Origin of the sequence: Streptomyces boninensis (genome assembly GCF_048572725.1) — a bacterium.
In the GTDB taxonomy this organism is placed as follows: Bacteria; Actinomycetota; Actinomycetes; order Streptomycetales; family Streptomycetaceae; genus Streptomyces; species Streptomyces boninensis.
The window spans coordinates 1,916,263-2,029,431 of record NZ_CP183837.1 but is presented as its reverse complement, the minus strand read 5'-3'; the positions used below and the strand labels follow the sequence as shown (position 1 = coordinate 2,029,431).

Here is a 113,169-nt window from a genome sequence, read left to right as displayed (position 1 = left end):
GGCGGTTGAGGGTGCGGGCGGCGCCGGCGGCGACGGTGGTGGCGAGGATCCAGCCGGCGGAGGTCAGGATGAACGCGAACCACTGATAGCCGCCCTCGGCCGCATAGGCGCTGTCCTGGCCGAAGCTGACCAGGGGGAGCAGCAGGTCGAGGGTGTAGTAGACGGGGTTGAAGTCCGGGGCCTTGTGCGGCTCCAGCGGGGGCGGCTGGGCGATGGCGAAGACGGTCACGCCGAGGACGAGGAGGCCGATGAGCCAGGCGAGGGCGCGGGCCGGGTTGTACCCGTAACCGACGGTCGAGTCCTGGAGCAGGCCCCAGGCGCGGGCCGGTCGGGGGAGCTGGCGGCGGCGGGCGCGCTGCTTGGCGAGGAGGATGCGGCGGGCCTCGTCCTCGTGGCCGAGGCGGCGGTACGTGGCGGCGAGCTGTTCGTACGGCTGCGGGTGGTACGTGTCGTCGGTGGCGTCGCGGTCGAGCCAGGGGATGCGTTCGGCGGCGGTGAGCGGGGTCTCCAACTGGTCGTAGACGGCGCCGTCGAGGCGGATGCTCGTGGGCCAGGCGGCGGGGTCGTCGCGGAGGACGCCGAGCGCGACGTGGCGCAGGTCGATCTCGCCGGGCGGGGCCGTGGTGATGCGCAGGTCCAGCTCGCGGGCGTGGAGGTGGCGCAGGGAGAGGGCGGTGTCCGGGCCGGTGAGGCGGGCGCCGTTGAGGATGACGCGGCTGGGGGTCTCGGCGCCGGCCAGCCGGATCTCGCCGTCGGCGGTGAAGCGGTGGTCCAGCACGATGTCGGCGCCGATGTGGGCGCCGGGAGCGTCCAGGGTGCGGCCGCCGGGGTTGGTCAGGTGCGCCGCGCGGAGGAAGAGGGTGCCGGTCACGTCGGCGCCGCGGAGGCTGAGGGCACCCTCGGCGTGGAGGCGGTAGGCGGTCAGGTCGACGCCGACATGGATGCGCACGGCATCGAGGGCCGTGCGGCCGCTCGCCTGCGGGAGGCCGTCGGCGTGGTCGGGGGCGTGGATGCCGCCGGTGCCGAGCAGGCGGGTCTCGCGGAGCTGGACGCTGCCGCCGATATGGGCGCTGCGCAGAGAGACGCTGCCGTGTACGGTCATGCCGCGCAGCAGCAGGTCGTTCTCGACCTGCATGCGGTCGGCGTGCAGCGCGTCGCCGTCGGTGGCGGTCAGGTGCGCCTGGTTGAGGATCAGGGCGCCGGAGATCCGGGCGCCGACGAGCCGCACCTCGCCCAGCGAACGGCAGCCCGTCAGCCGCAGGTTGCTGTCGACCTGCGCATGCGAGGCCAGCAGCCCCGCCAGCCGCGAGCCGGAGAAACTCAGCTGCCGGGTGCGGGCCCCGTACATGCTCACCCGCTCGTCGAACCAGCACCCCTTGAGCCGCAGATTGTGCTCGAATTCGGTGTTGTCGAGATCCAGCTGCCCCGTGATCCGCGCCCCGATGATGCTGATCCCTGCCGCCCGGCCCGGCTCGGGCTCGCGGGCGCCGAGCAGCAGCGCGGATATCACCTCGGCGCGGATGGTGCGCTCGCGTCCCCAGCCGGCACCGGCGGCTGCTGGGCCGTCGGTGGTGGGGTCGTCCGCGGTGGGGTCGTCCGCGGCCGGGTCGCCGCTGCGCAGATCGACATCACTCGCCGTCCCGAACGCCTCCCACAACCGCCGCTCAGGCCCCGTAAGTTCCTCGGGCAGCACGCCCCCACCCTCCCCCTGGCTGTTCGTATGCCTCGTGGCGGAAACTAAATCAGATCATCGAAGTCGAAAGGCCGTCGAGTCCAAGCCACCGACCAGCGCGTCGGAGAGATGGTTTTCGGCTATCTCTTCGGGTAGCGTCAACGGCCAGCGTTTGCCGCCGATCGTCGGCCGACCGGGGGCGGGCAAACTGTGACCTCGAAGTGCCGGTTCGACTCCGGCCCGTGCCTCTCCCATGGCGCGGTTGCGTAATGGCAGCGCACGAGGGCACCAGCACGACCCGCTTCCCTGATGCAGGCCGACGTGCGCATTTGGGCGGCAACATGGGGCTCGGAGGCCTACCGCCTCCGGGTCCCGCTCAGGTACCCGGGCGGTGGGTGCCGGCGTCGTCCTCGCCGGCATCCTTGCCCGGGTACTCGTCGTCCAGCGGGTGGTACGGCGGCACGTCCGGGCCGGGCTGATAGTGCGCGCCCTGGCGTATGCGGCGGCGGACCACCGCGATGTCCACGGCGGCCGCGGCCGCCAGGACGCCGCAGGCCGTGGCCCAGCCGGGGCGGTCGGTCAGGGCGAAGGCGATGGTGCCGCCCAGCGTCCACAGCAGGCCCCACAGGGCCAGCCAGAAGCGCATCCGCAGCGGGCTGCGGGCATGCGCGGGCTCATCGCCGCTGCGCGTCAGATGTGGCCTTTTCGGCCTGGTCGTCGGCATGGCAATGCATCTCCTCCCTCCAGCATGCGCCTTTACGGGACGGATACGCGACTGCTCAGCGAGCGCTCGGCAAAACCTCTCAGCGAGCGATCGAAAGCAGCCAGCCGGCTATGCCGTACTCCCCGCGGGCGGCGGCCTCGCGCATGCCCTGCGCATCCGCCTCCGCCTCGGATTCATCCGGGTCGGCGGCGGCGAGGCCGAGCCGCAGCTCGGCCGTCTCGAGCTCATCGACAACGTCGTGGTAGTCCATGCCGGGAAAGCTACAGCGCCCCACTGACAATCGGCCCTGACCTGCGCATATCTGCCCGCAGCAGAGTTCCCGGCCCGGTCGGTGCGGGCTGCGTACGGTGGGGTGCATGGCGATGACGGAGACGCAGACGATCACCGGCACGGCGGCGGGGGTGCCGTACACGGCGCTGCCGCCCGCGGGCGGCCCGCACGGCAGCACCGGCCACGCAGGCACCCCTCCCACCCCCGCCCCCCTCATCGTGACCTGGCACATGCTCGACGCCCCTCGCACCGACGCCGCCTTCGCGGCCGCACTGCCCATGGCCGCCGTCCCCGCCTGGCGGGTGCACCTCGGCATGCCCATGTGCGGCGCGCGGATGGTCGACGGCCGCCTCGACGCCGTCCTCGAGCTCATCCACCAGGACCCCTTGATGGCCTATCTGGCCCCGTTCCTCCGCCAGGCCGCCGACGAATTCCCCGCCGCGCTGACCGCCCTGCGCGAGCAACTGCCGGTCGACGACGGGCCGATCGGCATCCTGGGCGCCTCGCTCGGCGGCGGCGTGGCGCTGGAGGTGCTGGACCGGGGGCAGATCCCGGTACGGGCGGCCGCGCTGGTCAATCCGGCGGTACGGATCAGGTCCGCCGTCGAACTGATCGAGGACAGCTCGGGCCGGACCTACCCGTGGACCCCGGAGTCCCGTAAGACCGCCGATGACCTGGACTTCGTCGCCCGGGCTCAGGAAGGAGTGGCAGCGCAGCCGCCGTTGCTGCTGGTCAGCGGTGAGCTCGACCATCCGGGGCTGCGGACGGACGCGGCGGCGCTGGTCGATGAGCTGCGCGCCCAGTACGCGCACCCGGACGACGTCGAGCTGGCGACCGTACCCGACCTCGCGCACGCGCTGGCCGACGAGCCCGGCCTCGAGCCGGCCCTCCAACGACCCGTAACCAAGGCGGTCGACGGCCTGCTGACGCAATGGTTCACGCACCGGCTAAGCACCACTAGGCAGCCCTAAGGGCCCAGACACCAGCACCTTAGGCGCCGACCCCCACCCCCGACCTCCGAACTAAGGCGCCCGCCTCCCAGAGATGAGGCAGTCGCCCGATGTGGCGCACCCCCCTGGCAGAGGAGATTAGAAGCACGCCAAGGGAAGAGCACAACACCACACAGGGAGACACCAAAATGTTCGAGTACGAGATGCACCAGGCCCGCGCCAACGACCTGCACCGCAAGGCCGCCGCCGAGCGCCGCTCCGCGCAGGCCGCCCGCCGCGCCCGCTCCGAGCGTCGCTTCGCCCTCGCCGGCCGCCGCGCCGCAGGCGAGCGCCGGCACTGGGCGAAGGCCGCCTGAGCCGGTCACGGGCCCGCGCCCGCCGCGCTTGACCAAGCCGGTAGCGTACGGCCCGTGACCGAATCGATCAGCCCGCAGCACCGCGACGATGCCGCCGATGACGCGAATCCGGGCCGCTACGGCCCGGGCGCGACGGTGGAGATACAGCCGAAGCGCGTAGGCCCGGTCCGTACCTCCTACGCCCCCGACTACGACGGCGATCCGGACCCCGGTGAGATCGTCTGGACCTGGGTTCCGTACGAGGAGAACGACGGCCGCGGCAAGGACCGCCCCGTTCTCGTCGTCGCCCGCGAACCGGCCGGCACGCTGCTGGCCGTCCAGCTCTCCAGCAAGCGCCACGACGACGACCGCGAGTGGGTCGCCCTCGGCTCAGGCCCCTGGGACCGCTCAGGCCGCGACTCCTGGGTCGACCTCGACCGAGTCCTCCGCGTCCACCCCGCCGGCATGCGCCGCGAGGCCTGCGCCCTGGACTGCCAGCGCTTCCACCGCGTGGAACACCGCCTTCGGCTGCGCTACGGCTGGAGCTGATCCGCCGGCCAGGACACCGCGAGCTACGCCGGCACCACGGCCGTCACCGTGATCTCCACGAGCTGCCCGGGATACCCGAGCACCGACACCCCCAGCAGCGTCGAGGTATGCGGCCCCCCGCTCAGCCCGGAGTCCCGCACCACCTCCCAGACCCGCGTCAGCGCGGCGGACTCCGTGCCCACGACGTAAACGCTGCTGGCCACGACGTGCTCCAGGCCGCTGCCGATCGCGGCCAGCGCCTCCGCCACGTTCGCGATGACCTGCCGCGCCTGCGCCTCGGGGTCGCCCTCGCCGACCAGCTTCCCTTCCGGATCGAGCGGCACGCCGCCCGCCAAGAAGGCGAGGCGCTCGCCCGCCTCCACGATGGCGGTGTGGGAGTAGCCGGGCGGCGGGAAGAGGGCGGGGACTGTGGTGAATGCCGGCATTAAGTGCGCTCCGGGTGTGGATGGGATGGGGGCAGGGGCGCGGTTTGCGCGGTCGCGCCATTGCGGCGATCTTTGCTGGCGCGCCCCTGCCGGCGCATCCGGTTTTCCCGGGGTCAGGCGTTCTGTGCCTCCTCGTACAGCTTCTGCGCGTCCGCCCCGAAGTACGGGCCGAACATCATCGTCGGGAGGAAGTTGTACTTGAAGCTGTTCACCGACGACTGCAGCCCCGTGCCCGCAACCTCGTCGAACTTGGTGAACCAGGGACCGCCGCTCGACCCGCCCGTCATATCGCAGTTGAGGCCGTGGTCCTGGGAGAGCAGGAAGTCCTTGCTCGTGCGGCCGCTGCAGTAGATGAGCTTCTCGCCGTCGTACGGGGACGCGGCCGGGAAGCCGAAGGCGTACATGTCGACGTTGTAGCCGGTGTTGAAGGCCACGCCCTGCGCGCCGGTGACGTCCGTGAGCTGCTTGCCGTCCAGCGGGTTCACGACCGCCGCGCCGACGTCGTAGTTCAAGTCCTCGCTCGCCGACCACTGCGGCGTGGAGAGCGTCTTGGCGGCCGTCCACTTGCCGAGCGGCGCCTGGCCGTCGTGGTAACCGGGGACGAAGACCCAGTCCTTGTGCCAGGCGCCCTCCATCTTCACGCAGTGGCCCGCGGTGAGGACCGTGGACTTGTTGGCGCTGGTCACGGCATTGCCGGAGCAGGAGGCCGTGCGGCCCTGGTAGGTGAAGAAGACGCGGCCCGAGGTCTGCACCACCTTGCCGTCACCCGTCCATGGTCCGCCGCCCTCGGGCAGCGCCTTGGGGGAGGTGGGCGGGATCAGCTTCTTGGCGCTCTCACGGACCTTGGCACCCAGGTCCGCGGCATCGGCCGGGAGCAGATCGAGCGGCTGGGCGGAGCGCATGCGCTCCGGTGACCAGAAGGACGAGAGGGATTTCGAGTTGTTCGTCGCCTGGTGCGACGCATCGTGCGACCAGGGCGATGGCGCCGCGCCCGCCGGGGCTGCGGAGGCCACCGCCCCGCCTATGAGCGCGCCGACCGCCGCCAGCGAAGCGGCTATCCGGCCGGTACGGGCACGCCGGCGCACCGGCTGCCCGTGTGGGTTGTCGTTCACGCGGACTCCTTCTGCCCTTACGGGTGGGGACGTGTGCAGAGGTGTTGCGTGCCTAGGTGCATGCCTGCCGAGGTACGCCAGGTGCCCGGGCAAAGTGGTTCTGCCCACTGTGAGTTGTCGTGCACGCGTAGAGTGCCACTAATGAGACTGGCTGTCAGGAGGGCGCTGCACGCTCGGACTTACGAGCCGCGCCGCCCCCGTTCGGCGGCCGTCCGCCCACCGTCGTCACCGCCAGCGCCCCCGCCCGGCAGCCCGCTTTCGCGGCCTCCTCCGGCCTCGCGCCGGCCGTGCAGGCCGCCAGGTAACCGCCGTTGAAGGCATCGCCCGCGCCCGTCGAGTCCAGCGCGCTCGCCCGCGGCGCCCGGACCCGTACAGGAGGAGGCCCGAAAGCCACCACCGCCCCCGCCCCGCCCAGCGTCACCACCGCCGTCCCATGCGCGGCGGCCAGCGCGGATGCCGCCTCCGCCGGGTCGTCCAGCCCAGTCAGCAGCGTCGCCTCCGCCGCATTCGGCAGCAGCACGTCCGCGTCGCGGATTGCCGCCGCGAAGGCCCGTACGCCCAACTCCTCGATGAAGCCGGTCGAAGCCGGGTCCACGCTCACCGGCACGCCGCGCTCATGTGCGGCCGCCGTGGCCAGGGCCGCCAGGGCGCGGCCGTTCGGGCTGAAGTAGAGGTAGCCGGAAAGGTGGACGCGGGTCACGTCCCGCAGGAGCTCGGCCGACCAGTCGTCCGGGCCCGCGCGGAAGGCGGCGCCGCTGTCCGTCAGGAAGGAGCGCTCCGCCGCCGGATCCGAGCCGTCCACCAGCGCGATCACCGTCCCGGTCGGCGCCTCGGGATCCACCACCACGTGCGGCTCCACCCCGGCGCGCCGCAGCTCCGCCCGGTGCCAGTCCGCGGCGTCCGCGCCCGCCCGTGTCAGCAGGCGCACCCGCGCGCCGCAATGCGCCGCCCAGGCAGCGCAGTTCGCGCCCGCCCCGCCCGGCAGCAGCGCGATCCGGGCCGCCGTGTCGGTGCCGCGGGCGAGCGGCTTGTCGTGCCGGGCCACGACGTCGGTGATGACGTCGCCGACGACCAGCAGCACCCCGTCACGCCCTCGCGCAGTGCGCCGCCGCGATCTCCCCCGCGAGCCGCACATTTCCCCGTACCGCCGCCAGATTCGCCTCCAGCGACGCGCCCGCCGTGTGCTCCGTCAGATACGCCAGCAGATACGGCGTCACCGCCTGCCCCGTCACGCCCTCGCGCTCCGCCGCCGCCAGGGCGCCGGCCAGCACCCGGTCGTGGAGCGCGGGGTCGAGCTGCTCGGCCTCCGCCACGGGATTGGCCACGATCAGCGCCGATGGCGGCCCGTCGAGCGCGTCCTGCGCGTCGATCACCGCGGCCGCCTCCGCCGGCGTCGACACCGTCCAGTCCACCGGCTCGCCGGACGTACGCAGATAGAAGCCGGGGAATTCCGCCGTCCCGTACCCGACCACCGCCACCCCCAGCGTCTCCAGACGCTGCAGTGTCGCCGGTACGTCCAGGATCGACTTCACGCCCGCGCACACCACCGCGATCCGGGTCCGCGCCAGCAGCCCCAGGTCGGCCGACTCGTCCTGCACCGACACCCAGTCCCGGTGCACGCCGCCGAGCCCGCCGGTCGCGAAGACCCGGATGCCCGCGCGGGCCGCGAGGAACGCCGTCGCCGACACCGTCGTCGCCCCGCTCGCGCCCAGCGCCGCCGCCGGGGCGAGGTCGCGGGTGCCGAGCTTGCGGATGCCGTCGTCGTACGCGACCCGGTCGAGCTCCGCCTTCGTCAGGCCGACGCGCGGCTCACCGTCGAGTACGGCGATGGTGGCGGGGACCGCGTCCGCCGCGCGGACCAGCGATTCGAGCTCGGCCGCGACCTCCGCATTGCGCGGGCGCGGCAGGCCGTGGGCGATGATCGTCGACTCCAGGGCGACCACGGGCGTGCCGCCCGCGAGCGCCTCGCGCACCTCGTCCGTAAGCCTCAAGTGTCCACCCTCTACGTGTCGTACGGCCCGTTCTACGTGTCGTACAGCCCGTCCCACGGCTCATGAAAGCCGAGCCCGTCCGGGTAGAACTCTGCCCAGTCCGGCTCGTCGCCATCATGCTTCTCGGTCACCAGGCCGAAGCGGATGCCGTCCACCACGACCTCGAAGGGCCGGATGGCGATGTCGCCGAACTCCAGCCCCGCCAGGGAGTCGAGCTGGTCCTCCAGCCGCTTGTCGAGCGCGCCGTCCGCGGGCAGCCCGGGACCCGGCGTCCAGATGTCGGAGTCGAGGTGCGCGCCGTCGGCGGCGAAGCGGTGCAGGACCACGTACCAGCGGCGATGTTCGTGCCAGTCGGGGCCCATGGTGTAGTCGGGCGGATAGGCCGCCGTGATCGAGGCGAAGAACTGGCCGCCGGCGAACCGGCCGATGTTCTCCGTGCGGTAGCCCGGTTCGTAACGTATCGGGATGACCTCGGGAATGGGCATGGGCCCGACCCTAAGGGGTGAGCGCGGTACGGGATCAAGGGGCCCGGTCGGCGGGCCCGTCCGGCAGCAGCGCCAGGTACTCCGGCGGCACCGCCGCCACCAGCCACACGCCATTGGCGCTGGTACGGAACGCGTGCCCGGCCGCCTGCATCCGCCCCGCCGCCACCGTCAGCACGACCGGCTTCCCGCGCCGCCCGCCGACCTTACGGGCCGTCGCCACGTCGGCGGACAGGTGGACGTCGTGCCGCGCCATGGGGCGCAGGCCATCCTTCATGATCAGCCCCACCACCCGCGACACGGTGCCGTGGTACAGGACTTCGGGCGGCTCCGCCGGCTCGTATCCCAGGTCCACGGCGATGCTGTGGCCCTGGCTGGCGCGGATGCGGGCGCCGGTGGCGTCGAAGGCGAAGCGGCGCTTGTCGTTACGGGTGACGACCTCGTCGAGCTCGGCGCGGGTGACGCGGCGGCCGCGCGCGGCCAGTCCGGCGAGGAGGGCGTCGACGTCGGCCCAGCCGGCCTCGTCGAGGGTGACGCCGAAGCGTTCCGGCTCGTGGCGCAGGCAGAGGGAGAGGGTCTTCGAGACGCGTATCAGGCGCCGGTTGTCCATTTCTCCTGGGGTGTTGTGGGTGTTTTCGGTATTCATTTGCCCTTGAGGGTACGGGCCGGTCGGCCGCGCATGCGCGCGAATTTCGGTGCGGGCGCCTACGGTCGGCGTATGACGCGTCCCGATCTGCCGCTGCTGATGCTCGACGTGGACGGGCCGCTCAACCCGTGGGCGGCGCCCGAGTGTCCGCCCGGCTACCAGACCTACCTCGTCACCGGCCTCCAGGTCGGCGACCTGCACGTGTGGCTCAACACCGGGCACGGGGAGCGGCTGCAGCGGCTGCCGTACCACCTGGTGTGGGCCACGACGTGGATGCATGAGGCGAATGTCGTGATCGGCGGCCGCGCGCTCGGGCTGCCGACGCTCGATGTGATCGAGTGGACCGGGATGCATCTGCCGGATCCGGACGGCCTGTACTGGAAGACGCGGCAGATCGCGGCGTGGGCGGGCGGGCGGCCGTTTGCGTGGGTGGACGACGAGATCGGGGATGCGGACCGGGAGTGGGTGGCCGAGCATTACGACGGGCCGGCGCTGCTGCACTGGGTCGATCCGCGGGTGGGGCTGGTGGAGGCGGACTTCGTGGCGCTGGAGGAGTGGGCGGGCGGGCTCATGGAGGGACCAGGCGGACCTATGGAGGGCCCCGACGGGCTGATGGAGGGACGAGCTTGATCTTCGTGGAGGTGCCGCTCACCGCGGCCGTACGGGCGGCGACCGGGGTCGCCGGGACCGCGGAACGGCTGTACGGCGGCGAGGAGTCCGCGGCCTGGCGGGTCGGCGATCGCGTGGTGCGGATCGGGGCGTACGAGAAGGACATCGCCGAGGCCGAGTGGTGCCACGCGGTCGCCGCGGCGGCGCGGGACGGAGGGTGCGCGGAGGCGGTGGTGCCGCTGCCGCTGCCGGGGCGGGCGGACGGGGCCACCGTGGCGCTGGTGGAGGGGCGGGCCGTATCGCTTTGGCCCTTTGTCGATGGTGTGTGGGCGGGGGAGGACCCGGAGACCGCGGGCGCCGCGGCGCGGCTGCTCGCCCGGCTGCACCGGGCGCTGGCGGAGGTGCGGCTGCCGCCGCGGCCGCGACCCTCGTTCCTGGAGACCGGGCTGCTCGGTGAGGTGGCGTACGAGGATCCGCGGCTGCACGATCCGCAGCTGGACGCCTGGCTGGCGGACTTCTCGGCGCGGGCCCGGGTGCGGCATCCGCTGCACGGCGACTTCTACCACGGCAATCTGCTCGCCGACCGGGAGGATCCGCGGCGGCTGATCGCCGTGCTGGACTGGGACGAGGCCTTTGTCGCGCCGCCGGAGGTGGAAGTGGGCAGCGCGGCGCTGGAGTTCGCGGACGAATTCGGCGGCGACTTCAAGGAGGCGCGGTTCTTCGCCGACACGTATCTGGAGGCGGGTGGCACCGCCCGGGCGATGGACGACGAGGAGCTGGCGCAGCTCATGCGGCACCGGCTGCGGCGCGAGGGCGCGTACTTCGCGCAGGCGGTGGCGCGCGGCGTGCAGCACGACGAGGAGGACCTCGACTACCACCGGCGGCGGATGGAGGCGTTCTCCCGGCTGCGGCCGTAAGTCCTGCTAGGGCCCTAGGCGTCGGCCAGCTCCAGCAGCTTCAGCACCGTGTTCCAGTTCCGGGCGGTGGCGGTGAAGGGGACCTTCTTGTTGGCGAAGTTGGCGGCGAGCTTGGAGCGGCCGAGGCCGCCGGGGCACCACATGTAGACCACGCGGTCGGCGATCTTGTACTGGTCGGGCGCGTACTTCTTCGGGTCGTCCGTAACGAACCAGACGTCCTTCGGCCGCGCCGACAGGAAGACCGCGACGAACTTCGCGGGCTCGTCCGGCCCTTCCGGCAGCGGATTCCCCTCGATCACGGCCGCGATCTCGTCGCGGGTGCGGACGATGACCGGGATGGTCAGCCCGAACTCCTCCTGGATCGCCGAGGCGACGGCCACCTCCGTCTTCTCCGTGGCCGTGCCCGGGTCGTCGAAGACGACATTGCCGCTGGCCACGTACGTGACGACGTTGCCGTAACCGCGCTCGGTCAGCACCTCGCGGAGGCGCGCCATGGGAATCTTGTTCTTACCGCTGACATTGATCCCCCGCAGCAGCGCGATCTGCTTGCTCACGCACGTGCCCTTCCTGGAGTGACGGATTCCGCTCTTCGGCGAGCGGCATCCTGTCAGAACAAGGGCTCCGGCAGCACCCCCTCGATGGCCAGCAGCCGCCGCTTGGTCTCCAGGCCGCCGCCGAAACCGCCCAGGCCGCCGCCGCTCTCCACTACCCGGTGGCAGGCCACCACGATCGGCAGCGGGTTCGAGCCCATGGCGCGGCCGACGGCCTGCGCGGCGCCCGGCTCGCCGACCCGGTCGGCGAGGAACTGATAGCCGACCACCGTGCCGTACGGAACCTGGGCGGCCAGCTCGTGCAGCACCTGCCGGTTGAAGCCGCGGGACAGGCTCCAGTCCAGCGGCAGCTCGAAGCTCCGCAGGTCACCCGCGAAATAGGCGTCCAGCTGGGCCTCGGCCGCGGCTATGTGCGCCGCGCCCGGGCCCGGGCCCGGGTCCGCCGGCTCGCCGCCGAGCCGCTCGCGCAGCCCGGCCTCCATCACCGCGGCCGCCTCCGGCTGCGCATGAAAGCCGATCTTGACCAAGCCGTCGGCCGTGGCGGCGAGGAGCAGCGGGCCGATCGGGGTGTCCCGCACGCTGAGGGTGAAGTCGCGCTTGTCCATGTTCCGGAGCGTACGTCGGACCACTGACAGCGCTTACAGCGCTGTCCGTATTGATCGTGGTCCGTCACATACCGATTAGGTATCGGCGGACTTAAGGACGGCCTAATTCGCGAGCGCCGCACAGACGTGTCATTACCATCTAGTTGCCTCGCGCAACCTCCACGTACCCCCCACAAGATCCTCACACAGGAGTCTTCATTGTCCGGTCCTGCTGTGCCTGTTGATGGCTTTTCGTACGGCTTGCTCACACCTGTCGCCGCCTTCCTCATGGCGGCGCTGGGGAGCGCCCTCGGTCTGCGCTGCACCCTGCGTGCGGTGAGCGTCGAGTCGCGCCGGGCCGGCTGGCTCGCGCTGGGCGCGGTGGCCATCGGCACCGGAATCTTCACGATGCACTTCATCGCGATGATGGGCTTCACCGCCCAGGACGTACGAATCAACTACGACATACCAGTCACCCTCGCCAGCCTCCTGGTGGCGATCGTCGTGACCGGCCTCGGCGTCTTCCTCGTCGGCTACCGCGGCCGCACCCCGCTCGCGCTCACCGGCGGCGGCGTGATCACCGGCATCGGCGTCGCCTGCATGCACTACATGGGCATGGCGGGCATGCGGATGTCGAACGGCACCCAGGAGTACGACCCCGGCGTGGTCACGCTCTCCGTGCTCATCGCCGTGGTCGCCGCCACCGCGGCGCTGTGGCTGTCGATGACGGTGAAGAAGTTCGGGGTGGCGGTCGGCGCCGCGCTGATCATGGGCGTCGCGGTCTCCGGCATGCACTACACGGGCATGGAGGCGCTGAGCGTGCACGCCAGCTCGGTGGCGGGCGGCGGCGGGAAGTCGCCGGCGGAGATCCTGGCCCCGATCCTGATCGGCCCCGTGCTGCTGCTGGTCTTCGTCGGCCTCTTCGTGGGCATGGACCCGCTGGAGCGGGAGTGGCGGCACAGCTCGGACGGCGAGGGGCCGCGGGGGACGCCGGATCCCCCGGACGCCGGGGCGTCCGGGGCATCCACGATGTTCGAGCCGCGCCGCTAGGGGGCTGCCCCGCGGCGCAGCCGCCGTCCGGAACGGCTCAGCCGTTCTCCACCTCGAAGTCCGCGTCCGCGAGCGCCTTAGCGATCTCGTCCGGCTTGTTGGTGATGATCCCGTCCGCGCCCCACTCGGCGAGCTGCACGGCCCGCGCCGGGTCGTCGACGGTCCAGGTGTAGTTCTCCAGCTGCCGGCCGTGCGGGCCCTTAAGTGCGTGCACGGCCTTGTAGTAGTCGGCCGACACCGTCGTGTGGTTCGAGTTGATCTGGTCCGCGAAGGCCGCGTACGACGGCAGCTCGGCGACCGGCGGGGTGCCGAGGAAGCCCGTCTTGATGTCAGGCCGCAGCGCGTGCACCGTACGGATGCTGTCCGCGCTGAAGCTCTGGATGACGAGCTTCTTGGCCACATGCCTACGGTCGAGCCAGCCGAGCTTGCGCAGCTCCCTCAGCGTCTGCAGCTCGATGCCCGGGTACAGCTCCGGCTTCTTGATCTCGAAGACCAGCCGCTGGTGGTTGCGCTCCACCCGGTTCATGTACTGCTCCAGGTTCGGCACCTTCAGCCCAGCCCACTTCTCGCCCTTCCAGCTGCCGGCGTCGAGCGTGGAGATCTCCTTCCAGGTGAAGTCCGCGACCTTCCACGGGGCCCGGTCGGGGAACTTCTGCTCCACGTCGGTGGTGCGGGCGAGGGTGTCGTCGTGCATGATCACCAGCTCGCCGTCCTTGGCGCGCTGGACGTCGTTCTCCACCCAGTCGATGCCCATGTCCCGGGCTTCGTCGATGGCCGCCAGGGTGTTCTCCGGGACCGTGGCCGAGGCGCCGCGGTGGGCGACGGTTATCGGGCCCCTGGGGTGGGTGTCGTCAGACTCCGCGGACGCCGCGGGAGCGACGGTCGCGGTGAGTGCGGAGAGGGCCAGCGCTGCGCCTGCCGGCCGCAGGAACGTGCTGTAGTGCATCCGGTCTCCTCGGGTGGGAGTTGCCTGGTGTGATCGCGGACGCGCAGAGCGTGGCACCTACAAGCAACCTGCGATAGGGCAGGGGATGGCCAGAGTGTGAACGGGGCTATCGGCCAGGTGAACCGGGGTTACGGGACGGTAGAAGCGCTGGTCACGGGCCGTTTTTTGGCTGGTATCGACCTTGCGTGCGAGCCGCTCCGGGACCGGTTGTCAGTGCCGGGTCGTACGGTAGGTCTCATGCGGCCCGTATCCGACATCGAACGCACCGTGGCGCCCTTCGAGGTCGTCAGTCCCTACCAGCCCAGCGGCGACCAGCCGACCGCCATCGACGAGCTCGAGCGTCGTATCAAGGCCGGCGAAAAGGACGTCGTGCTGCTCGGCGCGACCGGCACCGGCAAGTCGGCGACCACGGCCTGGATGATCGAGCGGCTGCAGCGGCCCACCCTGGTCATGGCGCCGAACAAGACCCTGGCCGCCCAGCTGGCCAATGAATTCCGCGAGCTCCTGCCCAACAACGCGGTGGAGTACTTCGTCTCCTACTACGACTACTACCAGCCCGAGGCCTACGTCCCCCAGACGGATACGTACATCGAGAAGGACTCCTCGATCAATGAGGAGGTCGAGCGGCTGCGCCACTCCGCGACGAACTCCCTCCTCACCCGCCGCGACGTCGTCGTGGTCGCCTCCGTCTCGTGCATCTACGGCCTGGGCACCCCGCAGGAGTACGTGGACCGGATGGTCCCCCTCAAGGTCGGCGAGGAGATCGACCGCGACCAGCTGCTGCGCCGCTTCGTCGACATCCAGTACGCGCGCAATGACCAGGCCTTCCAGCGGGGCACCTTCCGGGTCCGCGGCGACACCATCGAGATCTTCCCGGTGTACGAGGAGCTCGCCGTCCGGATCGAGATGTTCGGCGACGAGATCGAGGCGCTGTCGACGCTGCATCCGCTGACCGGCGAGGTCATCAGCGAGGACGAGCACCTGTATGTCTTCCCCGCCTCGCACTACATCGCGGGTCCCGAGCGCATGGCCAAGGCGATCAAGGGGATCGAGAGCGAGCTCACCGAGCAGCTCGCCGCCATGGAGAAGCAGGGCAAGCTGCTGGAAGCCCAGCGGCTGCGCATGCGCACCACGTACGACCTGGAGATGCTCCAGCAGATCGGCACCTGCTCCGGCGTCGAGAACTATTCGCTGCACATGGACGACCGCGAGGCCGGCTCCCCGCCGCACACCCTGCTCGACTATTTCCCGGACGACTTCCTCCTCGTCCTGGACGAATCGCATGTCACCGTGCCCCAGATCGGCGCGATGTACGAGGGCGACGCCGCCCGCAAGCGCACCCTTGTCGACCACGGCTTCCGGCTCCCCTCCGCGCTCGACAACAGGCCGCTGAAGTGGGAGGAGTTCCTGGAGCGCACCGACCAGACCGTCTATCTGTCGGCCACCCCCGGCAAGTACGAGCTCTCCCGCGGCGACGGCGTCGTGGAGCAGATCATCCGCCCGACAGGCCTGGTCGACCCGGAGGTCGTCGTCAAGCCGACCGAGGGCCAGATCGACGACCTGGTGCACGAGATCCGCACCCGCGCCGAGAAGGACGAGCGCGTCCTGGTCACCACCCTCACCAAGAAGATGGCCGAGGACCTCACGGACTATTTCGTGGAGCTCGGCATCCAGGTCCGCTATCTGCACAGCGACGTCGACACCCTGCGGCGGGTGGAGCTGCTGCGGGAGCTGCGCAGTGGCGAGTTCGACGTGCTGGTCGGCATCAACCTGCTGCGGGAGGGCCTCGACCTCCCCGAGGTCTCCCTGGTGTCGATCCTCGACGCCGACAAGGAGGGCTTCCTCCGCTCCGGCACCTCGCTGATCCAGACGATCGGCCGCGCCGCCCGTAACGTCTCGGGCGAGGTGCACATGTACGCCGACAAGGTCACCCCGGCGATGGCCAAGGCCATCGACGAGACCAACCGGCGCCGCGACAAGCAGCTGGCGTACAACAAGGAAAACGGCATCGACCCACAGCCGCTCCGTAAGAAGATCAACGACATCGTGTCGCAGATCGCCCGCGAGGAGATCGACACCGAGCAGCTGCTCGGCAGCGGCTACCGGGACGCGGAGGCGGCCGGCACCCGCAATAAGCCGGCCCCGGTGCCGGACCTGCGGCAGCAGTCGCCCGCGAAGGCGGGCGCGGGCAAGAAGGGCGGCAAGGGCAAGGGGCAGTCGCAGGCGCCCACGGAGACGCCCGCCGCCGATATGGCCAGGCAGATCGAGGAGATGACCGACCGGATGCGGGCCGCCGCCGCTGACCTGCAGTTCGAGGTGGCCGCGCGGCTGCGCGACGAGGTGTCGGAGATGAAGAAGGAGCTCCGGCAGATGAGGGAGGCGGGGCTGGCCTGACCCCGCCCGGGGGCGCGTTGTCTCAAGACCGCCACAAGTTTCCGGCCCGACTGGCGGCAGCCTGGCCGGGCGCGCATAGGGTGGCCTGCAGGGTTCGGCCGTGCCGGCAGCAACAACGGGGGCGGCCGCAGCAGCGGCATAAGGAGGGGAAGAGCGCGTGAGCGTCAACTTGTCCAAGGGACAGGCGATCAGCCTGCAGAAGTCCGACGGCGGCACGCTGACCGCGGTGCGGATGGGGCTCGGCTGGCAGGCGGCGCCGCGCCGCGGCCTCTTCGGCACCCGCACCCGTGAGGTCGACCTCGACGCCTCGGCGGTGCTCTTCGCCGACAAGCAGCCCGTCGACGTGGTCTTCTTCCGGCATCTGGTCAGCGACGACGGCTCCGTCCGGCACACCGGCGACAACCTTGTCGGCGGCGCGGGCCAAGGCGGCGACGACGAGTCGATCCTGGTGGACCTGCAGCGGATCCCGGTGCACATCGACCAGATCGTCTTCACGGTGAACTCCTTCACCGGCCAGACCTTCGCCGAGGTGCAGAACGCCTTCTGCCGCCTGGTCGACGAGACCAACGGCCAGGAGCTGGCCCGCTATACGCTCACCGGCGGCGGCCAGTACACCGCCCAGATCATGGCCAAGGTGCACCGCGTCGGCGCCGGCTGGTCCATGACCGCGGTCGGCACGCCCGCCCAAGGGCGCACCTTCCAGGACCTGATGCCATCCATCCTGCCGGTGCTGTAAGGCGCCGTACGCGATTGACCGGGGATTCACAAGGGGGCAGCGGATGACGGCCGAGCTGGTCCATGGGCAGAACCATCCGCTGCCCGCGACCCGCCTGGAGATCCGGATCACGGCGGACCGGCCCGTGGTGGCCGGCGCGACATTCGGCGACGGCGACGGCAAGGTACGGGGCACCGACTGGGTCGCGCACCCAGGCGCGCCCACGCTGCCCGGTCTGGAGGTGCCGCGGCAGGCGGCGGCGGAGCACCATCTCGCCGTCGACCTGGACGCGCTGCCGGAGGCCGTCGAGCGGGTGCATGTGCTGCTCGCCCTGCCCATGGGCGTCGGCGGCCCGGAGCGCTTCGGCGCCATCGCGCCGCCGCGCGCCGCGGTCACCGGGCTCGACGGCGCCGAGATCGCCACCTTCGCGGTGACGGGCCTGGACAGCGAGTCCGCGGTGACCACACTCGAGCTCTACCTCCGCAAGGGCGCCTGGAAGATCCGCGCCATCGGCCAGGGCTACGCGGGCGGCCTGGAGGCCATGCTCGCCGACCACGGCCTGCCGGCGGCACCGCAGCTGGCGGCGGAGATCAACGCGGCGGTGGCAGCGGGCATAGAGCGCTCCTTCGCGGCCCCGCCGAGCCCGGCGGCGGGCGGCACCGACGGCACGGGATGGCGGGCGGCTTCGGGCGTACGCGGCGCCGTCCAGGGCAGCGGCGGGGCAACGGATGCCGCTGCCGCGGGCCAGGGCCCCGGCGCCACGGCACCCGCCGCGGGCGGCCAGGACACCGGCGCGGACGGCGTCGCTTACAGCCATCCGCGGCGCAGCCGACCGCCTGGACCGGACGCGGGCGCCGGCACCGGCCCGGGAGCCGGTTCGGGGGACCCGACCATCCCCGGCACCGGCCCGGTGGACTACCAGCACCCGAGCCGCCCGGAGCCCGCCCCCGGCCCCGGCGGGCAGTTCGCCGGCGGCGCGTCAGGACCGGGCGCCCCCGCCGCCCCGCCACCGCCCGCCGCAGGCGCAGGCACCCGCGCCCCCACCCCCATCGCAGGCGACGCCGCCGGATGGTCCATGGAGGAGCGGCTCTACAACCAGGTGTGGGGCATGTTCGAGGACCTGGCGCGCACCGTCGCCGCCTACCGCTCCGCGGTGGACTTCGCCGAGTCGCGGATGGACCGCGAGCTGGAGAGTGTCCTCTCCGACCCGCGTACGCGCATGGGCCCGGCCGCCGACGCCGCCCGCGAAGCGGCCCGTAGCAAGCACGCCGACCTCGTCGGCACCGCCCGCGCCGCCCTGGAGCGCGACATCGCCCAGCTCGAGGCGGAAGCCGAGGTCGTCGAGCCCGCGCTGCCCCCGCCCTTCGCCGGCTGGGAGAGCCCCACCTGGCATGGCTACCAGGTCCCGGGCGAGCTCCCGCTCGCCGTCCGCCTCGGCGACCTGCGCCTCCCGGAGACCTCAGGGCTGCGCATCCCCATGCTGGTCCGCCTCCCGCTGGAGCGCGGCCTGTGGATCGACAGCGGCCGCAGCTCCCCGACCGAGGCCGACTTCATCGACGCCGCCCTCGCCGACCCGGCCCTCGCCGACCCCGGCGAGCTGCGCGCCCGCGCCGCCCGCACCGCGGTCGCGCACGCCGCCCGGCTGCTCGCCACGTACCCGCCGGGCGAGCTGTCCGTGCAGGTCATCGACGCGGCGGGCACCGCCGCCCCGGCGCTCACCCCGCTGCTGCACTCCGGCGTCCTGGCCGACCCGCCGCCCACCGGCGCGGCCGGCGTCCAGGCCACCCTCGACAAGCTCACCCAGCGCGTCGACCTGGTGCAGATGGCGGTACGGAGCGGCGCCGCCGACTCGCTGCCGCCGGACCTCGACGTCGCCGAGCAGCTGCTGATCGTGCACGACTTCCCGCACGGCTTCGACGACCGCGCCGTCACCCAATTGCGCTATCTCGCGGACGAGGGCCCGACCGTCGGCGTACACCTGCTGCTCGTCGCCGACCGCGAGGACACCCGCGGCTTCGGCCCGGTGCTCGACCCGCTGTTCCGGACCCTGCTGCGGCTCACGCCCGTACCCGACGATCACCTGGCGGACCCGTGGGTGGGGCATGCCTGGACGTACGAGCCCTCCGTGGTGCCCGCGGGCAGCCAGGTGCTGACGCAGGTGCTCGGGCAGGTCGCGGCGGCGCGGCGGCTGCAGGGGCGGTGAGCGGGGCGGCGCGCGCTCTCCGATAGCCCTCCGGTGGTGAGGCCTCCGCCGCGAGGCCACGCTTGATCCGTGGACGTATCGCTGCTCGCCTGGGTCCTGACCGTCGTCGCCCTCTGCGCGCTCATCGCCGTCGACTTCTTCGTCGGCCGCAAGCCGCACGAGGTCTCGATGAAGGAGGCCGGGACCTGGACGGTCATCTGGGTCATCCTGGCCGTGCTCTTCGGGCTCGGCATCTGGTGGCACTCCGGGTCCACACCGGCGGGCGAGTTCTTCGCGGGTTACATCACCGAGAAGTCGCTCAGCGTCGACAACCTCTTCATCTTCGTGCTGATCATGAAGAAGTTCTCGGTGCCGAAGCAGTACCAGTCCCGGGTCCTGATGGTCGGCGTGATCATCGCTCTGATCATGCGCGCGATCTTCATCGCGCTCGGCGCCGCGCTGATCAACTCCTTCGCCTGGATCTTCTACCTCTTCGGCATCTTCCTGATCTGGACCGCCTGGAAGCTGATCATGGAGGCCAGGGCCGAGGACCACAACGAGGAGTACGAGGAGAACCGGCTTCTCAAGGCGGTCGAGCGGCGCTTCCCCTCGACCAGCGACTATCACGGCACCAAGCTCTTCGTGTACGAGAACGGCCGCAGGCTCATGACCCCGATGCTGGTCGTGATGCTCGCCATCGGCTCCACCGACCTGCTCTTCGCGCTCGACTCGATCCCGGCGATCTTCGGCCTCACTCAGGACGCGTACATCGTCTTCACGGCGAACGCCTTCGCGCTGATGGGCCTGCGGCAGCTGTACTTCCTCATCGGCGGCCTGCTCGACCGCCTCGTCCACCTCTCGTACGGCCTGTCGATCATCCTCGGCTTCATCGGCGTCAAGCTGATCCTGCACGCCATCCACGAGACGACCGACCTGCACGTACCCGAAATCTCCACGCCGGTCTCGCTCGCCGTGATCTGCGGCGTGCTGATCATCACGACCCTGACCAGCCTGCGGGCCTCGCGGAAGGCCGATCAGGCCGACGTGTGACGACCCGTGTGACCCGGTCCACAACCAGGTCTTTTGACTCTCGCTTTACCTCCTCTTGGCCATTCTTGTACCGTTGATGGTTCATGCCTCTAGGAGGGGATCCGGTTTGGACGTCTCATTGACCTTGTGGGTGCTCACGGTCGTCGGACTGTGTGCGCTCATCGCGGTTGACTTCTTCATCGGCGGTCGTAAACCGCACGAGGTCTCGATCAAGGAAGCCGGCATCTGGACGATCGTCTGGGTCGTCCTTGCCGCGCTCTTCGGCCTGGGCCTCATGGTGTGGGGCGGCGGCCAGATCGGGGGCGAGTTCTTCGCCGGATACATCACCGAGAAGTCGCTCAGCGTCGACAACCTCTTTGTCTTCGTCCTGATCATGGCGAAGTTCGCGGTCCCGGCGATCTACCAGCAGCGCGTGCTGATGATCGGCGTGCTGATCGCGCTGGTGCTGCGGGCCGTCTTCATCGCCGCGGGCGCGGCCGCGATCAACACCTTCGCCTGGGTCTTCTTCATCTTCGGCGCCTTCCTCATCTACACCGCCTGGAAGCTCATCCAGGACGCGCGGGCCGACGAAGAGGACGAGGAGTGGGAGGAGGGCCGCGTGATGAAGTTCATCGAGAAGCGCGTCCCCTCCACCGACAAGTGGCACGGCACCAAGATGTTCGTGCACGAGAACGGCAAGCGGCTGGTCACGCCGATGCTGATCGTCATGCTGGCGATCGGCACCACGGACGTGCTCTTCGCGCTCGACTCGATCCCGGCGATCTTCGGCCTCACCCAGGACCCGTACGTCGTCTTCACGGCGAACGCGTTCGCGCTGATGGGTCTGCGGCAGCTGTACTTCCTCATCGGCGGCCTGCTGAAGAAGCTGGTCCACCTGTCGTACGGCCTGTCGATCATCCTCGGCTTCATCGGCGTGAAGCTGGTCCTGCACGCCCTGCACGAGACGACCGACCTGCACGTACCGGAGATCTCCATCCCGGTCTCGCTGGGCGTCATCTGCGGCGTGCTCGTCATTACGACCATCACCAGCCTGATGGCCTCGAAGAAGAAGGCGCAGGAGGAGGCCGCGTCGGCGGCGGACTCCGGGGCGGACGAGCCGGACTCCGCCGAGAAGGCGGACGTCCAGCGCTGACCCGCCACCTGCAGGTCGCCCGCTCCCGCCAACGGCGTCGGGGGCGGGCGGTCCGCGCAAGCCGGGGCGCTGTCAGACCCCGGCCATAGACTCGGCAAAATGAGCACACCAGCGGGCAGGCAGGACGTGGCGCACAGCGCCGTCGTCTTCCTGCCCGCACCCATGGGCGCCCCGCCCCGGGCCGGCCGCATCGCCCTCACCCCGGCCCCTGGCGGGCCCGCGCCGCCAGGGGCCGACACGGAGCTCACGGTCGTCCGCCCCCATGGCGCGGCGGTCTACAGCACCGCTGTCCCCGCCCGGCTGCTCACCCTCGCCGAAGCCCTCCCGCCGCTGGCCGCCGCGGGCCGCGACCTCAGGGCGCATCCGGCCGCCGCCTGCTGGGGCGCCGCCGCCCTGCACGCACTGCACCTGGCGGCGCGCGGGCGGCTGCTCCCCGGCCTCACCGAGGACGGCACCGACGCCTGGCGCGCGGGCCCGCTCGACGCCGAGGACCTGGCGCAGCTGCGCGCCATCGCCGCCGCCATGCCGTACGAGGCCCGGTCGGTGCCGCTCGAAGGGCGCTCCTCGCTGGAGCTCCCCGACGCCGAGGGCCTCGTCCGCGGCTTCCTGGACGCCGTCGCCGACACCCTGCCGCGCACCCCCGGCGCCCCGGCCGCCGCCGGCCATCCCGCCTATGCCACCGCCGAGCCGCAGGGCGTCCGGATCCCCGCCGCCGCGGGCTGGGTCGCCGAGGTGGCGGCCGGCGCCGACGCGGGCGTCAAGATCTCGCTGCGGCTGCACCTGTCGGCCCATGAGCTGTACGAGCCGGACGCCCGCCCCGCCGCCGTCGCCGTGCAGGTGCACAGCCTCGCCGACCCCACCCTGCTCACCGACGCCGTCGGCCTCTGGGACGGCTCCGCGGCCGCCGCCTTCGGCCCCCGCGCCCGCGTCGATACGGTCCTGGCGCTGCGCCGCGCCGCCCGCGTCTGGCCCCCGCTGGCGCGGCTCCTCGACCAGTCCGTACCGGACACGCTGGTGCTGGAGGACGACGAGCTGCAGGAGATCCTCGGCCCGGCCGCCCGCCGCCTGGAGGCCGCCGGCATCAAGCTGCACTGGCCGCGCACTCTGGTACGGGACCTGGTGGCCGACGCCGTCGTCCGCCCCGGGCCCGGCACGGCATCCAACGAGACCAGCTTCTTCGACGCCGAGCAGCTCCTGGAATTCCGCTGGCAGGTGTCGCTCGGCGGACTGCCGCTGACCGAGCAGGAGATGGACGAGCTGGCCGAGGCGCACCGGCCGATGGTGCGGCTGCGCGACCAATGGGTGGTCGTCGACCCGGAGCTGGTGCGCAAGGTCCGTAAACGCGCCCTCGGCTATCTCGACCCGGTGCAGGCCCTCGCGGTGGCGCTCACCGGCGAGGCAGAGGTGGACGGCGAGGCGGTGCCGGTACGGCCCACGGGCACGCTCGCCGAGATCCGTAAGGGGCTGGCGCAAGGAGATGCGCCCCTTACCCGGCAGCCGCCGGGACTCGCCGCCACCCTGCGCGAGTATCAACTCCGCGGCGTCGCCTGGCTCGACCGCATCACCCGCCTCGGCCTCGGCGGCTGCCTCGCCGACGACATGGGCCTCGGCAAGACCATCACCGTCATCGCCCTGCAGCTGCACCGCCGGCCCGCGGCGCCGGTCCTGGTGGTCTGCCCGGCCTCCCTGCTCGGCAATTGGCAGCGCGAGATCGAGCGCTTCGCCCCCGGCGTCCCCGTGCACCGCTATCACGGCAGCGGCCGCTCCCTGGACGGCGCGGCGGCCACCGGCGGCTTCGTCCTCACCACGTACGGCACGATGCGCACCAGCGCGCCCGAACTCAGCACGGTCCCCTGGGACCTAGTGGTCGCGGATGAGGCGCAGCACGTCAAGAACCCGTATTCCGCGGCGGCCAAGGCGCTGCGCACGATCCCGTCGACCGCGCGGGTGGCCCTCACCGGCACCCCGGTCGAGAACAACCTCTCCGAGCTCTGGGCCATCCTCGACTGGACCACCCCCGGCCTCCTCGGCGGCCTGAAGAACTTCCGCGCCCGGCACGCCCGCGCCATCGAGTCCGAGGGCGACGTGGAGGCGGCGGAGCGACTGGCGCGCCTGGTCCGCCCGTTCGTGCTGCGCCGCCGCAAGTCCGACCCCGGCATCGCCCCCGAGCTGCCCCCGAAGACCGAAACGGACCACCCGGTGGCCCTCACGCGCGAGCAGGCCGTCCTCTACGAGGCGGTCGTGCGCGAGGCGCTGGACGAGATCGCCTCCGCCGAGGGCACGATGGCCCGCCGCGGCCTGGTGATGAAGCTGCTCACCTCCCTCAAGCAGATCTGCAACCACCCGGCGCAGTACCTCCGCGAGCCCGACGGCCTGCTGGCCACCCGCTCGGGAAAGCTGCAGCTCCTCGACGAGCTGCTGGAGACGATCCTGGCGGAGGGCGGCGGGGTGCTGGTCTTCACGCAGTACGTCACCATGGCCCGGCTCCTGGAGCGCCACCTGGCGGCCCAGGGCATCCCCGCCCAACTCCTGCACGGCGGCACGCCGGTGCGCGAACGGGACACGATGGTCGAGCGCTTCCAGGACGGCGAGGTCCCGGTCTTCCTGCTGTCCCTGAAGGCAGGCGGCACGGGCCTCAACCTCACGCGGGCCGGCCATGTCATCCATTACGACCGCTGGTGGAACCCGGCGGTTGAGGAACAGGCCACGGACCGCGCGTACCGGATCGGGCAGACGCAGCCGGTACAGGTGCACCGGCTGATCACCGAGGGGACGGTGGAGGACCGCATTGATGAACTCCTCCTCACGAAGCGGTCGCTGGCGGACGCGATCCTCGGCGCCGAGGGCGGGGCGACGGCGCTGACGGAGCTGTCGGACGCGGATCTCGCGGAGCTGCTGGCGCTGCGAGCGGGGCATGAGGACGGGGAGGCCGACGTATGAGCCCTGACCGGCCCAAGGGGCCCAACCGGCCCGACCGTCCCAACCACCCAGACGCGCCCCCGCCCTGGGACCCGCTCAAGCCTCCGCTGCGCGTCCCGGGGGACGACCGGCGGCGCATCTTCCCGGCCTTCGCGCCGCGGAAGGGGAGCCGGGCGCCCTTCGCGGACACCTGGTGGGGCGAGGCCTGGCTGGCCGCGCTCGAGCAGACGTCGCTGGACTCCGGCCGCCTCACCCGCGGCCGCACGTACGCGCGCGGCGGCCACGTCCAGGAGGTCACGGTCACCCCAGGCCGCGTCGCCGCCCTCGTCCAGGGCAGCCGCCCGCGCCCGTACCGAGCGGAGGTCCGCCTCCGTACGCTCACCGACGCCCAGTGGGACCACTTCCTGGACTCGGCCGCGGCCGACCCCGCCCACCTCGCCGCCCTGCTCGACAAGGAACTGCCCCGCCCCCTGGCCGACTCGGCCGTCCGCCTCCTCCCGGCGGAAGGCGACCTGGCCCCGCACTGCTCCTGCCCCGACACCGGCCGCCCGTGCAAACACGCGGCCGCGCTCTGCTACCAGGCGGCGCGGCTGCTGGACGCGGACCCGTTCGTGCTGCTGCTGATGCGGGGGAGAGGCGAGTCGGAGCTGCTGGAACAGTTCCGCCGGCGCAATGCGGCGCGCGGCGCCGCGGAGTCCCGGAAGCGGCTGGCTGCGCCCACCCCGGCACGCGAGGCCGTCTTCCGCACGAACCGCCCGCCACTCCCGCCGCCGCTCCCGGTGCCCGAACACCCGGGCACCGGCCCGGCCTTGCCGGACCCGGAGGCGGGACTGCCGCTGGACGCCACGGCGGTGGAGCTGCTGGCGGGGGATGCGGCGTCCCGGGCGCATGCGGCGCTGGTACGGATGGCGGGGGCCGCTTCGGCGACGGGCGCGGGCGGCGCGGGCGGTGTCTCCGCGGCTGAGTCGGGCGGCCCCGCCAGCGCCGCACCGGGCCCCGATCCCATGCCGCACCTCACCGTCCACCAGGACGCCATCCGCCTCGCCGCCGCCCACCCCACCGCAGGGCTGACCTCCTCGACCCGCGCCCTGTACGCCCGCCTGGCCGCGGAGACCGGTCGCAGCCGTACGTCCCTGGCCCGCGCCGTAGCCGCCTGGCGCCAAGGCGGCCCCGAAGCCCTCCGCCTCCTCGACGAGCCCTGGAACCCCCCGGCCGGCCCCTTCGACCGCGCCCGCCCCGCCCTCGCCGCCGCCGATCTCCCTCGCCTCCGCCCCCACGCCAACCGCCTCACCGACGAACATCGCGGTGCCCAACTCCGGTTCGGCCGCGACGGCCGCTGGTACCCGTACAGCGCGGACCCCGGCACCCCCGCCTCGGCAGAGGAATCGTGGTGGCCGCAGGGCGAGCCGGACGCGGACCCGGTGGGGGCACTCACGGGCCTGCTCGCGGCTGGCGGGTAGGGGCGGCTAGTCCGCCGGGGCCGGGGCAGAGCCGGTCAGGCGGTCGCGGCCGCCTCCGACTCGGCCTTCCCCGCCCGCGCCGGCATCGTCTCCGGCAGAGCCGTGAAGCAGGCCAGGCTCAGCACGGCGATGCCCGTCAGGTATGCCGCCACCCGCCAGGGCGGGCCGTCGCCATTGCCTGCCAGGGCCGTTGCGACGATGGGGGTGAGGGCGCCGCCCAGGATGCCGCCCAGGTTGTAGCCGACTGAGGCGCCGGTGCAGCGGATGTGGGGGGCGTAGAGCTCGGGGAGATACGACGCCACCACCGAGAGCATGGTGATGAAGGCGAGCAGGGCCAGCAGGATGCCGGTGAACATCCACAGCGGGCGGCCGGTCTGCAGCATGGCCATGAGGGGGAACATCCACAGCATCGCCGCCACGGCGCCTGCCAGGCACAGCGGGCGGCGGCCGTAGCGGTCGCTGAGCAGGGCGGGGAGTGGGGTGATGGCGCCCTTGATCGCTGTCGCCGCCAGGATGCAGGTGAGCATGACCGTGCGGCTGACGCCCAGTTCCTTCGTCGCGTACGCCAGGGACCACGTCGTCACCGTGTAGAAGATCGCGTAGCCGATCGCCAGCCCGCCCGCGGTCAGCAGGACGAGGCGCCAGTGGTCGCGCAGCACCTCCGACAGCGGCGCGCGGGCACGCTCGCGCAGCGCGAGGAAGTCCGGGGATTCGGGGAGGGAGGTGCGCAGCAGCAGGCCGGCGACGGCCAGCAGCCCCGCCGCCCAGAACGGCACCCGCCAGCCCCACGACAGGAATTGCGCGTCCGTCAGCGCGGCGGAGAGCGCGAGCATCACACCGTTGCCGAGCAGAAAGCCCACCGACGGGCCCACCTGCGGGAAGCTCGACCACAGGCCCCGCCGCCCGGCGGGCGCGTGCTCCGCCGTCAGCAGCACCGCGCCGCCCCACTCGCCGCCGAGGCCGAGGCCCTGAAGGAAGCGCAGCACCAGGAGGAGGAGGGGCGCGGCGGCGCCGATCGAGGCGTACGTCGGCACGCAACCGACCAGAACCGTCGCGATCCCGGTCAACAACAGAGATGCGATGAGCACGGGACGGCGACCGTAACGGTCGCCGATGTGCCCGAAGAGGACAGAGCCGAGCGGTCGCGAAAGGAAACCGACGCCGAAGGTGCCGAAGGCGGCCAGTGTGCCGGCCATCGGCGAGAAGTCGGGGAAGTAGAGCGGGCCCAGGACCAGGGCGGCCGCGGTCCCGTAGACGAAGAAGTCGTAGAACTCGATCGCGGTCCCGGCCAGCGAAGCAGCCGCGAGCCGCGGCATTCCGATGTGCACGCCACGTCCAACGACGCCTGTATCCGCCGGGATACGTCCGGCGTAGGCAAATCCGTCCTTGCCGGGGGCAGGGGGTGGTGCTTGGTTGAGACACGGGGTGCGCCCCCGTGCGTGGGGCGCCGCCGCATGGGAGGGACGATGGAGTTCATCCAGATCATCGACTACGAGACGGACCAGCCCGAGCAGATGCAGGCCCTGGCGGATCAGTTCCGCAAGGAGCAGGAGGGCAAGCCCGGCGGCCCGGTGCGGATCACGGTCATGCAGGACCGCAGCAACCGCAAACGCCACCTCACTATCGCCGAGTTCGAGTCGTACGAAGAGGCGCAGCGCAACAACGACCGGCCCGAGGTGCAGAAGTTCGCCGAGCAGATGCAGAGCCTGTGCAGCAAGCCGCCGGTCTTCACCGACTGCGACCTCAGGCAGCAGTTCAGCAGGTGAGCTCTTTCAGTACGTGACCGTGATACGGCGCGCCGGGCCGTCCACGCGGATCCGGCCGCCGTACGGGATCACCAGCTGCGGGTCGGTGTGCCCTAAGTCCACGTCGAGGACGACGGGGATCGACGGGGCGTACGTCTCGACGGCCCGCAGCACGGCCGCGCGCTGGTCGTTCGCGTAACGAACCTTTTCCTCCGCACTATTAGGCGACTCGAAGCTCCATGACTTGGGGCGCCCCCACAGCAGCGCGGAGAAGCGCTGCAGCAGGCCGCGCTCGCCCATGGCGCGCAGGATCCAGAAGACATCGCCGGCGCTGGGCATGTCTTCCGAGGTCTCCAGGAAGAGCACGCAGCCGTCGTACACAGAAGGGTCCGCCGCGATCTCGCGGTCCGCCATCAGCAGCCAGGACAGAATCTCCAGATTGCCGCCCCAGCTCACACCTTCGGCCACCCGGTCGGCGTTCCGCCAGGTCCATCCGGACCCCGGCTCCATGGGCGGTTCGCCCGCGAAGGTGGCCGGCTCGTCCCAGGGATAGTCGACGTCCCGGTACGTGTCGGCCGGCCGCAATTCGTGCTCCGCGCGGCCGAAGAGCGCCGCCCGCAGCGACGCCTCGGTCAGCGGATGCATCGCGCCCGGACGCCCGAACTCCGTCATCACGGCGCCGCCGTGATACCCGACGATGCCAGTGCTCCACAGATAGGCGAGCAGATTGGTGTTGTCGCTCATGCCGAAGAACGGTTTCGGGTTGGCGCGGATCAGCTCGCGGTCGAGGTGCGGCAGCACGGTGATCTGGTCGTCGCCGCCGATGCTGGTGAGCACCGCTTTCACCGAGGGGTCGCCGAACGCCGCATTAAGATCGCGGGCCCGCTCCGCGGGCGCGGACATCTTGCGCGTCGTCGGGTACTCCACTACCTCGAGCCCGAAGTCCCGGCGCAGCCGGTCGAGTCCGAGTTCGTACGGGCGCGGGAACAGCTCGGGCAGGCCGGCGGAAGGGGAGACGACGGCGACGCGGTCGCCGGGGCGCGGCTTCGGGGGATAGCTCGGGGGATAGGCGGGCGGCATGCGCCGGAGCGTAGCCAGTGGGCCGGCTCCGCCGCATCCGATAAATCGCCGCCGGGCCCGGCTACCAGCCGCGCTTCCACCACGCCGAGAGCTGAGGACGCTCCGCGCCCAGCGTCGTGTCATTGCCATGGCCTGGGTAGACCCATGTCTCGTCCGACAGCTGCCCGAAGATCTTGGCTTCAAGTCCCTCCATGAGCGACTTGAACTCCTCCGGCTGTGTTGTCCGTCCAGGCCCCCCCGGGAAGAGGCAGTCGCCCGTGAAGACGTGCGCGTGGCCGTGCGGGTCGTCGTAGACCAGGGCGATCGAGCCCGGGGTGTGGCCGACCAGGTGGCGGGCGGTGAGCGAGACGCGGCCGACCGCGATCGTGTCGCCGTCGTCCACCGGGACGTCCGTCGCCACCGGGATGCCGGGGGCGTCCTCGCGGCCCGCGTACGTGCGCGCGCCGGTGGCGTCCACGACCTCGCGCAGCGCCTGCCAGTGGTCGCCGTGCTGGTGCGTGGTGACCACTGAGGCGATGCCGTCGTCGCCGATCAGGGTGAGCAGCGTGTGCGCCTCATTGGCGGCGTCGATGAGCAGCTGCTCGCCGGTGGCGCGGCAGCGGAGCAGATATGCGTTGTTGTCCATCGGGCCGACCGCGACCTTGGAGATCATGAGGTCCGCGAGCTCGTGGACCTGCGCGGGGCCGCCGACGGTGACCTTGCCTGAGTACGGCTGTTCTGACATGCCCGCAGTCTTTCAGAGCGGGGGGAGGACTGGGAGACCGGCGCCGCCCGCGTCCAGGCCCTCGCCCTTCGTACGGCCCGCGAGCCAGCCCATCAGGGCGGCGGGCTCGCCGGTCACCGCCACGGTCTCGCCTTCCTTGCCGCCGGTGGTCCAGGTCGACCCGTCCGCGGCGCTGATACGGATCGGGGGTACGGCCGCATTGCCGGCGAAGCGCGCCGCCAGGAAGTCGGTCTCGTGCCGGACGAAGTCCGCGGGTAGGTCGCCCAGCTCGTAACCGATGCCGAGGTCCACATGGTGCAGCTCGATCTCGACGAGGCGGCGGAAGGGGATGCGGGACTTGCTGTCGGTGACGCCGTTGCGCAGCTCGCAGCGGGCGGTCCAGTCCGGCACCGCCGCCGCGGTCTGCTCGAGGAGGGTGGCGGTGGTGCGCACGTCCGTGAGCTGCTCGTCGAGCGGGCGCGGGGCGCCGGCCTCGATGTCGGCGTCGCGGGCCTCGGCGGAGGCGTACATGGGGCGGCCGGAGAGGACGTTCACCAGCGCGTCGGCATTGCGGGCGAGGTGGGCCAGGATGTGGCCGCGGGTCCAGCCGGGGAGGCGGCTGGGGGCGGCGAGACCGGAGTCGTCGAGCCGGGCGGCCGCCTCCAGCAGGCGGTCGGTCGCCGCTCGCAGGCGCTGGAGATCGCGCTCCGCCGTCGCGCGGGCTGCTGTCTCGGTCATGGCTCTGACCTCCGGGAATGTTCGGCCGGGCGGGATTGTCAGTGGCAGAGGCTAGCGTGTGCCTCGACCCAAATGGAGTGGGACCGACGTCTCACCCGGGCCCCGGAAAGGCCCGGACACCGACAGCACGCTCCCCGTACGCTTGAGCGGCGGGACCGCCTATCGGCGGCTTCCTGCCCCTCCCTCACGAAAGGTGCCTGACGGCGTGGCCGACCGACTCATCGTCCGTGGCGCTCGCGAGCACAATCTCAAGAATGTGTCGCTCGACCTGCCCCGTGACTCCCTCATTGTCTTCACCGGGCTCTCCGGGTCGGGCAAGTCGTCGCTCGCTTTCGACACGATCTTCGCCGAAGGCCAGCGTCGTTACGTGGAGTCGCTGTCCAGCTACGCCCGGCAGTTCCTGGGGCAGATGGACAAGCCGGACGTGGACTTCATCGAGGGCCTCTCGCCGGCCGTCTCGATCGACCAGAAGTCCACCTCGCGCAACCCGCGCTCCACGGTGGGCACCATCACGGAGGTCTATGACTACCTCCGCCTGCTCTTCGCCCGTATCGGCAAGCCGCATTGCCCGGAGTGCGGCCGCCCCATCTCCCGCCAGTCGCCGCAGGCGATCGTCGACCGGGTGCTGGAGCTGCCGCCGGGCAGCAGGTTCCAGGTGCTGTCGCCGCTGGTGCGGGAGCGCAAGGGCGAGTTCGTGGACCTCTTCGGCGACCTGCAGACGAAGGGCTATAGCCGCGCGCGGGTCGACGGCGAGACCATCCAGCTCTCCGAGCCGCCGAAGCTGAAGAAGCAGGAGAAGCACACCATCGAGGTGGTCGTCGACCGCCTCACGGTCAAGGACAGCGCGAAGCGGCGCCTGACGGACTCCGTCGAGACCGCGCTCGGCCTCTCCGGTGGCATGGTCATCCTCGACTTCGTCGACCTGCCGGAGGACGACCCCGAGCGCGAGCGGATGTTCTCCGAGCACCTCTACTGCCCGTACGACGACCTGTCCTTCGAGGAGCTGGAGCCGCGCTCCTTCTCGTTCAACTCGCCCTTCGGCGCCTGCCCCGACTGCACCGGCATCGGCACCCGCATGGAGGTCGACCCGGAGCTGATCGTCCCCGACCCGGACAAGTCGCTGGACGAGGGCGCCATCCACCCGTGGTCGCATGGCCACACCAAGGACTATTTCGCCCGCATCATCGGCGCCCTCGCCGACGACCTCGGCTTCCGTACGGACATCCCCTGGGCCGGGCTGCCGCAGCGGGCGCAGAAGGCGCTGCTGAACGGCCACCGCACGAAGATCAACGTCCGGTACCGCAACCGCTATGGCCGCGAGCGCTCGTACACGACGGCTTTCGAGGGCGTAGTGCCCTTCGTGAAGCGGCGGCACAGCGAGGCGGAGAGCGACTCCAGCCGGGAGCGCTTCGAGGGCTATATGCGCGAAGTGCCCTGCCCCACCTGCGATGGCACCCGGCTGAAGCCGATCGTCCTGGCCGTCACCGTCCAGGAGAAGTCGATCGCCGAGGTCTCGGCGATGTCGATCAGCGACTGCGCCGACTTCCTGCGCGACATGGTGCTCAACGACCGCGAGAAGAAGATCGCCGAACGGGTGCTGAAGGAGGTCAATGAGCGACTGCGGTTCCTGGTCGACGTAGGCCTGGACTATCTCTCCCTGAACCGCGCGGCGGGCACCCTCTCCGGCGGCGAGGCCCAGCGCATCCGCCTCGCCACGCAGATCGGCTCCGGCCTGGTCGGCGTGCTGTACGTGCTGGACGAGCCGTCCATCGGCCTGCACCAGCGGGACAACCACCGGCTGATCGAGACCCTGGTCCGGCTCCGGGACATGGGCAATACGCTCATCGTCGTCGAGCACGACGAGGACACCATCAAGGTCGCCGACTGGGTGGTGGACATCGGCCCCGGCGCGGGGGAGCACGGCGGCGAGGTGGTCCACAGCGGGCCGCTGAAGCAGCTGCTGGGCACGAAGGAGTCGATCACCGGGCAGTACCTGGCGGGCAAGCGGGAGATCCCGACGCCGCTGGTGCGCCGGCCCATCGAACCCGACCGGCACCTCACGGTGCGCGGGGCGCGCGAGAACAACCTGCAGGACGTCGATGTGGCGTTCCCGCTGGGTGTGCTCACGGCGGTCACGGGCGTCTCGGGCTCGGGAAAGTCGACTCTGGTCAACGACATCCTGTACACGCATCTCGCGCGTGAGCTCAATGGCGCGCGGAGCGTGCCGGGGCGGCACACACGGGTGGACGGCGACGATCTGGTCGACAAGGTTGTGCATGTCGACCAGTCGCCCATCGGCCGTACGCCGCGGTCCAACCCGGCCACGTACACCGGGGTCTTCGACCATGTCAGGAAGCTCTTCGCGGAGACGACCGAGGCGAAGGTGCGGGGCTATCAGCAGGGCCGGTTCTCGTTCAACGTCAAGGGCGGGCGGTGTGAGAACTGCTCCGGTGACGGCACCATCAAGATCGAGATGAACTTCCTGCCGGACGTGTATGTCCCGTGCGAGGTGTGCCACGGCGCCCGGTACAACCGGGAGACGCTCGAGGTGCACTACAAGGGCAAGTCCATCGCCGAGGTGCTGGACATGCCGATCGAGGAGGCGCTCGACTTCTTCGAGGCGGTGCCGAAGATCGCCCGGCATCTGCGGACGCTCAATGAGGTCGGGCTCGGGTATGTACGGCTGGGGCAGCCGGCGCCGACGCTGTCGGGCGGTGAGGCGCAGCGGGTGAAGCTGTCGAGCGAGCTGCAGAAGCGCTCGACGGGGAGCACGGTGTATGTGCTCGACGAGCCGACGACGGGTCTGCACTTCGAGGACATCAACAAGCTCATCAACGTGCTGTCGGGGCTGGTCGACAAGGGCAACACGGTCATCGTGATCGAGCACAACCTTGATGTGATCAAGACCGCGGACTGGGTCGTGGACCTGGGCCCCGAGGGCGGCAGCGGCGGCGGTCTGGTGATCGCGGAGGGGACGCCGGAGGAGGTAGCCGGGGTGCCGGCGAGTCATACGGGGAAGTTCCTGCGGGAGTTGCTGGGGGATCGCGTCAGCGACGCGGATGCGGCTCCGCCGCGGAAGGCCGCCAAGAAGACGACGGCCAAGACGGTGGCTTCGCGGAAGACTCCGGCGAAGAAGACGGTGTCGGCCAGGTCGGCCGGGACGAAGAAGGCGGCCGCGCCGCGCAAGCGCGCTCCTAAGAAGAGTTGATCCGTTGGCGCCGGACGGGCTTTCAAGCCCGTCCGGCGCTTGAGGACGAGGCGCGAAGCGCCGACTGGCCGGGGCACAGCCCCGGCTGGAGCGCCGCGCTCACGACAGGTACTCGCGCAGTGAGTCCGACACCGACGGGCGGCGGAGCTTGGACATGGTCTTGGCCTCGATCTGGCGTATGCGTTCGCGCGTGACGCCGTATGTGCGGCCGATCTCCTCCAGGGACTTGGGCTCGCCGTCGGCCAGCCCGTAGCGCTGTGAGATCACGCCTGCCTCACGCTCCGTGAGTCCGTCCAGGATGTGGCGGAGCTGCGTGCGCAGCAGGCCGTGGTCGACGGCCTCGTACGCCGCGCCGCCCGCCGCGTCCGGCAGCACATCACCCAGCTCGCCGCCGCCGTCCTCGTCCAGCGGCAGGTGGAGTGACACCGGCTGCCGGGCGTAACGGCGGATGTCGGCGACCTTCGCCGGCGTCAGCTCCACCGCGGCGCCGAGCTCCTCGTCCGTCGGCTCGCGCCCGAGCTCCTGGAAGAGCGAACGCTGCGTGCGCACCACCTTGTTGATCTGCTGGTGCATGTGCGCGGGCACCCGGATCGTGCGCGACTGGTCGGCCAGCGCCCGCGTGATGCCCTGCTTGATCCACCAGATTCCGTACGTGGAGAACTTCAGGCCGCGGGTGTGGTCCCACTTCTCCACCGCGCGCATCAGGCCGAGGTTGCCCTCCTGGACGAGGTCCAGGAAGGGCAGCCCCAGGCCCGTATAGCGCTTGGCTACGGAGACGACGAGGCGGAGGTTCGCCCGCAGCATGTGCTCGCGGGCCCGCTCGCCGTCCGCGCCGCCGCCCGCGATGCGCTCGCCGAGCGCTGTCTCCTCGGCGGCGCTGAGCAGCGGGGTGCGGCCGATCTGCTTCAGGTAGTCCTTCACGGGATCGGATGCGGTGAGCGTCGAGGTCGGGGTCGCGGTCGGGGTTGTCCGTGGCATGGGCAGTCCTCTTTCTCGTGAGCTTTCGCTGTCAGTACGAGCCGTGACGCGCAAGTTCATGCGATGACCTCTCTGCGAGCTGCAGCTGCGATGGAAAACTTACGACGGACGTAAAGTTACGACAGGCGTTGCGAGTACGTCAAGGGAAAACTTAGGATCGTGGTAAATTTTCCTCCGGGCTACCGATCGAAGGGCAGAGACGCCATGGCCGACACCACCAAACCCGCCGAAATCACCACCCCGGGCCTCCGCGAGCAGAAGAAGCAGGAGACCCGGCAGCTCATCTCCGACCGCGCGACCGAGCTCTTCATCGAGCACGGCTTCGAGGAGACGAAGATCTCCGACATCGCCGACGCCGCCCGCGTGGCCAAGAAGACCGTCACCAACTACTTCGCGCGCAAGGAGGACATGGCCCTCGACCACGCCGACGAGTTCGCCCTCGGCCTGGGCCGCACCGTCGCCGACCGCGCCCCCGGCGAATCGGCCCTCGACGCGCTCCGCCGCGTCTTCCTGGCCGGCGTCGAGCAGCGCGATCCGATCATCGGCTTCACCGGCGCGCCCTTCGCCCGCATGATCGCCGCCAGCCCCACCCTCATCAACCGCCTACGCGAGCTGCACGAGCGCCGCGAGTACGAGCTCTGCGTGACCCTGGCCGCCGAGACCGGCGACGAGCCCGACGCGATCATCCCGCGCGTCGCGGCCGCCCAACTGGCCGCCGTACACCGCCTGCTCTTCCAGGACCTCATGCGGCTCAACATCGCCGGCCTGGACAACGACGCCATCGCCACCCAGGTAGGCCCGGACGCCAAGCGCGCCTTCGCCCTCCTGCAGCAGCCCCTCGGCGACTACGCCGTACGCGACTAGGGCCTCTCTGGAGCCTGGCTAGAGTGGCCGCCATGAGCGATCACCCCAGCACTAAGACCATGTCCCCGGTGCTGCTCGGCATGGACGACGCAGGCTGGTCGCCTGTCCCCGCGGGTGAGTCGGGAGCGAGCGTCTTCCGCAGCGCGGACGCCACTCGATACGCCAAGTGCGTGCCCGCCGCGAGCGCAGCCGACCTGAAGGCCGAGCGCGACCGGAGCGCCTGGCTGAGCGATCAGGGCGTCCCCGGCCCCCGAGTGCTCGACTGGCGGTCCACTGACGCCGGCGCCTGCCTGGTGACGAGCGCCGTCTCCGGCATTCCCGCCGATCAACTGCCCCCGGACGACCTCCGGGCCGCCTGGGAACACATCGCGGACGCCGTTCGCCGACTCCACGAGGCGCCGGCGTCCCAGTGCCCCTTCCGCTGGGGCCTGGACGCCATGATCACCATGGCCCACGACGTCGTGGCCCGCGACGCCGTCACCACCGCCTTCCTCCCCGTCGACCAGCAGCAGACACCCCCCGCAGAGCTGCTGGACCGCCTCACCCCCCAAATCCCCCACCGCCGGGCACAGGAAGCCGCCGACCTGGTCGTCTGCCACGGGGATCTCTGCCTGCCCAACATCATCCTCGACCCGCACACCCTGGACGTCGCAGGCTTCATCGACCTCGGCCGCCTCGGCCTGGCCGACCGCTACGCCGACCTGGCCCTGCTGCTCACCAACGCCCGCGAGACATGGCCGGACGAGCAGCAGGCCCAGGCCGCGGACACGGCCTTCGCCACGCGCTACGGCACCGCCCTCGACCACGACCGCCTGCGCTTCTACCTCCATCTCGACCCGCTCACCTGGGGCTGACCGACCACCCCCAACCAACCGGAGTTTCCCCGGAGTTTGCTCCCGCCCTCTGGTGTAGACCACTTTCCCTTGGCAAGCTGTGGCAGCCCAAGTTGCCCCGCATGTCCCGAGGAGAAGCTGTGTCGCCAGAGGCGGGAAGACGCAGAAGAATTACGGCACTTGCCACCGCGGCCGCGCTGATCTTCGGCCTACCCGCGCTGACGGCAGCACCCGCACAAGCCGCCGACCCGCCACCACCCACCACGTTCACCATCGCCGACGGCGACGGCATGGACCTCGGCTCCCGCACCCGCCCGGTCGCCCCCGGCGTCGAGCTGACCTCCTTCAACCGCCTCGAGTCGGACAAGTGGCTGCGCGCCAACGCCCTCTCCGTCGACCTCGGCGGCAGCGCCAAGGTCGACTACCTCGCCGGCAAGGTCTCCGACCGCAAAACCGTCGCCACCCTCGCCAAAGAGCACGACCCGGGCCCCGGCCGCCGTACCGTCGCCGCCCTCAACGCCGACTTCTTCGACATCAACGAAACCGGCGCCCCCCTGGGCAACGGCCTCCGCGACGGCAAGCCCGTCCAGTCCCCGGCCGCCGGCGCCGAAGACGCGGTCGCCATCGGCCCGCAGAGCGCCGGCCGCATCCTCAAGCTCTACTTCGACGGCACCCTCACCCTCCCCTCCGGGGCCCGCAAGCTCGACTCGTTCAACGCCGCCAACGTCCCCGCCGCCGGCATAGGCGCGTACACCTCCCAATGGGGCGCCGCCGACCGCACCCTCACCACCGACGGAGCTACGAAGACCACCGAAGTCGCCGTCAAGGACGGCAAGGTGACGTCCATATCGGACAAGCCCGGCAGCGGCGAGATACCCGAGGACACCACCGTCTACATAGGCCGCGACGCCGGCGCCGACGCCCTCGCCACCCTCCGCGAAGGCGACCCGGTCTCGATGGAGTACCACCCGCGCACCGACGACAACTCGGAGATACCCCGCACGGCGGTCGGCGGCCGCGGCATCCTCGTCCTCAACGGCGAGGCGCAGAACTGGGAAGGCAAGCCCAACAACGCCTCCGCCGCCCGCACCGCGGTCGGCTTCTCCAAGGACGGCCGCACCATGCACGTCCTGTCCGTAGACGGCCGCTCCGGCGATACGGGCGGCGTCACGCTCACGGAGCTTGCGCTCATGCTGAAGAAGCTGGGCGCCTACAACGCCCTCAACCTCGACGGCGGCGGCTCCGCCACCCTCCTCGCCCGCGAGCCGGGCAGCGACGACCCCCAGTTGGAGAACACCCCGTCGGACGGCTTCGAACGCGACGTTCCCAACGGCCTCGCCGTCACCGCCCCCGACGGCAGCGGCAAACTCAAGGACCTCTGGGTCGCACCGGCCGCCGACGCGAAGTCCGCCCCCACCGCGGACCAGGTTCCGACCGCTCATCCCGACCGCGTCTTTCCGGGTCTGACCCGGAAGCTCGCTGCTGCGGGGTACGACGAGAGCTATGGCCCTGCGGCCAGCCGTCCTGTGTGGTACTCGAGCCGGCCTGACGTCGGTACGGTCACCCGCGACGGCGTCTTCAAGGCCCGCCGCGGCGGCAGCGCCAAGGTCACCGCGCGCCAGGGTGCCGCCGACGGGAGCACGCAGCTCACCGTCCTCGATGATCTGGACCGGGTCCGGCCTACGAACGACCGTGTCGGGCTCAAGGACAACAAGTCCGACAACACGTTCGGTGTGCTTGGCTACGACGCGCATGGCGCGAGCGCGCCGATTGACCCGGCGGATGTACGGCTTGAGTACGACGCGTCGCTCTTCGATATCAAGCCGGATCCGGCTACTGGCAGCTTCAAGGTCACCGCGAAGACCGCGGATGAATTCGCGTCCGGGCAGGTGAAGGCCACCGTGGCTGGGAAGGCGACGCTCCTTGCGGTCACCGTGGGCCTGCACGAGAAGCCGGTGGCCACGTACGACGACGCGGCGCAGTGGAAGTTCACGGCGGCCCGCGCGACCGGCGCCGTGGCGCCGCTTCCCGAGGGCCACACGGGTACCGGCCTGACGATGACGTACGACTTCACCCAGTCCACGGCGACGCGCGCCGCGTACGCCAACCCGCCGGCGGAGATCTCGGTTCCCGGCCAGCCGCAGTCCTTCGGCCTCTGGATCAAGGGCGACGGCAAGGGTGCCTGGCCGAGCCTCCACCTCAAGGACGCCAGCGGTACGACGCAGGTGCTGCGCGGCCCGCACATTGACTGGGAGGGCTGGAAGCAGGTCATCTTCGAGGTCCCGAGGGGCATCTCGTACCCCCTGAAGGTGGTCCGCTTCTACATTGCCGAGACGGTCCCTGCTCACCAGTACAAGAGCGAGATCGCGATCGATGAGCTGACGGCGCAGACGCCTCCGGACGTGGACCTACCGCCCGCGCCCACGGTGAAGGACCCGCTGGTCGGCACCCAGGCGCAGGCCGACGCGCGTGACTGGCGCTTCGCGGTGATGTCCGACGCGCAGTTCGTCGCCCGCGAGCCGGACAGCGACATCGTGAAGCAAGCGCGCAGGACGTTGCGCGAGATCAAGGCGGCGAAGCCGGAGTTCTTGTTGATCAATGGCGACCTCGTGGACGAGGGCTCACCGGCGGATCTGACCTTTGCGCATAACCTCCTTAAGGAGGAGCTGGGTGACTCCGTGCCCTGGCGGTACGTGCCCGGGAATCACGAGGTGATGGGCGGCAAGATCGACAACTTCGTGAAGGAATTCGGGCCCGCGCAGCAGGTCTTCGACCACAAGGGCACGCGCTTCCTCACGCTGGACACGTCTTCCCTTACGCTCCGCGGCGGTGGTTACGCCCAGATCCAGCAGCTGCGCAAGCAGCTCGATGCGGCGAAGAGTGACCCGTCCGTGTCGTCGGTGACGGTGGTGGAGCATGTGCCGCCGCGCGATCCGACGCCGCAGAAGGGGAGCCAGCTGACGGATCGCAAGGAAGCGGATCTGCTGGAGAAGTGGCTGACGGACTTCCAGCGTTCGACGGGTAAGGGGGCGGCGTTCATCGGCGCCCACGTCGGCACGTTCGACGCGGCGCGCGTCGATGGGGTCCCGTACCTGATCAATGGCAACTCCGGGAAGAATCCGGCTACGCCGGCTGCCGAGGGCGGCTTCACGGGGTGGTCGCTGCTCGGGGCGGATCGGGTGTCGCCGGTGGAGCAGGTGCTGCATCGGTTGCGTCCGTGGCGCGGGGGGCCGGACTGGATTACGGCGCAAGTGCGGCCGCATGTGGATGGCTTGGCGCTCTCGGCGCCGGAAACGCTTGGCGTGGGGGCCAAGGCGGAGGCATCGGCGGCGGTGTCGCAGCAGATTGGGTCTGCGACCCGTGAGGTTCCGGTGGCTTGGCCGGTGAGTGCGGACTGGTCGGGGTCGCCGAATGTGTTCGTCGGGGCGCCGTCGCGGGCTCCGGCGACGGCGATCGCGGCGTACGAGCCGGCTACGGGTGAGCTGACCGGGCTCCGCGCTGGTGAGGGGCGTCTTGCGGTGACGGTGAATGGGGAGGTGGCGTCGCAGGCGGTCACCGTTCGGTGAGTTCGCGCCTGCGGCGCGGCATCCGAGCTTCGCTCGGAATCCTCAAGCGCCGGATGGGCTTGGGGTGGGTGGGCCGGGCCGAGTTCCGCGACACTACCGAAGAAAACCTCTGTGGTCGGCCAAGTACGTTCCGGGGTTTTCTTCGGCGGCGTCGCTCCACTCGGCCCTCCTCCCGGAGGGGGAGTTCGGCCTGGGTTTTGCCCTGGCTTCGCCTGGGTTGATCTCTCCCTACGGGAGGAGGGCCGAGTGGAGCGACGCCGCCGAAAAAACCCAGCACCGGGCGGTGGTGGACCACCGCGTTTTTTCGGTGGTGTCGTGGAACTCGGACCGGCCCACCCACGATCAAGCCGGTCCGGCGCTTGAGGACTCCGTGGCGAAGCCACAGGATGCTACGAACGCAACTCCGACGCGAACGGCGGCCGCGCCCCCGGGCGCGAACACGTCACCGCCGCGGCCCGCGCTGCGAAGCGCAGCAACTCGTCCCAGCCCTCCGCCCCCAACCCCCGCACACCCTCGCGCGACAGCGCACCCCGCTCGCCAAGCCCATGCAGCAGCGCCGCATTCACCGTGTCACCCGCGCCAATCGTGTCGACAACCTCCACCGCCACCCCGCCAACCTCATGCACTCCGCCAGGAGTCACGGCCGCCAGGCCATCGCCGCCGCGCGTCAAAACAACCACCTCAGGCCCGAAGGCCAGCCACTCCTTAGCCGCAGCAAGCACGGACCGGCCAGGCGCCAGCCACTCCGCATCGTCGACCGACAGCTTCAGCATCGCCACATCCGGCAGCCATGACCGGAACCGCTCCCGATACGCCTCCGCATCCGGGATCAGCCCATCCCGAATATTCGGGTCGAGCAGCGTAAACACCCCCCGCGCGGCCTCCCGCCGCAGCATCGCCTCATACGCACTAGCCCCGGGCTCAAGCACCATCGAACATGTCCCGACACACACCGCCTGTGTGTCGGCGGGCAGCGCCGAAGGCAGCGCGAAGAGCCGGTCGGCCGTGCCCTGCACGTAGAAGCTGTACGACGCCGAGCCGTCCGCCGCCAGGCCCGGCACGGTCAGCGTCGACGGCTCGTCGCCGCGCTGCAGCAGCGAGATGTCGACGCCCGCCTCGCGCAGCCCGGCGACCAGCGACTCGCCGAAGGTGTCCGTGGACACGCGTGAGCAGTACGCCACGGACGCGCCGAGCCGGCCGAGGGCCACCGCCGTGTTGTACGGGCCGCCGCCGCGGGCGGGGCGCAGCAGGGGCTGTCCGTCTGGGGCGACACCGCCGGGGACCAGGTCAATGAATGCTTCTCCGCCTACCACGATCACCCGCCCAGTATCGTCGTACGGGCCGGTGGCACCACCCCCACACGTAAACAGGAGCGCCTCACCCTCATGTCCCGCAGCCAGCAGCCGAACCCCGCCCGCCGCACCGTCCTCGGCACCGCCGCCGCGCTGGCCGGCACCGCCGCCCTGAGCGCCTGCGGGCAGGAGGACGGGTCGGCCGGGCAAGTGCAGGGCGAGGGCAGCGGCAAGGCTGCCGATCCCACCCCCACGGATCTTGGCCCCGAGTCCGCGGCCCCGGAGAAGGGCGCGAAGATCTTCAAGCAGCAGAAGGTCGTGCTCGTACGCGAGGCAGGTGGTGGCCTGAAGGGCTTCTCCGCCGTGTGTACGCACCAGGGGTGCACGATCACCAACGTCAAGGGCGAGGAACTGGTCTGCCCGTGTCACGGCAGCCGCTTTGACACCGCAAGTGGCAAGCCCACGCATGGCCCCGCCCAGGTGCCGCTGAAGGAGGTCCCGGTGAAGGTCGAGGGCGGAAAGATCATCGCTGGTTAAACCCGGCCGCAATGTCGGTGGCGCGTGTAAAGATGGCCACGTGCCGCAGCTGACAGCGTTCGATGCCCCGCTGGTCGGCCGGGAGGGAGAGCTCACCCGGCTCACCGGCCTGCTGGAGCGCGCCCGGGCCGGGGAGGCCAGGGCGCTGGTGATCGCGGGGGATGCGGGGGTCGGCAAGAGCCGGCTGCTCGGTGAGGCGGCGGACCGGGCCGCGGGCGAGGGGATGACGGTCTTCACCGGGCAGTGTGTCGATCTCGGTGATGTGGGGCTGCCGTATCTGCCGTTCACGGAGATTCTGCGTGCCCTGAGCGCCGACGGGCGCTTCGCGGAGGCGCTCGCCTCGCATCCGGCCGTGGACCGGCTGCTCGGGCAGGGGCCGGGGGCGGGGCCCGCGGACAGCGGTGCCGAGCGGATGTCGTTCTTCGAGGATCTTGCCGCGCTGCTTGCCGATCTGGGCGCCGTGGCGCCGCTGCTGCTGGTGATCGAGGATCTGCACTGGGCGGATCAGTCCACCCGTGACCTGCTTCGTTTCCTGCTCAGCCGCGCGGTGCTGCAGCGGCCTGCTGCGGGCGGTGCGCAGACCCATCGGCTGGCCATCTTCGCCACGTACCGGAGCGACGACCTGCACCGCCGCCATCCGCTGCGGCCGCTGCTCGCCGAGCTGGTCCGGCTGCCGGGCGTGGAGCGGCTGGAGCTGGCGCCGCTGTCCGATGATGCGGTGGGCCGGCTGGTCAAGGAGCTGCACGGGGGGCGGGGTGGATCGCTCGCTGCGGAGACGGTGCGCAGCATCGTGGAGCGGGCCGAGGGCAATGCGTTCTATGCGGAGGAGCTGCTGGCCGCGGCGGCGGATGGTGGTGCGCTGCCCAGCGGGCTCGCTGATGTGCTGCTGATCCGGCTGGAGCAGCTGTCCGGCACGTCGCAGCAGGTGCTGCGCACGGCGGCCGTTGCCGGGCGGAGGGTGAGTCATGAGTTGCTGCGCGAGGCTGCCGATCTGCCCGACAGTGAGTTGGAGCCTGCGCTGCGGGAGGCCATCGGGCATCAGCTGCTCGTCTCCGGCGAGCGTGATACGTACACCTTCCGGCACGCGCTCATCCGTGAGGCGGTCTACGAGGATCTGCTGCCGGGTGAACGGGTGCGGCTGCACGGTGTGTTCGCGAAGCTGCTGGAGGGGCGGGGGCGGCCGGGGCAGTATGCCGCCGAGCGGGCGCATCATGCGCAGGCCAGCCATGATCTGCCCGGCGCGCTGACCGCGTCTCTGGAGGCCGCCGATCATGCGCAGGCGGTCGGGGCGCCGGCCGAGGAGCTGCGGCATGTTGAGGCGGCGCTGGACCTGTTCCGGTCCGTGGAGCCCGCGTTGCGGCCCGAGGGGCTGCGGGAGGTGCCGCTGACGTTGCGCGCTTCCGGTGCGGCGGCGCGGGCGGGGGAGGCGCATCGGGCGGTGGGGCTGACGCGGGATGCGCTGGCCCGGCTGGGGTCCGACAGTGACGCCGAGTTGGCGGCGCGGGTGCGCTATACGCTGGCCGGCAATCTGATTCGTACGGACCATCTCAAGGACGCGTTTCGCTATAGCTCGGAGGCGCTCGCCCTCATCCCCGCCGACCCCCCGAACCGCACCTGGGTCTGGGCGGCGGCCACGCATGTGATGGCGGCGAACCAGGTCGGCGATCTGGAGACGGCCCAGCGCGTCGGCCGGCAGGCCCTCGAGGTGGCCGAGCAGCTCGGCGTCGCCGACGCCCAGGCCGACCTGATCATCTCCCTCGAGTTCCGTACGAAGTCCAACCGGCGCACCCCCGAGGGCCGGCGCGAGATCCAGCGGGCCTGCGACCTCGCCCGCAGCGCCGGAAACGCCGCGATTGAGCTGCGGGCGCTGTTCAACCTCGCCATCGGCAGTTACGAGGCGGGCGAGCTCGAGCAGTGCCTGCGCTGGCTCAATGAGGGCCGGGAGCGCGCCCGCAGCCTGGGCCTGATCTCCTCGCCGTACTCACTGGAGATGCGCTATCTGCACCTCCTCGTGCTCTACACCACGGGCCGCTGGGACGACTGCCTGGCGGCGGCCGACGCGGACACCGAGCGGCTGCCCGCCGCCGGCGGTTTCGTCGCGGGCCCCGCGCTGTGGGTGGCGGCGGCCCGCGGCGCGGAAGACGCCGTCGACCGGGCCCAGGTGCTGCTCAATGGCCCCTTCGACTGGATGGCCGCGCTGGTCGGCCATGTCGTCCTGATCGACCACGCCGCGCGGCACGAGGGCCCCGAGGAGACCATGGTCCGGCTCCGGGCCGGCGTGGCCGCGCTGGCCGAGGAGGGCGCCGCGGAGGCGGACCCCGACGCCACCGCCCGCCTCGCCGAGGAAGGCGAGACCGAATCGTCGGACGTCAATGTCAGGCTGGGCGCTCTCGCCCTCGCCGCGGTCGCCGATGCCGCCGCCGAGGCCCGGCTCACGGGTGACGAGGCCGCGGCCGCCCGGTGGACCGGGAAGGCGGCCGAGCTGGCCGAGATGGCCCGGAGGTCCGCGGAGCGCGGCGTGTTCAGCGAGGAGCCGCAGGGGCCGGAGGGGCAGGCCTGGCTGATACGGGCACAGGCCGAGCAGGCCCGTGCCGAGGGGGCGCCGGCGGCCGCGCTGTGGGAGCGGGCCGTCGCGGCGTTCGGCGGGCTCGGGGACGTATACGAGGAGGCCCGCTGCGAGCGGCGGCTGGCCGAGGCGCTGCTCGCCGAGGACCGGCGGGACGAGGCGGCCGAGGCCGCGTCCGCGGCCCGTACGACCGCGGCCGCGCTGCGCGCCGCGCCGCTGCTCGCCGACATCGACGCGCTGATCCGCCGCGGCCGCCTCGGCGGCGCCGGCGAGGCGGCCGCCGCCGAGCGCGAGGCCGTGCTCACCGCCCGGGAGCGCGATGTGCTGCAGCTGCTCGCCCGCGGCCGCACCAACCGGCAGATCGGCGAGGAGCTGTACATCAGCGGCAAGACCGCGAGCGTCCACGTCTCCAACATCCTTGCCAAGCTGGGCGCCGCGAGCCGCACGGAAGCGGTCTCCGTCGCCTATCGCGAAGGCATGATCGAGCGGGAGACGCAGGCCGGAAGCTGAGGCCGGATGGGCGCCCCACCGGCCCATCCGGGTTGTCCCCGCTGACCAGTAGGGTGGCTGCATGGCCGATCCCTCCACCTACCGTCCCAAGCCCGGGCAGATCCCCGACTCGCCTGGGGTGTACCGGTTCCGGGACGAGCACCGCCGGGTGATCTATGTCGGCAAGGCCAAGAGCCTCCGCCAGCGCCTGTCGTCCTACTTCCAGGACATCACCAATCTCCACCAGCGGACCCGCACGATGGTCACCACCGCCGCCTCCGTCGAGTGGACCGTGGTCTCCACGGAGGTCGAGGCGCTGCAGCTGGAGTATTCCTGGATCAAGGAGTACGACCCCCGTTTCAACGTCAAGTACCGCGACGACAAGAGCTATCCGTCGCTGGCCGTCACGATGAACGAGGAGTTCCCGCGGGTCCAGGTCATGCGCGGCCCCAAGCGGAAGGGCGTGCGCTATTTCGGCCCGTACGCCCATGCCTGGGCCATCCGCGAGACCGTCGACCTGATGCTCCGCGCCTTTCCCGTACGGACCTGCTCCAAGGGCGTCTTCAAGCGCTCGCAGCAGATCGGCCGCCCCTGCCTGCTCGGCTACATCGGCAAGTGCTCCGCCCCCTGCGTCGGCCGGGTCACGGAGGAAGAGCACCGCGAACTGGCCGAGGAATTCTGCGACTTCATGGCCGGGCGTACGGGCACGTACATCAAGCGCCTGGAGCGGCAGATGCAGGACGCCGCCGAGGAGATGGAGTACGAGAAGGCCGCCCGGCTGCGCGATGACATCGGTGCGCTGAAGAGCGCCCTGGAGAAGAACGCCGTCGTCCTCACCGACGCCACCGACGCCGACCTCATCGCCGTCGCCGAGGACGAGCTGGAGGCGGCGGTGCAGATCTTCCACGTGCGCGGCGGCCGGGTGCGCGGCCAGCGCGGCTGGGTCACCGACAAGGTCGAGGCGGTCGACACCGCGGGCCTCGTCGAGCACGCCCTGCAGCAGCTCTATGGCGAGGAGACCGGCGACGCCATCCCCAAGGAGGTCCTGGTCCCGGCCGTCCCCGAGCCGGCCGCGCCGATACGGGCCTGGCTCGAGGAGCGCCGCGGCGCCCGCGTCGACCTGCGCATCCCGCAGCGCGGCGACAAGCGCGCCCTGATGGAGACCGTGCAGCGCAACGCCCAGCAGGCCCTGGTGCTGCACAAGACCAAGCGCGCCTCCGACCTCACCACCCGCTCGCGCGCCCTGGAGGAGATCGCCGAGGCGCTGGAGCTGGACTCGGCGCCGCTGCGCATCGAGTGCTTCGACATCTCGCATCTGCAGGGCGACGACGTGGTGGCGTCCATGGTCGTCTTCGAGGACGGGCTGGCCCGGAAGAGCGAATACCGCCGCTTCGAGATCAAGTCCTTCGAGGGCCAGGACGACGTACGGGCCATGCACGAGGTGCTGACCCGCCGCTTCAAGCGCTACCTGGCCGCCGCGCAGCGCTCGGGGGAGTGGGTGGACGAGGACGGCGCCGACGCTCGTGACGCCGAGACCGGCCGCCCCAAGAAGTTCGCGTACCCGCCGCAGCTCGTCGTCGTGGACGGCGGGCAGCCGCAGGTCGCCGCCGCGCAGAAGGCGCTCGACGAGCTCGGCATCGACGACGTCGCCGTATGCGGCCTGGCCAAGCGCCTGGAGGAGGTCTGGGTGCCGGGGCAGGACGATCCGGTGGTGCTGCCGCGCACCTCCGAGGGGCTGTACATGCTCCAGCGGGTGCGCGACGAGGCGCACCGTTTCGCGATCCAGTACCAGCGCAAGAAGCGCGCCAAGAGCTTCCGCGCCGGGCCTCTCGACGAGGTGCAGGGCCTCGGCGAAGCCCGTAAGAAGGCGCTGCTCAAGCACTTCGGTTCACTGAAGCGGCTGCGGGCTGCGACCCTTGACCAGATCTGCGAGGTGCCCGGCATCGGCCGTAAGACCGCGGAGACGATCGCGGTGGCGCTGGCGCAGGCCGCGCCCGCGGGACCGGCGGTCAACACCGCCACCGGCGAGATCATTGAGGAAGACTGAGTCAAAAAGGACATCGGGGGCACCATGGGCGAGCAGCACGAAGAGCAGGACCAGCAAGGCAAGGGTGAAGATCAGGTGAGTACAGGCACGTCGATCGAGGCCGGCGAGGCAGCCGAGGCCGCCATCCCGGAGCTGGTGATCATCTCCGGCATGTCGGGGGCGGGCCGCTCCACGGCGGCGAAGTGCCTGGAGGACCTCGGCTGGTTCGTGGTGGACAATCTGCCGCCTGCCCTGATCCCCACGATGGTGGACCTCGGCGCCCGCTCGCAGGGCAATGTGGCCCGTATCGCGGTGGTGGTGGACGTCCGCGGCCGGCGCTTCTTCGACAATCTGAAGGAGTCCCTCGCCGACCTCAAGGCGAAGGCCGTCACCCGCAGAATCGTCTTCCTGGAGGCCTCCGACGAGGCCCTGGTCCGCCGCTTCGAGTCGGTCCGCCGCCCGCACCCACTGCAGGGCGACGGCCGCATCGTCGACGGCATCGCCGCCGAGCGGGACCTGCTGCGGGAGCTGCGCGGTGACGCGGACCTGGTGATCGACACGTCCAGCCTGAATGTGCACGAGCTGCGCGCCAAGATGGACGCCCAGTTCGCCGGCGAGGACGAGCCGGAGCTGCGCGCGACCGTCATGTCGTTCGGCTACAAGTACGGGCTTCCCGTCGACGCCGACCTGGTCGTCGACTGCCGCTTCCTGCCGAACCCGCACTGGGTGCCGGAGCTGCGCCCGTACACCGGGCTCAATGACGAGGTGTCGCAGTACGTCTTCAACCAGCCCGGCGCCAAGGAGTTCCTCGACCGGTACGCCGAGCTGCTCCGCCTCATCGCCACCGGCTACCGCCGCGAGGGCAAGCGCTATGTGACCGTCGCCGTCGGCTGCACCGGGGGCAAGCACCGCTCCGTCGCCATGTCCGAGAAGCTGGCCCGCCGCCTGGCCTCCGACGGCGTCGAGACCGTCGTCGTGCACCGCGACATGGGCCGCGAGTGACTCAAGGCCCTCGCATGACCCGTATCTCCGCCAAGATCCCGAACGGCCGGACGCTGCGGCTCCGCCGCCGCGGGACCGGCCGCTGGGGCGCGCAGCCCAAGGTCGTCGCCCTCGGCGGCGGCATGGGCCTGTCCGCGTCCCTCGCCGCGCTGCGCCGGATCACCGGCGACCTCACCGCCGTCGTCACGGTCGCCGACGACGGCGGCTCCAGCGGCCGGCTGCGCGACGAGCTCGGCGTGCTGCCGCCCGGCGACCTGCGCAAGGCCCTGGCCGCCCTGTGCGGCGACGACGACTGGGGCCAGACCTGGTCAGAGGTCATCCAGCACCGCTTCGTCTCCAAGGGCGACCTGCACGACCACGCGGTCGGCAATCTGCTGATCGTCGCCCTGTGGGAGCAGCTCGGCGACCACGTCCAGGCGCTCGACCTGGTCGGCAAGCTGCTCGGCGCGCAGGGGCGGGTGCTGCCGATGTCGGCCGTACCGCTGGAGCTGCAGGCGCTTGTGCGTGGACATGACCAGGAGAAGCCCGACGAGATCAGTACGGTCCGTGGCCAGGCGAACGTGGCCCTGACCCACGGCGAAGTCCAGCAGGTGCACCTGGATCCGCACGACCCGCCGGCCGTGCCGGAGGTGATCGAGGCCGTCATGGAGGCGGACTGGGTGGTGCTCGGCCCGGGCTCCTGGTTCTCGTCCGTGATCCCGCATCTGCTGGTCCCGGACCTGCTCGGCGCGCTCACCGAGACCCGGGCCCGTAAGGTCCTCTCGCTGAACCTGGCCCCCCAGCCCGGAGAAACGGAAGGATTTTCCCCGCAACGTCATTTGGATGTTTTGCGGCGACACGCCCCTAAACTCGCCTTCGACGTGGTGCTGGCCGACGAGGATGCAGTGCCGGACGGCGAGCGGCTGAAGAAGGCCGCCGAGGCACTCGGCGCCTCGGTCGAGCTGGCCGGGGTCGCGGCCCCCGACGGCAGCCCGAGGCATGACCCGGAGCTGCTGGCCGCAGCGTACGACCGGATTTTTCGGATGCATGGAAGGATCGGCCCATGGCGATGACGGCAGCGGTGAAGGATGAGATCTCCCGGCTCCCCGTCACCCGGACGTGCTGCCGGAAGTCGGAGGTCTCCTCGACGCTCCGGTTTGCCGGCGGCCTCCACCTGGTCAGCGGGCGGATCGTGATCGAGGCCGAGCTGGACCAGACGTTCGCCGCTCGCCGCCTGAAGAAGGACATCCTGGAGATCTTCGGGCACAGCTCGGAGCTCATCGTGATGGCCCCGGGCGGCCTGCGCCGCGGCAGCCGGTACGTGATCCGGGTGGTCGCGGGCGGCGACCAGCTGGCCCGGCAGACCGGCCTCGTCGACGGCCGCGGCCGCCCCATCCGCGGGCTGCCCCCGCAGGTCGTCTCCGGCGCCACCTGCGACGCCGAGGCCGCCTGGCGCGGCGCCTTCCTCGCCCACGGCTCGCTTACGGAACCGGGCCGCTCGTCGTCGCTCGAGGTCACGTGCCCGGGCCCGGAGGCCGCGCTCGCCCTGGTCGGCGCCGCCCGCCGGCTCGGCATCCCCGCCAAGGCCCGCGAGGTCCGCGGCGTCGACCGTGTCGTCGTACGGGACGGGGACGCCATCGGCGCCCTCCTCACCCGTCTGGGCGCACACGAGTCGGTGCTGGCCTGGGAGGAGCGCCGGATGCGCCGCGAGGTCCGGGCCACCGCCAACCGCCTCGCCAACTTCGACGACGCCAACCTGCGCCGCTCCGCCCGCGCCGCCGTGGCCGCGGGCGCCCGGGTGCAGCGGGCGCTGGAGATCCTCGCCGAGGACGTACCGGAGCACCTGGCGGCCGCCGGCCGGCTGCGCATGGACCACAAGCAGGCCTCCCTGGAGGAGCTCGGCGCCCTCGCCGACCCGCCGCTGACCAAGGACGCGGTCGCGGGCCGGATCCGCCGGCTGCTGGCCATGGCCGACAAGAAGGCTTCTGACCTGGGGATTCCTGGGACGGAGTCGAATCTGACGGAGGAAATGGTCGGCTGAGGCCCGACCGAGGCGCGGCTGAGCCCGGCCGCGCCGCACCCGCCGGCGGCTACTCGCTGGTAGCCCGTCCCCCGATTCCAGGTTGGCAGCCCATCAGCGGTAGGGTCGGGATTGGTCGGGGACATCCCATATACATCCGCGCCGGGCCGCGACGCCCCGGCGAACCCAACGAGGAGATCGGTTCGTGACGATCCGCGTAGGCATCAACGGCTTCGGCCGCATCGGCCGCAACTACTTCCGTGCGCTCAAGGAGCAGGGTGCGGACATCGAGGTCGTTGCCGTCAACGACCTGGGTGACACCGCGACCACCGCGCACCTGCTGAAGTACGACACGATCCTCGGCAAGTTCAAGGGCGAGGTGACCCACACCGCCGACACGATCACCGTCGACGGCCACACCATCAAGGTGCTGTCCGAGCGCGACCCGGCCCAGATCCCGTGGGGCGACCTGGGTGTCGACGTGGTGATCGAGTCGACCGGCATCTTCACCAAGAAGGCCGACGCCGAGAAGCACATCGCCGGCGGCGCCAAGAAGGTCCTCATCTCGGCTCCGGCCAAGGACGAGGACATCACCATCGTGATGGGCGTCAATCAGGACCAGTACGACCCGGCGAACCACCACGTCATCTCGAACGCCTCCTGCACCACCAACTGTGTGGCGCCGATGGCCAAGGTCCTCGACGAGAACTTCGGCATCGTCAAGGGCATGATGACGACCGTCCACGCGTACACGAACGACCAGCGCATCCTGGACTTCCCGCACAAGGACCTGCGCCGCGCCCGCGCCGCCGCGGAGAACATCATCCCGACCACGACCGGTGCCGCGAAGGCCACCGCCCTGGTCCTCCCGCAGCTCAAGGGCAAGCTCGACGGCATCGCGATGCGCGTCCCGGTCCCCACCGGCTCCGTGACCGACCTGGTCATCGAGCTGGACCGCGAGGTCACCGCGGAGGAGGTCAACGCCGCCTTCAAGAAGGCCGCGGACGGCCAGCTGCAGGGCATCCTCGAGTACACCGAGGACCCGATCGTCTCCTCCGACATCGTCAACACCCCGCCGTCCTGCACCTTCGACTCGCTGCTGACGATGGCCCAGGGCAAGCAGGTCAAGATCGTCGGCTGGTACGACAACGAGTGGGGCTACTCCAACCGCCTGGTGGACCTGACGACCTTCGTCGGCAACCAGCTCTGATCGCTGCGCGATCCCAGTGCCGGTGATGAGGCCCGCCGCTCCGGCGGCGGGCCTCTTCCTTCTGTGAAGCTGGAGTGCTCATGAAAACGATCCAGGATCTGCTCAGCGACGGCGTCGCGGGCAAGCGCGTGTTCGTACGCGCAGACCTCAATGTCCCGCTCGACGGCGACAAGATCACCGACGACGGCCGCGCCCGCGCCGTCACCCCGACGATCGCCGCGCTCGCCGACGCCGGCGCCCGCGTGATCGTCGCCTCCCACCTCGGCCGCCCGAAGGGCGCGCCCGACCCGCAGTTCTCCCTCGCCCCCGTCGCCAAGCGGCTGGGCGAGCTCCTCGGCCGGCCGGTGGCGTTCGCCACCGACACGGTCGGCGAGAGCGCGAAGGCCACCGTCGCCTCCCTCGGCGACGGCGAGGTCACGCTGCTCGAGAACCTGCGGTTCAACCCCGGCGAGACGAGCAAGGACGACGCCGAACGCGGCGCCTTCGCCGACCAGCTCGCCGAGCTGGCCGACGTCTACGTCGGGGACGGCTTCGGCGCCGTGCACCGTAAGCACGCCTCGGTGTACGACCTGCCGGCCCGCCTCCCGCACGCCGTCGGCTACCTCATCGAGAACGAGGTGACGGTCCTCAAGAAGCTGACGGAGGACGTCAAGCGCCCGTACGCGGTCGTCCTCGGCGGCGCCAAGGTCTCCGACAAGCTCGGCGTCATCGACCACCTGCTGGAGAAGGCCGACCGCATCCTCATCGGCGGCGGCATGGCGTACACCTTCCTCAAGGCCCAGGGCCACGAGGTCGGCAAGAGCCTGCTCCAGGAGGACCAGATCCCGACCGTCAAGGACTACCTGGACCGGGCGAAGGCGCGCGGCGTGGAGTTCGTGCTCCCGGTCGACGTCGTAGCCGCCCCGGAATTCCCGGACCTGAAGGCGCAGGCCCCGACGAACCCGACCACGGTGGCCGCGGACGCGATCCCGGCCGACCTGGAGGGCCTGGACATCGGCCCGGAGTCCGGCAAGCTCTTCGCCTCGAAGATCGCCGATGCGGCCACCGTCTTCTGGAACGGCCCCATGGGCGTCTTCGAGCACCCGGACTACGCTCAGGGCACTGCCGCGGTCGCGCAGGCGCTCATCGACTCCGATGCCTTTACGGTCGTCGGCGGCGGTGACTCCGCGGCAGCCGTCCGCATCCTGGGCTTCGACGAGACGAAGTTCGGCCACATCTCGACCGGCGGCGGCGCCAGCCTCGAATACCTCGAGGGCAAGACGCTCCCCGGCCTCGCCGCACTGGAGGACTGACCCCACCATGACTTCTCGTACGCCCATCATGGCGGGCAACTGGAAGATGAACCTCAACCACCTTGAGGCCATCGCACACGTCCAGAAGCTCGCCTTCGCCCTCGCCGACAAGGACTACGAGGCCGTAGAGGTCGTCGTCCTGCCGCCCTTCACCGACCTGCGGTCGGTGCAGACGCTGGTCGACGGCGACAAGCTGAAGATCAAGTACGGCGCCCAGGACGTGTCGGCGCACGACTCGGGCGCGTACACCGGCGAGATCGCCGGCCCGATGCTCTCGAAGCTGAAGTGCTCGTACGTGGTCATCGGCCACTCCGAGCGCCGCCAGTACCACGGCGAGGACGAGGCCGTCTGCAACGCCAAGGTGAAGGCCGCCTTCAAGCACGGCCTCGTCCCGATCCTGTGCGTGGGGGAGGGCCTGGACGTCCGCAAGGCGGGCGAGCAGGTCTCCCACACCCTCGCCCAGGTCGACGGCGCCCTGAAGGACATCCCGGCCGAGCAGGCCGAGACGATCGTCATCGCGTACGAGCCGGTGTGGGCGATCGGCACCGGCGAGGTCGCCACGCCGGAGGACGCGCAGGAGGTCTGCGGGGCGATTCGTGGCCGGCTGGCGGAGCTGTACAGCCAGGACCTCGCTGACGCGGTGCGGATCCAGTACGGCGGCTCGGTGAAGTCCGGGAATGTCGCCGCGATCATGGCGCAGCCGGATGTGGACGGGGCGCTGATCGGCGGGGCCGCGCTGGACGCCGACGAATTCGTCAAGATCGTCCGCTTCCGGGACCAGTAGGTCGGGTTCCTGTTCGGGTACTGGGGCCAGTAGGCAGTAGGCCCGCGGGCCCGGTACGTCGTACCCTGTCGGGGGCCGGTTTACGGAACGGCCCCCGTAAACTTTGATTCGAGCCGTCCGCCGTCCAGAGAGTTGGTCAGTCCGTGATCACCGCGTTTTCCATCGCCCTCATCGTCTTCAGCGGGCTGCTGATGCTGCTGGTGCTCATGCATAAGGGCAAGGGTGGCGGCCTCTCCGACATGTTCGGCGGCGGCATGCAGTCCTCGGTCGGCGGCTCTTCGGTCGCCGAGCGCAACCTCGACCGCATTACGGTCGTTGTCGGTCTGATCTGGTTCGCGATTATTGTCGTGCTCGGTCTGCTGATGAAGTTCGACTAGCGATACTGCGTCGCGCCGAACGGTACGTAGACTGAGGCGACTTCTCGAAGCAGCGAAGCACCGTCAGCAGGGAGTACGACCGTGGCAAGTGGCAACGCGATCCGGGGCAGCCGGGTCGGAGCGGGGCCGATGGGGGAGGCCGAGCGCGGCGAGTCCGCTCCGCGCCTGCGCATCTCCTTCTGGTGCTCGAATGGGCACGAGACCCGGCCCAGCTTCTCCAGCGACGCGCAGGTCCCGGAGACCTGGGACTGCCCCCGTTGCGGATTCCCGGCGGGCCAGGACCAGGACCACCCCCCGGACCCGCCGCGTACGGAGCCGTACAAGACGCACCTGGCGTATGTGCGCGAGCGCCGCAGCGACGAGGACGGCGAAGCGATCCTCGCGGAGGCGCTGGCAAAGCTCCGCGGCGAGATCTAATCCGCCCGGGGCCCCCGCCCCCGCCGCCCCCTTTCGCACCTTGGCCCGGCCTTTGCGCCGGGCCATGCGCATTTCGCGCGCGGGCGCCCGGGGCTGCGGGCGTCTGTGCCTCTGGGACGGTCCTCGGTCATGGGAAGGTCTCCCGGACCAGTTCAAGGCGTCGGTAGGCGTCGTCGAACCAGGCATCGACCAATGGGACGGTGACCGTCACCGTAGTCAGGGACATTGAGTGGTCTCTGATCGTGACCTGGCACCGGTCATCGTCCTCGTCGAGTGCGATGTACAGCCACGGACCGCGCTGCCCCTCGCGCCAGGCGATGTCCCCTCCCACGTCGAGGGTGTCCAGGGCCTGCTGCCACTGCCGCAGGTCGTCGGGGAAGATCCAGGTCTCGAGGGTGCCCCGGACGAAGGGCGTATCGACCAGGAACTCTCCGGCCAGGACATCGGCGTCGGTGGGACGCTCCTGCTCCTCCTTCCCGGTGATCCGGAGAATGACGCTGTTGCCATTGCCCTCCAGGCGGATCAGGTCGATCGGATCCTCAGCCATGGTTGCCCCTCCCAACTCGTGCATGCCGCCGAACACTAATCGTTGGCACGGGCTGCGGCGGGTGATCTGAGGGGGCCGGATAAGGCATCTGCCCGAGGTGGGCTGTCATAGCTCGCCGATAGCGTCCGCGCATGACATCCGACGTGGTCGACGAAGGGGCTGCCCGCGCAGCCGCGCTCGCCTGGCGGGGCGGGTTCGGGCGGCTCTTCGGGGCTGCCGTCCTGTCGCGCACCGGTGACGCCCTCCGGGGGGCCGCCATGCCGCTCCTCGCCGTCCAGCTCACCGACTCGCCCTTCCTCGTCTCCCTCGTGACCGCCTCCTTCTTCCTCCCCTGGCTCGTCTTCGGGCTCCTCGGCGGCGCCGTCGCCGATCGGGTCGATCAGCGCCGCGCCATGTGGGGTGTCGACGCCCTCCGTGGGCTGCTGATGGCGGCGTTCGCCGTCGCCGTGTGGCAGGGCGGGGCGACCATCTGGCTGCTCGCCGTCGTCGCCTTCGCGCTCACCTCGCTCCAGACCGTCTTCGACAATGCCGCCACCGCCCTGCTTCCCGCCGTCGTCGGCCGCGACCAGCTGGCCACCGCGAACGCCCGCCTGATGACCGGCCAGGAAGTCGCCATGCGGTTCATAGGCGCCCCCATCGTCCCCGTCCTGCTCGGGCTCGGCCTCGCCGCCCCGTACGCCGTCGACGCCGTCACCTTCCTCCTCGCCGCCGCCCTGGTCGCCACCGTCCCCGTGCCCGAGTCCGTACGGAAGCCGAAGCCGTCCGGGGCCTCCCTCCGGCGCGACATAGCCGAGGGGCTGCGCGTCGTGTGGCGGGACCACGTGCTGCGGAGCATCTGTCTCAGCAATGGGCTCTCCAGCATCGGCGTCGGCGCCCTCATCGCCACGCTCGTGCTGCATGTGACCGGCTGGCTGGGCGGGGGGAATGCGGCGTACGCGGCTGTGATCACCGCGTACGGCATCGGCTCCGTCGCCGGTGGCTTCGCCGCGGCGCGGATCACGGCCCGGCTAGGGCAGGTGCGAGTCCTCATCTACGGGGTCTGCGTCGAGGCCCTCGCCCTGCTCTGCCTCGGGCTGATACGGGAGCTCGCCGCCGCCGTCATCGCCCTCGCCGTCTTCGGCTTCCTCGGCATGGTCTGGAATGTCACCGAGGTGACGGCGATGCAGCAGCGCGCACCCGAAGGGATGACCGGCCGCGTCAGCGCCGCGTTCCGTACGCTCTCCGGTGGAGTGGCGCCGGCGGGCGCCCTCCTCGGCGGCGTCGTAGCCGAGTTGTGGGGGCTCAACGCCCCCGCCATCCTCGCCGCCGCCCTCCTGGCCGCCTGCGTGCTCACCCTCGTACCGGCGGCACGAACCGGGATGAATTAGGTTGGCCCCATGGCCGATACGAATGCACGCCCCAGGCTCGATCAGACCCCGCAGTGGCAGGCCCTCGCCAAGCACCGCGAGGAGTTCGGGGAGACTCATCTGCGCGAGCTCTTCGCCGCCGATCCCGAGCGCGCGGAACGCTATACCGTCCAGGTCGGCGACCTGTCGCTGGACTACTCGAAGCAGCTCGTCACCGACGACACGCTGCGGCTGCTGCGCGAGCTCGCCGCCGCGACCGGCGTCGCGGAGCTGCGGGACGCGATGTTCCGCGGCGACAAGATCAATATCACCGAGAACCGCGCCGTGCTGCACACCGCCCTGCGGGCGCCGCACGCCGAGGTGATCGACGTCGACGGCGAGAATGTCGTCGAGGGCGTGCACCAGGTGCTGACGAAGATGGCCACCTTCAGCGACCGGGTCAGGTCGGGGGAGTGGAAGGGGCACACCGGCAAGTCCATCAAGGCGGTCGTCAATATCGGCATTGGCGGGTCCGACCTCGGCCCGGCGATGGCGTACGAGGCGCTGCGGCCGTACACCGCACGCGATCTGACGTTCCGTTTCGTATCGAATGTCGACGGCGCCGACCTGCACGAGGCCGTACGGGACCTGGACCCCGAGACGACCCTCTTCATCATCGCCTCCAAGACCTTCACCACCATCGAGACGATTACGAACGCCACCGCGGCGAAGAAGTGGGTGCTCGACGGGCTCGGCGGCGCCGGCGACGAAGCCGTCGCCAAGCACTTTGTCGCCCTGTCGACCAATGGCGAGAAGGTCGCCGAGTTCGGTATCGACACGGCCAACATGTTCGAGTTCTGGGACTGGGTCGGCGGGCGGTATTCATACGACTCGGCCATCGGTCTCTCCCTGATGATCGCCATCGGGCCGGACCGCTTCCGCGAGATGCTCGCCGGATTCCGGCTGGTCGACGAGCACTTCAAGTCGGCGCCGCTGGAGGAGAACGCGCCGATGCTGCTGGGGCTGCTCGGCGTCTGGTACGGCGGCTTCTTCGACGCGCAGTCGCATGCGGTGCTGCCGTACAGCCACTACATGTCGAAATTCACCGCGTATCTGCAGCAGCTCGACATGGAGTCGAACGGCAAGTCCGTGGACCGGGAGGGGAATCCGGTGCACTGGCAGACGGGGCCGGTCGTCTGGGGGACGCCCGGCACGAATGGGCAGCATGCTTACTACCAGCTGCTGCACCAAGGTACGAAGATGATCCCCGCCGATCTCATCGGCTTTGCGCGGCCGATCGAGGAGCTGGGGGTGCTCAAGGACCAGCACGACCTCCTCATGGCGAATCTCTTCGCCCAGGGGCAGGCGCTGGCCTTCGGCAAGACGCGCGAGGAGGTCGAGGCCGAGGGGGTGGCGGCGGAGCAGGTGCCGCACCGCACCTTCCGCGGCAATCACCCGACCACCACCATCCTCGCCGCCGAGCTGACGCCTTCGGTGCTGGGGCAGTTGGTCGCGCTGTACGAGCACAAGGTCTTCGTGCAGGGTGCCATCTGGAACATCGACTCCTTCGACCAGTGGGGCGTCGAGCTGGGCAAGGTCCTCGCCAAGCGGGTCGAGCCCGCGCTGACGGAGGGGGCGGAGGTGCCGGGGCTCGATGCGTCGACCTCGGCGCTGGTCGCGCGGTATCGGGCGCTGCGGGGGCGCTAGGCGCTAGGCGCCAGGAGCTAGGCGCCAGGGGGCGTGGGGCGGCCTGCCCCATGCCCCCGTTCAGGTGGATCGCGCAGGTCAGGTGCCCTGTGCGGCACCCTTGCGGCCACATCCCGGCGGCAGCCTTGTCGCATGCCCACGACCCGGATGCCGCAACCCGGTGCCGACACCCCTGCCACACGGAACCGACGGCGTGAAGTCGCCCTGGGGCTCGCGCTGCTCGCCGCTGTCGTCGCCATCGACATGGCCATGGACAAGGACGTCACCATCTCGGCGGTCGTGGCCGTCATCCCCGCTTTGGTGGCCGTCAACGGCCGGGCCCGGTCCATCATCGGGGTGGGCGTGTTCGCCCTGGCGGTGGTGGTGCTGCTCGGCTGGTGGGACTACGACTCCGTCGAGCATGTGCTCTCGCACGTGGTCGCCGTCTTCGGCGCCACCGTCATCGGCATCGTCGTGCAGCGCCACCGGGTACGCCGCGAGCGGGTGCTCGCCGACGTACGGCAGGTGGCGGAGGCCACCCAGCGGGCGCTGCTCCGGCCGGTGCCGGCCTTCGTGCGGCCCGTCGAGATCGCGGCCCGGTACGTATCGGCCGCCGAGGAGGCGCTGATCGGCGGCGACCTTTATGACGTGCTCGGCACCCCGTGGGGCGTGCGGGCCATCATCGGGGACGTACGCGGCAAGGGGCTGCCCGCCGTCCGGGCCACCGCCACCACCCTCGGCATCTTCCGCGAGGCAGCCTTCGACGAGCCCCGGATGTGCCGCATCGCCGAGCGCATCGACCGGGCGTTGCAACGCGAGGGCGACGCCGAGGACTTCGTCACCGTCCTGCTGGTCGGCGTCGCCGCCGACGGGCGCTGCGAGCTGCTCAGTTACGGCCATCCGGCGCCGCTGCTGCGGGCTGCCGCAGGGGACGTACGCGAGGTGTGCATAGAGCACGATCCGCCGCTGGGACTCGGCGTCGTGGACGCCACCGGGCCGGACCGGCCCGCCGACGCGTGGCTCGCCCCCGGCGACGAGCTGCTGCTGGTCACGGACGGCATTCTGGAGGCGCGCGACGCCGCCGGGCACTTCTTCCCGCTCGCCGAGCGCTACGCCGGGCTGCCCGCCGGAGACCCGCCGCAGCTGGTGCTCGCCACCCTGTGGCAGCAGGTCCTCCGCCACACCGGCGGCCCGCCCGGCGACGACTCCGCGCTGGTCATCCTGCGTCGCGCCGGGGCGGAAGTCCCGGTCGATTCGTGACCAAAGCCACATTGCTCGCGGGCGGCTTTGAAAATATGTTTCAGGTGTGACCTCAATGATGACGGAAACCTTCAGCGGCCCGCTACCGGCCCGGATCCGGGCGCTCGCGCCCACCATGTCGCGTTCCCTGCAGCGCGTCGCCGAAGCCGTGGCGGAGGACCCCGCGGGGTGTGCGCTGCTGACCGTCACCGAGCTCGCCGAGCGTACCGGCACCAGCGAGGCCACCGTCGTCCGCACCGTCCGCGAGCTGGGTTACACCGGCTATCGCGCCTTCCGCCTCGCCCTGGCGGGCTATGCGGGCCAGCAGCAGGCCAGCGACTCGCCCGCCGTCACCGCGGACATCGCCGTCGGCGATCCGCTCACCGACGTGGTCGCCAAGCTCGCCGCCGACGAGCGGCAGACCCTCGCCGATACGGCCGCCGCGCTCGACATCTCGCAGCTCGACGCCGCCGTCACCGCCCTCGCCGGGGCCCGCCGTGTCGACATCTACGGCATCGGCGCCTCCGCCCTCGCAGGCCAGGACCTGGCGCAGAAGCTCCTCCGCATCGGCCTGGTCGCGCATGCCCACACCGACACCCACCTCGCCGTCACCACCGCCGTGCAGCTCAACCCCGACGACGTCGCCGTGGCCATCACCCACTCCGGCGCCACCGGCGAGGTCATCGAGTCGCTGCGGATCGCCGCCCGCCGCGGCGCCACCACGGTGGCCGTCACCAGCCGGCCCGGCAGCCCCGTCACGCACCACGCCGACCTCGTGCTCGCCACCACCGCGCCGCGCGAGAGCGAGCTGCGCCCCGCCGCGATGTCCAGCCGCACCAGCCAGCACTTCGTCGTCGACTGCCTGTTCACCGGCGTCGCGCAGCGCACCCACGACCGCGCGGCGCCCGCGCTGGCGGCCTCGTACGAGGCGCTGGTGCACCGGCGCGTACGACCCGAGGCCCACTGACCCTCGACCGCCCCCGACCCCCGCACAGCACCACCGGAAATGAGCCGCCGCACATGACCACCGCCACCCCGTCGGACTTTGACGACCTGCGCGCCCAGCTGGAGACGCTGACCACCGAGGCGTTCCGGCCCGAGCTCGCCGAGATCGACCAGCTGCCGACGCTGGAGATCGCCCGCCTGATGAACCGCGAGGACGCCACCGTCCCCGCCGCCGTCGAGAAGCAGCTGCCCAACATCGCGGCCGCCATCGACGGCGCCGCCGAGCGGATGGCCCGCGGCGGCCGGCTGATCTACCTCGGCGCCGGTACGGCCGGCCGGCTCGGCGTCCTCGACGCCAGCGAGTGCCCGCCCACCTTCAACACCACCCCCGAGCAGGTCGTCGGCAAGATCGCCGGTGGCCCCGCCGCCATGGTGACCGCCGTCGAGGGCGCGGAGGACAGCAAGGAGCTGGCCGCCGCAGACCTGGACGAGCTGGGCGTGGGCGCGGATGACGTCGTCGTCGGCATCTCCGCCTCGGGCCGCACCCCGTACGCGATCGGCGCCGTCGAGGAGGGCCGCCGCCGCGGCGCGCTCACCGTCGGCCTCTCCTGCAACGCCGGCTCCGAGCTCGCCGCGGCCGCTGACCACGGCATCGAGGTCGTCGTCGGCCCCGAGCTGCTGACCGGCTCCACGCGCCTCAAGGCCGGTACGGCCCAGAAGCTCGTGCTCAACATGATCTCGACCCTCACCATGATCCGGCTGGGCAAGACCTTCGGAAACCTGATGGTCGACGTCCGCGCCTCCAACGAGAAGCTGCGGGCCCGCTCCCGCCGCATCGTCGCCCTCGCCACCGGCGCCCCGGACGACGAGATCGAGGCCGCGCTCGCCGCGACCGGCGGCGAGGTCAAGAACGCCATCCTGTCCATCCTCGGCGGCGTCGACGGCGCCACCGCCGACCGACTCCTGACCGACAGCAACGGCCACCTTCGCGACGCCCTCCGCGCCGCCTAACCAGTACGTACGTCCCCGTACCACCAGCAAGAACAGGCACCGCCATGAGCACCAATGCAAACCGCGACATCGCCGTCGCGATCCTCCCCCTCGTGGGAGGCGCCGGCAATGTCACCTCTGTCGAGCACTGCATGACCCGGCTGCGGCTCGGTCTCCGTGACCGTTCGCTGGTCCAGGACGAGGCGCTCAAGGCGCTTCCCGACGTGATGGGAGTCGTCGAGGACGACACGTACCAGATCGTCCTCGGGCCGGGGAAGGTCGCCCGGGTGACCCCGGAGTTCCAGACCCTGGTCGACGAGCAGCGGCCCGCCGCCGAGGCGGCGCACGCCGTCACCGCCGACGAGCTGGCCGCGCAGGGCGCCGAGCTGCGGGCGGCGAACAAGGCGAAGAACGCGACCCCGTTCAAGCTCTTCCTGCGCCGCATCGCGAACATCTTCGTGCCGCTGATCCCGGCCCTGATCGGCTGCGGCATCATCGCGGGCCTCAACGGCCTGCTGACCAACCTCGGCTGGCTGCCGTCAGTGGTCCCGGCGCTGGCGGCGATGGCGTCGGGCTTCATGTCGCTGATCGCGGTCTTCGTCGGCATCAATACGGCCAAGGAGTTCGGCGGCACGCCGGTCCTGGGCGGTGCGGTGGCGGCCATCATCGTCTTCCCGGGCGTCGAGAACATCTCCGTCTTCGGCGAGAAGCTCGCTCCGGGGCAGGGCGGTGTGCTCGGCGCGCTGGCCGCCGCGGCGCTGGCGGCGTTCCTGGAAAAGCGCATCCGCCGCGTCGTGCCCGAGGCACTGGACGTGCTGGTCACGCCGACCCTCGTGGTGCTGCTGACCGGCCTGGTCACCATCTTCGGCCTGATGTTCGTGGCCGGCGAGGTCGCCACCGGCATCGGTCACGCCGCGAACTGGCTGCTGGACAACGGCGGCGCCTTCGCGGGCCTGCTGCTCGGCGGCTTCTTCCTGCCGCTGGTGATGATGGGCCTGCACCAGGCGCTGATCCCGATCCACACCACCCTGATCGAGCAGCAGGGCTTCACGGTGCTGCTGCCGATCCTGGCGATGGCGGGCGCGGGCCAGGTCGGCGCGGCGATCGCGGTCTACCTGAAGCTGAAGCGCAATGCGTCCATCCGCAAGACCATCCGCTCCGCCCTCCCGGCCGGGTTCCTGGGCGTCGGCGAGCCGCTGATCTACGGTGTCTCGCTGCCGCTGGGCCGCCCGTTCATCACGGCGTGCGCGGGTGGCGCGCTGGGCGGCGGGTTCGTCGGGATGTTCTCGATGATGGGCGACAAGGTCGGCTCGACGGCGATCGGCCCGTCCGGCTGGGCGCTCTTCCCGCTCCTCCAGGGCAACCACAGCCTGGGCGCCACGATCGCGATTTACGCGGGCGGGCTCCTGGTCGGGTACCTCGGCGGCTTCCTGATCACGTACTTCTTCGGCTTCAGCAAGGAGATGCTGGTGGAGCTGAACGCGGATCCGGATACGGCTCCCGAGGACGCCCCGGCGGCCGCTCCGGGGGACGCTCCGGCGGCGAAGGGGAAGACCGGCCCGGTCACCCCCGCGGAGACGCAGCCGGCGCTGCAGCACAGCTCCTGAAGACAGGAAATGCCCCCGCGGACTCGTGCGAGTCCGCGGGGGCATTTCTCGTGCTGCCTGCGCTACCTGGTGATCGTCTGGACTTCCTTCACGCTCCGGCGGGTCGTCCGGGTCGGCGGAGTCCGTCCAGGTCACGTCCCAGGTCAGGGAGGCCTGCAGCTGGTACTGCTCGTCCCGCGAGGACCTGCGGTACTTGATGTTGCAGCCGGCGTCCGCCGTGTCGAACTTGTAGCCGCCGCCCTTCTTCACCAGGTCGCACTCGCAGACGGCCGGGTCGGCGTACTTGGTGCCCGCCTCGATGCGCAGCTTCGACGGCGTGGCGATGGTGGTGGCCGCGATGTTGATGCCCTTGTTGTTGAGGGCGGCGGTCACCCAGACCCGGTCGAGCTCCTTCGCGAAGCCGGCCTGCGTTTCCAGGTTCACGACCTGGCGGTCGGCGTCCGGGCTGAGCTTGAGCGGCGGGGCCGGGAGCTTGGTCTTGTCGTACGCCAGCCCGGCCAGGATCTCCGGGTCGATGGCCGGCGTGTCCGGCGGCACCGGGTCCTGCTCGCCGATCCAGGTGTACGTGGGGAGGGCGCAGCCGTCGGTCACGTACTCCCCACGGTGCTCCAGCTTCCACCACAGGCCCTTGTCGCCCTTGTGGAATTTCTGCTCGAGAACGTTCGGCACCGCGCCGCGGGCCGCCGGGTCGGAGTGGAAGTTGTCGTAGACCCAGTCTTCCATTTCCTTCGGGTCGTTCCGCGGCTCGTACCAGCACTCCGGCGGTTCCCAGTTGCCGCCCAGCGGGGCCATCGTTGTGCCGCCGGAGCCCGGGTTGCTCTAGTTGTACTCCACCATCGAGCCGAGGTTGCCGTCCCCGCTGCTCGGAGTGCCCTGGCCTCTTCCGCTCCCGGCCCATGCCGCGGGAGCCGCTATCAGTGAGGCCGCCGTGAAGGCGATCACGACCCCCCCCATCGCTGCTTCTTCATCGCCGGCACGTCTTGGACTCCTCGCGGTCGACGTCCCGAATCATCTTCCAGGCGCCGTTCTTGTCCTTGCTCATCGTCGAGACGTGCTGGATGAAGTCGGACGGGCTCGGCTCCGTCTTGAGCACCTTGCCGGTGATGGTCTTGCCCTGCTTCTTGAACTTCGTGATCCCGGAGCTCCAGCCCACCAGCGCGTCGCCCTTGACGTACCGGTAGAGCAGCGGCAGTTCGGGATTGCCCTTGGCGAAGGCGAGCTGGATGGACTGGACCGCGTATCCGTGGTCGCGGAGCACCGCGGCGGCGGCCTTGTCGGTCGGAGTGGCGCTGTCGAGCTGAACCTTGACGTCGCGGGGGAAGTCGAATTCCGGCGCCTTCGGGTCCTGCTCGGCGCTCGGCGTCGCGGACGGTGACTTCTCGCCGTCACCGGCGCCTTTGATCTCGCCGGACTTGCCGCCCTCGTCGGACCCACCGCAGGCGGCCAGCAGCAATGCGGCGGCCAGCGCCGGGGCGGCGGTCTTTACGGCCTTCACCGAACTCATGGTGCGATCAGGAAGACCAGCCGCACCATGAGTAACAGCTACGCCATGAGTAACAGCTACGCCGACGCCGGCGGGTACAGCTGCGCCGGGAGGCCGGAGGCCGCCGCCCGGTCCAGGAGCCACAGGGTGCGGGAGCGGCCGTAGGCGCCCGCCGCCGGGGACTGGATCTCGCCCGCGCCGGACAGGGCGATCGTGACGGCCTTCGCCTTGTCCTCGCCCGCCGCCAGGAGCCAGACCTCCTTGGCCGCGCGGATCGCGGGGAGGGTCAGCGAGACCCGGGTCGGCGGGGGCTTCGGGGCGCCGTGGACGCCGACCACCGTGCGCTCGGTTTCCCGTACGCCCGGGTGCTCGGGGAACAGCGACGCCACGTGCGTGTCCGGGCCGACCCCCAGCAGCAGGACGTCGAAGGACGGGACCGGGCCGTGGTCCTCCGGGCGGGCGGCCGCGGCGAGTTCGGCCGCGTAGGCCGCCGCGGCGGCGTCCGCGTCATTGCCGTACGCGCCGCCCGACGCGGGCATTGCGTGCACCCGCGCCGGGTCGAGCGGGACCGCGTCCAGCAGGGCGTCGCGGGCCTGGGTGGCATTGCGGTCCGCGTCGCCCTCGGGGAGGAAGCGCTCGTCGCCCCACCAGAGGTCGAGCCGGTGCCAGTCCACCGCGTCGCGGGCGGGGGAGCCGGCGAGGGCTGCCAGGAGCCCATTGCCGTTCCGCCCGCCCGTGAGGACCACCGACGCGACGCCGCGGGCCGCCTGGGCGTCCACGATCTTCGTGATCAGCCGGGCGGCCGCGGCCTGCGCCATCAGGTCCTTGTCGCGATGGACCACGATCTGCGGTGCGATGGTCACTTGGCCGGGCCCTTGCCTGGTGCCTTCTTGGCGGCCTTCTTGGCAGCTGCCTTCTTGGCCGGAGCCGTCTTCTTGGCCGCGGCTTTCTTCACCGGAGCCGGAGCAGGCGCAGCAGCAGGTGCAGGTGCAGGTGCCGGTGGCGCGACCATCGTGGCCACCGCCCCATCCCCGCTCGTCTTCGGCACCGACCCCTGCGCCGCCAGCCGCTGCACCCCGAAGGACACCGCCTGCTCGTACGCCTCGTCCGGGTCCAGCCGCCGCAGCTCCTCCGCGATCAGCTCCGCCGTCGTGCGCCGCTGCAGCGCCACATGCCGGTCCGGCTGCCCGGGCACCGCCAGCTCCGCCAGGACGCCGTCCGAGCGGTCCAGGCAGATGACGCCGTCCTTGGTCATCAGCCGTACGGCCGTGATCCCGGGACCCGATGACACATCCCGCTCCACCGGCACCTCGAGCCGCTCCGCGAGCCACAGCGCCAGCAGCTCGGACGAGGGGTTGTACTCCTCGCCCTCCACCACCGCGCCGCTGATCGCCGAGTGCTTCTGGTCCAGCGCCGCGGCCAGCACGCTGCGCCACGGGGTGATCCGGGTCCAGGCGAGATCGGTGTCGCCCGGCGCGTACGTGTCCGCGCGGTGGTCGAGCGCACCCACCGGGTCCTCGGCGGCCGAGGCGTCGGTGATGCGGCGCGCGGCCAGCTGGCCGAGGAGGTCCTCGGACGGGTTGTCGGGGGCGTCCTCCGGCCACCAGACGACCACGGGGGCGTCCGGGAGCAGCAGCGGCAGCACCACGCTCTGCGCGTGGTTCGCCAGTTCGCCGTGCAGCCGCAGCAGGATCGTCTCGCCCGCTGCCGCCTCGCTGCCGACCCGCACCTCGGCGTCGAGCCGGGCGGTGGCCCGGTCGCGTGGGGTGCGGCCCGGCCGCTTGATGACGACGAGGATGCGGGACGGGTGCTCCTTGGAGGCCTGGCTCGCGGCCTTGAGGGCGTCGTAGTGATTGCCCTCGTCCGTCACGATGACCAGCGTGAGCACCATGCCGACGGCCGGCGAGCCGGCCGCCCTGCGGGCCTTGACCAGCGCCGAGTTGACCTTGCTCGACGTGGTGTCGGTGAGGTCGATGTTCATGGCCGCCGCCACACCCTTCCGTCTCGTGCGAGCATCTCGTCCGCGGCCTTCGGGCCCCAGGTGCCGGAGGTGTACGGCTCCGGCTTGGGCCCGGTCGCCCAGTAGTTCTCGATGGGGTCGAGGACGTCCCAGGAGAGCTCGACCTCCTTCGTCCGCGGGAAGAGGTTCGCGTCGCCGAGCAGCACGTCCAGGATGAGCCGCTCGTACGCCTCCGGGGACGACTCGGTGAAGGACTCGCCATAGGCGAAGTCCATCGTCACGTCCCGGACCTCCATGGAGGTGCCCGGCACCTTCGAGCCGAACCGCACCGTCACGCCCTCGTCCGGCTGCACCCGGATGACCAGCGCGTTCTGGCCCAGCTCCTGGGTGTCGGTGGTGTCGAAGGGCAGGTGCGGGGCGCGCTGGAAGACGACCGCGATCTCGGTGACCCGGCGGCCGAGGCGCTTGCCCGTACGCAGATAGAACGGGACGCCCGCCCAGCGGCGGTTGTCGACGTTCAGCCGGATCGCCGCGTACGTGTCGGTGCGGGAGTTCGGGTCGATGCCGTCCTCCTGCAGATAGCCGACGACCTGCTCGCCGCCCTGCCAGCCGGCCGCGTACTGGCCGAAGACGGTGTGCTTGCCGAGGTCCTCGGGCAGCTGCACCGACTGCAGCACCTTGATCTTCTCCCGTACGAGGGAGTCCGCGTCGAAGGAGGCGGGCTCCTCCATGGCGGTCAGCGCGAGCAGCTGGAGGAGGTGGTTCTGGATGACGTCGCGGGCGGCGCCGATGCCGTCGTAATAGCCGGCCCGGCCGCCGATGCCGATGTCCTCGGCCATGGTGATCTGCACGTGGTCCACGTACGACCGGTTCCACAGCGGCTCGAACATGGTGTTCGCGAAGCGCAGCGCCAGGATGTTCTGGACCGTCTCCTTGCCGAGGTAGTGGTCGATGCGGAAGACCTCTTGCGGCGCGAAGACCTTGTGCACGACCGCGTTGAGCTCCTGCGCGCTCTGAAGGTCATGGCCGAAGGGCTTCTCGATGACCGCGCGCCGCCAGCCGTCGCCGCCGGGGTCGGAGGAGAGGTTGTGCTCCTTGAGCTGCTCCACGACCTTGGGGAAGAACTTCGGGGGCACCGAGAGGTAGAAGGCGAAATTCCCGCCCGTGCCGCGCTTCTTGTTCAGGTCCTCGACGGTCTGCCGGAGCGTGTCGAAGGCCTTGTCGTCGTCGAAGTCGCCCTGGACGAAGCGGAAGCCCTCGGACAGCTGCTGCCACACCTCCTCGCGGAAGGGGGTGCGCGAGTGCTCCTTGACCGCGTCGTGCACGACCTGGGCGAAGTCCTCGTCCTCCCAGTCGCGGCGGGCGAAGCCGACGAGCGAGAAGCCCGGCGGCAGCAGCCCGCGGTTGGCGAGGTCGTAGACCGCGGGCATCAGCTTCTTGCGGGAGAGGTCGCCGGTGACTCCGAAGATCACCAGGCCCGACGGCCCCGCGATGCGCGGGAGCCGTCGGTCCTGGGCGTCACGCAGCGGATTCGCCCCCTGCGGGGAGTCACCACCGGTCTGTGGCACCTTGCTTACGCCCCCTTCGGGGTGAGCTTGTCCAGGGCGGCCTGAGTGGACTTCACCAGGTCGTTCCAGGAGTCCGCGAACTTCTCCACGCCCTCGTCCTCCAGCTTCTGCACGACGTCGTCGTACGAGATGCCGAGCTTGCCGAGCGCGTCGAGGACCTGCTGGGCCTCGGCGTAGGTGCCGCGGACCGTGTCGCCGGTGATCTCGCCGGAGTCCTCGGTGGCCTCCAGGGTCGCCTCCGGCATGGTGTTCACCGTGTTCGGCGCGACCAGGTCGTCGACGTACAGCGTCTTCTTGTACGCCGGGTCCTTCACGCCGGTGGACGCCCACAGCGGGCGCTGCTTGTTCGCGCCGTCCCGCTCCAGCGCCGCCCAGCGGTCGGAGCCGAAGACCTCCTCGTACGCCTGGTAGGCGAGGCGGGCGTTGGCGATCGCGGCCTTGCCGCGCAGCTCCTTGGCCTCGTCGCTGCCGAGCTTGTCGAGCAGCGGGTCGACCATGGTGTCCACGCGGGAGACGAAGAAGGACGCCACCGAGTGGATCTGCGACAGGTCCAGGCCCTTGGCCTTGGCCTTCTCCAGGCCGGCCAGGTAGGCGTCCATCACCTCGCGGTAGCGCTCCAGCGAGAAGATCAGGGTCACATTGACGCTGATGCCCTTGCCGATCACCTCGGTGATCGCCGGGAGGCCCGCCTTGGTGGCCGGGATCTTGATGAGCGTGTTCGGCCGGTCCACCAGCCAGGCCAGCTGCTTGGCCTCGGCGACCGTCGGCTGCGTCTTGTGCGCCAGCCGCGGGTCGACCTCGATGGAGACCCGGCCGTCGACGCCGTCGGTGGCGTCGTACACCGGGCGGAGAATGTCGGCCGCGTCCCGTACGTCCGCGGTGGTGATCATCCGCAGCGCCTCGTCGACCGTGACGCCGCGGGCGGCGAGGTCGGTGAGCTGCTCCTCATAGCCGTCCCCGGAGGAGATGGCCTTCTGGAAGATGGACGGGTTGGTGGTGACACCGACCACGTGGGACTGGTCGATGAGTTCCGCGAGATTGCCGGACGTGATGCGCTTGCGCGAGAGGTCGTCCAGCCAGATCGCGACGCCTTCGTCGGAGAGGCGCTTCAGTGCGTCTGTCATGGGGTCAGCACTCCTGTTTAGATCTTTGTATTCGTACGCGTCAGCGCCCGGCGGCCGCGAGAGATTCCCGCGCGGCCTCGGCCACGGCATCGGCGGTGATGCCGAACTCCTCGTACAGCTTCTTGTAGTCGGCGGAGGCGCCGTAGTGCTCCAGCGAGACGATCCGCCCGGCGTCTCCCACATAGCGGTACCAGGTGAGGCCGACCGCGGCCTCGACCGCAACGCGCGCCTTTACGGACGGGGGCAGTACGGAGTCCTTGTACTCCTGCGGCTGCTCCTCGAACCACTCCACGCACGGCATCGACACGACCCGGGTGGGCACCCCGGCCGCCTGCAGCTGCTCGCGCGCCCCGACGGCCAGCTGCACCTCGGAGCCGGTGCCGATGAGCACGACCTGCGGCTCGCCGCCCTCGGCCTCGAAGAGCGTGTAGCCGCCCTTGACGGCGTCCTCGTTCGCCTCGTACGTCGGCACGCCCTGGCGGGTGAGGGCGAGCCCGTGCGGGGCGCCCTTGCCGTAGACCTTGGTGTGCCGGCGCAGGATCTCGCGCCAGACGATGACCGTCTCGTTGGCGTCCGCGGGCCGTACGACATTGAGGCCCGGGATGGCGCGCAGCGACGGGAGGTGCTCGACCGGCTGGTGGGTCGGGCCGTCCTCGCCGAGGCCGATGGAGTCGTGCGTCCAGACGTACGTGACCGGCAGGTGCATGAGGGCGCTCAGCCGGACGGCGTTGCGCATGTAGTCGGAGAACACCAGGAAGGTGCCGCCGTACACGCGGGTGTGGCCGTGCAGCGTGATGCCGTTCATGGCCGCGGCCATGGCGTGCTCGCGGATGCCGAAGTGGATGGTGCGGCCGTACTTGTCGGCGCCCGGCAGCGGATTGCCGTCCGGGAGGAACGACGTGTTCGCGAAGGTCGTGTTGTTCGACCCTGCCAGGTCGGCGGAGCCGCCCCACAGCTCGGGGACGACCGGGCCGAGGGCCTTCAGCACCTCGCCGGAGGCCTTGCGGGTGGCGACGGACTTGCCGGCCTCGAAGGACGGCAGCGCCTTCTCCCAGCCCTCCGGGAGCTCATTGGCCTCGATGCGGTCGAACTCGGCGGCCCGCTGCGGGTTGGCCGCCCGCCACGCCTGGAAGGTCTCCTCCCAGGCCTTACGGGCCTCCTTGCCGCGCTCGCCGACCTCGCGGGCGTGGGCGAGGACCTCGTCGGAGACCTCGAAGGTCTTCTCCGGGTCGAAGCCGAGGACGCGCTTGGTGGCCGCGACCTCCTCGTCGCCGAGCGCCGAGCCGTGGGCGGCCTCGGTGTTCTGCGCGTTGGGGGCCGGCCAGGCGATGATCGAGCGGGCGGCGATGAAGGACGGCCGGTCGGTGACGGCCTGGGCGGCCTTCATGGCCTCGAAGAGCGCCGCGTGGTCCAGGTCGCCGTTCTCCTTCGGCTGCACCCGCTGCACGTGCCAGCCGTAGGCCTCGTAACGCTTGCAGGTGTCCTCGGAGACGGCCGCCTCGGTGTCGCCCTCGATGGAGATGTGATTGTCGTCCCACAGCAGCACCAGATTGCCGAGCTTCTGGTGCCCGGCCAGCGAGGAGGCCTCGGAGGAGATGCCCTCCTGGAGGCAGCCGTCGCCGGCGATCGCCCAGATGGTGTGGTCGAACGGAGAGGCGCCCTCGGGCGCCTCCGGGTCGTAGAGGCCGCGCTCGTAGCGCGAAGCCATCGCCATGCCGACGGCATTGGCGACGCCCTGGCCCAGCGGGCCCGTGGTGGTCTCGACGCCGGTGGTGTGCCCGTACTCCGGGTGGCCCGGGGTCAGGGAGCCCCACGTGCGGAACGCCTTCAGGTCGTCCAGCTCAAGGCCGTAACCGGACAGGTAGAGCTGGATGTAAAGGGTCAGGCTGGAGTGGCCCGCCGAGAGCACGAAGCGGTCGCGGCCGACCCAGTCGGCGTCGGACGGGTCATGCCGCATCAGCTTCTGGAAGAGCAGGTAGGCGGCCGGGGCGAGGCTCATGGCCGTGCCGGGGTGGCCGTTGCCGACCTTCTGCACGGCATCCATGGCCAGGACGCGAACGGTATCGACGGCCCGGTCGTCCAGATCGGTCCACTCAAGGCTGGAGGTGGTCGGCTGGTTACTCACCCTCGGTCAGGGCTCCTCTCACACACAACATGTTGAAAACCGGTGAAACCGGTGTATGCATGCACACCGGACACGCTTCGAGCCTATCCCGCTCACCACCAGACTGACGGGGCCGGGCCGCTTCTGCCTCCCGAGGGCTGCTTGGGGGCTCCGCGTGGGCTCCGCGTGGGCTCCTCTTGGGCCTACGGAAGGACACGAACCACCCCCGAGGAGGAGTCCGCAGCGCGGCCGTCTACAGTTGCGACGTATCAGCAATGGTTGAGCGTGAGCAGGGGTGTCTCTTGACGGCCGTCGATTCCCGACCAGCCGGGGTGCTCGGAAACAGCAATCCCGCGCAATGGCCGTTCCGCGCCCGTCTGAAGGCATTCGTCGCGCTGACGAAGCCGCGCATCATCGAGCTGCTCCTGATCACCACCGTGCCGGTGATGTTCCTTGCCGCGCAAGGGGTTCCGGACCTTTGGCTGGTCCTGGCGACCTGTATCGGCGGCTATCTGTCCGCCGGTGGTGCGAATGCCCTGAACATGTACCTCGACCGCGACATCGACGCGCTCATGCACCGTACGGAGCAGCGCCCGCTGGTGACCGGCATCGTCAGTCCGCGTGAGGGCCTGGTCTTCGGGCTGACGCTGACGGCGGTCTCGACCGCGTGGTTCTGGGTGCTGGTGAACCCGCTGTCCGCGCTGCTGGCGCTGGGCGCGAACCTCTTTTACGTCGTGGTCTACACGATGCTGCTGAAGCGGAGGACGTCCCAGAACATCGTCTGGGGCGGCATCGCGGGCTGTATGCCGGTCTTCATCGGCTGGTCGGCGGTCACCAACTCGATGTCCTGGGCGGCCGTTGTGCTGTTCCTGGTGATGTTCTTCTGGACGCCGCCGCACTACTGGCCGCTGTCGATGAAGGTCAAGGACGACTACGAGCGGGTCGGCGTCCCGATGCTGCCGGTGATCGCGACGAACCAGGTCGTGGCCAAGCAGATCGTCATCTACAGCTGGGTGATGGTCGTGGTCTCGCTGGCGCTGTGGCCGTTGGGCTATACGGGTGTCTTCTATCCGGTGGTCGCCGCCGTCGCGGGTGGCTGGTGGCTCAAGGAAGCGCATGGGCTGCGCTCCCGGGCGCGGGCCGGGGTGACCGGGGCGAAGCTCAAGGAGATGCGGCTGTTCCACTGGTCGATCACGTACGTGACGATCTTGTTCATGGCCGTGGCGGTCGATCCGTTCCTTCGCTGATTACCGACGGGTAGCATTCGGCGTATGAAGACAGACCATCTGACGAAGAACATCGACGCCTTCGTGCGCGCGCACGGCGGCTCCGCCCGGGCCCAGGTCGCGTACCTGGGGCAGATGGGCGCCCGGATCTCGCTGGTCGGCGAGGACGGGGAGTGGGGCGACCAGGTGGCGCCGGACGTCGACACCGCCAAGGCGGCGCTGGCGGCGGCGCAGGGCGTGACCGTGCAGGACGACTTCGACGGCGAGATGGCTGCGGACGTGCGCACGGGGCCGTACGAGTGGCGGCGCATGGCGGGCATTCAGCTGTAATAAGAACTGAGCCACCGTTCTGCCGTTAGACAGGGCGTGACCGAGCTCGTAGACCACCACAGCCACGGCGCGGCCGCGCCCGCGGGCGTCGAAGGCGAGCTCGGGATCGGCACCTTCGAGACGCTGCTGGGCGCCGCCGCCGGTGCCCGCGGCCGGCCGCCCGCGGGCGTCACCCACTTCGACGGGCCGCTGGGGCGGGCGCTGCGGCGCTGGTGCCCGCCGCTGCTCGGCCTGGACCCGCACTGCAGCCCGGCGCTGTATCTCGCCCGGCGGCGGGAGCTGGGCGGCTATACCGCCACCCGGGCGCTGCTGCGGGGGGCGGGGATCGGCACGTATCTCGTGGACGGGGATCCGGGGGCCGGGCTGCGGCCGGTCGGGGACCGTCCGGCCGGGGGGCGGGTGGTGCACGAGATCGTGCGGCTGGAGTCGCTGGCCCGGCAGGTGGCCAAGACGTCGGGCTCGGTGGCCTCCTTCCTGCGCAACACCGCGGAGGCGGTCTACTCCGCAGGGCAGAACGGCACCGCCTACGCCGTCGACGCCGCCGCCCCCGCCGAATGCGCCCGCGAGCCGGGCTCGGTGGAGGTGCGGCACGCGGCGTCGCAGCTGCTGCAGCGGGGCACGCTCGCGCCGGCGCTGGTGCGGCACCTGCTGTGGGCGGCGCTGGCGACCGGCCTTCCGGTGCAGCTGCACGGGGGCGATCCGTACGACCTGGACGCCTTCATCGACCGCACCGAAGGGCTCGGTACGGACCTGGTGCTGATCCCCGGCCCGCGATCGCCGCAGCACGCGGCGGCGGCGCGACGGGCGGCCGTGCACGCGCACGTTTACGCCGACGCGGGGCCCGAGCCGGCCGAGCCGCTGCGGCTCGCGCCCGCGGGGAAGCTGCTGTTCTCGACCGGCGCGCGGGCGCTGCCCGAGCTGTACGTGGTCGCCGCGCACGGCTTCGCGGCGGCGCTGGCCCGGGTCGCGGACGAGTGGCCGGCCGCGGGGCTGTGCTCGGCGCGGGACGCGGAGCGGATGTGCGCGGCGGTGGGGGCGGGCACGGCGCGGCGGGTGTACGGGCTGCGCGGGGGCGGGGCAGGGTCAGCGGGCTAGGCGGGAGCCCTCCGGTGTGCGGCGGTACAGGACGGTGCGGCCGGAGCGGGTTCGCGTCACCAGGCCTGCCCGTAGGAGGACGCCCAGGTGGTACGACACCGTGGCCGGGCTCAGGAAATGGGTGGTGGACAGGGCTGTGGTCGAGGACGGGTGGTCCAGGGCTGTCAGGAGGGCGGCTCTGGTGGGGCCCAGGAGGTCGGCCAGGGGCTCGGTGCCCGGGGTGGGGCGGGTGGCTGCGCGGGCCGGGTAGTTGAGGATCGGGGGGAGGGCGGCGCCTGCCAGCTGGTCCACGGCCACGGCGGGGCGTTCCGCCAGCAGGGACGGGACCAGCACGACGTGGGGCACCGTGAGGGCGCCGGAGAAGCGGCTGGCGATCTCCAGCGTGCCGTCGCGCCAGCGCACGCCCGGGTGCAGCTCCGCGAAGAGCGCGGCCGCGCCCTGCCGCGCCAGGGTGTGCGCGCAGCGGTCGACCTCCGCGTCCAGCGCCGCCTTCGCCCGCGGCCAGTGGTCGGCGAAGGCGAGGTCCCAGTAGCGGCGGAGCTCCGCGGCGGCCTGCTCTGCGACCTCCGCCCCGTCCCGTAACAGCGCCTCGCGCAGCGCCGGCGGCAGCGCGCCGCCCCGGCCCTCAAGGCCGACGCACGGCTTGCCGTCGCGCACCACCCGCAGCTCCGCCGCGATCCGGTGCGGCGGCGTGGCGCGGACGATCGCCAGCTCCTCGTCGATCGTGGGCGCGGGACCCGCCGGGTACGGGCTGAGGAAGTCGGGCACGTAACCGCCGTCCTCCAGTGCGCACGCCGCCAGCAGCGGCAGCCGCTCGTGCCGCAGCACCCGCCGGGCGCGGGCGAGCCAGGGGGCGGCGCCGGGCGGCGGGCGCACGCCCCACGGGAGCAGGGTGGCGGCGACCTCGTGCAGCGGTGAGACCGCGAAGCGGGACTGCGCCAATCCGGTGGCGTCCACGGTGAGTTGGAGCATCGGCGCACCCCTGTGAGCCTTCGAATGTGCTCGAATCCTCGCACGGAAGCAATCCCTCCGGGGTGCCGGCACCCAGGCTGTTCCTCCGCGACGACTCGCCCGTCCGGCACGGGGGTCGGGGCGGGCGAGAGGAGCCTGCCCGGCGCGGGAGACGGTGCCTGCGCCGGGCATTGGGGGACGGAGGGGCCCATGGACCGGATGACGCGACGCGCGATCGCGCTCGCCGCGGTGGCGCTGCTCACCATGGCGGGCACCTGCTCCGCCGCCTCGGACGGCGCCCGCGACGGTACGGCAGGCGGCTCGGCGGGCGGCTCGGCAGGCAAGGGCCGCCCGGCGCTCACCGACCGCGCGCCCTGCCAGGACCTGCCCGGCTACACCTGCGCCACGCTCCCGGTCCCGCTCGACCACGGCGGCCGCACCCCGGGCACCCTCGGCCTCAAGGTCGCCATGGCGGACAACGCGGACGCGCCCAAGGGCGTGCTGATGATGCTGACCGGGGGTCCCGGGCAGCCCGGCGTGCCGTTCGTGAAGCGGCTGGGCGAGAAGCTGGGGCCCGTACTCGACGACTACCAGCTGGTGATGATCGACCAGCGCGGCACCGGCGGTGGCGCGCTGCAGTGCCCGCGACTGCAGGAGGAGATGAGCAGCTCCGACCTCACCCCGCCCACCCGGCAGGCCGTCACCGACTGTGCCGCCGCCCTCGGCGACCGGCGCCGCTTCTACGCCACCGCCGACACGGTCGCCGACCTCGACCTCCTGCGGCGGGCGCTGGGGGAGCGGAAGTGGACGCTGGACGGCGTCTCGTACGGCACCTACACCGCCGAGCGCTATGCGCTCGCGCACCGCGGCAAGGTTCGCCGGCTGGTCCTCGACTCCGTCGTCCCGCAGACGTTCGACGACCCGATGTGGCTGACGCCGATGCGGGCGACGGCGCGCGTCCTGCGCACGGCGTGCGCGGCTGCCAAACCAGAAGGAGACTGCGGCACCGACCCGGTGGCGGATCTGCGCACGGTGGTGCGGACGTACGACAACGGGGCCGACCTGCTGGACATGCTCACCACGTACGAGTTCTTCGACCCGGACTACGAGGGCGCGATCGCGGCGCTGCACAAGGCGGCGCGGGGGGAGCCGGAGGACCTGAAGGACCTCATCGAGCAGACGCGCTCGGACAGCACCCCCGCCGAGCAGCTCAGCCAGGGGCTGCACGCCTCGACGCTCTGCCTCGACGGCCGCTTCCCGTGGGGCTCGACGGACACCCCGGTCGAGGGCCGGGCGGCGAAGCTGGCCGCGGCGGCGGGGCGGCTGACGGCGCGCGACTACGGCCCGTACGACGCAGATACGGCGCAGGGGACCGGCTCGCTGCTGCAGTGCCTGTGGTGGCCGCGCGAGCCCGTACCGCCGAGGCCGCCCGCGCACCGGAAGCTGCCGGGGGTGCCGGTCCTGCTGCTCGGCGGCGACCGCGATCTGTCCACCCCACTGGAGTGGCTCTATGAGCAGGAGAAGCTGACGCCGCGCGCGGAGGTCGTGGTGGTGAAGGGCGCCGCGCACAGCGTCCAGAGCAGGGCGGAGAGCGACGAGGGCCGTAAGGCGGTGTACGACTTCCTGCTACGCGACTGAGCCGGCGGGCTCGCCGGCCGCCGGGGCGGGGGCGGGGATCTCCGCCGTCTCCTCGGCCGGGCGGTGGCGCAGCGACAGCAGCACCCGCAGCGCCGCGATCCACACCAGCGTGGAGCCGAGCATGTGCACGGCGACCAGGATCTCCGGGGTGTCGGTGAAGTACTGCACGTAACCGATCACGGCCTGGGACATCAGGACGAGGAAGAGGTCGCGGGTGGCGTTGAGCGGGCCGCGCGGGCCGTCCATGACCTTGATCGCGATCCAGACGGCGATGGTGAGCGCGACCACCGCCCAGGCGGTGAAGGCGTGCACGTGGGCGGCGTTTTCCCAGCTGATCCAGCCCATCCGGGGGACGTCGCTGGAGTCGCCCGCGTGTTTGCCGGTGCCGGTGACGACGGTGCCGGCGGCGACGAGGACGGCGGTGAGGCCGACGAGGACGCGGGCGAGCTTGCGCACGATCTGGCCGACCAGCCAGTCGGGGCCGCCGTCGCCCTCGCGGGCGCGCTGCCAGGTGATGAAGGCGACGGTGACGAGGCCGCTGGCGGCGAGGAAGTGCCCGGCGACGCTGTACGGGTTGAGCGCGGTCAGCACCGTGATGCCGCCGATGACGGCGTTGCTCATGACCAGCCAGAACTGCGCCCAGGCCAGGCGGGTGAGCGGGCGGCGGCGGGGCTTGGCGGCGCGGACGCAGATGATCGCCCAGCCGACGGCGGCGGAGATCACGTACGTCATCATCCGGTTGCCGAACTCGATGGCGCCGTGGATGCCCATCTCGCCGGTGGGGGTCAGGCTTTCCCCGGAGCACTTCGGCCAGGTGTCACACCCGAGCCCCGACCCGGTGAGGCGTACGGCACCGCCGGTGATGACGATGAGGACGCTCATCGCGAGCGAGATGAGCGCGGCGCGCTGGACGGTCTTCGGCGAGGGCGTCCAGTGCCGGGCGATCAGGGCAAGAGGGTTGAACACGCCGCATAGCTTAGGCGGCGGGTGAAGGCCGCAAGGCACCACCCCCCGGCGTGGTGCGGTCGTGCGACAGCAACGGGCGGGCGGGTGGGAAATCACTCCCACCGGAAGAAGCGGGCCGCGGCCGCCAGCCCGACCACAGCCCAAGCCGCGAGAATCCCCACAGCCCCCCACGGCAGCGCCGCCCCGTGCTGAAGCACATCCCGCAGCCCATCCGACAACGCCGCGATCGGTGTGAGTTCGAGCACCGCCCGTACGCCGTCGGGGAACTTCGACAGCGGCACCACCACGCCCCCGGCGAAGAGCAGCAGCACGAACACCAGGTTCGCCGCGGCCAGGGTCGCCTCCGCGCGCAGGGTCCCCGCCATCAGCAGGCCGAGGCCGGAGAACGCCGCCGTGCCGACGAGCAGAAGCAGCACCACCGCGAGCGGATTGCCGTGCGGGGACCAGCCCAGCGCCAGCGCGATCACCGTCAGCAGGGCGACCTGCAGCACCTGGATCGCCAGCACGGACAGCGTCTTCGCGGCCATCAGCCCCCAGCGGGGGAGCGGCGACGCGCCGAGGCGCTTGAGCACCCCGTACCGCCGCTCGAAGCCGGTGCCGATGGCCTGGCCCGTGAAGGACGTCGCCATCACCGCGAGGGCCAGCGCCCCCGGCGCGAGGAAGTCGACCCGCTCGCCCGCGCCCGTATCGATCACATCCACCGCGCTGAACAGCGCCAGCACCACCGACGGAATGATCACCGTGAGCAGCAGCTGCTCCCCGTTCCGCAGCATCATCCGCGTCTCGAGCCCCGCCTGCGCCCAGATCATCCGCGCCATGGACGCGGCCCCCGGCGCCGGTACGAACGTCCCCGCACTCGCGTCCGTGCTCACGACCGCAGCTCCTTCCCCGTCAGCTCGAGGAATACGTCCTCGAGCGTGCGCCGCTCCACCGTCATCTGCTCCGGGAGCACCCCGTTCTGCGCACACCACGTGGTCACCGTGGCGAGCAGCTCCGGGTCGATCGTCCCCGCCACCCGGTACGCGCCGGGGGTCAGCTCGATCGCCGCGGTCTCCGGGGGCAGCGCCTTGAGCAGCGAGGCCAGGTCGAGGCCCGGCCGGCCGCTGAAGCGCATCGTGTTCTCCGCGCCGCCCCGGCACAGCTCCTCCGGGGTGCCGCGGGCGACCAGCCGGCCGCCGTCGATGATCGCGACCTCGTCCGCGAGCTGTTCGGCCTCGTCCATGTGGTGGGTGGTCAGCAGCACCGAGACGCCGTCGGTGCGCAGCTCCCTGATCAGGTCCCAGGTGGCGCGCCGCGCCTGCGGGTCGAGTCCGGCCGTCGGCTCGTCCAGGAAGACCAGCTCGGGCCGCCCGACCACCGCCATCGCGAGCGCCAGCCGCTGCTGCTGGCCGCCCGACAGCCGCCGGTACGGGGTCCGCCCGCAGCTCTCCAGCCCCAGCCGCTCGATGAGCGGGCCCACGTCCAGCGGGCGGGCGTGCAGCCGCGCCATGTGCCGCAGCATTTCCTCCGCCCGCGCCGACGGATACACGCCGCCGCTCTGCAGCATCACGCCGATCCGCGGCCGCAGCGCCGCGCCGTCCGTCGCCGGATCCAGGCCGAGCACGCGCACCGTGCCCGCGTCGGCGGGCCGGTAGCCCTCGCAGATCTCGATCGTGGTGGACTTGCCGGCCCCGTTGGGGCCGAGGACCGCGGTGACCGCCCCGCGGGCGGCCGTCAGGTCCAGGCCGTCGACGGCGGTCTTCGTCCCGTAGCGCTTCACGAGGCCCGCTACCTCGACCGCCGGGGGGTGCTGCTGCATGAGAGCGAGTCTAAGGAGTCCGCGGCGGCCTGCCGCCTTCGGGCCCGGAGCGCGGCGGCGGTCACTGCCGGCTGACGAGGACGAGCGAGTCGCCCGTGCTCAGCGTCACCGATGACCGCTTGTCCGGGTTCAGGCGCAGGCCGAAGTCCGGGGCGGTCGCGGCCTCCTGGCTCAGCCGGTAGCCGAGGGCACATTCGCCCTGCCGCCGGGCCGACTCGACGGCCGTGGCGTAGCTGATTTCGCGGTCCTGTGCCACGTAGTCGGTGGCCGGCTTGAGATAGATCTCGCAGCCCTGGGCGTTGCCGAGCTCGCGGAAGAGGGGCCCGAGGTGGAGGTTCTCGGAGATCTGGGCCAGCAGCTGGCTGATGACCTTGTCGCTCACGATGAAGTCGGCGCCCGCGGTGACCGGGGCGAGTACGCGGTTGCTGTCCTTGGCCATCTCCGTGACGACGCGCAGCTCGCACCCCAGCTCGGCCTCCAGCGCACGCAGGTGCAGCAGCGTAACGAGGGTGTCGACGTCCGGATGCGACTGCGAACTGGCGCCCGCCTCGTCATCGACGTCGTAGCCCAGCACGATCAGGCTGTCGTACGAGCCGAGGTCCAGGTCCGCGAGTACCTCGGGGCGGAACGTCTCGCCGGGGCGGAAGCGGCACTCGACGCCCGGGAACGGCGGCAGCAGGGCGGACTCGGCCGCGGCCCGGTCGCCGTGCGCCACGATGTCGATGGCCGAGCCCTCGGCGGCGCTCTCCGCGAGCAGCTCGACGACCGAGCGGGCCCGCTGGTTCCAGCCGAGCAGCAGCAGGCGCTCGGGGACGGCCGGGCGCGGCCGCGGAGCGACGATGGCGCCTTCGTCGACCTCGGCGGGCTGTTCGGCGAGTACGGCCGTGTCGTCGTCCCGGGTGACGACGATGAGCAGGTCGTCCTCGGCGATCGCGGCGTCGGACGGCGGGTTCAGCGCGACTGAGCCGTCGGCGTGCAGCAGGCCCAGCACCGAGGAGGTGTCGTAGGCGAGCAGTGCCTCGCCGAAGGGCCGGCCCACCAGGGCCGGCTCGGCCAAGGTGTAGAACTCGTCGCCCGCGAACTCCAGCATGCGGGCGTAGACGAGTGAGAGTCCCGGCTGCCGGGCGGTCTGCACGATGATCCGGGCGGCGGCGTCGTTGAGATTCACCACCCAGCCGTGCTCGCCGGCCGCGAGCTCCGCGGCCCGCCGGTTGCGCGGGTCGCGGACCGAAGCGACGACATGGGCGTTCGTGGTCTGCCCTGCTCCGCTGTTCAGCGCCAGCAGCGTCCTGATGACCTCGGCGTCGGCGACCGCCGGCTCCAGGTCGCCCTGGGCGATCACGATGACCGCGCGGGCGGTTTCCGGATTGACCATGCGGATCACGGCGGGGTCGCCGGGGTCCCCCGTACGGCAGATGATCCGGGTGCCCTTGGTGTCCGGGACCTGGGTCCGGATGGCCTCCTCCATCTGGATCTTGTCGCGGTCGGCGAGGATGGCGACGACGGATCCGCGTTGATTGGCCTCGGCCGCGGTCAGCTCGCTCACGATCGGGAAGACCTGGCCGGACCAGCCCAGCACCACGATGTGCCGCTTCTCGAGGACCACGGACCGGCCCTGACGCAGATCCATGATCTTGCGCTGCACACCCGCGGTGATCAGGCCGACGAGCGTCGAGGCGAAGAACAGCGCCACGAGGGCGAGCAGCACGGACAGCAGCACATAGGCGGGCGTGCCGACGGCCGAGCCCAGGCCGAAGGTCTCCCCGACGTTCTGCCAGACCCCTTTGAGCTGGTTGCCCAGGGTCGTGGGGGTGTGCTTGTCCGCCCACACCAGGGCGGCACTGGCAGGGACGACGATGATCAGGCAGACGAGAGTGAGCCAGCCGATCAGCGCCGGTGTGCCCCGGGACATCGTGTTGTCGAACCGGTACCGCAGCTGCTGCAGCAGCCGGGAAGCGCCCGAGCCGGAGTCGGGCGAGTGATCTGCCATGCACCCCTCGCAAAGGTCCGGTGTTCTGGGCTCCCTGGTGCCAGGTCCGGTTTCCTGATCTTCCGGTGTGGCGGCGGCGGGCGCACACGAGGCTGCTCTACTTAGGTGACCCTTAGTGATGCACCCCACCGCAGAGTGATCGAATCCCGGCTTGAACGTGCGCGCCGAATTACGCAACAATGGCGTTGTGAAAACTTTGGGCGAGGGTGAGCAGACTCCGGCGGTGCCCACGGCACCGTCGGCGAGCAGCCCTGCCCTGTCCGCCGAGCACGGCACACGGCAGCGCGTCGCCCGGTCGATCCTCGACCACGGCCCGTCCACCGCCGCCGAGCTCGCCCAGCGGCTGAGCCTGACCCAGGCCGCCGTCCGCCGGCATCTGGACACCCTCCTCGCGGAGGGCATCGTCGAGCCGCGCGAGCGGCGGGTGTACGGCAACCGGGGGCGTGGCCGCCCGGCGAAGGTGTTCGCCCTGACCGACTGCGGCCGGGACGCCTTCGACCAGGCCTACGACCAGCTGGCCGCCGACGCCCTGCGCTGGATCGCGCAGGCCGCCGGGGGCGGCGAGATGGGCGAGGCGGCGGTCGCCGCGTTCGCCCGCGCCCGGGTGCAGCAGGCCGCCGAGCGATATGCGAGGCGGCTGGAGCACGTACCCCCGGAGGAGCGCGCGAAAGCCCTGGCCAAGGCCCTCACCGAGGACGGGTACGCTGCTACAGCGCGCAGCGCGCCCACAGCCTCCGGTGAGCAGCTCTGCCAGCACCACTGCCCGGTGGCGCATACCGCCGAGCAATTCCCGCAGCTGTGCGAGGCGGAGACCGAGGTCTTCTCCCGCCTGCTCGGCACCCATGTGCAGCGTCTCGCCACCATCGCCCATGGCGACGGGGTCTGCACGACCTTCATTCCGAAGATGCCGTCCGAGGCAGACCCGGAAGACGCACACCAGCACGCTGCACCTGATCAAAACATGCCACCAACCACCAGCAAGGCCGGGAGGAACCCCGCATGACTGCGCCCACAGAGACACCGACCTCGGAACACCCCGAGCTCGAGGGTCTCGGCCGGTACGAATACGGCTGGGCCGACTCCGACGCGGCCGGTGCCGCGGCGAAGCGCGGCTTGTCCGAGGCCGTCGTCCGGGACATCTCCGGCAAGAAGAACGAGCCGGACTGGATGCTCAAGACCCGCCTCAAGGGTCTGAAGCTCTTCGGCAAGAAGCCCATGCCCACCTGGGGCTCCGACCTCTCGGGCATCGACTTCGAGAACATCAAGTACTTCGTCCGCTCCACCGAGAAGCAGGCCCAGTCCTGGGAGGACCTGCCGGAGGACATCAAGGCGACGTACGACAAGCTCGGCATCCCGGAGGCCGAGAAGCAGCGCCTGGTCGCGGGTGTCGCCGCGCAGTACGAGTCGGAGGTCGTCTACCACCAGATCCGCGAGGACCTGGAGGAGCAGGGCGTCATCTTCCTCGACACCGACACCGCGCTCAAGGAGCACCCGGAGCTCTTCAAGGAGTACTTCGGCACCGTCATCCCCCCGGGTGACAACAAGTTCGCCTCGCTGAACACGGCCGTCTGGTCCGGCGGATCGTTCATCTACGTCCCCAAGGGCGTGCATGTCGAGATTCCGCTGCAGGCCTACTTCCGGATCAACACCGAGAACATGGGCCAGTTCGAGCGGACGCTGATCATCGTCGACGAGGACGCCTACGTCCACTACGTCGAGGGCTGCACCGCGCCGATCTACCAGTCGGACTCGCTGCACTCCGCGGTCGTCGAGATCATCGTCAAGAAGGGCGCCCGCTGCCGCTACACGACCATCCAGAACTGGTCGAACAACGTCTACAACCTGGTCACCAAGCGCGCGGTCGCCTACGAGGGCGCCACGATGGAGTGGGTCGACGGCAACATCGGCTCCAAGGTGACCATGAAGTACCCGGCCATCTACCTGATGGGCGAGCACGCCAAGGGCGAGACCCTGTCCGTCGCCTTCGCCGGCGAGGGCCAGCACCAGGACGCCGGCGCCAAGATGGTCCACATGGCGCCGAACACCTCGTCCAACATCGTCTCCAAGTCGGTGGCGCGAGGCGGCGGCCGTACGTCGTACCGCGGCCTGATCGAGATCGGCGAGGGCGCGGAGAACTCCAAGTCCAACGTGCTCTGCGACGCCCTCCTGGTCGACACGATCTCCCGCTCGGACACGTACCCGTACGTGGACGTCCGCGAGGACGACGTCACGATGGGCCACGAGGCGACCGTCTCCAAGGTCTCCGACGACCAGCTCTTCTACCTGATGCAGCGCGGCATGTCCGAGGACGAGGCCATGGCGATGATCGTGCGCGGCTTCGTCGAGCCGATCGCCAAGGAGCTGCCGATGGAGTACGCGCTGGAGCTCAACCGGCTGATCGAGCTGCAGATGGAAGGTGCGGTCGGCTAGGCGCCGGGCCGGACACCGACGATCAGCTGTCGGGGGCGAGCCCCCGACACCCCTATGGAGCCCCGAAGGGCTGGGCGGGAATCCACCGGATTCCCGCCCGGAGCCCGGCAGAACGCAGGAAGCGAGTACGACGACAGCCATGGCTGACCAGACCATCCCGGCAGGTGCCACCACCTCCGGATCCCTCGCGGTGGCGGCGGAGTCCACCGTTGCCACTCGAATGAGTGCACCGCCCTCGTTCGACGTGGCGGACTTCCCCGTGCCGCACGGCCGCGAGGAGGAGTGGCGGTTCACGCCGCTGGAGCGCCTCAAGGGCCTCCACGACGGCACCGCCACCGCCGACGGCTCCATCAAGGCCCAGGTGGATGCCCCCGACGGCGTCACCGTCGAGCAGGTCGGCCGGGACGACGCCCGGGTCGGCAAGGCGGGCACGCCTGTCGACCGGGTCGCCGCCCAGGCTTACTCGGCCTTCGAGAAGGCCACCGTCATCTCCGTCCCGAAGGACGCGGTCCTCAAGGACCCGGTCCGGCTGCACCTGCACGGCGAGGGCGGCACCACCTTCGGGCACACCGTCTTCGAGATCGGCGCCTTCGCCGAGGTCGTCCTCGTCGTCGACCACACCGGCGACGGCGCCCGCGCCGCCAATGTCGACTTCCTCATCGGCGACGGCGCGAAGGTCACCTTCGTCTCCGTCCAGGACTGGGACGACACGGCCGTCCACTGCTCCCAGCACAATGCGCTGGTCGGCCGCGACGCCACCTTCAAGTCCGTCGTCGTCACCTTCGGCGGCGACGTGGTCCGGCTGCACCCCCGGGTGCACTACGCGGGCCCCGGCGGCGAGGCCGAGCTCTACGGCCTGTACTTCACCGACGCGGGCCAGCACCAGGAGCACCGCCTCCTCGTCGACCACGATGCCCCGCACTGCCGCTCCAATGTCGCCTACAAGGGCGCGCTGCAGGGCCAGGACGCGCACGCCGTCTGGATCGGCGACGTGCTCATCCAGAAGCAGGCCGAGGGCACCGACACGTACGAGCTGAACCGCAACCTCGTCCTCACCGACGGCGCCCGGGTCGACTCGGTCCCCAACCTGGAGATCGAGACCGGCGAGATCGTCGGCGCCGGCCACGCCTCGGCCACCGGCCGCTTCGAGGACGACCAGCTCTTCTACCTGATGGCGCGCGGCATCCCGGCCGACGAGGCCCGCCGCCTGGTCGTCCGCGGCTTCTTCGCCGAGCTGGTGCAGAAGATCGGCATCGACGACATCGAGGAGCGCCTGATCGCCAAGATCGAGGCGGAGCTGGAGGCGTCGGTCGCATGACGGAAGCCACCTTCGTACGCGCCTGCGGGCTGGCAGAGCTGGAGGACGACACCCCGAAACGGGTGGAGCTCGACGGCACGCCGGTCTCGGTCGTCCGTACCGAGGGCGAGGTCTTCGCGATCTACGACATCTGCTCGCACGCGAACGTCTCGCTCTCCGAGGGCGAGGTGGAGGACTGCCAGATCGAATGCTGGCTGCACGGCTCCACCTTCGACCTGCGTACGGGAAAGCCCTCCGGGCTGCCCGCCACGCGCCCCGTCCCCGTATACCCCGTAAAGATCGATGGGGACGATGTGCTCGTCTCCCTCACCCAGGAGTCCTGAAGCACAATGGCAACGCTTGAAATCCGCGACCTGCACGTCTCCGTCGAGGCCGACGGCGCCAAGAAGCCGATCCTCAAGGGCGTCGACCTGACCGTCAAGCAGGGCGAGACCCACGCGATCATGGGCCCGAACGGCTCCGGCAAGTCGACCCTCGCGTACTCGATCGCCGGCCACCCGAAGTACGAGATCACCGGCGGCACCGTCACCCTCGACGGCGAGGACGTCCTCGAGATGTCCGTCGACGAGCGCGCCCGCGCCGGCCTCTTCCTCGCCATGCAGTACCCGGTCGAGGTCCCCGGCGTCACGGTCTCCAACTTCCTGCGCACCTCCGCCACCGCCATCCGCGGCGAGGCCCCCAAGCTGCGTACGTGGGTGAAGGAGGTCAAGGAGGCCATGGAGCGCCTCAACATGGACCCGTCCTTCGCCGAGCGCTCGGTCAACGAGGGCTTCTCCGGCGGCGAGAAGAAGCGCCACGAGATCCTCCAGCTGGAGCTCCTCAAGCCGAAGATGGCGATCCTCGACGAGACCGACTCCGGCCTCGACGTCGACGCGCTGCGCATCGTCTCCGAGGGCGTCAACCGGGTCCGCGAGTCCGGCGAGGTCGGCACCCTGCTGATCACGCACTACACCCGCATCCTGCGCTACATCAAGCCCGACTACGTGCACGTCTTCGCCGACGGCCGCATCGCCGAGTCCGGCGGCGCGGAGCTGGCGGACAAGCTCGAGGAAGAGGGCTACGCGGCTTACGTGAAGGGTGGTTCTTCCGAGTGACACTGCAGCCGGGGGGCGGCCTCCTCGACACCGATCTGATCCGCAAGGACTTCCCGATCCTGGACCGCGAGGTCCACGACGGGAAGAAGGTGGTGTACCTGGACAACGCGGCGACCTCGCAGAAGCCGCGCCAGGTCCTGGACGCCATGAACGCGTACTACGAGGCGTCGAACGCCAACGTGCACCGCGGCGTTCACGTCCTCGCCGAGGAGGCCACGGCGCTGTACGAGGGAGCCCGCGACAAGGTCGCGGACTTCATCAACGCGCCGAGCCGCGACGAGGTGATCTTCACCAAGAACGCCTCGGAGTCGCTCAACCTGGTCGCCAACATGCTCGGCTGGGCCGACGAGCCCTACCGGGTCGACTCGGACACCGAGATCGTCATCACGGAGATGGAGCACCACTCCAACATCGTCCCGTGGCAGCTGCTGGCGCAGCGCACGGGCGCGAAGCTGAAGTGGTTCGGCCTGACGGATGAGGGCCGGCTGGACCTGTCGAATATCGACGAGATCATCACGGAGAAGACCAAGGTCGTCTCCTTCGTGCTGGTCTCCAACATCCTCGGCACGGTCAACCCGGTCGAGCAGATCGTCCGCCGCGCCCAGGAGGTCGGCGCGCTGGTCGTCATCGACGCCTCGCAGGCGGCGCCGCACGCGGTGCTGGACGTACAGGCGCTGGAGGCCGACTTCGTGGCCTTCACCGGCCACAAGATGTGCGGCCCGACGGGCATCGGCGTGCTGTGGGGCCGGCTGGAGCTCCTGGAGGACCTCCCGCCCTTCCTCGGCGGCGGCGAGATGATCGAGACGGTGTCGATGCACTCCTCGACGTACGCCCCGGCGCCGCACAAATTCGAGGCGGGCACGCCCCCGATCGCCGAGGCCGTCGGCCTCGGCGCCGCGGTGGACTACCTGTCCTCGATCGGCATGGACAAGATCGCCGCGCACGAGCACGCGATCACGGAGTACGCGGTCAAGCGGCTGCAGGAGATCCCGGACCTCAAGATCATCGGCCCGGTGACCTCCGACGACCGCGGCGCCGCGATCTCCTTCACCCTCGGCGACATCCACCCGCACGACGTCGGGCAGGTCCTGGACGAGCAGGGCATCGCGGTACGGGTCGGCCACCACTGCGCGCGGCCGGTCTGCCTCCGCTATGGAATTCCTGCGACCACGCGAGCGTCGTTCTATCTGTACTCCACGCCGGCCGAGGTCGACGCGCTCGTCGAGGGGCTGGAGTACGTACGGAACTTCTTCGGTTAAGGGATGGACGCGTGAAGCTGGATTCGATGTACCAGGACGTCATCCTGGACCACTACAAGCACCCGCACGGCCGGGGCTTGCGGGACGGTGACGCCGAGGTGCACCACGTGAACCCGACCTGCGGCGACGAGATCACGCTCCGCGTGAAGCTCGACGGCCAGCGGATCGAGGACGTGTCGTACGAGGGCCAGGGCTGCTCCATCAGCCAGGCCAGCGCGTCCGTCCTCAATGACCTGCTGGTCGGCAAGGAACTCGCCGAGGCGCAGCAGATCCAGAGTGTCTTTCTGGAGCTGATGCAGTCGCGGGGCAAGATTGAGCCCGACGACGCCATGGAGGAGGTGCTGGAGGACGCGGTCGCGTTCGCCGGCGTCTCGAAATACCCGGCGCGCGTGAAGTGCGCGCTGCTGTCCTGGATGGCATGGAAGGACGCCACCGCCCAGGCGCTGAAGGAGACCCCCGCATGAGTGACACCGGCACCGTAGAGGCCAAGCCCGCGAGCGAGGACGAGGTCCGCGAGGCGCTGTACGACGTCGTCGACCCCGAGCTGGGCATCGACGTGGTCAACCTCGGCCTGATCTACGGCATCCACATCGACGACGAGAACATCGCGACGCTGGACATGACGCTGACGTCGGCGGCCTGTCCGCTGACCGACGTGATCGAGGACCAGGCGAAGTCCGCGACCGACGGCATCGTGAAGGACCTGAAGATCAACTGGGTCTGGATGCCGCCGTGGGGCCCGGACAAGATCACCGACGAGGGCCGCGAGCAGCTGCGCGCGCTGGGCTTCAACGTGTGAGTTCACCACCGCCGAGCGCGGCCGCATCGGATCAATCCGACCCGGATCCCCTCGTGGTCCGGGTCCTCGATGCGCCGCGCTCGCTCGTCCATGCGGCTTTGACTGATCCCGATCATGTGGCGGCGTGGCTTGCCCCGGAGGGTTTCGAAACCCCGCGTGACACGGTGACCGTCGAGCCGTGGATTGGCGGCCGGTACGACTACTGCCTGGTTCAGGCGGTCGATGGCAGCCGCTTCTGGATGCGCAACCGCATCGCTGAGCTGGCCGTGCCGCGGCTGCTCGTGCTCACGTCCGAACCGATGCCCGCGCACGGGGTGCCGGAGCCCATCACGACCCGTATCGCCCTGGACGACATCGACGGCGGCGGGCGTAGCCGGACACAGCTGACCCTCACCCGTGGGCACGCCGGCGGCGGACAGAAGCTCCGGGAGGAGGTTTTCCTTGCGGATGCGGCGGTCCACGTACAGCAGGCCCGCGATGAGGGGCGGGAAGAACGTGACGATCACGCTCCCCACGAAGCTGGCGATGAGGAGGAGCAGGGTCAGGGGGATCCAGACGGCGGCGGCGTCGTCGGTGGCCGCGCCGGCGATGCTGCCGACGATCTGCAGGGGTGTCGCGAGGATGTAGGACGCCGACTGCGCGATGAGGCCCGCCAGCAGCAGGAAGCCGAAGGTGCGCCACCAGGAGCCGCGGACCAGGGTCGCAGAGCGGCGCAGGGACGTCGCCGGGCCCTGGTGTTCGATGACCGCGACGGCCGGGGCGAGTGCGAAGCGCACCCAGAGCCAGGCCAGTGCGGCCGCCAGGCCCAGCGCCACCAGGACGGAGAGCGCGACGGCTCCGGCGATCGCGCCGCCGCCTCCGTCGTGGAGGGCGATCCACGTCGGCGTCAGGATGGCGGCCGCGGCGATGAAGGGGATCAGTGCCAGCAGGCCGGTCAGGAACATCACCCCGACGACCGACCAGGCCCGGGAGCGGGCCCGGCGCCAGGCCTCGCCCAGGGTGAGACGGCGGCCGACCACTGCTTCTTCGAGGGTGGCGTAGGCCAGCGCGGACTGGGCGCCCGCGAAGAACAGCGAGACGAGGAAGAGGATCAGCCCGGCGCCGCCCAGGACGAGGACCACCGATGTGATGTCCGCGCCGGAGGCGTCCCGGTTGTTGTCGTGGTCGAAGACGTTGCCGAAGGCGTCGGCCGCGGTCAGCCAGCCGATGAGCGCGAGGATGCCGGTCAGGAGGATGGTCAGGCCGAAGAGGGCGCCGGCCACGGCGGCGTACGAGCGCCAGCAGCGGGCGAAGGTGGCGAAGGCGCCGCCGAAGACGTCACCGAAGCCGAGGCCCTGCGGGTTGAGGCGGATGACGCCGGGCTTCGGGGGGAGGGGCGGGAGCGGGGCGTACGGGCCGGGGGCGTAGGGGCCGCCGTAGCCGTAAGGAGGTGGCCACTGGCCTGGCTGGCCGTCCTGTGGGCCCCAGCCCGGGTACTGCGTCATCGTTCGCTCCTGTGTTCCCGTCCCCGATTGATTTCCGGGACACCCTACCTGGCACCCCTCTGTGCCGGTATGCCCTCTTGGCGAAACGTCCCAGGTGAGCCACCATGAGGAATCCGAACCGAGACAGCCAGGACCGTCACGTACGGAGGACCGTCATGAAGCTCGGCAAGGCAGTAGCCACTGGTATCGCGGAAGAGCAGCAGATCGTCATCGCGGACGAGCAGGAGAGCGCGGCGCCCGTCGCCGAGGAGCGTACGGAGACGGCAGCCGAGGCTCCGGTCGAAGCGCCCGCCGCCGCCCGATGAAGCTGCGGCTGCCCGAGGAGCGTCCGGCGCAGCCGCCCATCGGCTACAAGATCGCGTACCCGCTGCTGTCCCAGGACGGCGGCGGTGCCGCGTTCCTGGGGGTGTCCCTCGGCGGCGGCCGGCCCTACGGGGTGCTCGCTGACGCCCGCTGCGCCTACGGGCGGCGGCATGCGTCGCCGTCGCGGCGCTGCGACTGCGGGTTCCACTGCCTGAGCTCGCGGGCGGAAGCCGCGGGGCTGACGGCGACCGCTGAGCATCGGAGCGCCGTGCTGCTGCAGGTCAGCGTGCTCGGGCGGTACATCCGCTTCGAGCGCGGGCTGCGCTATGCGCGGCAGCGGGTGCGTACGGCGACGGTCGGGCCGTGCCGCTGCGGGCGGCCCGCGGCCGTGCTCGCCGATGCGGGGTGGGGGCGGCCGGGGTGGCTGGCGGTGGAGCCGGCGTGTGTGGGGTGTGCGGGGGCGCGGACCGCCGTTGCGCCGGCGGAGTTCGCGCGGCTGGGTGGGGAAGGGCTGCGGGTGCGGTTCGCGGAGGGGGCGGGGGCGGCACGCTCCGGGGGCGGCGTCTCGGGCGGCAGCGGTGTCTCCGACGGCAGCAGCGTCGTGGAGCTTGCGGCCGAGGCCGCGCTGCTTCAGGCTCGCCTGGATCACTTCCAGACCGAGCTGGCCAAGCTCACCGGCGAGCCGCCGAGTTAAGGCAGAAGCACATGCCCCTGCAGCTGCACCACATCGTCATCGACACGCACGACCTGCCGCGGCTCGCCCGCTTCTGGGCCGAGGTGCTGCGCTGGCGGATTCTGTCCGTACGGGAGCGGGAGATCGTCGTCGGGCCGTACGAGGATGCGCCCACCGGCCTCTGCTTCATGCCCGTAAGCGATCCGAAACGGGTGAAGAACCGGCTGCATCTCGACCTGACCACCACCGCCGAGGATCGCGACGCCGAGATCGAGCGGGTCATCGGGCTCGGGGCGCGGCGGGTGGATGTCGGGCAGACCGGGGAGGAGTCGTGGGTCGTGCTGGCGGATCCGGAGGGGAATGAATTCTGCGTCGTACGGCCTAAGCGGACGCTGATCGCGTGACAAGAGCGGTGTTCGAATTGCTGAGGGCGGTGACAATCTTCGCCTAAGGGTGATGAGAGTTCCAAGTAACCCATTGATCTGCATAGTTGCCGGAAGTACGTTCCGCTGCGCCAGTGCGATGTGCGACGTAGTCGCAAAGTCGTCGCAAAGAAGCGGTGCCGGAGGGAACGTGACCGACAACGAGCAGCAGGAGCCCCGGCCATTCCATACCGAACTGCCTCCCGAGGAGCCCCTGTCGGGTGCCTCTGGTGCCTCGGGCGATCCGGCGCAGGTGCCGGCGTTTCCGGCACACGTAGGCATCCCCGCGAACGCGCTGGCGGCCTACCGGCACGCTGAGGCGAGCCTGATGGTGACGTATCCCGAGAGCCGGATCGGGTGGCAGCTCCTGGCCGGGATGGGGATGGTGGCGTCCGAGCACGCGCGGGGCGGGGCGCTCGACGAGGCCGGGACGATGGCCGCCGGCGCGGCCGGTCCGGAGCGGGGGGTCGGGCCGATGGGGTTCGATCCGTCGGTGTGGGCGCTTTGGGGGATCCGGGCGGCGCGCATTCCCTCCGGGGGCCGCGACGGGGTCGGCGAGGGTGCGGGCGGTGCGGGGGCCGTCGGGGATCCGATGAATATCTACGACGCGGCGCTGTCGGCCGGGCTGTGCCTGTGCGCGGGTGGGGGCGATCTGCGGGATGAGGCTACGGCGCGGGGTGCGCTGGAGGGCTTTGACGCTGCGGAGGGGTATGCGGATGCGGTGATCGCCTGGACCGAGTCGTATGCGCTGGAGGGGTCGGCGACTTCGGCCGTGGTGGAGGCGGATGCGCTGGGGTGGACTGGGGCGGCGACGGCCGGAGTTGCGAGTGGGGGCGGGGGACCGTACGAGGAGGTGGACGAAGCGGCGGAGCTCATCGACGCCGTTTCGGCGGCTGCTTGGGTGGGACAGCTGGCGGAGGCCGAATATGCGGCCGAGCCAAACCCGCGCCCCGACGCCGACCCCGACCCCGACCCCGACTCCGCCCCCGCCGACCGCGACACCGCCCTCCTCCCCGCCGTACTCGCGGAATTCGTCCCGCCGGAGCAGGCCAAGGCCGCCATGGCCGCCGCCACCCCCGCGCTCGATCCGCACGAGCAGCCCGGGGCTGAGCGGTGGGTCATCCGGGCCGCGGTCGGTGTCGTGCTGGCGGCCAGCGTGGCCTTCGGGGTTCTCGCGGTGCAGGGGCCCGATGGGCCATCGCAGGCGCATCAGGATCAGGCGGATTCCGGGGAGGGGGTGCAGACATTCTCCGGCGCTCCGTCCGGCGGGGGGTCGGCGGAGCCCACCGCACCGAGTAGCAGCGCCGCGGGCGAGAAGAAGAAGGAGTCGTCGCCCGATCACGACGCCGGCAAGGCCGAGAGCGACAAGCAGCCTGCCACCCAGCAGGCCGCGGGCGGCGACGGCGCCCGGCCGCAGGGCGGGGAGGACGCGGGCTCGGACGGCGGCTCAGCCGGGGGCTCGACGGGCGGCGGCTCGACCGGTGGAGGTTCCACCGGCGGCGATTCCACCGGCGGTGGATCCGACGGCTCCGGAGGCACCAGCGGCGGCGGCTCCGGCGGTGACGGCGGCTCGGGCGGCTCAAGCTCCGGCGGCTCCAGTTCCGGCGGCGGAGGCGCCCCCGCGCCCAGCCCCTCGCCCTCCCGGAAGCTCCCCGGCACCGACTACTACGACTGGACGATCTGGGTCCCCGGCATGCACTGATCAAACGCCGTCTGTCATAGTCCGTTCCGCACCAGGACTCGGAACGGACTATGGGCGGGGGTCTTTCGAGAGCATGCTGCGCACGCTGCGGAATGTGCCGAAGACGGTCTGGCTGCTGGCGGGTTCGACCTTTCTCCAGCATCTCGTCTCCTTCACCTTCATCTACTTCTTCGTCTATCTCACCGACGCCCGCGACCTCCCCGTCGCCCAGGCCGGCGTGCTCAGCGGCATCGGCGGCGCGGGCATGGTGGCCGGGAACTTCACCGGCGGCTGGTTCGGCGACCGCTTCGGGCACCGGCGGACGCTGATCGCGGGGGCGGCGGTCACCGGGCTCGCGTATCTCAGCCTGCCGGTGCTGCCGTTGGCGCTGTTGTACGTAGCGCTGCCGCTTGGCCAATACGCGGGCGGCACCATGCGCGCGGCGAGCGCCGCGCTGGTCGCGGTCGTGGTGCCCGAGGGCGAGCGGCGGCAGGCCTTCGCGGTGTGGCGGCTGGCGGCCAACGCCGGTGTCACGGTCGGCCCGCCGGTCGGCGCGCTGCTCATCGCGTACGTGTCGTACGACTGGCTCTTCGCCGCCGAAGGCGCCGCGGTGCTGGTCGTCGCGGCGTATCTGGCGCGGGTGCTGCCGGCCGAGGGGCGGCGCCGGGCCCGTAACGCGGACTCCGGCGGCCCAAAGCCCGGCGTGTGGGCGGCACTTCGCGCCCGCCCCCGGGTGCTGCTCCTGCTCGCGGCGATTCTGGTTACGGACACGGTCTACCGGCAGCAGTACTCCACCCTCCCCGTCGACCTCGGCAAACACGGCCTCGACACCCACGTCTACGGCTGGCTGATCGCGATCAACGGCGGGGTGATCCTGCTGCTCGAACTCCCCGCGACGCTGGCGCTGCGCAAGCGCGAGCCGCTGCGGATCATCGGCGGCGGGCTGCTGCTGGTCGGGGCGGGGTATGCGGTGCTCGCCGCCGGGGTGGTGCTCGGCACGGCGATCGGGATGATGCTGCTGCTGACGGCTGGGGAGATCCTGTACAAGACCCCGGCGACGGCGTACGTGGCGGATCAGGCGCCGGAGGGGCTGCAGGGGCGGTTCCAGAGCCTGTATGCGGGGGTGTCGGTGAGCGGCGTGGTGCTGGCGCCGCCGTTGGGGGGCGGGTTGTACGAGGCGGCGCCCGGGGTGCTGTGGGAGGTGTGCGCGGGGCTGGCCGCGGTCGCGGGGGTTGTGGTGCTGGTGGCGGGGCGGCGGCTCGGTGACGGTGTCGAGTCGGTGCCGGCGGCGGCGAGGAAGCCGGTTCTGGACTGATCGGCCCCTGGCGGCGACCCCGGCTGCGTACGCTCGGGACATGATCTATCTGACCCTGAGCGGCGCGATTCTGGCGGAGGTTTTGGGCACCACCTCGATGAAGTACAGCGACGGGTTCAGCAGACTGTGGCCGTCGCTCGGCACGGCGCTCGGCTATGCCGTGTCCTTCTGGCTGCTGGCGCAGACGCTGAAGACGCTCGAGGTGGGGACGGTGTACGCGATCTGGTCGGGCGCGGGCACGGCGGTGATCGCGGCGATCGGGATGCTGTTCCTGGGGGAGTCGGCGACGGCGGCGAAGTTCCTCGGGATCGGGCTGGTCATCGCGGGGGTGGCGGTGCTCAACCTGGCCGGGGCGCACTAGGGGCCGGCATTGCGACGCCCGCAGTCCGAGACCGGTTCGCTCTTCGACCCCCCGTCCGGTTAGGTTCAGGGGCGTGACTGCTACGAACGACACCCTCACCACCACCGGCGCCGTCGCCGCAGGCCTGGCCACCGTCGCCGCGGACGGCACCGTCCTGGACACCTGGTTCCCGGCCCCCGAGCTGGTCGACGCGCCCGGCCCCGCCGGCACCGAGCGGCTGGAGGCCGAGCGCGCCGCCGAGCTGCTCGGCGCGGCCGCGCCCAAGGCCGTCGGCCCGGACCCGCGCCGCGGCGTGGAGATCGTCGCCGTCCGTACCGTGATCTCCTCGCTCGCCGAGAAGCCGGCCGACGCCCACGACGTCTACCTGCGCCTGCACCTGCTCTCGCACCGCCTGGTGCAGCCGCACGGCCTGAACCTGGACGGGCAGTTCGGCCTGCTGGCCAATGTCGCCTGGACCAGCCTCGGCCCGGTCCCGGTCGACAAGCTGGAGGAGGTCCGGCTGAACGCCCGCGCCGACGGCCTGCACCTCACCGTGAACAGCGTGGACAAGTTCCCGCGGCTGACCGACTACGTGGCCCCCGCCGGCGTCCGCATCGGCGACGCCTCCCGCGTCCGCCTGGGTGCGCACCTCGCCGCGGGCACCACGGTCATGCACGAGGGCTTCGTGAACTTCAACGCCGGCACCCTCGGCACCTCGATGGTCGAGGGCCGCATCTCCGCGGGCGTCGTCGTCGGCGACGGCTCGGACATCGGCGGCGGCGCCTCCACCATGGGCACGCTGTCCGGCGGCGGCACCGAGCGGGTGCGGATCGGCGAGCGCTCGCTGGTCGGCGCCGAGGCCGGCGTCGGCATCGCGCTCGGCAACGACTGCGTCGTCGAGGCGGGCCTGTACCTGACCGCCGGCACGAAGGTCACCATGCCCGACGGCCAGGTCGTCAAGGCCCGCGAGCTGTCCGGCGCCGACAACATCCTCTACCGCCGCAATTCGGTCACCGGCGCCGTCCAGGCCGTCCCGAACAACGCCGAATGGGGCGGCCTCAACGACGTCCTGCACAGCCACAACTGATCCGCGCCGCTCCCGCCTGCCCCGCGCCCCGCTAGGGTGCGGGGCATGCGTGATTTCAGGGCCGGGCTCTCATATCTCGGCAAGGGGCAGCGGTGGATGGCGCGGCACGGGCGGTGGTACGGGTTCGGGCTGCTGCCCGGGCTGGTGGCGTTCGTGCTGTTCGTGGCGGCGCTTGTCACGCTCGGAGTCTTCGCCGATGACATCGCCGCCTGGGCCACGCCCTTCGCCGACGGCTGGTCCGAGACCTGGCGCGGCGTGCTGCGCGGGCTGTTCATGGCGCTGCTGCTGGTCGGCGGCATCGCGCTGGCCGTGCTCAGCTTCACCGCGGTCACGCTGCTGATCGGTGAGCCGTTCTACGAGAAGCTGTCGGAGCAGGTCGACGCCTCGGAGGGCGGGGCGCCCGACGACCAGCCGCGGGCGGGTCTGTGGCGGGAGCTGTGGATCTCCGCCAAGGAGAGCCTCTACGTCCTCTCCCGCGCCCTGATGTTCACCATCCCCCTCTTCTTCCTCGGCTTCATCCCCGTCATCGGCCAGACCGTCATCCCCGCCATCGGCTTCGCCGTCTCCGGCTTCTTCCTGGCCGTCGAACTCACCTCCGTCGCCATGCAGCGCCGCGGCATCGCCGTACGTGAGCGCCTCGCCCTCCTCCGCGGCCGCAAGATGCTGGCCCTGGGCTTCGGCGTCCCCCTGGTCCTGCTCTTCCTCATCCCGCTGGTCGCCGTCTTCGTCATGCCGGGCGCGGTCGCCGGCGCGACCCTTCTCGTACGGGACGTGCTCGCCGCCCGCGAGGCGGAGCAGCGGCCCCAGCCCGCGCCGCCGCACCCGCAGCAGGCTGGCCCGTACAGCCTCCGGAAACCCGACGCATAGTGGCGCGCCCCCGCGAGCGTCTTCCTGGATAGCACCGGTGCTTACCAACGGAGTCCAGATCCAGCATTCTGCTCAAGCTTGCGCTCCTGCTCAGCGGCGGTGACCGCGCCGCGGCGGAGGACCTGCTGCAGAACGGGGTGACTTCGCGGAGCGGGGCGAGAAGACCGGCTCGTCGCTGCTCGACCCGGAGACGGGGAAGGCCGTGAAGACCGTCCCGGGGCAGCAGCTGCTCGCCTGGGTCGGCGACGACCAAGGAGACCACCATCCCGCTGACCGGCTCCCGCGGCCGGAACGACGCCGCCCCCGGCCGCTGGACCCCGGTCTTCACGCAGCGGCCCTGACCAGCTCCGCGCCCGGCGCGGACCGCCGCAGCTGCTCCAGCAGCGCGGCGGTCTGCGCCGCGTCCGCGTCCTTGAGGGGGCCGCGTACGGGGCCTGCGGGGAGGCCCTGGGTGCGGAGCAGGGCCTTTGCCATGACCGTGCCTACGCCCGCCGACATCACCGCATCAACCAGCGGGGCGAGGGCCTGATGGCGGTGGGCGGCCTCGGTTGTGTCGCCGGCGTCGAAGGCGTCGAGGATGCCGATGACCTCGCGGGGAGCCACGTTGGCGACCGTGCTGATGAAGCCCACGGCGCCGATGGCGCGGAGGGGGAGGTTGTTCTCCTCGCTGCCGGAGTAGTAGGCGAGGTTCGTGGCGGCCAGGACGCGTGCCGACTTCAGGGGGTCGTACGCGCAGTCCTTCACTCCCAGGATGCGGGGGTGTTCGGCCAGCCGGAGCAGCGTGTCGTACGACAGCGCCGTGCCGGTGCCCGTGCGGCCCGGGATGTCGTACAGGAGCACCGGCAGGTCGGTGGCGTCCGCGACCGTGCGCAGGTGGTCGGTGATCGCGTCCTGGGTGGGGCGGGAGTAGTACGGGGTGACGACGATGAGGCCGTGGGCGCCGGCGGCCGCGGCCTGGCGGGCGAGTTCCACTGAGTGGCGGGTGTCGTTGGTGCCGACTCCCGCGGTGACGACGGCCCTTGAGCCGACGGCCGCCACCACGGCCCGTACCAGCTCCGCCTTCTCGGCATCCGTGGTGGTCGGCGCCTCGCCGGTGGTCCCGCTCAGGACCAGGGCGTCGCAGCCCGCGGAGACCAGGTGGTCCGCGAGCCGCGACGCCCCGTCGAGGTCGAGCGAGCCGTCGGCGTGGAACGGCGTGATCATTGCGGCGGCCGTCCGGCCGAAGGGGGTGAGGGTCATGTGGCACAGTGTCAGACTGTGCCTTTGCGAAGGTCTACTTAGTTCTTCTACTTCACACTTCGCAGTTCTTCTACACGGTTCCTCACGGCTCGAAGCGCAGCACGCCCGGGTCGTGGTCGCTGTCCTGGTCGTGGAATTCGGCGTTGATGTGCACCACGTCGTAGGCGAAGTCCGCGATCGTCGGGCTGACCAGGATCTGGTCGAGGATCTGCGAGTTGCCCTGGTAGACGTACGAATAGCGCTCGGCGCGCGGCAGGTCGTACGCCGCCGGGCGCAGCGCCCGGTCCGCGGTGAGTGCCTTCGTCGTCGCCGAGAATTCAAAGTCGTTGATGTCGCCGAGCACCACCGTGCGGGCGGACTTCTGCTTGCTGCGGATGTCCTTCACGAAGGCGTTGACCAGGGTCGCCTGCGCGGCCCGCCTGGTCTCCGACGAGCGCTTCGGCGGCTGCGTCGCCGCGGTCAGGCTCTGGTCGCCGCCCTTGGAGGAGAAGTGGTTGGCGATGACGAAAACGGTGCGGCCGCGGAAGACGAACTCCCCCGCAAGCGGCTTGCGGCTGTCCGCCCACGCCTCGTCCGCCGGGGCGATGCGGCCCGGGGAGTGGGTCAGCGCCGCGCGGCCCTTCACCTTTGTCACCGCCGTCGGAGTGGTGGCGTCGCCCGGCGCGCGGTCGGTGAAGGAGACCCGGTCCGGGTTGAAGAGGAAGGCCTGGCGGATGTTGCCGCCGGGCTCGCCGCCGTCCTTCTTGTCGGCCGGGTCGATCTGCCGCCACGCGTAGCGCGGGCCGCCGGCGGCCACGATGGCGTCGGTGAGCTTCGTCAGCGTTTGAGACGCCGAGACGGTGCCGTCGTCCTTCGCGCCGTTGTCGTCCTGGACCTCCTCCAGGGCGATGACGTCGGGATTCCGGAGATTGTCGACTATGGCCGCGGCGAGGCGGTCGAACTTCGTCTGCGGGTCGGTCGGGTCGAGGTTCTCGACGTTGTACGTGGCGACGGCGAGCTGGTCGCGGTCCTGCTTGCGGGTCTTCTCGCGCTCCAGGCCGCGGTCCTCGACCTCGACGGGGGTGCGGGAGGCGAGGGTGTAGCCGCCGAACTGGTTGTAGTCGAGGGGGCCTTCGGTGGTGCCCGTGACGATGTCGCCGGTGTTCGCCTTCGGGAAGGGGTGCTCGGCGATCGGGACCAGCTGCTGGATCTGGAGCCGGCCGCCGTTCTGCGAGGTGTACGAGCCGTAGCGGGTGCCGCCGCGGCGGGTGGGGTTCTCGTCCGGCTTCACGGTGGCCCACAGCTCCTTGAAGGCGTCCGTGGGGCCCACGACGCGGGCGTCCGCCACGGCGACGTTCATGCCTTCGAGGGACTCGTAGCGGTCCAGGGCGTAGGCGTCCGGCCGCAGCGGGAGGGAGTTGAGGTCGCCGTCGGCGGTGTAGGCGTCGGGTATCTCGTCGGCGGTCAGGTGCTCGGGCGCGGGTATCTCCTCGCCCGCGGCGACCGGGGTCACCGTGGCCCTGGTGAGCTGGGTGAGGGACTGGTTGCCGGAGGAGGCGCCGCCGGGGACGAACTCCGTGACGGTGCCGGAGACCCGTATCGAATCGCCGGGCTTGACCGTCGGGGTCGTACTGCCCGTGAAGACGAACACGCCCTCGCTGGTGGCCGCTTCGCCGTCGCCGTCCGGGTCCTGGAACCAGAAGCCGCGCGCGGACCCGTACCCGCGCACGCCGGTGACGACGCCCGGCACGTCCGCGACCGACTGGCCGGCGAGCGGGGACTGGCGGCCCGGGCCCTGGATGTCGTGGATGCGGATCTCCGCGGCGGAGGCGGAGGGGAGGGCGACCACGAGGCCGGCGGTGAGCGCCGTGGCGGTGGCGGCGGCCAGGGTGAGGGTGCGGCGGGACAGGGGTGGGCGGTTGCGCACGGTGGGCCTCCGGCGGCGAAGGGACGGTGAAACGGGCGGTGACAAGGCCGTACGGTCTACGCGCGTCAATCTCTTCTCTGCCGCCACGGATTGTCAAGGTGCCGACAGGGGCCCGGACATGAAGATTCGGAAAACTGCCCGAACGCGGCAGGCATAGATTGCCGTCACCCCCCGCGTCCTTGACGGCGTGAGGGAACGGGAGGGACCCATGGACCTACAGGACAGCGAGAGTTACCGGGACTTCGTCGATGCCCGGTGGTCCGCCCTGCTGCGCCTGGCGAACCTGCTCACCGGCGGCGATCTGCACGAGGCGGAGGACCTGGTGCAGATCGCGCTGATGAAGGCGCTCGGCCGCTGGCGGCACATCGACGACCCGGAGGCATATGTACGCAAGGTCATGTACCGGCACCAGGTCAGCCGCTGGCGGCTGCGCCGCCCGCTGCGCGAGCCGACGTTCGCCGCGCCGCCGAGGGATGCCGGCGTCGCCGACGGCACCGGCGCCGCCGACCTGCGGATCGCCGTACGGCAGGCGCTCGCGCGGCTGACGCCGCGGCAGCGGACGGTGCTGGTGCTGCGCTACTTCGAGGACCTGTCGGAGAGCGAGGTCGCCGCCACCCTCGGCTGCTCCATCGGCACCGTACGCAGCACCACCCACCGGTCGCTGGCCAGGCTGCGGGCGCTCGCGCCCGAGCTCGGCGGCGGCGATCCGGTGACCCCCGCACCCGAAGCATCATTCGGCAACACCCCGAAGGGAGCCCGCGCATGACCACCGACCAGCTGGACGACGCCGTCCGCGATGCCCTGAAGAGCTGGCACCCCGACGGCCCGCCCGGGCCCGCGGGCGCCGTCGAGCGCATCGTCCGCCGACGGCGGCGCCGGAACGCGGCCCGGGCGCTGGGCATGGCCCTCGCCCTCACCGGCCTCGGCGTCGGTACGGTGCTGGCCACCGGCCCCGGCGGCGGCCGCACGCAGCCGCCCGCGAAGCCGAGCACCGAGGGCGGCGTGCTGTGGCGCACGGCGCTGCCCGGCAATGCCTGGGACGCCTGCGCGATCGGTCCGCGGGCCGTCTACTGCCAGGGGGACGCATACGACGCCTACGCCGTGGACCCCGCCACCGGAAAGCTCGCGTGGACGCGGAAGGCCAAGGTCGCGGACGGCGGCGGCTCGCCCGCCGCGGTGCTGCCGGGGGTACGCGACGGGGTGCTGTACACCTTCGCCGATCACGCCCCGGGGAGCAGCCGCGCCGGCACCGACCTGGTCGCCGTCGACGTCGGCAGCCACAAGGAGCTGTGGCGGCAGGAGCTCGCCGACGAGCACCGCGACCGCATCTCCGCCGTGCTGTTCGGCGACAAGGTGCTCGCCAACACCCCGAGCTTCAAGAGCGTCAAGGCGCTGGACGGCAAGACCGGCCGGGTGCTGTGGTCGCACCGCTGGAAGCAGGCCGACTGCGACCGCGCGGTGATCGGCGACGTGCCGTATCTGACCTGCTCGCCGTCCGGCGACAAGGCGCCGCAGCGCAGCAGCGTCGTGCGGCTGGACCCGAAGACGGGCGCGGCGGAGACGGTCGCGACGTTCGCCGGTAAGTCCGTACGCGTCGGCGTGGACGGGGATACGGTCCTGCTCGCCGCGGCGGCCAACGGGAAGGACATCGGCAAGAAGGGCCGCTTCGACCTGGTGCGCGTCAATACGGGCACGGGTGACGTGTCGCGGCACAAGGCCGACGGCATCACCATGGGCCCGGTCGCGGACGGCGTCCTGGTGGGTTCGAGTGGAGCGGGCCGGGCGGTGGCGTACGACGCCGGGACCGGCAAGCGGATGTGGCAGCGGCAGCTCGGCTTCACGCTGCGCGCCGAGGACACCGGCGACCCCACGACCAGGGAGCTGGCCTCCGACCCCGTCATCGACATCGGCCGGCGGGTGGCGTACTACCTCGGCCCGGACGGGAAGCTGGCGGGCCTCGACCTGGACAGCGGGGCGGTGCGGTGGCGGGGCACGGTGAAGCTGCCCAAGACGCCTGTCCAGGAGGGAATCGCGCCCGAGTTGATGCTTGACGGGCACGAGCTGGTCGGGCAGGTCGGCGGCACGCTGTTCCGGGTCAAGCCGGTGCCGGCGCAGGCCGGTTCGTAACCGGGGAGGGGGAAGCCGCGCGGGGCCCGGTGGGGGAGCCCGGGTCCCGCGCGCGGCCGGCGGGGGTGCCGGCCCACTCGGCTACGCTTGGGCAGCGCCCGATTCGTCCAGGTCCGATGGAGCCGTGATGCCCGCTCAGTCCCCCTCCCTTCCGCCGGTGCAGCTGCCCGACGAGGCGGAGCTCGCGCGGGCGGCGCTGTCCGCGCCGCTGTTCGCCCATGCCGTGGTGCTGGCGCGGTGGTCGGGGTCGCAGACCCGGGTCGGCGCCGGCGGCGAGCTGCTCGACGACGACCTGCGGGCGGCGGCGAAGCAGCTCGGCCTCGGCGAGGACGAGGAGGATCTGGCGCGCGCGGACGACGCGTGGCGGATCGCCGTGGATACGGGCCTGGTGGAGGTCGAGCCGGTCGACGAGGCCGGGGAGGAGGGGGACGCCGAGGGCGAGGCCGAGGACACCGGCTCCTCCGGGACCGTCACCCACGGCGAGGAGCTCGCGCTCGTCGGCAAGGGCTCCCCGCAGGACATCCTCGGGCTGTGGCTGACGGCCTGCGAGTCGGTGCTGTCGGACGCCGCGGCGCCCGACCTCAGCGGCCTGGTCGAGCAGCTCGGCGAGGGCGGCGAGCTCGACCTGGACGAGCTCGACTGGGACCCGGACGCCGACGCCGACTTCCTCGACGGCGCGCTCGCCAACCTGTACTTCCTCACCGCCATGGAGAGCGGCGACGGCGCGGTGCCACTGCCCGCGCTCGCGGCGTCCATGGTCGTACCGGAAGAGATGGACGAGCCGACGGACGACGTGCTGCAGGAGGTCTCCGAGGCGATGATGCGCCTGGACGACCAGTTCCGGCTGCTGGAGCAGACCGGGCTGGTCGACTACCGGCCGGTGGACGAGGCGCTGATCGAGGCGGCCGGCGACGATGCCGCGGCCGAGGTGGCGTCCGACGAGGACGAGGACGTCAGTCGGTACGGGGTGGTGCGGCTGACGCCGCTCGGCGTGTACGGGCTGCGCGAGCGCATGATCGACGACGGGGTGGACGCGCCGCTCGTCGGCGACCTCGCGGACAAGGGCGCGGACGCGCTGCTGGAGGCGCTGCCCGAGTACGCGGACGCGGCCGCCCGCAGCGAGGCCACGGCCTGGCTCGCCGACCGCGACGAGGTGGCGGCCGCCCGCGACCTGCTTGCCGCCGCCCGTGGCGACGACGCCCGCGGCCCGCGCCGCCGCCTCGCCTGCCAGCAGGTCCTCTCCATGCTCGGCCCGGCGGCCGAGCCCGCCCTGCGTGAGGTGCTCGACGACCGCCACCTCGGCGGCCTGGCCCGGGTCTGGCTCACCGAGCGCGACGCCGCGGACGTGCCGCCCCCGGCCGAGGACACGGTCTACTGGCTGACCGTCGACACCATCGCCGCCCAGCTCGGCGGCCCGTACGACGACTCGGCCGAGCTCCGCGACCTGGTCGAGGGCCTGGTCGGCCAGAACGCCGCCTTCTTCGACACCATCTGGCGCACCGACCACCCGGCCACCCCGGACGTACTGGAGGCCATGGGCCGCCTGCACCCGGACCGCCAGGTGGCGAAGGAGGCCAGGAAGGCGGCCTTCAAGGCGCGCTCGCGCTGACGCTGTCACAAACGAGCGGCTGGAGTTGTCTCTGGGGCATGCAGACCATCACCGTTGAACGCACCGTCCCCGCCCCCATCGAGCAGGTCTTCGAGTGGTGCACCGTCACCCGCAACTGGCAGCGCTCGGGCTGGGTGCTGCGCAACCGGCTCGTCCGGGCCGGGGCCGGCGACCCGTGGGGCGAGGGGGCCGTGCGCACCCACCTGTGGACCGTCGGCTTCTTCCGCGAGCGGGTGACCGCGCACCACCCGCCGAACGCCCACCACTACGTCGTGGAGCGGAGCTTCCCGCCCGCGCGCCACGAGGGCGGCACGATGACCTTCGCCGAGGTGCCGGAGGGCACCCGGGTGACGTGGACGACGACCGTGGAGATCAAGCTGCCGGTGGCGGCCGGGCTCGCCACCAGGGTCGTCGCACGGCCGCTGCTCGGCCTGGTCTTCGGCCGGATTCTGCGGGCGTGCGCGGGCGGCCTGGCTGATCGGCAGGCCGCCCGCTATTGACCCTGCGCGGGTCAGCTCAGCACTCGTACCGCGTCGTGTGCTTGAACGACGACGAGGCGCCGTCGAAGCCGTACGTGCCGCGGTACGCCGGCGGGTTCTGGAACTCGCCGACCACCGTGATCGTGTTGGCGCAGGAGCCCTGCCCGGCGCGCTTGGCGTCGAGGCGGAGCTGCTCGCCGATGAAGCCACCCGTGATGTCCCAGGGGGCGCCGCAGATGCCGGAGGTGATCTGGCCTCCGGTGATCACGTGCGGGTAGGTGTTGGGGTTGTACTTGACCGTCATGTCGAAGGTCACCGCGCCGTTGTGCAGCGTCAGCTTCGCCTCGGTGGCGAGGGCTTCGGTGTCGGTCTCGCGGGGGGCGGCGAAGGCCTCGTCGCGGGTCTTTACCTCTTGCCCCTGCGGGTTGTAGAAGCGGTGCTCGGCGCTGCGCGCCTGCCCCTTCTTCCGCTGTGCGGCCTGTGTCATGGTGCGTAACCCCCTTCGGGTCAGGCCAGTTGCTCGGCGATCTCGACGCGCAGCAGCGCGCGGACGTTCTCCAGGTGGTTCAGCACCGTCACGACCGAGGAGCCGGCGAAGAGCAGGCCGAGCGCCACGTTGTCGAAGGACGACACCAGCGAACCGGAGTCGCCGCCGGCCGAGATGTTCGTGGTGAGGATCTGGTCGCGGAAGCGTGCCGTGCCGGCGGTGCCGTAGTTGACGTCGATCGTGGCGTCCACCGAGACGATCCGGCCGAGGGTGAAGTTCGTCGTCCGGCCGGACTTCTTCACCAGGTCGCCGACGGCCACGTTCGCCTTGCGCCGCCAGGCGCGCGGCGGGCCGCTGAAGTACTGGTCGCGGGTGGCGTCCTGGAAGGACACCGTGCCCAGCGCCGCGTCGACGACGTTGTTGTGCCGCTCCAGCGGGATCTGCGGCGCGAACTGGATGGTGACGAACCGGTCCAGCACGGCGATCCGGTCGGCGGGGTCCACGCCGCCGTCGAACGGGCCCGGCTGCACGATCGGGCTGCCGATCTGCGCCCGGTTGGAGTCGGCGAGCACGTGGTTGTTGCTGAGGATGTAGTACTTCCCCGGCACCCCGAGTCCAGGACCCGGCGGGTCGGTGGTGGCGCCCGGCAGGAAGTCGTAGACCACCGAGCCGAGGGTGCCCGCGGTGATCCGTACGTTCCCGACCGAGAAGCCGGAGGGGCAGGGGCGCAGCTTGCGGGTCAGCAGCTGCGGGCCGGCCTGCTGCAGGCCGGGCAGCTCCTCGAGCAGCGGTGGCGCGAGCTGCTCGGCGATCGAGCCGTCCGCCTGCACCTGCTGGGATTCCTGGGCGCGCTGGCCGGGGATCCGCTGCTGCGCGCGCTGGCGCTGCGCGGAGATGTGGCCGACGGCGAGTACGTCGGTGGGCGTGCCGTCGTCCATCTGACGGGGGATGACATCCCGTTCGGGCAGCATCGACTCCGGGACCTTCTGGGTCACGAAGACGAGCACCGCTTCCTCGCCGGTGGGCTGACCATCGGTCCACTTCACGCCGTGGCCGAACCCGACGACATTCGACATCGGGCTCTGCGGGCGCAGGAAGTCGGAGAGAGCTTGCTGGCGGGCGGAGTCCGGTACCTGGCCGCCGGTGGGTCCTCGCATCATCTCGGGCTGGCTCACGCCAGACCACCTCTTCCTGAATCGCCGGTCCCGCACACGGCATGGGCAAGTGCGCGGCCGTGGGAGACCACGTTCACGAAATGTGTTTTCTGCGTCCGGCCCGGGTCTGAGGGCCGGAGCGGGGGAGTCGGCCGCGGGCCGCGGTCCGCGCGGGTGGCCACATTCGCGCGGCGCTGGCGGCGGCGCCTTCTCCATGGGTGATGCAGGTAGGTAACTGTCTATTGCCGGGCTGCGGGCTGGTCAAGGTGTTCTGCGGTAAATCTTGCTTTTGGCCGATTTGAACGCCTGTTGACCTTGTTTGTGCAAGATTCGTACTTTCAAGTAAAGGCGCGCCGGGATGTCGTGCCCCGTTCAACTCGCGTTTCCCCGGGGGCGGAAGCGTGTGCCGCATGTCGATTTCCCGGAGAAAACTGTTGGAGCGCTCGGCCTATACGGGGGCAGGTGTGGCCCTCGTCGGCACGACCGGCGTGCTGGCCACCGCACCCGGCGCCCTCGGCGGCGAGCCGTCTTCCGGCACGGACGGCGCGGACGGCGCGGATGCGGCGGACGGCAAGGACGGCAAGGGCGGCCACCGGCTCGGCTACGGCCCGCTGCAGCCTGACCCCGACGGCATCCTCGCCCTGCCCGCCGGGTTCAGCTACCGCATCATCACCCGTACGGGCACCACCAAGCTCGAATCCGGCGAGACCACGCCGTCCAACCACGACGGCACCGCCACCTTCGCCGGCACCCGCGGCGCCACCCTCCTGGTCAACAACCACGAGATCGGCGGCCCGCTCGCGGACGCCAAGGCCCCGGTGCCGCACCTCAAGGGCCTTGTCTACGACCCGGCCGCGGCCGGCGGCTGCACGGTGGTCGAGGTCTCCAAGCAGGGCGAGCCGGTCGCCGAATGGGTCGGCATCGCCGGCACCTCCACCAACTGCGCCGGCGGCTCCACCCCTTGGGGCACCTGGCTGACCTGCGAGGAGACCGAGGACAAGGCCGGCTCCAAGGGCATGACCAAGGACCACGGCTACGTCTTCGAGGTCGACCCGCACAGCGCCCGCGCCAACCAGGGCCCGAAGCCCATCAAGGCCTTCGGCCGGTACGCCCACGAGGCCGTCGTCATCGACCCCAAGCGCGGCCACGCCTACCTGACGGAGGACGCCAGCAACCCCAACGGCCTCCTCTACCGCTGGACCCCGCCGAAGGGCTTCGAGCACGGCCGCAAGCAGCTGGCGAAGCTCGCCGACGACGCGGGCAAGCTGCAGGCCGCCAAGTGCTTCGACTCCGGCGGCACGTTCATCGACGACCTCTCCCGGGCCACCAAGATCGGCACCGTCTACGGCGTCGACTGGGCGGACGTCCCCGACCGGGACGCCAAGCAGACCTCGGTCCGCAAGCAGTTCGACACCGGTCAGATCACCCGCGCCCGGAAGCTGGAGGGCATGTGGTGGGGCGACGGCGGCGCGTACATCGTCACCTCCTACGCCCGCGCCGAGGACAGCCCGGTCGCGCACGACGGCCAGGTCTGGTTCTACAGCCCGTCGCGGCGCACGCTGACGCTGAAGGTGCTGCTGAAGGTGAACCCGGACCCGTCGAAGGACGGCGCCTTCGACGGCCCCGACAACATCACCGTCTCCCCGTACGGCGGCCTGATCATCGCCGAGGACGGCGAGGGCATCCAGCACCTCTTCGGCGCGACGGACGACGGGCGGACGTACGCCATCGCCCGTAACGACCTCAACATCGGCACCGAGGAGGAGCCGGAGTTCAGCGAGTTCACCGGCGTCACCTTCTCGCCGGACGGGGACACGCTGTTCGCGAACATCCAGGATCCCGGGATCATGGTCGCCATCACGGGGCGGTGGCGGCGGCAGCGGTAATGCGGCGGTAGTACGGCGCCGCTGATGATCTAGGCTGCCGGCCATGGCTGTTACGGAACAGGTCGTGGTCGGCGGGGCCGTCTTCGACGGCGGGCGGCTGCTGGCCGCCCGCCGCAGCGCGCCGCCCGAGCTGGCCGGGCGCTGGGAGCTGCCCGGCGGCAAGGTCGAGCCGGGCGAGACGGACGCGCAGGCGCTGGTCCGCGAGCTGCGCGAGGAACTCGGCGTGCAGGCGCGACCGGTGCGCCGGCTGCCCGGCGCCTGGCCGCTGCAGCGGCCAGGGTACGTACTCCACGTGTGGACCGCGGAGCTGGTGTCCGGCACGCCCGAGCCGCTGCTCGACCACGACGAGCTGCGGTGGCTGGAGCCGGGGCGGTACGCGGACGTCGACTGGCTGGACGCGGACCGGCCGGCCGTGGCGCTGCTGGGGTCGTGAGCCGAGTTCAGCCGAGGTCCGTACCGGAAGGGCCGCCGAGCAGGACGGAGATGGCGCGGCCGCGGTCGGTGACGCCGAGCTTGAGGTAGATGGCGTGCAGGTGGTTCTTCACCGTGGGTTCCGAGATGGCCAGGGTGCGGGCGATCCGGCGGTTGGTGAGGCCGGCGGACAGCAGCTGCGCCACCTCGCGCTCGCGGGCGGTGAGGCGGGCGAGCAGGGACTGGGCGCTGCCGGGAGCTTCCCGCTGCGCGGGGACGACCGGTTCGGTCTCGGCGAGGAGCTCGGTGAGGCCGTCCACGGTGTCGGCGAGGTCTGCCAGCTGCTCGCCCATCCTGCGCAGCAGGCCGTGCGCGGAGGCGGATTCGCCATGGCTGTGGTGCATGGGAGTTGACTTGCCCTGCGGGTTCGTTCGCACACGTGCGTCAGCAGGATGGCCGGAGCGCGGGGGGCATGCGGGGAGAGCCAGGCGCGGCCCGGGCGGTCGAGGGTGCGCTCCGCCGGGCCGCGCGCTGGGCCGATCGGGTCAGCCCGCGGGGACTAGCCGAGGTGTCCGGCGATGATCCCCGCGTACGCCTCCTCGCCGCGGCGGTTCGGGTGCAGCGGTGCGGCGAGTGCGGTCGGTACGTAACCCTCCAGCCAGCGCTTGGCCGGCGCCGCGCAGGCGTCGTGCCCTGCGCTCGGGGTCTTCACGTCCACGTAGGTCGCGCCGTGCGCCTTCGCCTGGGTGGCGATCACTGCGCTCATCGCGTCCACGCTGCCCTGCAGGAAGTCGGCGTCGGAGTTCAGCACCGGCTGCAGCGGGAAGCAGCCGCCCGGCTTGATGTACGCGCCGTAACCGGTCACCAGCACCTTTGCCTTGGGCGCGCGGGCGTGGATGCCGTCGAGCACGGCGGCGAGCTTCGGGCCCAGCTCGGTGGTCTTGCGCTGCACTTCGGCGGCGAACTCGCCCTTGCACGGGGTGGCGAAGGGGTTCACCGTCATGCAGTCCTGGGCGACGCCGACGAGGCCGACGTCGTTGCCGCCGATGGTGAGCGTGACCAGGGTGGTGTCGGCGGTCAGCGCATCGAACTGCGGCGGCGCCTCGCCCGCGTCGACGCCCGCGAGGGAGAGCTTCTGCGGGTTGGTCATGTCCTTGGTGTCGGCGCCGCTGCAGGTGACGTCGCGGAGCGTGGCCACGCCCAGGCGGGCGGCCAGAGTGTGCGCGTAGTTGTGGGTGGAGCGGCCGCAGGCCAGCGGCCCGGTCGGGCTGGGGATCAGCGGTCCCGAGGCCATCGAGTCGCCGAGGGCCACGTACACCTCGCCGGCGGCCGCGTCGTCGGCGGCGTGGGCCGGGGCGGCGGAGAGGGTGAGGAGGGTGGCGGCGGCCAGTGCGGCGGCGCTGAGCGCGGCGGCTGCTCGGCGGAGCGGGTGGGTGGTCTGCACGGCGGTCTGCATGGCGGCTCCCGGTGCTCGGGAATGTTGTCGCGGACATGATGCAGAGGGATGGAGAGCTGTTTAACTGGTCGGTAACGCAGACTTCTCCGGGGGTGGTTGTGACGCGTGACAAAGCGCCGGCGGACGCAGGGCCCGTGCCGTTACGCGTCGCCGGACGGCCCGCGGGCCCGCGGCTGCGCGCGCTGGTGCCGGCGCTTTCGCGGCGGGTCATGACCCGGTTGCGTACGGAACTCCCGGTCTACGCCCAGCTGCCCGGCGAGGAACTCGACGGCGACATCGCCGACATCGTGCAGCGCACGCTCCGGCTCTTCGCCGATGTCATCGAGCGGCGGCGGCCGCCGGACGACGCGGAGCTGGAGCGGCAGCGGGAGTCGGCGGCGCAGCGGGCCGAGGAGGGGGTGCCGCTGGACGCGATTCTGACGGCGTATCACCTCGGCGCGGCGATGGCGTGGGAGGTCATTGCCGAGGGGGCGGGGGATGGGGATCTGGCGGATCTGCGGGAGCTGTTCGAGCTGACGCTCGACCTGCAGCGGCGGCTGACGTCGGCGGTGAGTGGGGCGTATCTGGCGGCGCGGCAGGTGCTCGACAGCGAGGAGCACGGGGGGCGGCATGCGCTGCTGGCCGCGCTGCTCGCGGGGGATGCCGGGGGTGCGGGGGTACGGGCCGGGGCGCGGCCCGCGGCGCTGTATGCGGTGGTGACGGTGGCGCTCGGGGCGCATCCGGACGAGTGTGAGCGTTCGGCCCGGCCGCGGGCGGTCATTGCGGCGCGGCGGAAGTTACGGCGGCTGCGGTCGGTGCTGGACGCGTATGCCGGGGAGCCCGCGCTGACCGCGCTCGACGAGGAGGGTGGCACGGTGCTGCTGCCCCTTGCCGTCGAGCCGCCGTGGCCGGAGCTGTGTGCGCTGGTGGAGCGGGGCGGGAAGGCGTCCGGGGCGGAGCTGTATGCGGCGGCGGAGGTGGTGCCGCCCGGCGAGGTGCCGGGGGCGGCGGCCCGTACCGCCGAGGTGGTGGCGCTCGTGCGGCGCACCGGGCGGCCGCCGGGGCTCTACCGGCTGGCGGACGTGCTGCTCGACTATCAGCTCACCCGCCCGAGCCCGGCCCTGCCCGAGCTGGCGGCGCTGCTCGCGCCGCTGGAGGGGCGGCCGGAGCTGCTGGCGACGGTGGCGGAGTACGTACGCTGCGGACAGGACCGGCGGGCGGCGGCGGAGGCGCTGCACGTACACCCGAACACGGTGGACTACCGGCTGCGGCGGGTCGCGGCGCTGACCGGGCTTTCGGCGGCCAGTGCGGGGGATCTGGCGGTGCTGCGGGCGGCGCTGGTGGCGCGGCGGGTGTAGGGGGGCGGCGTGCGCTGCTGTCCAGGTCGCGCCGGGCGGCGGTTCGTTGCACCCTGGTGCCATGGCCTGGCACGCGCCGATCATCGTGCATCCGCCGTCGCCGTCCGGCGGGCGGCGGGTGACCGTGCGCGGGCAGATTCTGGGGCTGGCGCAGAGCGACCGGGATCTGGTGGAGTTTCTGCGGCGGGCCGGGCTGGAGGATGCGGACATGGTGCTCGACGATCCGCATCTCGTGGAGTGGCGGGGCGGCAGCCCGCATCAGTGGGCGGCGTGAGCTTTCCCGGCCTTCCTGACCGAAAATCTACGTAACCGGGCTGGTGTTCGCTCGTTCCCTCTAATGACAGCTGTTTCAGCAATTCAGGGGGACGAGTATGGCCAAGCCACTGACCGCTGCACGCATGTTGGCCGCGCTCGAAGGCGAGGACTGCGAGGTCGTCGAGTATCGCGACTGGCGTACGCACAACCGGAACCACAAGGGGGACTGGGGGCCGGTCAATGGCGTCATGATCCACCACACCGTCACGTCCGGCACCGACGCCTCCGTCGAGCTCTGCTACGAGGGGCATTCCACCCTGCCGGGTCCGCTGTGCCACACGGTGGGCGCCAAGGACGGCAGGCTCTTCATGGTCGGCCACGGCCGCGCCAACCACGCCGGGCGCGGCGATGGCGACGTGCTGCGCGCGGTCATCGCCGAGCGGGACCTGCCGCGGCCGAACGACTCCGACACCGACGGCAACACCCGCTTCTACGGCATCGAGCTGATCAACCTCGGCGACGGCGAGGACCCGTGGCCCGAGGCCCAGTTGGACGCCGCCGCGCGGTGGGCGGCCGCCATCTGCCGGGCGCATGGGTGGACTCAGCGGTCGGTTATCGGCCACAAGGAGTGGACGGATCAGAAGATCGACCCGTCCTTCGACATGGCGAAGTTCCGGGGGCGGGTGGAGGCCGTGCTCGGCTGACGCCTGCGGGAGGTTCAGTCCTTGGGCGGGGTGTCGCCCAGGCCGGTGAGCAGCTTGCGCAGCAGGCCGGCGAGTTGGTCGCGCTCCGCCGCGTCGAGCGGGTCGAGTAGCTCCGCTTCGTACGCGGCGTGGTGCGCGACCACCTCGTTGGCGAGCTTGCGGCCGTCCGCGGTGAGGGAGATCAGGACCTGGCGGCGGTTGTCCGGGTCGGTCTCGCGATCGACCAGGCCGCGGTCGACGAGGCGGTCGATGCGGTTGGTGATGGCGCCGGAGGTGACCATCGTCGATGAGGTGAGCTGTCCGGCGGTCAGGCGGTAAGGGGATCCCGACCGCAGCAGCGTGCCGATGATGTCGAACTCCCAGCGCTGCAGGCCGTACTTGGCGAAGTTGTCGCGCAGCGCTTTGTCGAAGGTCGCGGAGGCGCGGGAGATGCGGCCGATGACGCCCATGGGGGCGGGGTCGATGTCGGGCCGCTCGGCGTTCCATTGCGCTAGGACCCGGTCGACGCTGTCGTGCGTACCCATGGACGTCACCTCTCAACATTGAAGTGTTTGACACCAAGCTAACAGAGTCGTAGTCTCCTCAGCATCGAACATTTCAATGTTGAGAGGTTACATCCACATGAGTGCGACCCAGACCCACCCCGCCCCGGCTCCCGCTTCGGCTCCCGCGGCGGCCCCCGCCGCCTCGCGCACGCTCGGCCTCACCGCGATGACCGCCATCACGCCGATGGTCTGGGGCACGACCTACCTGGTCACCTCGCAGTGGCTGCCACCGGACCGGCCACTGTTCTCGGGCGTGCTGCGGGCGCTGCCCGCGGGCCTGATCCTGCTGGCCTTCACCCGGACCCTGCCGCGCGGCAGCTGGTGGTGGCGGGCAGCGGTGCTGGGCGTGCTCAACATCGGCGCCTTCTTCGCGCTGCTGTTCCTCGCCGCCTACCGGCTGCCGGGCGGCGTCGCCGCCACCCTCGGCGCGGTGCAGCCGCTCGCCGTCGCCGGGATCGCGCTGCTGCTGCTCAAGGAGCGGCCCACCCGGTGGCGGCTCGGCTGGGCCATAGCGGGCGCCGGCGGCGTCGCGGCGATGGTGCTGCGCGGGGACTTCGCGCTCGACGCGGTCGGGCTCGCCGCCGGTCTCGCCGGGCCCGGGGCCATGGCGACGGGTGTGGTGCTCACCAAGAAGTGGGGACGTCCGGAGGGGGTCGGGCTGCTCGCCTTCACCGGCTGGCAGCTGAGCGCGGGCGGGCTGTTCCTGGTGCCGCTGGCGCTGGCCTTCGAGGGCGCGCCGCCGGCGCTGGATCTGAGCGCGGTCGGGGGCTACCTGTGGCTGGGCGGGGTGGGCACGCTGCTCGCCTATGCACTGTGGTTCCGCGGGGTCGAGCGGCTGCCCATGGGGGCGCTGTCGTTCCTGCCGCTGCTCTCGCCCGCCGTCGCCACCCTGCTCGGGTGGGCGGCGCTAGGCGAGTCCCTGACGCCGCTGCAGCTCGCCGGCTTCGCCCTCGCCATGATCTCGATCGCTGCCGCGCAGCTCAACCCGCGCGGCAGGCGGCGGGGCTCCCTCGGCAAGCGCCTCAACCTCCGTGGAAGGAAGTCATGAACCCGCTCCGTATCACCGTCATAGGCGCCGCCGGAATGTCCGGCAGCCGCATCGTCGCCGAGGCCCTGGCCCGCGGGCACGAGGTCACCGCGGTGGGCCGCAATGCGGCCCGGTTGGGTGAACTGGCGGGGATCACCGATCCGTCGGGTGCCGAGGGGCCGGCGGCCCCGGAGGGCCCGGGGGACCGGGCGCGCCTTGCCGGGCCGGGAGAGCGGCCGGGCGGCGTTGTGCGGGTCCGCGCGGCCGATGCCGCTGACCTTCACGAGGTGGCGCGGTTGGCCGCCGGGCAGGACGTGGTCGTGCTGGCCACTCGGCCGGCGTTCGGGAGCGAGGAGGAGGCGGCGATCGTGATGAAGGCCGTACTCGCCGGGCTGGCCGGCGGCGGGGCGCGCCTGATCGTGGTGGGTGGGGCGGGCAGCCTCATCGTGCCGGGCAACGGCGGCCGGCTCGCCATCGACGATGAAAGCTTCGTGCCGCCGCAGTGGCGCGGCGCCGCGCAGGCCTCGAACGATCAGTACGACGTGTGCCGCACCGCGGGCGCCGACGTCGACTGGACGTACCTGAGCCCGGCGGCGATCTTCGAGCCCGGCGAGCGTACGGGCCGCTACCGCGTCGGCGCGGATGAGCTGCTGGTCGACGCGCACGGCCGGTCCGCGATCTCCGGCGAGGACCTGGCGGCGGCGCTTCTCGACGAGATCGAGCAGCCGCGCTTCGACCGGGGGCGGCGCTTCACCGTCGGTTACTGACAGCCAGCTTTAAGGCTCCCTGTCAACCTCCCTCTCCGCTTCGCGGCACGACCAGGCCAACTCGTAGGCCAGCACCACGAGTCGGCCTGGTCAGCGCGGCTCTCGGCCGCCTGACACTGGCACGCAGCAGCCGAGAGGCCCCGCAGTCCATCCGGTCCTAGACGCCGATCGCGCCCCCATCCCTCCGCCACACGCTCACAACCGCCGGCCGCACATACGCCCCGGGCCCATCCGGCCAAGCCGACGCCGGCTTCTCCACGCTCGCGCCGTCGACCTCGCCCGGGTGCTGCACCGCGACCAGCACCCGCTCCTCCTGCACCACGGGACCGCAGGTCTCCGCGCCGATCGGCATCGTCAGGAACTGCTTCAGCTCGCCCTCCCGCGGCCCCGACGTCGCCACACCGAAGAGGCCGTCGTGCGTGCCCAGCGCGTTCCCGTCCGTCGAGATCCACAGGTTGCCGTACGCGTCGAAGGTGACGTTGTCCGGGCAGGAGATCGGGCTGACCTTGTCCTTCGGGAAGCCCGCGAAGTACGTGGCAGGGTCGGCCGGGTCGCCGCAGACCAGGAAGAGGCGCCAGGAGAAGCGCTTGCCCGCCGGGTCGTCGCCGCGCTCGGCCAGCTCCAGGACCTGGCCGTGCTTGTTGGCGTTGCGCGGGTTGGCCTCGTCGGCCTTGGCCTTGCCGTCCTTGCCGCGGTCGGTGTTGTTCGTCAGCGCGACATAGACGCGGCCGGTGCGCGGGCTCGGCTCGATGTCCTCCGGGCGGT

Annotated in this window: 105 protein-coding genes and 2 pseudogenes (3 of these 107 running past the window's edge); 68 read left to right on the top strand and 39 right to left on the bottom strand. The window is 71.2% G+C overall.

The genetic code is table 11. From position 1 onward, the window contains the following. Positions 1–9, top strand: the 3' end of a protein-coding gene (locus tag ACNNMR_RS09110) for a uridine kinase (RefSeq protein ID WP_420000303.1). 639 nt of this gene lie to the left of the window's left edge; only the last 9 of its 648 coding nucleotides appear in the window; its start codon lies beyond the left edge, outside the window; it ends in the stop codon at positions 7–9. On the opposite strand, the gene ACNNMR_RS09105 is transcribed toward ACNNMR_RS09110, so the two are convergent. The 3 genes from ACNNMR_RS09105 to ACNNMR_RS09095 form a co-directional block, all read right to left on the bottom strand. Further along, a protein-coding gene (locus ACNNMR_RS09105) for a hypothetical protein (protein WP_419994026.1) crosses the window boundary here: on the bottom strand, positions 1–1,693 show its 5' portion. Its footprint begins 5 nt before the window's first position; 1,693 of the gene's 1,698 nt are visible here — the first part of the coding sequence; it begins with the start codon at positions 1,691–1,693; its stop codon lies off the left edge, out of view. The two genes, ACNNMR_RS09110 and ACNNMR_RS09105, sit on opposite strands and share 14 nt — an antisense overlap. A gap of 355 nt (positions 1,694–2,048) precedes the next feature. Next, positions 2,049–2,396, bottom strand: a complete 348-nt coding sequence (locus ACNNMR_RS09100) for a DUF6343 family protein (protein WP_419994025.1) — start codon at positions 2,394–2,396, stop codon at positions 2,049–2,051. A 79-nt stretch (positions 2,397–2,475) separates the two neighbouring features. Next, positions 2,476–2,646, bottom strand: coding sequence for a hypothetical protein (locus tag ACNNMR_RS09095; RefSeq protein WP_165241793.1), 171 nt, complete (start codon positions 2,644–2,646; stop codon positions 2,476–2,478). A gap of 106 nt (positions 2,647–2,752) precedes the next feature. Here ACNNMR_RS09095 and ACNNMR_RS09090 point away from each other — a divergent pair, with 106 nt between their 5' ends. From ACNNMR_RS09090 to ACNNMR_RS09080, 3 genes are all read left to right on the top strand, one after another. Next, positions 2,753–3,637: an alpha/beta hydrolase family protein gene (locus tag ACNNMR_RS09090; RefSeq protein ID WP_419994024.1), complete on the top strand. Its 885-nt coding sequence runs from the start codon at positions 2,753–2,755 to the stop codon at positions 3,635–3,637. A gap of 167 nt (positions 3,638–3,804) precedes the next feature. Continuing rightward, positions 3,805–3,972 carry a hypothetical protein gene (locus tag ACNNMR_RS09085; protein WP_419994023.1) on the top strand — a complete coding sequence of 56 codons (168 nt, stop codon included), beginning with the start codon at positions 3,805–3,807 and terminating at the stop codon, positions 3,970–3,972. 54 nt (positions 3,973–4,026) lie between these two features. Then, complete coding sequence (locus ACNNMR_RS09080; protein WP_419994022.1) at positions 4,027–4,500, top strand: type II toxin-antitoxin system PemK/MazF family toxin; 474 nt, start codon at positions 4,027–4,029, stop codon at positions 4,498–4,500. A gap of 23 nt (positions 4,501–4,523) precedes the next feature. Here the strand turns inward: ACNNMR_RS09080 and ACNNMR_RS09075 are convergent, their stop codons facing one another. From ACNNMR_RS09075 to ACNNMR_RS09050, 6 genes are all read right to left on the bottom strand, one after another. Next, positions 4,524–4,925 carry a RidA family protein gene (locus tag ACNNMR_RS09075; protein ID WP_419994021.1) on the bottom strand — a complete coding sequence of 134 codons (402 nt, stop codon included), beginning with the start codon at positions 4,923–4,925 and terminating at the stop codon, positions 4,524–4,526. A 113-nt stretch (positions 4,926–5,038) separates the two neighbouring features. Next, a complete protein-coding gene (locus tag ACNNMR_RS09070; protein WP_419994020.1) occupies positions 5,039–6,037 on the bottom strand; it encodes a trypsin-like serine peptidase in 999 nt (332 codons plus the stop codon). Between the two features lie 154 nt (positions 6,038–6,191). Then, the gene (locus tag ACNNMR_RS09065; RefSeq protein WP_419994019.1) at positions 6,192–7,118 is read right to left on the bottom strand and encodes a carbohydrate kinase family protein; all 927 of its coding nucleotides are present in this window, start codon (positions 7,116–7,118) and stop codon (positions 6,192–6,194) included. 4 nt (positions 7,119–7,122) lie between these two features. Continuing rightward, complete coding sequence (locus ACNNMR_RS09060) at positions 7,123–8,028, bottom strand: pseudouridine-5'-phosphate glycosidase (protein WP_419994018.1); 906 nt, start codon at positions 8,026–8,028, stop codon at positions 7,123–7,125. A 32-nt stretch (positions 8,029–8,060) separates the two neighbouring features. After that, positions 8,061–8,513 carry a hypothetical protein gene (locus tag ACNNMR_RS09055; protein WP_419994017.1) on the bottom strand — a complete coding sequence of 151 codons (453 nt, stop codon included), beginning with the start codon at positions 8,511–8,513 and terminating at the stop codon, positions 8,061–8,063. Between the two features lie 34 nt (positions 8,514–8,547). Next, the gene (locus ACNNMR_RS09050) at positions 8,548–9,120 is read right to left on the bottom strand and encodes an RNA 2'-phosphotransferase (RefSeq protein WP_419994016.1); all 573 of its coding nucleotides are present in this window, start codon (positions 9,118–9,120) and stop codon (positions 8,548–8,550) included. Positions 9,121–9,228: 108 nt separating this feature from the next. Here ACNNMR_RS09050 and ACNNMR_RS09045 point away from each other — a divergent pair, with 108 nt between their 5' ends. Both ACNNMR_RS09045 and ACNNMR_RS09040 read left to right on the top strand, forming a co-directional pair. Further along, a complete protein-coding gene (locus ACNNMR_RS09045) occupies positions 9,229–9,786 on the top strand; it encodes a hypothetical protein (RefSeq protein WP_419994015.1) in 558 nt (185 codons plus the stop codon). Positions 9,787–9,791: 5 nt separating this feature from the next. Further along, complete coding sequence (locus tag ACNNMR_RS09040; protein ID WP_420000302.1) at positions 9,792–10,682, top strand: phosphotransferase; 891 nt, start codon at positions 9,792–9,794, stop codon at positions 10,680–10,682. Between the two features lie 14 nt (positions 10,683–10,696). Here ACNNMR_RS09040 and ACNNMR_RS09035 read toward each other — a convergent pair whose 3' ends face one another. Further along, the gene (locus ACNNMR_RS09035; protein ID WP_419994014.1) at positions 10,697–11,236 is read right to left on the bottom strand and encodes a DUF1697 domain-containing protein; all 540 of its coding nucleotides are present in this window, start codon (positions 11,234–11,236) and stop codon (positions 10,697–10,699) included. Between the two features lie 53 nt (positions 11,237–11,289). Further along, positions 11,290–11,838: a methylated-DNA--[protein]-cysteine S-methyltransferase gene (locus ACNNMR_RS09030; protein ID WP_419994013.1), complete on the bottom strand. Its 549-nt coding sequence runs from the start codon at positions 11,836–11,838 to the stop codon at positions 11,290–11,292. 240 nt (positions 11,839–12,078) lie between these two features. Between ACNNMR_RS09030 and ACNNMR_RS09025 the strand changes: the two genes are divergently transcribed. After that, positions 12,079–12,867 carry an MHYT domain-containing protein gene (locus tag ACNNMR_RS09025; RefSeq protein ID WP_419994012.1) on the top strand — a complete coding sequence of 263 codons (789 nt, stop codon included), beginning with the start codon at positions 12,079–12,081 and terminating at the stop codon, positions 12,865–12,867. A 37-nt stretch (positions 12,868–12,904) separates the two neighbouring features. Here the strand turns inward: ACNNMR_RS09025 and ACNNMR_RS09020 are convergent, their stop codons facing one another. Next, positions 12,905–13,813 (bottom strand): glycerophosphodiester phosphodiesterase, encoded by a 909-nt coding sequence (locus ACNNMR_RS09020; RefSeq protein ID WP_419994011.1) that lies wholly within the window; start codon positions 13,811–13,813, stop codon positions 12,905–12,907. A 237-nt stretch (positions 13,814–14,050) separates the two neighbouring features. Here ACNNMR_RS09020 and uvrB point away from each other — a divergent pair, with 237 nt between their 5' ends. The 7 genes from uvrB to ACNNMR_RS08985 all read left to right on the top strand — a co-directional run bounded on the left by uvrB (position 14,051) and on the right by ACNNMR_RS08985 (position 25,665). After that, on the top strand, positions 14,051–16,207 hold the full coding sequence (uvrB, locus tag ACNNMR_RS09015; protein ID WP_419994010.1) for an excinuclease ABC subunit UvrB: 2,157 nt from the start codon (positions 14,051–14,053) through the stop codon (positions 16,205–16,207). A gap of 157 nt (positions 16,208–16,364) precedes the next feature. Next, a complete protein-coding gene (locus ACNNMR_RS09010; RefSeq protein ID WP_419994009.1) occupies positions 16,365–16,943 on the top strand; it encodes a TerD family protein in 579 nt (192 codons plus the stop codon). Between the two features lie 43 nt (positions 16,944–16,986). Further along, positions 16,987–19,125: a TerD family protein gene (locus tag ACNNMR_RS09005; RefSeq protein ID WP_419994008.1), complete on the top strand. Its 2,139-nt coding sequence runs from the start codon at positions 16,987–16,989 to the stop codon at positions 19,123–19,125. Between the two features lie 69 nt (positions 19,126–19,194). After that, positions 19,195–20,154: a TerC family protein gene (locus tag ACNNMR_RS09000; RefSeq protein ID WP_419994007.1), complete on the top strand. Its 960-nt coding sequence runs from the start codon at positions 19,195–19,197 to the stop codon at positions 20,152–20,154. A gap of 106 nt (positions 20,155–20,260) precedes the next feature. Further along, positions 20,261–21,286, top strand: coding sequence for a TerC family protein (locus tag ACNNMR_RS08995; protein WP_419994006.1), 1,026 nt, complete (start codon positions 20,261–20,263; stop codon positions 21,284–21,286). Positions 21,287–21,385: 99 nt separating this feature from the next. Continuing rightward, positions 21,386–24,226 (top strand): DEAD/DEAH box helicase, encoded by a 2,841-nt coding sequence (locus ACNNMR_RS08990; RefSeq protein ID WP_419994005.1) that lies wholly within the window; start codon positions 21,386–21,388, stop codon positions 24,224–24,226. Then, on the top strand, positions 24,223–25,665 hold the full coding sequence (locus ACNNMR_RS08985; protein ID WP_419994004.1) for an SWIM zinc finger family protein: 1,443 nt from the start codon (positions 24,223–24,225) through the stop codon (positions 25,663–25,665). The genes ACNNMR_RS08990 and ACNNMR_RS08985 overlap by 4 nt, the downstream gene beginning before the upstream one ends. A 35-nt stretch (positions 25,666–25,700) precedes the next feature. Here the strand turns inward: ACNNMR_RS08985 and ACNNMR_RS08980 are convergent, their stop codons facing one another. Continuing rightward, positions 25,701–26,981: an MFS transporter gene (locus ACNNMR_RS08980; RefSeq protein WP_420000301.1), complete on the bottom strand. Its 1,281-nt coding sequence runs from the start codon at positions 26,979–26,981 to the stop codon at positions 25,701–25,703. 150 nt (positions 26,982–27,131) lie between these two features. Here ACNNMR_RS08980 and ACNNMR_RS08975 point away from each other — a divergent pair, with 150 nt between their 5' ends. Then, a complete protein-coding gene (locus ACNNMR_RS08975) occupies positions 27,132–27,431 on the top strand; it encodes a hypothetical protein (protein WP_419994003.1) in 300 nt (99 codons plus the stop codon). Between the two features lie 6 nt (positions 27,432–27,437). On the opposite strand, the gene ACNNMR_RS08970 is transcribed toward ACNNMR_RS08975, so the two are convergent. The 3 genes from ACNNMR_RS08970 to ACNNMR_RS08960 form a co-directional block, all read right to left on the bottom strand. Further along, complete coding sequence (locus ACNNMR_RS08970) at positions 27,438–28,490, bottom strand: S66 family peptidase (protein WP_419994002.1); 1,053 nt, start codon at positions 28,488–28,490, stop codon at positions 27,438–27,440. A gap of 61 nt (positions 28,491–28,551) precedes the next feature. After that, complete coding sequence (locus tag ACNNMR_RS08965; protein WP_419994001.1) at positions 28,552–29,214, bottom strand: MBL fold metallo-hydrolase; 663 nt, start codon at positions 29,212–29,214, stop codon at positions 28,552–28,554. Positions 29,215–29,226: 12 nt separating this feature from the next. Next, positions 29,227–29,931 (bottom strand): maleylpyruvate isomerase family mycothiol-dependent enzyme, encoded by a 705-nt coding sequence (locus ACNNMR_RS08960; RefSeq protein WP_419994000.1) that lies wholly within the window; start codon positions 29,929–29,931, stop codon positions 29,227–29,229. Between the two features lie 205 nt (positions 29,932–30,136). On the opposite strand from ACNNMR_RS08960, the gene uvrA reads away from it, so the two are divergent. After that, positions 30,137–33,139, top strand: coding sequence for an excinuclease ABC subunit UvrA (uvrA, locus tag ACNNMR_RS08955; RefSeq protein ID WP_419993999.1), 3,003 nt, complete (start codon positions 30,137–30,139; stop codon positions 33,137–33,139). A gap of 99 nt (positions 33,140–33,238) precedes the next feature. Here uvrA and ACNNMR_RS08950 read toward each other — a convergent pair. After that, positions 33,239–34,069 (bottom strand): annotated as a pseudogene (locus ACNNMR_RS08950) (sigma-70 family RNA polymerase sigma factor); the annotation flags it as partial. A 252-nt stretch (positions 34,070–34,321) separates the two neighbouring features. Here ACNNMR_RS08950 and ACNNMR_RS08945 point away from each other — a divergent pair. The 3 genes from ACNNMR_RS08945 to ACNNMR_RS08935 all read left to right on the top strand — a co-directional run bounded on the left by ACNNMR_RS08945 (position 34,322) and on the right by ACNNMR_RS08935 (position 39,380). Then, on the top strand, positions 34,322–34,981 hold the full coding sequence (locus ACNNMR_RS08945; protein ID WP_419993998.1) for a TetR/AcrR family transcriptional regulator: 660 nt from the start codon (positions 34,322–34,324) through the stop codon (positions 34,979–34,981). A 32-nt stretch (positions 34,982–35,013) separates the two neighbouring features. Then, positions 35,014–35,835 carry an APH(3'') family aminoglycoside O-phosphotransferase gene (locus ACNNMR_RS08940; RefSeq protein WP_419993997.1) on the top strand — a complete coding sequence of 274 codons (822 nt, stop codon included), beginning with the start codon at positions 35,014–35,016 and terminating at the stop codon, positions 35,833–35,835. A gap of 101 nt (positions 35,836–35,936) precedes the next feature. Continuing rightward, positions 35,937–39,380, top strand: coding sequence for a phosphodiester glycosidase family protein (locus ACNNMR_RS08935; RefSeq protein WP_419993996.1), 3,444 nt, complete (start codon positions 35,937–35,939; stop codon positions 39,378–39,380). Between the two features lie 389 nt (positions 39,381–39,769). Here the strand turns inward: ACNNMR_RS08935 and ACNNMR_RS08930 are convergent, their stop codons facing one another. Next, positions 39,770–40,699, bottom strand: coding sequence for a carbohydrate kinase family protein (locus ACNNMR_RS08930; protein ID WP_419993995.1), 930 nt, complete (start codon positions 40,697–40,699; stop codon positions 39,770–39,772). Positions 40,700–40,765: 66 nt separating this feature from the next. Here ACNNMR_RS08930 and ACNNMR_RS08925 point away from each other — a divergent pair, with 66 nt between their 5' ends. The 11 genes from ACNNMR_RS08925 (at position 40,766) to ACNNMR_RS08875 (ending at position 53,371) form a co-directional block, all read left to right on the top strand. Then, positions 40,766–41,209, top strand: coding sequence for a Rieske (2Fe-2S) protein (locus tag ACNNMR_RS08925; RefSeq protein WP_419993994.1), 444 nt, complete (start codon positions 40,766–40,768; stop codon positions 41,207–41,209). A 40-nt stretch (positions 41,210–41,249) separates the two neighbouring features. Then, entirely contained in the window at positions 41,250–44,285 is a 3,036-nt protein-coding gene (locus tag ACNNMR_RS08920; protein ID WP_419993993.1) for a helix-turn-helix transcriptional regulator, read from the top strand. 61 nt (positions 44,286–44,346) lie between these two features. Continuing rightward, entirely contained in the window at positions 44,347–46,311 is a 1,965-nt protein-coding gene (gene uvrC / locus ACNNMR_RS08915) for an excinuclease ABC subunit UvrC (protein WP_419993992.1), read from the top strand. A gap of 24 nt (positions 46,312–46,335) precedes the next feature. Continuing rightward, positions 46,336–47,292 (top strand): RNase adapter RapZ, encoded by a 957-nt coding sequence (gene rapZ / locus ACNNMR_RS08910; protein WP_419993991.1) that lies wholly within the window; start codon positions 46,336–46,338, stop codon positions 47,290–47,292. A 14-nt stretch (positions 47,293–47,306) separates the two neighbouring features. Continuing rightward, positions 47,307–48,344, top strand: coding sequence for a gluconeogenesis factor YvcK family protein (locus ACNNMR_RS08905; protein WP_419993990.1), 1,038 nt, complete (start codon positions 47,307–47,309; stop codon positions 48,342–48,344). After that, entirely contained in the window at positions 48,335–49,312 is a 978-nt protein-coding gene (gene whiA / locus ACNNMR_RS08900; RefSeq protein WP_419993989.1) for a DNA-binding protein WhiA, read from the top strand. The genes ACNNMR_RS08905 and whiA overlap by 10 nt, the downstream gene beginning before the upstream one ends. Positions 49,313–49,496: 184 nt before the next feature. Next, on the top strand, positions 49,497–50,501 hold the full coding sequence (gene gap, locus ACNNMR_RS08895) for a type I glyceraldehyde-3-phosphate dehydrogenase (RefSeq protein WP_165242971.1): 1,005 nt from the start codon (positions 49,497–49,499) through the stop codon (positions 50,499–50,501). Positions 50,502–50,581: 80 nt separating this feature from the next. Further along, positions 50,582–51,793: a phosphoglycerate kinase gene (locus tag ACNNMR_RS08890; RefSeq protein WP_419993988.1), complete on the top strand. Its 1,212-nt coding sequence runs from the start codon at positions 50,582–50,584 to the stop codon at positions 51,791–51,793. A 7-nt stretch (positions 51,794–51,800) separates the two neighbouring features. Next, positions 51,801–52,577 carry a triose-phosphate isomerase gene (gene tpiA, locus ACNNMR_RS08885; protein WP_419993987.1) on the top strand — a complete coding sequence of 259 codons (777 nt, stop codon included), beginning with the start codon at positions 51,801–51,803 and terminating at the stop codon, positions 52,575–52,577. Between the two features lie 143 nt (positions 52,578–52,720). After that, positions 52,721–52,954 (top strand): preprotein translocase subunit SecG, encoded by a 234-nt coding sequence (gene secG / locus ACNNMR_RS08880; protein ID WP_165242977.1) that lies wholly within the window; start codon positions 52,721–52,723, stop codon positions 52,952–52,954. An 81-nt stretch (positions 52,955–53,035) separates the two neighbouring features. Then, positions 53,036–53,371 carry an RNA polymerase-binding protein RbpA gene (locus tag ACNNMR_RS08875; protein WP_419993986.1) on the top strand — a complete coding sequence of 112 codons (336 nt, stop codon included), beginning with the start codon at positions 53,036–53,038 and terminating at the stop codon, positions 53,369–53,371. Between the two features lie 127 nt (positions 53,372–53,498). Here ACNNMR_RS08875 and ACNNMR_RS08870 read toward each other — a convergent pair whose 3' ends face one another. Continuing rightward, a complete protein-coding gene (locus ACNNMR_RS08870; protein ID WP_419993985.1) occupies positions 53,499–53,918 on the bottom strand; it encodes a DUF5959 family protein in 420 nt (139 codons plus the stop codon). A gap of 131 nt (positions 53,919–54,049) precedes the next feature. Between ACNNMR_RS08870 and ACNNMR_RS08865 the strand changes: the two genes are divergently transcribed. The 6 genes from ACNNMR_RS08865 (at position 54,050) to ACNNMR_RS08840 (ending at position 61,710) form a co-directional block, all read left to right on the top strand. After that, complete coding sequence (locus tag ACNNMR_RS08865) at positions 54,050–55,285, top strand: MFS transporter (protein WP_419993984.1); 1,236 nt, start codon at positions 54,050–54,052, stop codon at positions 55,283–55,285. A 9-nt stretch (positions 55,286–55,294) separates the two neighbouring features. After that, on the top strand, positions 55,295–56,950 hold the full coding sequence (gene pgi, locus ACNNMR_RS08860) for a glucose-6-phosphate isomerase (protein WP_419993983.1): 1,656 nt from the start codon (positions 55,295–55,297) through the stop codon (positions 56,948–56,950). 132 nt (positions 56,951–57,082) lie between these two features. Further along, complete coding sequence (locus ACNNMR_RS08855; RefSeq protein WP_419993982.1) at positions 57,083–58,189, top strand: PP2C family protein-serine/threonine phosphatase; 1,107 nt, start codon at positions 57,083–57,085, stop codon at positions 58,187–58,189. A gap of 58 nt (positions 58,190–58,247) precedes the next feature. After that, positions 58,248–59,135 (top strand): MurR/RpiR family transcriptional regulator, encoded by an 888-nt coding sequence (locus ACNNMR_RS08850; protein ID WP_420000300.1) that lies wholly within the window; start codon positions 58,248–58,250, stop codon positions 59,133–59,135. Positions 59,136–59,188: 53 nt separating this feature from the next. Further along, positions 59,189–60,124, top strand: a complete 936-nt coding sequence (gene murQ, locus ACNNMR_RS08845; protein ID WP_419993981.1) for an N-acetylmuramic acid 6-phosphate etherase — start codon at positions 59,189–59,191, stop codon at positions 60,122–60,124. 44 nt (positions 60,125–60,168) lie between these two features. After that, on the top strand, positions 60,169–61,710 hold the full coding sequence (locus ACNNMR_RS08840; RefSeq protein WP_419993980.1) for a PTS transporter subunit EIIC: 1,542 nt from the start codon (positions 60,169–60,171) through the stop codon (positions 61,708–61,710). 819 nt (positions 61,711–62,529) lie between these two features. Here the strand turns inward: ACNNMR_RS08840 and ACNNMR_RS08835 are convergent. The 7 genes from ACNNMR_RS08835 to tkt are packed head-to-tail and all read right to left on the bottom strand — an operon-like array spanning position 62,530 to position 69,970. Continuing rightward, positions 62,530–62,664, bottom strand: coding sequence for a hypothetical protein (locus ACNNMR_RS08835; protein WP_419993979.1), 135 nt, complete (start codon positions 62,662–62,664; stop codon positions 62,530–62,532). Between the two features lie 10 nt (positions 62,665–62,674). Next, the gene (locus ACNNMR_RS08830) at positions 62,675–63,214 is read right to left on the bottom strand and encodes a hypothetical protein (RefSeq protein ID WP_419993978.1); all 540 of its coding nucleotides are present in this window, start codon (positions 63,212–63,214) and stop codon (positions 62,675–62,677) included. A 56-nt stretch (positions 63,215–63,270) separates the two neighbouring features. After that, on the bottom strand, positions 63,271–64,056 hold the full coding sequence (gene pgl / locus ACNNMR_RS08825; RefSeq protein ID WP_419993977.1) for a 6-phosphogluconolactonase: 786 nt from the start codon (positions 64,054–64,056) through the stop codon (positions 63,271–63,273). Further along, complete coding sequence (opcA, locus tag ACNNMR_RS08820; protein ID WP_419993976.1) at positions 64,053–65,174, bottom strand: glucose-6-phosphate dehydrogenase assembly protein OpcA; 1,122 nt, start codon at positions 65,172–65,174, stop codon at positions 64,053–64,055. Before opcA ends, pgl begins: the two co-directional genes overlap by 4 nt. Beyond that, complete coding sequence (gene zwf, locus ACNNMR_RS08815) at positions 65,171–66,721, bottom strand: glucose-6-phosphate dehydrogenase (RefSeq protein WP_419993975.1); 1,551 nt, start codon at positions 66,719–66,721, stop codon at positions 65,171–65,173. Before zwf ends, opcA begins: the two co-directional genes overlap by 4 nt. 5 nt (positions 66,722–66,726) lie before the next feature. Beyond that, complete coding sequence (tal, locus tag ACNNMR_RS08810; RefSeq protein WP_419993974.1) at positions 66,727–67,845, bottom strand: transaldolase; 1,119 nt, start codon at positions 67,843–67,845, stop codon at positions 66,727–66,729. Positions 67,846–67,885: 40 nt separating this feature from the next. Then, positions 67,886–69,970 carry a transketolase gene (tkt, locus tag ACNNMR_RS08805; protein WP_419993973.1) on the bottom strand — a complete coding sequence of 695 codons (2,085 nt, stop codon included), beginning with the start codon at positions 69,968–69,970 and terminating at the stop codon, positions 67,886–67,888. Positions 69,971–70,251: 281 nt separating this feature from the next. Here tkt and ACNNMR_RS08800 point away from each other — a divergent pair, with 281 nt between their 5' ends. The 3 genes from ACNNMR_RS08800 to ACNNMR_RS08790 are packed head-to-tail and all read left to right on the top strand — an operon-like array spanning position 70,252 to position 72,600. Next, positions 70,252–71,196 (top strand): heme o synthase, encoded by a 945-nt coding sequence (locus tag ACNNMR_RS08800; protein WP_419993972.1) that lies wholly within the window; start codon positions 70,252–70,254, stop codon positions 71,194–71,196. 24 nt (positions 71,197–71,220) lie between these two features. Further along, positions 71,221–71,505, top strand: coding sequence for a hypothetical protein (locus tag ACNNMR_RS08795; RefSeq protein ID WP_419993971.1), 285 nt, complete (start codon positions 71,221–71,223; stop codon positions 71,503–71,505). 36 nt (positions 71,506–71,541) lie between these two features. After that, positions 71,542–72,600: an amidohydrolase gene (locus ACNNMR_RS08790; protein ID WP_419993970.1), complete on the top strand. Its 1,059-nt coding sequence runs from the start codon at positions 71,542–71,544 to the stop codon at positions 72,598–72,600. On the opposite strand, the gene ACNNMR_RS08785 is transcribed toward ACNNMR_RS08790, so the two are convergent. Then, positions 72,589–73,572 carry an ArsR/SmtB family transcription factor gene (locus ACNNMR_RS08785; protein WP_419993969.1) on the bottom strand — a complete coding sequence of 328 codons (984 nt, stop codon included), beginning with the start codon at positions 73,570–73,572 and terminating at the stop codon, positions 72,589–72,591. The genes ACNNMR_RS08790 and ACNNMR_RS08785 overlap by 12 nt on opposite strands. 189 nt (positions 73,573–73,761) lie before the next feature. Between ACNNMR_RS08785 and ACNNMR_RS08780 the strand changes: the two genes are divergently transcribed. Beyond that, complete coding sequence (locus ACNNMR_RS08780) at positions 73,762–75,189, top strand: alpha/beta hydrolase (protein ID WP_419993968.1); 1,428 nt, start codon at positions 73,762–73,764, stop codon at positions 75,187–75,189. Here the strand turns inward: ACNNMR_RS08780 and ACNNMR_RS08775 are convergent. The 4 genes from ACNNMR_RS08775 to ACNNMR_RS08760 form a co-directional block, all read right to left on the bottom strand. Further along, positions 75,178–76,155, bottom strand: coding sequence for a COX15/CtaA family protein (locus ACNNMR_RS08775; protein WP_419993967.1), 978 nt, complete (start codon positions 76,153–76,155; stop codon positions 75,178–75,180). The two genes, ACNNMR_RS08780 and ACNNMR_RS08775, sit on opposite strands and share 12 nt — an antisense overlap. Positions 76,156–76,247: 92 nt before the next feature. Beyond that, entirely contained in the window at positions 76,248–76,973 is a 726-nt protein-coding gene (locus tag ACNNMR_RS08770; protein WP_420000299.1) for an ABC transporter permease, read from the bottom strand. Between the two features lie 50 nt (positions 76,974–77,023). After that, positions 77,024–77,953 (bottom strand): ABC transporter ATP-binding protein, encoded by a 930-nt coding sequence (locus ACNNMR_RS08765; RefSeq protein ID WP_419993966.1) that lies wholly within the window; start codon positions 77,951–77,953, stop codon positions 77,024–77,026. Positions 77,954–78,014: 61 nt separating this feature from the next. Further along, positions 78,015–79,943, bottom strand: coding sequence for a CASTOR/POLLUX-related putative ion channel (locus tag ACNNMR_RS08760; RefSeq protein WP_419993965.1), 1,929 nt, complete (start codon positions 79,941–79,943; stop codon positions 78,015–78,017). Between the two features lie 223 nt (positions 79,944–80,166). Here ACNNMR_RS08760 and ACNNMR_RS08755 point away from each other — a divergent pair, with 223 nt between their 5' ends. From ACNNMR_RS08755 to ACNNMR_RS08675, 17 genes are all read left to right on the top strand, one after another. Further along, a complete protein-coding gene (locus ACNNMR_RS08755; RefSeq protein ID WP_419993964.1) occupies positions 80,167–80,946 on the top strand; it encodes a helix-turn-helix transcriptional regulator in 780 nt (259 codons plus the stop codon). Next, on the top strand, positions 80,943–82,373 hold the full coding sequence (gene sufB / locus ACNNMR_RS08750; RefSeq protein WP_419993963.1) for a Fe-S cluster assembly protein SufB: 1,431 nt from the start codon (positions 80,943–80,945) through the stop codon (positions 82,371–82,373). The genes ACNNMR_RS08755 and sufB overlap by 4 nt, the downstream gene beginning before the upstream one ends. Positions 82,374–82,512: 139 nt before the next feature. Continuing rightward, the gene (gene sufD / locus ACNNMR_RS08745) at positions 82,513–83,691 is read left to right on the top strand and encodes a Fe-S cluster assembly protein SufD (protein WP_419993962.1); all 1,179 of its coding nucleotides are present in this window, start codon (positions 82,513–82,515) and stop codon (positions 83,689–83,691) included. Next, on the top strand, positions 83,688–84,014 hold the full coding sequence (locus ACNNMR_RS08740) for a non-heme iron oxygenase ferredoxin subunit (RefSeq protein WP_419993961.1): 327 nt from the start codon (positions 83,688–83,690) through the stop codon (positions 84,012–84,014). Before sufD ends, ACNNMR_RS08740 begins: the two co-directional genes overlap by 4 nt. A 6-nt stretch (positions 84,015–84,020) precedes the next feature. Further along, positions 84,021–84,785, top strand: coding sequence for a Fe-S cluster assembly ATPase SufC (gene sufC, locus ACNNMR_RS08735; RefSeq protein WP_419993960.1), 765 nt, complete (start codon positions 84,021–84,023; stop codon positions 84,783–84,785). Then, the gene (locus ACNNMR_RS08730) at positions 84,782–86,044 is read left to right on the top strand and encodes a cysteine desulfurase (RefSeq protein ID WP_419993959.1); all 1,263 of its coding nucleotides are present in this window, start codon (positions 84,782–84,784) and stop codon (positions 86,042–86,044) included. Before sufC ends, ACNNMR_RS08730 begins: the two co-directional genes overlap by 4 nt. An 11-nt stretch (positions 86,045–86,055) precedes the next feature. Beyond that, a complete protein-coding gene (gene sufU / locus ACNNMR_RS08725; protein WP_419993958.1) occupies positions 86,056–86,508 on the top strand; it encodes a Fe-S cluster assembly sulfur transfer protein SufU in 453 nt (150 codons plus the stop codon). Next, positions 86,505–86,843 carry a metal-sulfur cluster assembly factor gene (locus tag ACNNMR_RS08720; RefSeq protein ID WP_419993957.1) on the top strand — a complete coding sequence of 113 codons (339 nt, stop codon included), beginning with the start codon at positions 86,505–86,507 and terminating at the stop codon, positions 86,841–86,843. The genes sufU and ACNNMR_RS08720 overlap by 4 nt, the downstream gene beginning before the upstream one ends. After that, positions 86,777–88,435 carry an SRPBCC domain-containing protein gene (locus ACNNMR_RS08715; protein WP_420000298.1) on the top strand — a complete coding sequence of 553 codons (1,659 nt, stop codon included), beginning with the start codon at positions 86,777–86,779 and terminating at the stop codon, positions 88,433–88,435. Before ACNNMR_RS08720 ends, ACNNMR_RS08715 begins: the two co-directional genes overlap by 67 nt. Then, positions 88,432–88,632 carry a hypothetical protein gene (locus ACNNMR_RS08710; protein ID WP_419993956.1) on the top strand — a complete coding sequence of 67 codons (201 nt, stop codon included), beginning with the start codon at positions 88,432–88,434 and terminating at the stop codon, positions 88,630–88,632. Before ACNNMR_RS08715 ends, ACNNMR_RS08710 begins: the two co-directional genes overlap by 4 nt. Beyond that, positions 88,629–89,324: a hypothetical protein gene (locus tag ACNNMR_RS08705; protein WP_419993955.1), complete on the top strand. Its 696-nt coding sequence runs from the start codon at positions 88,629–88,631 to the stop codon at positions 89,322–89,324. The genes ACNNMR_RS08710 and ACNNMR_RS08705 overlap by 4 nt, the downstream gene beginning before the upstream one ends. Positions 89,325–89,335: 11 nt before the next feature. Beyond that, on the top strand, positions 89,336–89,707 hold the full coding sequence (locus ACNNMR_RS08700; protein WP_419993954.1) for a VOC family protein: 372 nt from the start codon (positions 89,336–89,338) through the stop codon (positions 89,705–89,707). Positions 89,708–89,876: 169 nt separating this feature from the next. Beyond that, complete coding sequence (locus ACNNMR_RS08695; protein ID WP_420000663.1) at positions 89,877–91,427, top strand: hypothetical protein; 1,551 nt, start codon at positions 89,877–89,879, stop codon at positions 91,425–91,427. 16 nt (positions 91,428–91,443) lie between these two features. Beyond that, the gene (locus ACNNMR_RS08690; protein WP_420000297.1) at positions 91,444–92,721 is read left to right on the top strand and encodes an MFS transporter; all 1,278 of its coding nucleotides are present in this window, start codon (positions 91,444–91,446) and stop codon (positions 92,719–92,721) included. 40 nt (positions 92,722–92,761) lie between these two features. Further along, positions 92,762–93,082, top strand: coding sequence for a DMT family transporter (locus ACNNMR_RS08685; RefSeq protein WP_419993953.1), 321 nt, complete (start codon positions 92,762–92,764; stop codon positions 93,080–93,082). A 73-nt stretch (positions 93,083–93,155) separates the two neighbouring features. After that, on the top strand, positions 93,156–94,148 hold the full coding sequence (gene dapD, locus ACNNMR_RS08680) for a 2,3,4,5-tetrahydropyridine-2,6-dicarboxylate N-succinyltransferase (RefSeq protein ID WP_419993952.1): 993 nt from the start codon (positions 93,156–93,158) through the stop codon (positions 94,146–94,148). 45 nt (positions 94,149–94,193) lie between these two features. After that, entirely contained in the window at positions 94,194–95,015 is an 822-nt protein-coding gene (locus ACNNMR_RS08675) for an EI24 domain-containing protein (RefSeq protein ID WP_419993951.1), read from the top strand. Positions 95,016–95,339: 324 nt separating this feature from the next. Here the strand turns inward: ACNNMR_RS08675 and dapA are convergent, their stop codons facing one another. Continuing rightward, entirely contained in the window at positions 95,340–96,254 is a 915-nt protein-coding gene (gene dapA / locus ACNNMR_RS08670; protein ID WP_419993950.1) for a 4-hydroxy-tetrahydrodipicolinate synthase, read from the bottom strand. An 82-nt stretch (positions 96,255–96,336) separates the two neighbouring features. After that, positions 96,337–98,160 carry an endonuclease/exonuclease/phosphatase family protein gene (locus tag ACNNMR_RS08665; protein ID WP_419993949.1) on the bottom strand — a complete coding sequence of 608 codons (1,824 nt, stop codon included), beginning with the start codon at positions 98,158–98,160 and terminating at the stop codon, positions 96,337–96,339. Positions 98,161–98,368: 208 nt separating this feature from the next. Between ACNNMR_RS08665 and ACNNMR_RS08660 the strand changes: the two genes are divergently transcribed. The 4 genes from ACNNMR_RS08660 (at position 98,369) to ACNNMR_RS08645 (ending at position 102,396) form a co-directional block, all read left to right on the top strand. Beyond that, a complete protein-coding gene (locus tag ACNNMR_RS08660; protein ID WP_419993948.1) occupies positions 98,369–98,926 on the top strand; it encodes a SigE family RNA polymerase sigma factor in 558 nt (185 codons plus the stop codon). Beyond that, positions 98,923–100,287: a PQQ-binding-like beta-propeller repeat protein gene (locus tag ACNNMR_RS08655; RefSeq protein ID WP_419993947.1), complete on the top strand. Its 1,365-nt coding sequence runs from the start codon at positions 98,923–98,925 to the stop codon at positions 100,285–100,287. The genes ACNNMR_RS08660 and ACNNMR_RS08655 overlap by 4 nt, the downstream gene beginning before the upstream one ends. Before the next feature lie 127 nt (positions 100,288–100,414). Then, positions 100,415–101,896, top strand: coding sequence for a hypothetical protein (locus tag ACNNMR_RS08650; protein WP_419993946.1), 1,482 nt, complete (start codon positions 100,415–100,417; stop codon positions 101,894–101,896). A 38-nt stretch (positions 101,897–101,934) separates the two neighbouring features. Further along, on the top strand, positions 101,935–102,396 hold the full coding sequence (locus tag ACNNMR_RS08645) for an SRPBCC family protein (protein WP_419993945.1): 462 nt from the start codon (positions 101,935–101,937) through the stop codon (positions 102,394–102,396). 16 nt (positions 102,397–102,412) lie between these two features. On the opposite strand, the gene ACNNMR_RS08640 is transcribed toward ACNNMR_RS08645, so the two are convergent. Continuing rightward, positions 102,413–102,862: a hypothetical protein gene (locus tag ACNNMR_RS08640; RefSeq protein ID WP_419993944.1), complete on the bottom strand. Its 450-nt coding sequence runs from the start codon at positions 102,860–102,862 to the stop codon at positions 102,413–102,415. Between the two features lie 20 nt (positions 102,863–102,882). Beyond that, on the bottom strand, positions 102,883–104,037 hold the full coding sequence (locus tag ACNNMR_RS08635) for a hypothetical protein (protein WP_419993943.1): 1,155 nt from the start codon (positions 104,035–104,037) through the stop codon (positions 102,883–102,885). 389 nt (positions 104,038–104,426) lie between these two features. Between ACNNMR_RS08635 and ACNNMR_RS08630 the strand changes: the two genes are divergently transcribed. Continuing rightward, positions 104,427–105,902 carry an alkaline phosphatase PhoX gene (locus tag ACNNMR_RS08630; protein ID WP_419993942.1) on the top strand — a complete coding sequence of 492 codons (1,476 nt, stop codon included), beginning with the start codon at positions 104,427–104,429 and terminating at the stop codon, positions 105,900–105,902. Positions 105,903–105,945: 43 nt separating this feature from the next. Further along, the gene (locus ACNNMR_RS08625) at positions 105,946–106,335 is read left to right on the top strand and encodes a (deoxy)nucleoside triphosphate pyrophosphohydrolase (protein WP_419993941.1); all 390 of its coding nucleotides are present in this window, start codon (positions 105,946–105,948) and stop codon (positions 106,333–106,335) included. Between the two features lie 7 nt (positions 106,336–106,342). Here the strand turns inward: ACNNMR_RS08625 and ACNNMR_RS08620 are convergent, their stop codons facing one another. Together ACNNMR_RS08620 and ACNNMR_RS08615 are read right to left on the bottom strand one after the other, a co-directional pair. Beyond that, a complete protein-coding gene (locus tag ACNNMR_RS08620; RefSeq protein WP_419993940.1) occupies positions 106,343–106,717 on the bottom strand; it encodes a response regulator transcription factor in 375 nt (124 codons plus the stop codon). Between the two features lie 155 nt (positions 106,718–106,872). Then, entirely contained in the window at positions 106,873–107,769 is an 897-nt protein-coding gene (locus ACNNMR_RS08615) for an SGNH/GDSL hydrolase family protein (protein ID WP_419993939.1), read from the bottom strand. 98 nt (positions 107,770–107,867) lie between these two features. Here ACNNMR_RS08615 and ACNNMR_RS08610 point away from each other — a divergent pair, with 98 nt between their 5' ends. The 3 genes and pseudogenes from ACNNMR_RS08610 to ACNNMR_RS08600 all read left to right on the top strand — a co-directional run. Further along, on the top strand, positions 107,868–109,106 hold the full coding sequence (locus tag ACNNMR_RS08610) for a PucR family transcriptional regulator (protein WP_419993938.1): 1,239 nt from the start codon (positions 107,868–107,870) through the stop codon (positions 109,104–109,106). Between the two features lie 61 nt (positions 109,107–109,167). Beyond that, positions 109,168–109,380 (top strand): hypothetical protein, encoded by a 213-nt coding sequence (locus tag ACNNMR_RS08605; protein WP_419993937.1) that lies wholly within the window; start codon positions 109,168–109,170, stop codon positions 109,378–109,380. A 97-nt stretch (positions 109,381–109,477) separates the two neighbouring features. Further along, positions 109,478–110,062: pseudogene (locus ACNNMR_RS08600) on the top strand (N-acetylmuramoyl-L-alanine amidase); the annotation flags it as partial. 17 nt (positions 110,063–110,079) lie between these two features. Here the strand turns inward: ACNNMR_RS08600 and ACNNMR_RS08595 are convergent. After that, positions 110,080–110,589: a MarR family winged helix-turn-helix transcriptional regulator gene (locus ACNNMR_RS08595; RefSeq protein ID WP_419993936.1), complete on the bottom strand. Its 510-nt coding sequence runs from the start codon at positions 110,587–110,589 to the stop codon at positions 110,080–110,082. Between the two features lie 97 nt (positions 110,590–110,686). Between ACNNMR_RS08595 and ACNNMR_RS08590 the strand changes: the two genes are divergently transcribed. Together ACNNMR_RS08590 and ACNNMR_RS08585 are read left to right on the top strand one after the other, a co-directional pair. After that, positions 110,687–111,658, top strand: coding sequence for an EamA family transporter (locus ACNNMR_RS08590; RefSeq protein WP_419993935.1), 972 nt, complete (start codon positions 110,687–110,689; stop codon positions 111,656–111,658). Further along, positions 111,655–112,404, top strand: coding sequence for an NAD(P)-dependent oxidoreductase (locus ACNNMR_RS08585; RefSeq protein WP_419993934.1), 750 nt, complete (start codon positions 111,655–111,657; stop codon positions 112,402–112,404). The genes ACNNMR_RS08590 and ACNNMR_RS08585 overlap by 4 nt, the downstream gene beginning before the upstream one ends. Positions 112,405–112,561: 157 nt before the next feature. Here the strand turns inward: ACNNMR_RS08585 and ACNNMR_RS08580 are convergent, their stop codons facing one another. Beyond that, on the bottom strand, positions 112,562–113,169 hold the 3' portion of the coding sequence (locus ACNNMR_RS08580) for a PhoX family protein (RefSeq protein WP_419993933.1). It continues 1,483 nt past the right edge of the window; the window shows 608 of its 2,091 coding nt (coding positions 1,484–2,091); its start codon lies beyond the right edge, outside the window; the stop codon is at positions 112,562–112,564.

Coding starts and splice junctions, on each gene's coding strand:
- ACNNMR_RS09100 (WP_419994025.1), bottom strand. CDS start 2,396: ATGCCGACGACCAGGCCGAAAAGGCCACATCTGACGCGCAGCGGCGAT.
- ACNNMR_RS09095 (WP_165241793.1), bottom strand. CDS start 2,646: ATGGACTACCACGACGTTGTCGATGAGCTCGAGACGGCCGAGCTGCGG.
- ACNNMR_RS09090 (WP_419994024.1), top strand. CDS start 2,753: ATGGCGATGACGGAGACGCAGACGATCACCGGCACGGCGGCGGGGGTG.
- ACNNMR_RS09085 (WP_419994023.1), top strand. CDS start 3,805: ATGTTCGAGTACGAGATGCACCAGGCCCGCGCCAACGACCTGCACCGC.
- ACNNMR_RS09075 (WP_419994021.1), bottom strand. CDS start 4,925: ATGCCGGCATTCACCACAGTCCCCGCCCTCTTCCCGCCGCCCGGCTAC.
- ACNNMR_RS09055 (WP_419994017.1), bottom strand. CDS start 8,513: ATGCCCATTCCCGAGGTCATCCCGATACGTTACGAACCGGGCTACCGC.
- ACNNMR_RS09050 (WP_419994016.1), bottom strand. CDS start 9,120: ATGGACAACCGGCGCCTGATACGCGTCTCGAAGACCCTCTCCCTCTGC.
- ACNNMR_RS09045 (WP_419994015.1), top strand. CDS start 9,229: ATGACGCGTCCCGATCTGCCGCTGCTGATGCTCGACGTGGACGGGCCG.
- ACNNMR_RS09030 (WP_419994013.1), bottom strand. CDS start 11,838: ATGGACAAGCGCGACTTCACCCTCAGCGTGCGGGACACCCCGATCGGC.
- ACNNMR_RS09020 (WP_419994011.1), bottom strand. CDS start 13,813: ATGCACTACAGCACGTTCCTGCGGCCGGCAGGCGCAGCGCTGGCCCTC.
- uvrB (WP_419994010.1), top strand. CDS start 14,051: ATGCGGCCCGTATCCGACATCGAACGCACCGTGGCGCCCTTCGAGGTC.
- ACNNMR_RS09005 (WP_419994008.1), top strand. CDS start 16,987: ATGACGGCCGAGCTGGTCCATGGGCAGAACCATCCGCTGCCCGCGACC.
- ACNNMR_RS08990 (WP_419994005.1), top strand. CDS start 21,386: ATGAGCACACCAGCGGGCAGGCAGGACGTGGCGCACAGCGCCGTCGTC.
- ACNNMR_RS08985 (WP_419994004.1), top strand. CDS start 24,223: ATGAGCCCTGACCGGCCCAAGGGGCCCAACCGGCCCGACCGTCCCAAC.
- ACNNMR_RS08980 (WP_420000301.1), bottom strand. CDS start 26,981: ATGCCGCGGCTCGCGGCTGCTTCGCTGGCCGGGACCGCGATCGAGTTC.
- ACNNMR_RS08975 (WP_419994003.1), top strand. CDS start 27,132: ATGGAGTTCATCCAGATCATCGACTACGAGACGGACCAGCCCGAGCAG.
- ACNNMR_RS08970 (WP_419994002.1), bottom strand. CDS start 28,490: ATGCCGCCCGCCTATCCCCCGAGCTATCCCCCGAAGCCGCGCCCCGGC.
- ACNNMR_RS08965 (WP_419994001.1), bottom strand. CDS start 29,214: ATGTCAGAACAGCCGTACTCAGGCAAGGTCACCGTCGGCGGCCCCGCG.
- ACNNMR_RS08960 (WP_419994000.1), bottom strand. CDS start 29,931: ATGACCGAGACAGCAGCCCGCGCGACGGCGGAGCGCGATCTCCAGCGC.
- ACNNMR_RS08945 (WP_419993998.1), top strand. CDS start 34,322: ATGGCCGACACCACCAAACCCGCCGAAATCACCACCCCGGGCCTCCGC.
- ACNNMR_RS08940 (WP_419993997.1), top strand. CDS start 35,014: ATGAGCGATCACCCCAGCACTAAGACCATGTCCCCGGTGCTGCTCGGC.
- ACNNMR_RS08935 (WP_419993996.1), top strand. CDS start 35,937: ATGTCCCGAGGAGAAGCTGTGTCGCCAGAGGCGGGAAGACGCAGAAGA.
- ACNNMR_RS08925 (WP_419993994.1), top strand. CDS start 40,766: ATGTCCCGCAGCCAGCAGCCGAACCCCGCCCGCCGCACCGTCCTCGGC.
- uvrC (WP_419993992.1), top strand. CDS start 44,347: ATGGCCGATCCCTCCACCTACCGTCCCAAGCCCGGGCAGATCCCCGAC.
- rapZ (WP_419993991.1), top strand. CDS start 46,336: ATGGGCGAGCAGCACGAAGAGCAGGACCAGCAAGGCAAGGGTGAAGAT.
- ACNNMR_RS08905 (WP_419993990.1), top strand. CDS start 47,307: ATGACCCGTATCTCCGCCAAGATCCCGAACGGCCGGACGCTGCGGCTC.
- whiA (WP_419993989.1), top strand. CDS start 48,335: ATGGCGATGACGGCAGCGGTGAAGGATGAGATCTCCCGGCTCCCCGTC.
- ACNNMR_RS08890 (WP_419993988.1), top strand. CDS start 50,582: ATGAAAACGATCCAGGATCTGCTCAGCGACGGCGTCGCGGGCAAGCGC.
- tpiA (WP_419993987.1), top strand. CDS start 51,801: ATGACTTCTCGTACGCCCATCATGGCGGGCAACTGGAAGATGAACCTC.
- ACNNMR_RS08870 (WP_419993985.1), bottom strand. CDS start 53,918: ATGGCTGAGGATCCGATCGACCTGATCCGCCTGGAGGGCAATGGCAAC.
- ACNNMR_RS08865 (WP_419993984.1), top strand. CDS start 54,050: ATGACATCCGACGTGGTCGACGAAGGGGCTGCCCGCGCAGCCGCGCTC.
- pgi (WP_419993983.1), top strand. CDS start 55,295: ATGGCCGATACGAATGCACGCCCCAGGCTCGATCAGACCCCGCAGTGG.
- ACNNMR_RS08855 (WP_419993982.1), top strand. CDS start 57,083: ATGCCCACGACCCGGATGCCGCAACCCGGTGCCGACACCCCTGCCACA.
- ACNNMR_RS08850 (WP_420000300.1), top strand. CDS start 58,248: ATGACGGAAACCTTCAGCGGCCCGCTACCGGCCCGGATCCGGGCGCTC.
- murQ (WP_419993981.1), top strand. CDS start 59,189: ATGACCACCGCCACCCCGTCGGACTTTGACGACCTGCGCGCCCAGCTG.
- ACNNMR_RS08840 (WP_419993980.1), top strand. CDS start 60,169: ATGAGCACCAATGCAAACCGCGACATCGCCGTCGCGATCCTCCCCCTC.
- ACNNMR_RS08835 (WP_419993979.1), bottom strand. CDS start 62,664: ATGGGGGGGGTCGTGATCGCCTTCACGGCGGCCTCACTGATAGCGGCT.
- ACNNMR_RS08830 (WP_419993978.1), bottom strand. CDS start 63,214: ATGAGTTCGGTGAAGGCCGTAAAGACCGCCGCCCCGGCGCTGGCCGCC.
- opcA (WP_419993976.1), bottom strand. CDS start 65,174: ATGAACATCGACCTCACCGACACCACGTCGAGCAAGGTCAACTCGGCG.
- tal (WP_419993974.1), bottom strand. CDS start 67,845: ATGACAGACGCACTGAAGCGCCTCTCCGACGAAGGCGTCGCGATCTGG.
- ACNNMR_RS08795 (WP_419993971.1), top strand. CDS start 71,221: ATGAAGACAGACCATCTGACGAAGAACATCGACGCCTTCGTGCGCGCG.
- ACNNMR_RS08785 (WP_419993969.1), bottom strand. CDS start 73,572: ATGCTCCAACTCACCGTGGACGCCACCGGATTGGCGCAGTCCCGCTTC.
- ACNNMR_RS08780 (WP_419993968.1), top strand. CDS start 73,762: ATGGACCGGATGACGCGACGCGCGATCGCGCTCGCCGCGGTGGCGCTG.
- ACNNMR_RS08770 (WP_420000299.1), bottom strand. CDS start 76,973: ATGGCGCGGATGATCTGGGCGCAGGCGGGGCTCGAGACGCGGATGATG.
- ACNNMR_RS08765 (WP_419993966.1), bottom strand. CDS start 77,953: ATGCAGCAGCACCCCCCGGCGGTCGAGGTAGCGGGCCTCGTGAAGCGC.
- ACNNMR_RS08760 (WP_419993965.1), bottom strand. CDS start 79,943: ATGGCAGATCACTCGCCCGACTCCGGCTCGGGCGCTTCCCGGCTGCTG.
- sufB (WP_419993963.1), top strand. CDS start 80,943: ATGACTGCGCCCACAGAGACACCGACCTCGGAACACCCCGAGCTCGAG.
- sufD (WP_419993962.1), top strand. CDS start 82,513: ATGGCTGACCAGACCATCCCGGCAGGTGCCACCACCTCCGGATCCCTC.
- ACNNMR_RS08740 (WP_419993961.1), top strand. CDS start 83,688: ATGACGGAAGCCACCTTCGTACGCGCCTGCGGGCTGGCAGAGCTGGAG.
- sufC (WP_419993960.1), top strand. CDS start 84,021: ATGGCAACGCTTGAAATCCGCGACCTGCACGTCTCCGTCGAGGCCGAC.
- ACNNMR_RS08720 (WP_419993957.1), top strand. CDS start 86,505: ATGAGTGACACCGGCACCGTAGAGGCCAAGCCCGCGAGCGAGGACGAG.
- ACNNMR_RS08710 (WP_419993956.1), top strand. CDS start 88,432: ATGAGGAATCCGAACCGAGACAGCCAGGACCGTCACGTACGGAGGACC.
- ACNNMR_RS08705 (WP_419993955.1), top strand. CDS start 88,629: ATGAAGCTGCGGCTGCCCGAGGAGCGTCCGGCGCAGCCGCCCATCGGC.
- ACNNMR_RS08700 (WP_419993954.1), top strand. CDS start 89,336: ATGCCCCTGCAGCTGCACCACATCGTCATCGACACGCACGACCTGCCG.
- ACNNMR_RS08685 (WP_419993953.1), top strand. CDS start 92,762: ATGATCTATCTGACCCTGAGCGGCGCGATTCTGGCGGAGGTTTTGGGC.
- ACNNMR_RS08675 (WP_419993951.1), top strand. CDS start 94,194: ATGCGTGATTTCAGGGCCGGGCTCTCATATCTCGGCAAGGGGCAGCGG.
- dapA (WP_419993950.1), bottom strand. CDS start 96,254: ATGACCCTCACCCCCTTCGGCCGGACGGCCGCCGCAATGATCACGCCG.
- ACNNMR_RS08660 (WP_419993948.1), top strand. CDS start 98,369: ATGGACCTACAGGACAGCGAGAGTTACCGGGACTTCGTCGATGCCCGG.
- ACNNMR_RS08655 (WP_419993947.1), top strand. CDS start 98,923: ATGACCACCGACCAGCTGGACGACGCCGTCCGCGATGCCCTGAAGAGC.
- ACNNMR_RS08650 (WP_419993946.1), top strand. CDS start 100,415: ATGCCCGCTCAGTCCCCCTCCCTTCCGCCGGTGCAGCTGCCCGACGAG.
- ACNNMR_RS08645 (WP_419993945.1), top strand. CDS start 101,935: ATGCAGACCATCACCGTTGAACGCACCGTCCCCGCCCCCATCGAGCAG.
- ACNNMR_RS08640 (WP_419993944.1), bottom strand. CDS start 102,862: ATGACACAGGCCGCACAGCGGAAGAAGGGGCAGGCGCGCAGCGCCGAG.
- ACNNMR_RS08630 (WP_419993942.1), top strand. CDS start 104,427: ATGTCGATTTCCCGGAGAAAACTGTTGGAGCGCTCGGCCTATACGGGG.
- ACNNMR_RS08625 (WP_419993941.1), top strand. CDS start 105,946: ATGGCTGTTACGGAACAGGTCGTGGTCGGCGGGGCCGTCTTCGACGGC.
- ACNNMR_RS08620 (WP_419993940.1), bottom strand. CDS start 106,717: ATGCACCACAGCCATGGCGAATCCGCCTCCGCGCACGGCCTGCTGCGC.
- ACNNMR_RS08615 (WP_419993939.1), bottom strand. CDS start 107,769: ATGCAGACCGCCGTGCAGACCACCCACCCGCTCCGCCGAGCAGCCGCC.
- ACNNMR_RS08605 (WP_419993937.1), top strand. CDS start 109,168: ATGGCCTGGCACGCGCCGATCATCGTGCATCCGCCGTCGCCGTCCGGC.
- ACNNMR_RS08595 (WP_419993936.1), bottom strand. CDS start 110,589: ATGGGTACGCACGACAGCGTCGACCGGGTCCTAGCGCAATGGAACGCC.
- ACNNMR_RS08590 (WP_419993935.1), top strand. CDS start 110,687: ATGAGTGCGACCCAGACCCACCCCGCCCCGGCTCCCGCTTCGGCTCCC.
- ACNNMR_RS08585 (WP_419993934.1), top strand. CDS start 111,655: ATGAACCCGCTCCGTATCACCGTCATAGGCGCCGCCGGAATGTCCGGC.